Raw genomic sequence first — 102,520 nt, forward strand, 5'->3', positions numbered from 1 at the left:
CGCGACGTCGTCGCGACCATGTCGGAGGCGCGTTCGGCGGAGGTGGAGAAGCGCTCCGCCGTGCTCGTGAGGCGGCCGTCGATCGCGCCGAGCGTCTGGCTTGCCGCGTCCACGACGCTGGCGATCGCGCCGTTGCTTTCCGACAGGCGGGCGATCAGGCTTTCGACATTCGCCTGCAGGCCGCTTTCGATCTCGCGCATCGTGCCGGCCGCTTCCTCCGTGCGGGCGGAAATGGCCGCGAGCGTATCGGCCGTGCGGGCGGAGATGGCATTGATGAGCGCGGCGTTCTCGTTGCGCAGCCGTTCGGCGCTCTCGCGGGCGACGCCGCTGATCCGCTCGGCGGCTTCGCGGCCGACGGCGGCATAGTCGTCGATGACCGGGCGGGCTTCCTCGTTGATCAGGCGCGACAGCTCTTCCGTGCGGCTTGCCAGCATGGAATTGAGCTCGCGCGTGCGCTCGTCGAGCGTCGAGCGGATGGAGGCGCCGCGCGCTTCCAGGGCCTTCTCGACGTCGCCGAGGCTGGAGCGCAGCGACTGTGCCTGGTTCGCGAGGCGGTCTTCCGTCTCGGCGAAGCGGGCGACGGCGGAGGAGGTGGTCTCCTCGACGGCGCGGGTGAACGCTTCGTTGCGGGCCGAAAGGGTTTCCGCGAATTCCTCGCCGGTGCGGGCGATGGCCTCGGTGGCGCGCTGGGCTTCCGCGCCCATCTCCTGCGCCGCACGGGAGACCGCGCCGCGCAGCGAATGGCCGAGGTTGGCGAACTGCTCGCCCGTCTTGGCGAGCGACTGGACCGACCGGATCGCCTCGGCGTCCATGTCCTGGGTCGCCTGCGTGACGGCGTCGCGCAGCGTCTGGGCGAGGCCCGCGGCCTTGCCGTCGATGGTGCGGTTGACGCTGTCGAGGCCGATGGTCAGCGCGCGGTCCATGGTGCCGAGGCGTTCCTCGATGCGGCCGGTCTTCTCGTCGATGGTCGCGGCGATGCGGTCGGCCGCCTCGCCGGAGACGCGTTCGATATGGCCGGCCCGGCTGACGAGCGTTTCCTCGATGCGCTCGGCCGCCTCACCCGTGATGCGGGCGATCTGGCCGGCGCGCTCGGCAAGGGTACCGTCGATGCGCTGGGCGGCCTCGCTCGTGACGCGCTCGATCTGGCCGGCACGCTCGGCAAGCGTGCCGTCGATACGCTGGGCGGCCTCGCCGGTCACCCGCTCGATGTCGCTGAGGCTGCCGGAGAGCGCGCCCTCGATCCGGTCCGCCGCACTCGCGCTGACGCGCTCTATATCGCTGAGGCGGCCGGAAAGGGCGCCTTCGATCCGGTCCGCGGCGTCCGAGCTGACGCGCTCGATGTCGCCGACCCGGCCGGCAAGCGCGGCGGCGATGCGGGCCGTCGTCTCGTCGCCGATGCGGTCGACTTCGGCGATGGGGCGGGAGAGGGCGTCGGAGACGCGAAGCGAGACGTCGGTGCCGACGCGGTCGAGATCGGCGAGGCGTTCCGACAGCGTGTCGGAGATGCGGGCCGCTGCCGTGTCGACGATGCCCGAGACGTTCTCGACGCTGTGCTCGATGCGGGATTCCAGCTTGCCGAGGTTTTCCTCGAGCCGGCTGCCGGTCGCGTCGAAGCGGTTCGCGACGCCGTCGACCGTCTGCTCCATGCGCGCGCCGAAGGCATCGGCGGCTTCCGCGATCTTGGAGGTCGTTTCGCCGAGGCGCTCGGCAACGGCACCGGCGCTTTCGCGCACGCGCTGGTCGAGCAGGGCGGCGCTGCCGTCGATCGTCCGGCGCAGCGCCTCCTCGTGCTGCTCCAGCGTCATTTCCAGCATGCCGGCGCTGGTCGCGATCGAGGTGCCGATGGAGGTCGCCTGATCGTTGAGCGTTTCGGTAAGCTGGTTGCGGCCGTCCTCGATCGCGAGGTTGATCGCGTTGATGCGGTCGTCGAGCGTGGCGCGGATCTGCTCGTGGGTGGAGACGAGCGAGCCGGCAAGCTGCGAGGCGCGGCCCGAAAGGGCTTCGGCGATCTCCGCGGCGCGGCCGGAGAAGGCGTCGGCGAATTCGGCCGCCTGGCCGTGCAGGACGCCGCCGAGCTGCTGGCTGCCTTCCGTGAGCACGGTCTCCACGCGGTTCGCGGCCGCATCGATGGCCGACTGCATCGAGCCGGCGCTGTTGGACAGCACCGAGGCGAGGTTGGCCGTGCGTCCGGTGATGACCTCGTCGATCTGGCGGGCGGCGCCCGTCAGCGCGGTCTCGACGCGGCTTGCGGCCGAGCCGACCGACTGCTCGAGCTGGCTGCCGGTCTCGTTCAGCATGGCGGAAAGCGCCGCTGTGCGCTCGGTGAGCGCGCTGTCGAGGCGGTTGTGGCTTGCCGCGATGGTCGAGGTGATCTCGTCGGCGCGCGCGCCGAGGGCTTCTTCCATGCGCTCCTGGGCGGCCTGGATGCCGGTGGCGATTGCCATGCCGCGGCTGTCGAGCGCTTGCGTCAGGCGGCGTTCGCTGCCGGAAATGCTCTCCACCAGCGCGCTTGCGCGGGCGCCAAGGGCTTCCTCCATGCGCTCCTGGGCGGCCTGGATGTCGGTCGCGATCGACGTGCCGCGGCTGTCGAGCGCTTCGGTCAGGCGGCGCTCGCTGCCGGAGATGCTTTCCGCCAGCGCATCGGCGCGGGCGCCGAAACCGGTTTCGATGCGGTTCTGCACGTCGGCGAGGCCGCCGAGCAGGAGGGTGGACTTTTCCGAAAGAACCGCTCCCATGCGCTCATGCGCGCCGCTGACGGCATTGGCGATGGCCTCCGCATGGCCGGAAACGGCGCTTTCGAAGACTTCCTGGCTGGTGCCGAGCGTCGTCGCCAGGGCGAAGGACTGGTCGGTCAGCGTGTTGCCGAGGCGGTCGATGCTGGTGGTCAGGATGCCGTCGATCGCCTCGCGGCCGCTGGCGACCGTCTCGTTGATGCGGGCAAGGCTTTCCATCAGCTTGGAATCGAGCGAGCCGGCCCGCTGGTCGAAGGCCTGGGCGAATTCCTCCACGCGCTGGTCGAAGGCGCTGGCGATCTGGCCGACGGTCGCCTGCATGCGCTCGTCGAAGAAGCCCGTGCGCAGGTCGAGGTCCATGACGGTGTCGTCGGCGGCGTTCTTGAGGCTCTGGCGGAACTGCGCGCCCTTCTCGTCGAGCGAGGCGTTCATCGACTGAAGCACGTGGTCGAGGCCGCTGGTCACGGCCTGCTGGCCGATCGTCAGGCTTTCGCTGATCTCGCGGGTGCGGGCGATCAGCGTCTCGTTGAGCTGCTTGGCGCGCTCGTTGAGCGCCGCGTTCAGCTTTTCCGTGTTGGCGTCGAGCGAGCTCGCGCGGGTCTCGAACTGGTGCAGCAGGTCGCGGCCCCGGGAATCGAGGCTCTTCGTGAGCTGGTCGAGGCGGCTGTCGAACTCGTTGGCGAGCGCGAGGCCGGACGAGCTGAGCGTCGAAAGCAGGCTGTCCGTCCGGGCCGAAAGCATGGCGCCGATCGTCTGCGTCGCGCTGTCCGACTTCTCCATCAGCATCGCCGCGCGGGTATCGAGCATCGAGGCGAAGGCCTCGCCCGAGGTGGCGATGCGCGCGGTGATGCTTTCGCCCGCGCTTGCCAGCTCGTCCTTGAGCTGCTCGTGCGCGCCGGAAATCGAGGAGCGGATGCGTTCGGCGTGGCTGATGATCGCCTCGCGCTCGGCGCCGAGCTCCTGCACGAGCGTGCGCACGCGCATCTCATTGTCGGAATAGCTGCGTTCGAGCGCGTTGACTTCCGAATGCACGAGGGTTTCGAGCTCGGTCGCGCGGGCGATCGTGCGCTCGATGCCCTCGTTCATCGCCGAAACCTCGCGCCGCACGGCCTGGCCGACGGACATGATGCGGTCGGTCGCGACGGTTTCCGGCTCGGAAAGGCGCAGGGCGACCTCGGCCATGGAGCGGGCGGCGCTGCGAAGCTCGTGGGCACGCGCGATCATGATGGCGAAGGCGAAGAAGAGCATGATCGGCATGACGATCGCCACGATCATGCCGATGGCGCCGGGCAGGGCGACCAGGTCGGCGACGGAGCGGATCTGCCAGATCTGCGGGGCATAGAGCAGGTTGGCGACGCCGAGGCCGCCGATGACCCAGAAAACGGAGGCGAGGACCGCCATGCGGATCGGGCCGCGCGAGGAGCGCATGTCCAGCGATTTCAGGATCGCCGCCGGCGTCTTGCGCGAGGCGTCGTTCGCAGGCGTGAAGGTGGGGGTCTTCGGCCCCGGCTCCGGGCCCAGGCCGCGCGCGGTCTCGCCGGACGCGGGCTGGTTGGCCGCCTTGTCCTGCGCCTTGTTCGGAATGCGGCTTGCAGGGTCGGATACGCGGGCTTCCGACGCGTCCCTCTTCGCGGGCGTCTCCGGCTCCAGATCGTCGAAGTCGATCTTCAATGCTTCTTCGAGGGCCTGGAATGCCTTTTCGTCGATCGACTCGGTGGACTTGTTCGTCGCCATGCGGTTACGCCTCGTTACCATGTCCGGGATCGGGCTTCATGCGCGCTGCCGCTGCTCAGGCGCATTCGAACCGTCCGGTTGGCGGCCGGTCTTGCTGCATACCCTCATGGCAAGCAGCGTCCGGGCCGCCGTTCATTCCAATTCGCTCGATAAACCGAAACGGCGAAGCGGTGTATCTCCGCGCACGGCTTATCCACCGGGACTATCCGGCCGTATCGTAGTGACACATTAGCCTGTATCACACAATTGATTGCCATCTCCCTTCGCCTGAAACTTAACAGGAAGTTAATATCGCGGGATTCTGTATCGCGATGGAAAGCTTGAGAAAAAGGCAATTTTTCAGTCGTTAACCATAGTTTGCGATTCATGCCCATTTTGCGCCTCCTTTTAATCGGATAGGCGCTGTGGCCACGCAGGATGGCATCGCCGCGTCCGTGGCGAACGAGGGCGCAAAGCGCACCCGCCGCGCCGGCTTCTGCGTGCATCATAACGAAACAGCGTGCGTAGCGTATATAAGGATATTGGCAAATGGCAGCGCTTAACATCGCATTCGAGGCGCCCGATAATGCAGGCGGCATGTGTCCCTCAAACGGACGGCCGATCGATCTGGTACACCTTGCCCGCCAGACCATGGGCGACAAGACCCTCGAACTGGAGGTGCTGCAGATGTTCGCGCGGCAGGCCCGCGCGAGCATGAAGGAACTGGCGGCCAGCGAAGGCGCCGCCCGTGCCGCCGTTGCGCACCGGCTGAAGGGCTCCGCCCAGTCCGTCGGCGCCGGCGCCGTCAGCAAGGCGGCGGCGGCGCTGGAGGAAAACCCGGCCAATGCGATCGCCCTTGCGGCGGTGACGGCGGCCGTGGTCGAGGCGGAGAACTTCATCCTGAAGCTCTGCCGCTGACCGCCGTTTCCGCCGGGCTCAAGCCGGCGCTATGGGAAAAGCCGGCGACGCGCCCGGAGGCGCCTTAGACGACCGGGCGCGCGATGTTGACTGGGGAGGGGTTTTGTTGGAAACAACCGCCGGAAAACCGGCGGTCCAGGAACATTGCCCGCCGGCCCGCCATTCGCCTTTTCAGGGCAGCCTACAGGATCCGGTACCCATCATGAGCAAACTCACCATCGTCGCCTTCGACGGCACGCGCCACGAACTGGAGGTCGCCAACGGCTCCACGGTCATGGAGAACGCCGTGCGCAACTCCGTGCCCGGCATCGAGGCGGAGTGCGGCGGCGCCTGCGCTTGCGCGACCTGCCATGTCTATGTCGACGACGCCTGGAGCGCCGTCGTCGGCCCGCCGGAAGCGATGGAAGAGGACATGCTGGACTTCGCCTACGATGTGCGCCCCACCTCGCGGCTTTCCTGTCAGATCAAGATGTCGGACGCGCTCGACGGGCTCGTGGTCCACGTGCCGGAACGCCAGGCCTGACATCATCCATTCATCGGAACGCTTCGTCCGAACGGGCTTTCTCTTCTTCGAGGCGAAGAAGAGATCGGGAGGATTTTCGCCCCGCGAAGTATAGATGGACAAAAAAAGAGCCTCGCCGGTCTGTCAGGACGAGCGAGGCCAGGAGGGCGCATCGCAGGCAGGAGAGGGAGGAGACACCTGCTGCTTCGATAGAGACGCGCCAGGAGAACCTGTTACAAACCGCTTCATGCGACATCGGGAAGGAAAAACCGTCTTCCCGTTCACTGTTGAGACGAAACTACGGTGATTTGCGAAATTGCGCCATCGCTAGAATTCACCAGTTATTTTACGCATGCCGCGTCGTCCGGCGCTTGACCCGGTCCGAATCCATTAGGGCTTTCTCAGGAAATACATGGGCGGCCGTCCGGCCTTACTGATTCCCGTTCTTCAGCCGGTGCACCAGCAGGCGCGTCATGCGGTCGTTGAAGTTCTTGGATTCGATCCTGTCGAAGCGCGCCTGGTCGGCGTCGTGCTTCGTGACGGCATCCGCCGTCACCCGGTCGACACGCGCCTGCATGCGCTCGCAGTCCGCCTCAGGGCGCAGCCGCTTCAGCGTGCGTTCCAGCGCGCGGGCGTGGTTGCGCGCGATTTCCGCATGCCGTTCCTCGTGGCGCTTGATGTCGCTGGCGAGCGTATCCCAGATGAGGGCGAGCGAAGGCGTCGCGCGCTTGCGGTTCTTCCAGCGCGGCAGGATGATCTGGGTGGAGAGCGTGACCTTCGCCTCGCCGACCGCGCAGCGCTTGCCGTGGCGCACATAGGTGACGGAGCCGCCCCACTTGATCTTCGTTGCGCCCGGATGGCGCGAGCCGCTATGCTTCATCATGGGGCCGCGCTTCGACAGTTCCTCGTCGAGTTCTGCCGCGGTGCGCCCGCCCACGGAAAAATAGGCGAAGCTTTTCGACGTGATCGTCTCGGCGTGCGCCGGCGGAAGGGCAAGGGTTGCAAGGGCGGCAAGGGCCATCAGGCGTGCGATGGTCTTCATTCGGATCAGCATTCCTTTCGCCACCGGCTTGCCGATGGTGTGCCGGCCGGTGCAGCCGGTTGAACTTCCCTTAAGCTTGGGGCATAGGCTCGGCGAGCGCAACACCCTATCCGGGGCACTGGTTAACCGCGGGAGGAAACCGCCATGTTCTCGCCGTTCGATCCCTTCCGCTGGGCGCTCGCCCATGGCCGGCATCTGGAGCTCGGCCCGCGCGGCATCCTGATGGCGATCGTCAACGTCACGCCCGATTCCTTCTCCGACGGCGGCAGGTTCGACAGCGCCGACGCGGCGGTCGCGCAGGCGATCCTCTGCCTGGAGCAGGGCGCCGAAATCGTCGACATCGGCGGGGAATCGACACGGCCGGGCGCCGCCCCCGTGACGGCCGCCGAGGAGCAGGACCGCATCCTGCCCGTCATCGAGGCGCTCGCCGGGACCACGGACGCCATCATCTCCGTCGATACCTACCGCGCCGAGACGGCGCGGCTCGCCGTTGCCGCCGGCGCCCACATCGTCAACGACGTGCGCGGCCTGCAGCGCGAGCCCGATATCGCGCATGTGGCCGCCGAGACCGGCGCGGGGCTGTGCATCATGCATACGGGCCGCGACCGCGAAAAAATGCCGGATGTGGTGGAAGACCAGTATCTCTTCCTCGGCCGTTCGCTGGAGATCGCCCGTAAGGCGGGCGTGGCGCGCGAGGCGATGGTGCTCGACCCCGGCTTCGGCTTTGCCAAGGATGCGGACGAGAACCTGGAACTGATGGCGCGTTTCGGCGAGCTCTACGGCTTCGGGCTGCCCATCCTCGCCGGCACCTCGCGCAAGCGCTTCGTCGGCGCCGTCACCGGGCGCGAGGCGGCCGACCGGGATGTCGGCACGGCTGCGACGACGGCGCTGCTGCGCGTCGCCGGCGCGGCGGTCTTCAGGGTGCACGATGTCGCAATCAACAGGGATGCCCTCACCATCGCCGATGCTATGCTGGCCGCGGGGCGCAAGGTTAAGGCGCGCGAGGCGCGGGCCCGGCAGCCAGCCAGACAGGATAGACCATGACCACCACCTACACGATCACGCTCAAGAACTGCGCCTTCTTCGCCCGCCACGGCCTGCACGACGCGGAGGAATTCCTCGGCCAGCGATTCTTCGTCGACGCGGAGCTGGACGTGCGGCCGCTGCGCCCGCTCTCGGACGACGCGATCGAATCGACCGTCGACTACGGCGTCGCCTTCCAGGAGATCGAGAAGATCGTCACCGGCCAGCGCCGCTACCTCATCGAGGCGCTGGCGCAGGAGATCGCCACCGTGCTCTGTGCGCGCTTCCCGCAGATCTCCCGGGCGCGCATCACGGTCCGCAAACCGAACGCGCCGGTGCCGGGCGTGCTCGACCACGTGCAGGTGACCGTCGATCATGTCGTCTGAGCCATTCCGCCGGGCCGCGCTCGGCCTCGGCGGCAATATCGGCGATCCCGTGCGCGCCATGGCCGAGGCCCTGCGGGCGCTCGACGCGCGGGCGGACTGCCGCGTCGTCGCGGTGTCCCGGCTCTACCGCACGCCGCCCTGGGGCAAGACGGACCAGGACTGGTTCTTCAACGCCTGCGCGCTGGTGGAGACGCGGCTTGCGCCCGAAGCGCTGCTCGACGCCTGCCTCGGCATCGAGCAGAGCATGAAGCGCGAGCGCAAGGAGCGCTGGGGACCGCGCACCATCGACATCGACGTCCTGACCTATGAGGGGGTGGAGCAGTCCGGCGGCCGCCTGGAACTGCCGCATCCGCGCATGACGGCGCGCGGTTTCGTGCTGATGCCGCTCGCCGACGTCGCACCGGCACTGGAGGTTGAAGGACGCGCGGTCGAATCCTGGCTGAAGGAGGCCGATGTCGCGGGCATCGAGCCCGCGAGCGCCGGTGCGGAGTGGTGGAAGGGCTGAGACCTACTTGATCGAGCCGACGGCGATGTCGTCGAGGTTGCGGTCGAGCGACAGGCCGATGACCGGGACCATCTTGTCCTCGACCTTCACCGAGATGGTGATGTTCATCTTGTTGCTGTTTTCCAGCCGGGCGATCATCGCGCCGTTCAGCTTCTGGCGGTTGATGCCGACGACGACCTTGTTGCCGGCGACCTGGCCGGAGGTGATGTCGAGGCCCTTGCCGGCCGCGCCGTCGAGGAACCTGCCCTTGTAGGTGCCGCCCGCCTTGGTGATCAGCGCCGACATCGGCTGCTTGAAGACGCCGACGCGGCAGAAGCCGTCGAGCTTGATGCCGGCATCCTTGGCGGCGGCGGGGTCGCCCGTCAGGTCGCAATTGAACTTGGTGCCCTTGTACTTTCCGGCGACGATTTCGCCGCTGCCCTGCCAGTTGCCCGAGACCTGCTCGAAAAAGGCCTTGTCGCGCGGGCCGGCGGCAGCCGGATGGGCGAGGGCGGTGGCTGCGAGGATGGCCGCTGCGGAAGCGCGGGCGATCAAAGAGGTGCGCGAGTACATGAACGATCCTTGATGGGCGACGGCCATCTGGCCTGCTCTGACGGGATCAGATTTGCGCGAAAATGGTTAATGGACGGTTTCCCGGCGTCCTGCCTTTTATCGTTTGGCGGGTTCGTGTCCCCTGAGAACCGGGGTGTTGCAGTCCGGTCACGCCTCGTCGCGCCGGCCGGCCGCCGGACCGGGCGTCAGGTCGCTGATGAAATCGCCGATGCCGGGCCGCTTCAGCGCGCGGAAAGGCATAGGACGGCACAGGTCCATGGCGGCGATGCCGATCCGCGCCGTCATCAGGCCGTTGATGACGCCTTCCCCGAGGCGGGCGGAGAGCTTTGACGCGAGCCCGTGGCCGAGCACCTGCTGCACCAGGCTGTCGCCCATGGCGATGGAGCCGGTGACGGCGAGATGGGCGATGACGTCGCGCATCAGCCGCAGCATGCCGATCTTGCCCGGCCGGCCGCCGTAGAGTTCCGCCATGCCGCGCACAAGCCGGCTGCTCTCGTAGACGACATAGCCGAGATCGACCAGTGCGCGCGGGCTGACGGCGGTGACGATGGAGACGCGCTTGGCGGCGCCGAGGATGAGCGCGCGGGCCTCCCGGTCGAGCGGCGCCATCAGCTCGCGTTCGGCAAGGTCGATGAGATGGGCGGCGTCGATGATCTCGCCTTCGGTCTCTGCCAGCCGGGCTCTGCCGCGCGCCGTCTGCGGGCGGGCGGAGGTGAGATGCACGAGCCGGGCGACGATGGCGCGGCCGACTGACGGCGCGGGCGATGCGGCGGCCTCGGCGACATCGCGCTTCACGTCCTGCACGGCGGCCAGGCGGCGCAGGCCCACCAGTTCGCGCAGCACGAGGCCGAGGAGGGCGGTGAGGGCGACGGCGGCGGCCGCGGCCGCGAGATAGCCGAGCCAGTCGTTGCGGCTGAAGAGGTCGCGGATCAGCGCATCGACCCACAGGCCGATGGCGAGCGAGACGAGCAGGCCGAGCGCGCCGAAGGCGATGCGGCCGAGCGTGATGCGGCGCGGGCGGGGCGTCGCGACCGGCGGCGTCAGCTCCGGCAGGTCCACCGTGGTGGCGATGAAGGGGTCCTCGGCATCCGGCGTCAGCCGCACGGCCTCGTCGAAGGCGGCGGGCGCGCGGGGCCGGGCGCGCTCGGGCTGCCTTGCCGTGGCGTCGGGCGGAAGCGAAAAGGCGGCGGGCTTGCGCGGTCGGTCGGTCATGCGAGCCGGTCTCCGATCAGATATTGTAGCGCGCGGTCGAGCCGGATGTGCGGCACGGACAGCTTCAGGCCGCCGCCGGTCTCCTCGATATGGGGCGGGCGAAAGCGCACGAAGTTGAGCAGATGGGGCGGATCGCCTTCGGAATGCGATTCAAGCGCCTTGAAAAGGACATCGGGATCCGCCGGCAAGTCCCCGGGAAATACGGCGGTTTTCCTTTCGCCGTCGAAAACCTCGCCGTCGATCCTCTCGCCTGCCATCGGCACGCCGACGATCACCGGCAGGTCCTCGCCGTCGTGCTTGACGGTCGCCTCGCGCGTGGCGCGCACGGAAGCGAGCGCCATCACCTCGATGCCCGCGCCGCTCATGCCGATGCGCTCGATGGCGCGCTCGACCAGCCGGCGCGTGATGGCTTCGAGCCGCGGGTGGCTTTCGTGGTGCAGGTGGTCGGCCTTGGTGGCGGCGATGACGATGCGGTCGATGCGGCGCGTGACGAAGGAGGAGAGGAAGCTGTTGGCGCCGGCGCGGAAGCAGTCGAGCACGTCGCCGAGGGCGCGTTCGAGGTCGTGCACGGCCTCGGCGCCGCGGTTGATCGCCTGCAGCGCGTCGATGAGCACGATCTGCCGGTCGAGCCGGGCGAAGTGCTCGCGGAAGAACGGGCGCACCACATGCGTCTTGTAGGCCTCGTAGCGGCGCTCCATCATCGCGTGGAGCGAGCCCCTGGCGGGGCTGCCCTTCGGCAGGTTGGGCAGCGGGGCGAAGGTGAGCGCGGGCGAGCCTTCGAGGTCTCCCGGCATCAGGAAGCGGCCGGGCGGCAGGGTCGAGAGCGAGCGCTCGTCGGACTTGCAGGCCTTGAGATAGGCGGTGAAGGCCTCGGCGAGCGTTCGGGCGGTCGCCTCCTGCGCCTCGGCTTGCGGGTCGACCGTATGGGAGAGCGCCAGCCAGTCGCGGGCAAGCTCGGCGCGGACGCCGGACTTCGCGAGCGCCACGGTGTTTTCGCTGAAGGCGCGGAAATCCTGCGCGAGAAGCGGCAGGTCGAGCAGCCATTCGCCGGGATAGTCGACGATGTCGATCGACAGCTTTCCGGGCGAGAACAGGCGGCCCCAGCCGGAGGCGCTTTCGTAGTCGAGCGTGATGCGCAGCTGCGAGATGGCGCGCGTCGAATCCGGCCAGACGCGGTCGGCGACGAGCGCGCGGATATGGTCCTCGTACTGGAAGCGCGGCACGGCGTCGTCCGGCTGCGGCTCCAGCCTTATCTTCGAGACGCGGCCCGAGCGTCCCGCCTCGAACAGCGGCAGGCGGCCGCCGTTGAGGAGGTTGTGCACGAGGGAGGAGATGAAGACCGTCTTTCCGGCGCGCGACAGGCCCGTCACCCCGAGGCGGATCGACGGGCTGACGAGATTGGTGGCGCGGCCGGCCAGCGCGTCGAGCGCGAGCAGGGCTTCGTCGGTAAGGGTGGTCAGGCTAGGCGGCAAGGTCTCTTTCCAGCATCGAAGGCGATATAGGAAACGAAATCCGGCGGGAAAAGAGGCCGCGCCGTTTCGCTCAATGCGCCGGGCGCGGCGTCATGAAACCGGCGAGGCAGGCGCCGCCATAGTCCATTTCCGTCGGGCGCCTGTCGAAATCGAGAATGGCGAGCCCCGCCGTCGGATAGCCGAAGGGCGCGGCCGTCTCGGCGATCTCCTTGCCGACGAGGCGGAGAAAGAACTCCTCGATCATCGGATTGTGGCCGACGATCATCACGGATGTCTCCTGCCGGTCCGCGAAGGCGAGCTCGGCATAGGTGTCCACCGTTCCCGAATAGAGCGAATCGACATAGTCGATCGACAGCTCCTCGCTGATGGTGCGGTGGAACGGTTCTGCGGTCTGGCGGCAGCGCACGGCGGTGGACGAGATGATGAGATCCGGCTTGTAGCCCTGGTCCGCGGCTTCCTCGGCGATCACCTCGGCCTCGGCAAAGCCGTCGTCGTCGAGCGTGCGGTCGAAATCCGACTGGCCGGGACGGGCCCAGGCGGCGCGGGCGTGGCGAAGGATATAGAGCCGGAAGGCCGGCGTGCCGAGAGATGCCAAGTCTGTCCTCCATACGCCCGCGGCCGAGGATCCGCGCCGCTTTCCGACTTCATGTCTTTCCTCGCCGGAAAGATCAACCGGTTTTGCGAACCGGGGCGTTCACGATCGTGTCGGAGGCGGCCCGGTAGGCGAGGGTGTCCTCCAGCCTCTGGGGCCGCGCGAAGTAGTAGCCCTGCATCATGCGGCAGCCGAGGCTCCTGAGCGCGGCGACCTGCTCATGGGTCTCCATGCCCTCGACCACGCAGACGCAGCCGATGTTGCGGCAGAGGTCGACGATCGTCTTGACGATGCTGCGGCTGAGCTCGTTCGTCGCGATGTCGACGATGAAGCTGCGGTCGATCTTGATCTTGGTCAGCGGCAGCTTGTGCACGTAGCTGAGGCTCGAATGGCCCGTGCCGAAATCGTCGAGCGCAATGCCGACGCCGCGTTCGGCGAAACGGCTGAGGTTCTCCGCGGCAAGCGCGAAGTTGCGCATCACCGCCGTCTCCGTCACCTCGATATCGAGACGGGCCGGGCTGACGCCGCTTTCCGCGATGATCTCCAGCAGCGCGTCGACGGTCCTGTTGGAGATGACGTCGCGGGTCGAAAGGTTGATGGAGAGGCGGACATGCTCGGGCCAGGTCCGGGCGGCGTCGAGCGCCTTGCGCATCAGGACCTCGGTGAGGCGGCCGATGATGCCCGCGCGTTCGGCGGCGCGGATGAAGACGCCCGGCGGAACGGGGCCGAGCGTGGGGCTCTGCCACCGGGCGAGGGCCTCGTAGGCGGAAATGCCGTTGGTGTCCGCATCGACCGTCGGCTGGAAGACGAGGTGCATTTCGCTCTCGAAATCGGCCGCGCGCAGCGCCTGCTGAAGGCGGCCCTGCTCGTTGATCTCCGCCTCGTGCTCGGCGGAGAAGACGACCGTCGTGCCGCGGAAATTCTGCTTGGCGAGATAGAGGGCGAAATCGGCGCGGTCGAACAGCCGGTCGGCGGTCGTGCCGGCATCGCCAAGGATCGAGATGCCGAGGGAGCCGGAAACGCGGGCCGTCTGGCCGTTGAAGACGTAGGGTTCCTGCAACACGGCGCAGATGCCGTCCCCGAGCGCGCGGAGCCGGTCGGCGCACGGCTTTCCATGGAAGATGATGCCGAACTCGTCGCCGCCCAGGCGGGCCGGGAAAAGGCCCCGGCCGGCGAAGGCGGACAGCCGCTCGCCGACCTCGACGAGCAGCTTGTCGCCGATGCCGTGGCCGAACGTGTCGTTGACCGGCTTGAAGCCGTCGAGGTCGATGAGGCCGAGCGCGAGGCCGGCGCCGCTCGCTTCCGCCTCCGTGATCCGCTTTTCCAGTTCGGCGCGGAACTGGCGGCGGTTCGGCAGGTTCGTCAGGCTGTCGAGGTTGGCGAGGCGGTGGTTCTCGTCGCTGAGGCGCTGCGTTTCCGCCTGGCGCGCCGTCAGTTCCTTCTGCGACTGGATGAGGGCGCGGAAGTCGCGGTAGTAGGTGAGGAGGATGAACACCATGGCGACGGTGACGAGCGCCACGTTCAGCGCCAGCGCGGTGAAGACGGGGTTGCCGGAGATCGCGAAGAAGACCGTGAACGGACCGAGCACGATCGCCGTCAGGGCGAGCGCTGCGGCGCGCAGGTGCATGAGGCAGAAGATGCAGCCGATCACCGTGTTGGCGATGTAGAATGCGACGTGGGACTGCTGGTAGGCATCGCCGTAGGGGAAGAGGCTGAGCGACCAGGCGCAGAAGCCGGCGCCGAGAAGGGCGGTGAGGCGGTAGGTCGAGCGCAGGCGGCTGACCGCCTCCGCATGCGTATAGAGCCGGTTGCGGCTGAACCACCAGTGGATGAGGCGGAACAGGCTGATGGCATAGAGCGCCGAGGGGATGTGGAGCGTCAGGGAGGCGGGCGCGGCGTTGAAGTGGGTGACGGTCAGGGCGACCGTATTCGTCACCAGCATGAAGTAGAGCAGGGGCACTTGCTTGGTGAAGGCGGCAAGCTGAGCCTGCACGAGCTCCGGATTGCCGGATTCGATCGTGAGAATGGCCTGCATCTGCTTGAACATGAATGCGTGCTCCTGACCCTGCGGAAAGAAAAGCACGAGTTGCTAAAATAAGTCTGAATCCCGCGGGCGACAGTTTCGCGAAAGAAAAACGCGCCATCATCCGCCGTGGAGACGAGAGTCCTGTGCCTATATTCGGGGCAGGCGCGCCGGGGGCGGGGCGTTTTACGGCATCGTTCCGGAGGATTACGGCGGGGATATTGGGGCGCTCGCGCCGGGTGTTTTCGCCATCCCGTTGTAATCTTGATGAAATATTAGTCTGGCACGGTCTAAAATTAAGGCATGCGCGAAAACCGTGGGTAAGTCCCGTCAGGCTTGAATCGCGTTACCCGTGGGGATATACAGCGCGCCTTGAGATGTTCTTCAGGAGAATCGCGTTGAGTGAGAAGATCGATCTTAGCAATTTCGTCCTCGACGAGGACGAGGAGTTCATGAATGCAAACCAGCGGGCTTACTTTCGAGCGAAGCTGAACGCCTGGAAAAACGACATCCTGCGCGAAGCGCGCGAAACCCTCGATCATCTGGCGGAAGAAAGCGCCAACCACCCGGACCTCGCGGACCGGGCCTCCTCCGAAACCGACCGTGCCATCGAGCTTCGCGCTCGCGACCGTCAGCGCAAGCTGATCGCCAAGATCGATGCCGCCCTGCAGCGTCTCGACGAAGGCACCTACGGCTATTGCGAGGAAACCGGCGAACCGATCGGCCTCAAGCGTCTCGACGCCCGCCCGATCGCGACGCTGTCGATCGAGGCGCAGGAGCGCCACGAGCGCCGGGAAAAGGTGTATCGCGACGAGTAGGCCTTCCCGCGGGTCTGAGGAGGCCCGCTGGTTTCATGGCAAGGATCGAACACCGGACATGTCCGGTGCCGGCAGGTCTCGGGCTGCGGGGCATCGGAACGAAAAGCGAAAGCCGTTGGGAACCGGCGTTTCCAACGGCTTTTTTCTGCCCGGGAGGGGCAATTCACGCCTTGCGGTTTGCGGCGATCTCGCCGAGCAGGCGCGCCATCTCCGCTTCCGTTTCCTCGCGGCTCTTTGCCGCCGGCTGCCCCTGTCCGGTCATGGCGGCGGTCTGCGTGGGGTTTGCGGTCGGCTGGGCGCTCGTGCGCGCTGCGTCTGCCGCCGCGGCATTGCTGGCCATCTCGGCTTCGAGGATCTTCTCGAATTCGCTGACCAGCGCCGGATTGTCGGTGGCGCTCGCGGCCGGCCGGGCGATCGCCGTCGCGGTCGCCGCGGGGCGTTGCGCGATCTGGCCCGCGCCTGCCTGCGTCTTCGTCGTTGCGGCCGTCTGCGGCGACAGCACGCGCTGGCGGTTCTGCTCCAGCATCTCCTCGACCCGCCGTTCGGGCGTGCGCTGCTGAACGCCGGCCTGCGCCTGCTGCGCCGCCGTCACCGGCTGGGAGACCGTGCGGGCCGGCACGGCGCGGGACGCGGCGTCGTCGTCGCCCGCATAGAGCACCTTGCCCATGGCGGAGACACCCTCCGGCGCGGCGGCCGGGCGGCGCTCGGCCACCGCCGTCGCCGTTGCGGCGGAGCGCGCGGCGACGGGCGTTTCGGCGATCTTCGCCGGCGTTTCCTGCAGCACCGGCGCAGGCTCCGCGCGCTCGGCCTTGCGAAGGGGCTTGTCCGCTGCCTGGGCGGTTTCGGCCAGCCGGGCGTTTTCGGACGCGCCGGAGACGATGCGGGACTCGATGACGATGTCGGTCGGCCCGCCGATCATGACGAGATGCTCCACGTCGTCGCGGCGCACCAGCACGAGGCGGCGGCGCGTGTCGATCGCGGCGGCATCGAGCACGGCAAGGCGCGGGGTGCGGTTGCGCCCGCCGCGGATGAAGGGCGAGGAGGGGCGGCCCCGGATGATCCAGAGCACCAGCGCAAGGCAGAGAAGGCCCAGCAGCACCACCACGGCGGCGATGACGAATTTCGTGCCGTTCTCTGCGAGAATCTCCTGGAACATGGCGCGGTCACTCCTTGTCGGCAGATGGGCCTTTTCGTCAAGTCGGCAGCATTTGACGGCTTTTTACGGGTTGGTACAAGCGCCCGACGCCGCTTGTCCAGCGCCGATCGCCGTCCTCATCGTCGCCTAACTATGGCAGTGCGCGGAAATTGCGATGGTTCGGGCGGGAATATTCCCTGTGAATTCGCAGCCTTGCTTTCCACGGACGGCTTTTTGCGCTTCCCTCGGACGGATAAACATGATTCTGGCATCGGGTCCGGGCGAAGCGCAGCGCCCGGCTGGTGCAGGCGAGGGAATTGATGACGACGATGAAGCGGCCGGGCGAGGACAATCTGCCGATCGTGGACCGCGGCGTGCGGCCGGCGGTGGCGCTTCGCGTCGTGCTGCTCGCGCTCGTGCTGGCCGCCTCCGCCGGCGCCTTCATCGTCTTCAAGAACCAGCTCGACAACGAGCTCGTGCTGGGCGTCCTCGGCGTGCTCGCCATGGCCGGCATCTTTTTCGTCGTCTCGGCGCTGATCGGCTTCATCGAGATCATGCCGCAGGCGGCCGGCTCTGACGAGCTTGCGCGCTCCTTCCTCGATTCGCACCCGGACGGCATCGTCGTCACCGACCGCAAGGGCCGCATCGTCTACGCCAACGCCGCCTACGGCGCGCTGACCGGCGCGAGGGGCGACGCGGAGGTGCAGACGCTGGAGACGCTTCTGTCGCGCAACCGCGACGCCACCGAGGCCGTCTACCGGCTGACGAACGGCTTGCACGAGGGCAAGGAAGGCGCGGAGGAGTTCCGTGTCCAGAAGGCGCTCAACCCGTCCGCCGCGAGCGGCGCCGGCGCCCACTGGTACCGCCTGAAGGCGCGCGTCCTGCCGAGCCGCCAGAACGGCAAGCCGTCCCTCTACATCTGGCAGATTTCCGACATCACCTCCGAGCGGGACGACCAGGAGCGCTTCTTCAAGGAACTGCAGAACGCCATCGACTATCTCGACCATGCGCCGGCCGGCTTCTTCTCCGCCGGCCGCAGGGGCGAGATCGTCTATCTCAACGCCACCCTGGCCGAATGGCTCGGCATCGATCTTGCGAAATTCCACCCCGGCTCGCTCACCATCGCCGATGTCGTGGCCGGCGAGGGGCTTGCGCTCATCCAGTCCGTGCAGGCCGAGCCGGGCCTGAAGCGCACCGAGACGCTGGACCTCGACCTTCGCAAGACCGACGGCCGGAGCCTGCCGGTGCGCATCGTGCACCGGGTCTCCTCGATGCGCGACGGCGCGCCGGGCGAAAGCCGCACCATCGTGCTGGCGCGCGAGGAGGGAGGCGAGGGCGACCAGTCCGCCTCGATCGCTTCCATGCGCTTCACGCGCTTCTTCAACAATACGCCGATGGCGATCGCCTCCGTCGACGGCGCCGGCCGGATCCTGCGCACCAACGCGCCCTTCCTCAAGCTCTTCTCCGGCGTCGTCTCGCGCGACGACATCGACCGCGGCGCCAAGCTCGAAACCATCGTGCACGAGACGGACCGCCTGCGCCTGCAATCCGCGCTCGATGCCGCAAAGGACCGGCAGGGCGACATCGCGCCGATCGATTCCCTGCACCCTGCGGACGACGGCCGGCATTTCCGCTTCTACGTGAACGCCGTCATCGACCAGAGCGACGAGGCGCCGGAGGAGGCGGCCATCGTCTATGCCGTCGAGATCACCGAGCAGAAGGCGCTCGAGACGCAGATGGCGCAGACGCAGAAGATGAACGCGGTCGGCACGCTCGCCGGCGGCATCGCGCACGACTTCAACAACGTCCTGACCGCGATCCTCCTGTCCTCCGACCACCTGCTGCTTTCCGCGCGTCCTTCGGATGCGAGCTTCGCCGACCTCATGGAGATCAAGCGCAACGCCAACCGCGCCGCGGTGCTGGTGCGCCAGCTGCTCGCCTTCTCGCGCAAGCAGACGATGCGCCCGACCGTCCTGAACCTCACCGACGTCATCGGCGACCTGCGCATGCTCGTCGACCGCATGACGGGCACCAACGTCAAGATCGACGTCGATTACGGCCGTGACCTCTGGCCGGTCAAGACGGACCTCGGCCAGTTCGAGCAGGTGCTGATCAACCTCGCCGTCAACGCGCGCGACGCCATGCCGGAGGGCGGCACGATCACCTTCCGCACCCGCAATGTCCAGGCCGCGGAGATTGCGGCGCGGAACCTGCGCGACCTGCCGCCGGGCGACTATGTCGAGGTCGAGGTCGCCGACCAGGGCACCGGCATCCCGCCGGAAATCATAGACAAGATCTTCGAGCCGTTCTTCACCACCAAGGAGGTGGGCAAGGGAACCGGCCTCGGCCTCTCCATGGTCTACGGCATCGTCAAGCAGTCCGGCGGCTATATCTACCTCGATTCGGAGGTCGGCAAGGGCACGACCTTCCGCATCCTCATGCCGCGCCACACGGAAGAAGCCGTGGCGGAGCCCTCGACGGAAGCCGGGGCGATGCAGGGCGGCGAACAGCACCCCGCTGCCGCGCAGGCTCCGGAGAAGGAGCCGCGCGACCTCACCGGCGGCTCGGCCGTCGTGCTGCTCGTCGAGGACGAGGAGGCGGTGCGCCGCGGGGGCAAGCGCATGCTGGAAACCCGCGGCTACACGGTGCACGAGGCCGGCTCGGGCGTCGAGGCGCTGGACATCATGGAAGAGCTGAACGGCGCCGTCGACATCGTCGTCTCCGACGTCGTCATGCCCGAAATGGACGGTCCGTCGCTTTTGCGCGAACTGCGCAAATCCTATCCGGACCTGAAGTTCATCTTCGTCTCCGGCTATGCCGAGGACGCGTTTGCCCGCAACCTGCCCGCCGACGCCAAGTTCGGCTTCCTTCCCAAGCCGTTCTCGCTGAAGCAGCTTGCCGAGGCGGTGCGGGAAATGCTGGATGCCTGACGCGCCTGGAAAACGGCCGGCACAGCCGGCCGCCTCGCCAGTTCAGTCGGCCATCGCCACGGCGATCTCCGCCGCGAGCCGGGCATTGTTCTCCACCAGCGCGATGTTCGTCTTCAGGCTGCGGCCGTCCGTCAGGCGGAAGAGGCTGTCGAGCAGGTAGGGCGTGACCGCCTTGCCGGCGACCTCGTCGCGTTCGGCATTGTCGAGCGCGCGGGCGATGTAGATCTCCATCTCCTCGCGGGGGATCTCGTCGGCCTGCGGGACGGGATTGGCGATCAGCATGCCGCCGTCGACGCCGAGCTGGTCGCGCACCGCCTGGAAATTGGCGATCGCCGCCGGGCTGTTCAGCGTCAGCGGGCTTTTTAGGCCGGAATCGCGCGACCAGAAGGCGGGGAAGTTCGGGCTGTCGTAGGTCACCACCGGCACGCCGCGGGTCTCCAGCACCTCCAGCGTCTTGGGGATGTCGAGGATGGCCTTGGCGCCGGCGCAGACGACGATGACGCCGGTGCGCGACAGCTCGTCGAGGTCGGCGGAAATGTCGAAGGTCTCTTCCGCCCTGCGGTGCACGCCGCCGATGCCCCCGGTGGCGAAGACCCTGATGCCGGCGCGGGCGGCGGCGATCATCGTCGCGGCGACCGTGGTGGCGCCCGTGCGGCGTTCCGCGATGGCGAAGGCGAGGTCGGCGCGCGAAAGCTTCATGGCGCCCTCGGTCCTGGAAAGCGCCTCGAGCTGCGCTTCCTCGAGGCCGATGTGCAGCACGCCGTCGATGACGGCGATGGTCGCCGGCACGGCGCCTTCCTCCCGGATGATCCGCTCGACGCTGCGCGCCATGTCGAGGTTTCCGGGATAGGGCATGCCGTGCGTGATGATCGTCGATTCGAGCGCGACGATGGGCGCGCCGCGGGCCTTGGCGGCGGCGACTTCGTCCGAATACTGCATCGGCAGGAGGGAGGAGGCGGGTCTGGTCATGCTGTGTCCTTGCGGAGTTTCGGGCAAAAAAATCTCATGACAGGATTTCGGCCTGCGGCACAAGAGAAAGTGCGTCCGCAAGCGCGGCCTGCGACATTTCCTCGGCCACGGCGAGAGGCGAGCGCACGGTGATCGCCGCCGCCGCCACGCCATGGCGCAGGGCCTCGCCGATCCGCGCGCCGCCGAGGAAGGCGCTGAGGAAGCCGGAGGCGAGCGAATCTCCCGCGCCGGTGACGTCGCCGAGGGCCGGAACCGGCGGCGGCTTGACGACGACGGCGCCGTTCGCGTCGAAGGCGATCACGCCCCTGCCGCCGCGCGTCACCACGCCGGCCGGAAGGCCCGCCGCGCGCAGCGCCTCCGGCCAGCCGGCGGGGTTTTCCGGCGCCGCGCCCGTCAGCGTGCGCGCCTCGGCCTCGTTCATGAACAGGAAGGCGAGGCCGGGAAGGCTGTCGCGGAAGCGTGCGACCTTGGCCGGCGATATGGCGATGCCGGCGATCGGCACGCCTCCCGCCCTTGCCGCCCCGGTCATGGCGGCAAGCGTCTCGGCCGGCAGGTTCGCGTCGGTGAGGACGAGGCCGGCCGCCGCCATCGCCTCGCGCAGCGCGCGCTGCTGCAGGCGCCGCGGCGAGAAGAGGCGGTAGAGATCCATGTCGGCCAGCGCGATGACGAGGTTGCCGTCCCGCTCGATGATCGCCGTGTAGCTCGGCGTCGCCCGGTCGAGGAAGATGAACGGCGTGTCTTCGACGCCCGCCGCTTGCGCCGCCGCGGCGACGATGTCGCCGTCCGCATCGCCGCCCCGCGGCGAAACGAGGCGTACGCTGTGGCCGAGCCGCGAAAGATTGCGCGCCGCGTTGAAGGCGCCGCCGCCCGCCTCCACGAACCAGCTTCCGGGATTGCTGGCCCCCGGCACCGTCTCTCCGGTTATGCGCCCGCGCCTGTCCACATGGGCGCCGCCCATCACCAGTATCGTCCTGCCCGTCATCGCCTTCCTTCACGTCCCTTCGCCGATTCGGCCGCCGCCGCCCGCTCGGGCGGCCGGTCCCGCCCTGTTCCCGCGCGGCTTCCGCGCACCCGAAACGAAAATAGAACACCCCCTCGATTCGCAAAAATATTCAAATGGATGAATGCACCTTGCAAAACGAGAACAAAATGTGTACATAGCTTTCATCGGCGGCTTCGTTGCCTGTCTTGCTTCAATAACCTAAAGGTGGACCAAATGGCACAGAACACTTTGCGGCTCGTAGAGGATAAAACAGTGGATAAAAGCAAGGCACTCGAAGCGGCTCTCTCCCAGATCGAGCGCTCCTTCGGCAAGGGCTCCATCATGAAGCTCGGCTCGAAGGACAGCGTCGTGGAGATCGAGACGGTCCCGACGGGTTCGCTCAGCCTCGACATCGCGCTCGGCGTCGGCGGCCTGCCCAAGGGGCGCATCATCGAGATCTACGGCCCGGAAAGCTCGGGCAAGACGACGCTGGCGCTGCAGACCATTGCGGAAGCCCAGAAGAAGGGCGGCATCTGCGCCTTCGTCGACGCCGAACATGCGCTCGACCCGGTCTATGCCCGCAAGCTCGGCGTCGATCTCGAAAACCTCCTCATCTCCCAGCCCGATACCGGCGAGCAGGCGCTGGAGATCACCGATACGCTGGTCCGCTCCGGGGCGATCGACGTGCTCGTCGTCGACTCGGTGGCCGCGCTCACGCCGCGCGCCGAGATCGAGGGCGAGATGGGCGAAAGCCTGCCGGGGCTCCAGGCGCGCCTGATGAGCCAGGCGCTGCGCAAGCTGACCGCCTCCATCTCCAAGTCGAACTGCATGGTCATCTTCATCAACCAGATCCGCATGAAGATCGGTGTCGTCTACGGTTCGCCGGAAGTGACGACGGGCGGCAACGCGCTGAAGTTCTATGCCTCGGTCCGCCTCGACATCCGCCGCATCGGCGCGGTCAAGGAGCGCGACGAGGTGATCGGCAACCAGACCCGCGTCAAGGTCGTCAAGAACAAGATGGCGCCGCCCTTCAAGCAGGTCGAGTTCGACATCATGTACGGCGAGGGCGTCTCCAAGACCGGCGAGCTCATCGACCTCGGCGTCAAGGCCGGCATCGTGGAGAAATCGGGCGCCTGGTTCTCCTACAACAGCCAGCGCCTCGGCCAGGGCCGCGAGAACGCCAAGACCTTCCTTCGCGACAATCCGGACCTCGCCCGCGAGATCGAGACCGCGCTGCGCCAGAATGCCGGCCTCATCGCCGACCGGTTCCTCGAAAACGGCGGCCCGGATCCCAACGACAGCGGCGACGCGGCGGAAATGTAATCGCCGCGCAACGCTCTCAAAAAACTCGAAGGACCGGCCTCTTCTTCGCGAAAGGCCGGTTTTTTGATGTCTGGACAGGGCGCGAGGCGGGCGATAAAAGCCTTCAGTTCTCGCGCGCTCCGGGTTTTTCGGCCTTTCCGCAAGACAGGCGGCGGGTGCGTGACGTTTCGACGGAATTCGCGGATGGACGGCCCTGATCGGCCTTCCGGGCGGGCGCTCCGGCCGGCGAGGCGGCTTGGCCGTCGTTGCAGGGACAATTGGGTGGGTGATGCGCCGCTTTCCGGCGCGGACAGTGCAGAGATGAAGGACGCGATATGAGCGGCGTGAATGACATCCGGTCGACTTTCCTCGACTATTTCCGCAGAGAGGGCCACGAGGTCGTCCCGTCCAGCCCGCTCGTGCCGCGCAACGACCCGACCCTGATGTTCACCAATGCCGGCATGGTGCAGTTCAAGAACGTCTTCACGGGCCTTGAGACGCGCCCCTATTCCACGGCGGTCACCGCACAGAAATGCGTGCGCGCCGGCGGCAAGCACAACGACCTCGACAATGTCGGCTATACGGCGCGTCACCACACCTTCTTCGAGATGCTCGGCAATTTCTCCTTCGGCGACTATTTCAAGGAGCGCGCGATCGAGCTTGCCTGGAACCTGATCACGAAGGAGTTCGGCATCGACAGGAACCGGCTGCTCGTCACCGTCTACCATACGGACGACCAGGCCTTCGACCTGTGGAAGAAGATCGCCGGCCTTTCCGACGACCGCATCATCCGCATCGCGACGAGCGACAATTTCTGGGCGATGGGCGATACCGGCCCGTGCGGTCCCTGTTCGGAGATCTTCTACGATCACGGCGACCATATCTGGGGCGGCCCGCCGGGCTCGCCGGAGGAGGACGGCGACCGCTTCATCGAGATCTGGAACCTCGTCTTCATGCAGTTCGAGCAGCTCACCAGGGAAGAGCGCGTCGACCTGCCGCGCCCGTCGATCGACACCGGCATGGGCCTCGAGCGCATCGCCGCGCTGCTGCAGGGCAAGCACGACAACTACGACATCGACCTCTTCCAGGCCCTGATCAACGCGTCCGTCGAGGCGACCGGCGTTCCGGCCGAGGGCGAGGCGCGCGCCAGCCACCGCGTCATCGCAGATCACCTGCGCTCCTCCGCCTTCCTGATCGCCGACGGCGTGCTGCCGGCCAAGGATGGCCGCGGCTACGTGCTGCGCCGCATCATGCGCCGCGCCATGCGCCATGCCCAGCTCCTCGGCGCGAGGGAACCCTTGATGTGGCGGCTCCTGCCGACGCTCGTCGGCGAGATGGGCCGCGCCTATCCGGAGCTGCAACGCGCCGAAGCGCTGATCTCCGAGACGCTGAAGCTGGAGGAGACGCGCTTCCGCACCACGCTGGAGCGCGGCCTCAACCTGCTCTCCGACGCCACCGCGACGCTCCACAAGGGCGACACGCTCGACGGCGAGACCGCCTTCAAGCTCTACGACACCTACGGTTTCCCGCTCGACCTCACGCAGGACGCGCTGCGCGGCCGCGGCATCGGCGTCGACCTTTCCGGCTTCACCGACGCCATGGAGCGCCAGAAGGCGGAAGCCCGCGCCCATTGGGCCGGCTCCGGCGAGGCGGCGACGGAGACCGTCTGGTTCGAGCTGCGCGAAAAGCTCGGCGCGACGGAATTCCTCGGCTACGACACCGAGACCGCCGAAGGCGTCGTCGAGGCCCTCGTCAAGGACGGCAAAACTGTCGATGATGCCAAGGCCGGCGAGACGGTGCAGGTGGTCCTCAACCAGACGCCGTTCTACGGGGAATCCGGCGGCCAGGTCGGCGATACCGGCACGATAACCACCGACACGGCCCGCCTGACGGTGACCGACACGCAGAAGAAGGGCGACGGCGTCTTCGTGCACAGCGCGGTCGTCGAGGAAGGCGAGATCAGGGTCGGCGATCCGGTGGCGCTTGCGGTCGATCACGCCCGCCGCGCGCGCCTGCGCGCGAACCACTCGGCGACGCACCTGCTGCACGAGGCGCTGCGCGAGGTGCTCGGCACCCATGTCGCGCAGAAGGGCTCGCTGGTCGCGCCCGAGCGTCTGCGCTTCGACATTTCGCATCCGAAGCCCATCTCGACCGAGGAACTGCGCGTCATCGAGGACATGGCGAACGAGATCGTCGTGCAGAATTCGCCCGTCACCACCCGCCTGATGACCGTGGACGACGCGATCGCGGAGGGCGCGATGGCGCTCTTCGGCGAGAAGTACGGCGACGAGGTCCGCGTGGTCTCCATGGGCACCGGCGTGCGCGGCGCCAAGGCGAACCGGCCGTATTCGGTCGAGCTCTGTGGCGGCACGCATGTCTCGGCCACGGGCGAGATCGGCCTCGTGCGCATCGTCTCCCAGAGCGCGGTCGGCTCCGGCGTGCGCCGTCTCGAGGCGCTGACGGGCGAGGCGGCGCGCGCCTATCTCGCCGAGCAGGACGAGCGCGTGAAGGCGCTGGCGACGGCGCTCAAGGTGCAGCCGGACGAGGTGCTCGCCCGCGTGGAAGCGCTGGTCGACGAGCGCCGCAAGCTGGAGCGCGAGCTGACCGAGGCGAAGAAGAAGCTGGCGCTTTCCGGCGGCTCCTCCGGCGGCGAGGAGGGCGTGCGCGACGTCGCGGGCGTCAAGTATCTCGGCAAGGTCGTCACCGGCGTCGAGCCGAGGGACCTGAAGGGCCTGGCCGACGAGGGCAAGAAGAGCCTCGGTTCCGGCGTCGTCACCTTCGTCGGCGTCTCGCCGGACGGCAAGGCGAGCGCCGTGGTCGCCGTGACGGACGACCTGACGGGGCGCCTCAGCGCGGTCGATCTGGTGCGCCGCGCCTCCGAAGCGCTCGGCGGCAAGGGCGGCGGGGGCCGTCCCGATATGGCGCAGGCCGGCGGTCCGGACGGCGCCAGGGCGGCCGATGCCGTCGAGGCCGTCGCGACGGCGATCGCCGGCTGATCGCCCCATCTTTACACAGGTAACGATACGGCGGCGGGTGGGCAGCCCGCCGTTTGTTTGCGAAGTCTTCAAGGTTTTTGCCTAGCATCCCGTGCGTGCGGAGTGCGTGTTTTGATTGAAGACATCATCAGTATATCAACCTTGATGATTTGTACTTTCCTGGCGACCACGGTCGCCGGGATTTTCATGCTTCAGGTGTGGCTGACCGACCGGCGCCATGCGGCCGCCGGCTACTGGTGCCTTGCCATGTGGGTCGGCTCCTTCTGCACGCTGCTGTTCACGCTTCGCCCCTTCGGGTTTCCGCTCGTCACCGTCGGCCTCGGCAACGGGCTCGCCTCGCTCGCCTATGCCTTGATGTGGGCGGGTTTCCGGGTCTTCGACCGCCGCACCGTCTACCCGCTCGTCGTGCTGGGCGGGCCGCTCCTCTGGACCGTCGCCTATCTCGGCCTGCCCCCGGTGGCGCAGGACGTGAACGTGCGCATCGTCCTCACGTCGGCGATCGTCAGCACCTATTCCGCCTGGATCGGCGTCGATGTGTGGCGCGGGCGACGCGACGAGCATCTGCCGACGCGCACCATGTCGGCCATCTTCTTCCTGACGCACGGCCTCATCTATTCCCTGCGCATTCCGATGGCGATCGTCTCGCCCGCCGCCCTCGGCAACGGAACGGCCTATTCCGCCTGGTTCGCCCTCTTCTCGCTCGAACTCTTCGCCCATACGATCCTCGCCGCCGTCGCCATGCTGGTGCTGATCAAGGAGCGCGGCGAAGCGCTCTACCGGCAGGCCTCGCGCACGGACGTGCTGACCGGCATCGCGAACCGCGGATCGTTCCTCGACGACGTGCAGGCGCGCCTTGCCGGCAGGGCGCAGGGCACGCTGATGATCTTCGACCTCGACCGGTTCAAGGCGGTCAACGACACTTACGGCCATGTCGCGGGCGATACGGTGCTGACGGGCTTTTCGGCGCGCGTTTCCTCCCGGCTGGAGGAGGGCATGCTGTTCTGCCGCTTCGGCGGCGAGGAGTTCGCGCTCTTCGCGCCGCGGCACGACATCGAGCGGGCGCAAGCCTTCGCGGAGATGCTGCGCCGCGACGTCGCCGCCATGTCGGTTTCCTGCGAGGGGCGCGAGATCGGCGTATCGGTGAGCATCGGCCTTGCCGATGCGGCCACCTTCGGCGCGGATTTCGACCGCCTGCACTCGGCCGCCGACAGGGCGCTCTATGCCGCGAAGGAGGCCGGCCGCGACCGGGTCGTGCGGGCAACGCCCGCCGCGGAGCTCGCCGGCCTTGCCGGGCGCATGCGCGCACAGGTCGTGCCTGCCGCGGGCGCGGCCGTCGCCGGCTAGCGCGCGGCCCCGCCGGCTGCGATCTGCGCCATGGCAGCGTCCGCCGTCGGCGTGAAGGTCACGCGCGGCGCATGCAGCTCATGCGCCTCCAGGAGCCGCCGCATGTCGGGTTTCAGCCCCGCGATGAACACGCGCACCCCGGCGCGCTCGGCCTTGCGGACAATGCCTTCGATGACGCTGGCCGCGGTCGAATCCAGGAGCGGCACATCGGTGCAGTCGAGCACGAAATTGCGCCGCTGATCGGCGATGCGGTCGAGCACGGAGCCCACGCTCGCCGCCGCGCCGAAGAAGAAGACGCCGCTGATGCGATAGATCACCGTGTCCGGGTCGTCCGCCACCACCGGTCTTTCCGGCAGGCCGCTGTCCTCCCCGGCGTCCTCGATGGCGCGCACGAGGCGCGGCACGGTTTCCTCCCTGATGTCGACGGCCTTGCCCATGCGATCGATGAAGAGCACGGCGCCGAGCAGGAAGCCGACGACGATGCCTTCCGTCAAATCGCGGAAGACGACCAGCAGGAACGTGACGGCGAGCACGGCCGCATCGCCGCGCGAGGAGCGGAAGAGGGCGGCGATGGCGGGCCGCTCGACCATGTTGAACGAGACGACCGCGAGCACGCCGGCGAGCGCCGCGAGCGGGATATAGCTTGCGAGCGGCGCGGCGACGAGCATGAAGAGCAGCAGGAAGACCGCGTGCAGCATGCCGGAGACCGGGCTGGTGGCGCCGGAGCGCACATTGGTGGCGGTGCGCGCGATGGTGCCGGTCACGCAGATGCCGCCGAACAGCGCCGAGCCGATATTGGCGAAGCCCTGGGCGACCAGCTCCATGCTGGAGCGATGCCGGCGGCCGGTCATGCCGTCGGCGACGACCGCCGAAAGCAGCGATTCGATCGCGCCGAGCAGGGTGAAGGCGACCGCATCCGGCAGCACGGCGATGACGAGCTCCGGCGAGAAGGACGGAAGGGCCGGCACGGGCAGGCCGCGCGGTATGCCGCCGAAGCGGCTGCCGATCGTATCCGCCGGCAGCGAGAGGAGGGCCGTCGCGACGGAGGCGACGGCGACGGCGATGAGGAGGTTCGGCCAGGACGGCCGGAAGCGGCGGAGCAGCAGGATGACGGCGATGGTGAGCCCGGCGACGCCGAAGGCGGCGGGATTGAATGTCGGCCGGGCGGCCCAGAGCGCGGCGAGCTTTTCGAGGATGGGGCCCGGCTCGCGCCCGTCGAGTTTCAGGCCGAAGAGCTCGCCGATCTGGCTGGCGAAGATGATGACCGCGATGCCGGCGGTGAAGCCGACCGTCACCGGGTAGGGAATGAACTTTATGTACTTGCCGAGCCGGAGGTAGCCGGCAAGCGTCAGCATGACGCCGGACAGCAGCGTGGCGAGCAGCAGGCCTTCGACGCCGTGGCGCGCGACCGTGGCCGAGACGAGCACGATGAAGGCCCCCGCCGGGCCGCCGACCTGGAACCGGCTGCCGCCGAGCGCGGAAACGAGGAAACCGCCGATGATGGCGGTATAGAGCCCGCGGTCCGGCGTGACGCCGGAGGCGATGGCGATCGCCATGGAGAGCGGCAGGGCGACGATCGCCACCGTCAGCCCCGAAAGCGCATCGGCCCGCAAACGCGCCGGGCCGTAGCCCTCCGCGAAAACGCTGGCGAGCTTGGGCGTCAATGTATCGGTCATGGGAGCCTCGGGAGACCGGTGGGTGGGGGAAACGGGAGCCGGCGAGGGCATCTCACGCCGAGTCGCCCATTTTTGCAATAACGGAAGGCGAAGCCTTGCGAAAATTGCAGAACGGAAGAAAGCGCAGGATTTGTGAAATCGGCCCGTTTTCCGCCTATCCCTACGCGAACATGGGTGTGACCTATCGCTGGCTCTACGGCACCTGAGACGCCGGGCGGAGGCGGCGGCCGGGCTGTCTGACGGGCCTTGCCCAGCCGCGGCGGCGAGCGGATGTTCAGTCCTTCGCCGCCTGAAGCTGGCGATGCATTTCCTCGTCGTCGAGGGCGGTTGCGCGCTTGCTGGCCGGCCGGTCCTTCAGGCGGTCCCAATAGGCCTTGAATTCGGGCCGCGGCTCCAGCGTTCCGAATTGCAGGCCCCAGCTCACTTGGGCGCCGACATAGACGTCCGCTGCCGTGAAGGTATCGCCGGCGATGAAGGGATGGCGCGTCACCGCGAACGACAGGGTATCCATCACCGATTCAAAGCTGCCGCAGCCGATGCTGCGCAGGCGCTCCTTCGGCACCTCGATCCCGAAGCTCTTCAGCGAGGCCGCCGTTTCCAGCGGCCCGGCCGCGAAAAAGAGCCAGCGGTAATAGTCGCCGCGCTTGTCCGTCGACGGCGCAAGGCCCGCCTGCGGAAAGGCATCGGCGAGATAGGCGCAGATGGCCGCCGCCTCGCTGACGACCGTCCCGCCGTGGCGGATGGCGGGCACCTTGCCCATCGGATTGACCGCGAGATAGTCGGGCGACTTCATCGAGCCTTCGAATGTCAGCCATTCCGTGCGGTAAGGCACGCCGACCTCCTCCAGCATCCAGCGGGCGATGCGCCCGCGCGACATCGGGTTGCTATAGAAAACCAGGTCCTCGGCCATGCCTTCCTCCTCTGCAAGCGGCGGAACGGAGGATAGGGCGCGGTGCGACGGCCGCAAGGGCAGGAAACGAAAAAGCCCGGCGCTCGGCCGGGCTTTTCGTGGATGTTTCGGCTCAGGCCGCCATGGCCTTTTTAAGGTTCTCGTCGATCTTGTCGAGGAAGCCGGTGGTGGAGAGCCACGGCTGGTCGGGACCGATGAGGAGCGCGAGGTCCTTCGTCATGAAACCGGATTCGACGGTCTCGACGCACACGCGCTCCAGCGTGTCGGCGAATTTCGCCAGCTCGGCATTGCCGTCGAGCTTGGCGCGGTGGGCAAGGCCGCGCGTCCAGGCGAAGATCGAGGCGATGGAGTTGGTCGAGGTTTCCTCGCCCTTCTGGTGCTGGCGGTAGTGGCGCGTCACCGTGCCGTGCGCGGCTTCCGCCTCGACGGTCTTGCCATCCGGCGTCATCAGCACGGAGGTCATCAGGCCGAGCGAGCCGAAGCCCTGGGCGACGATGTCGGACTGCACGTCGCCGTCGTAGTTCTTGCAGGCCCAGACATAGCCGCCGGACCACTTCAGCGCCGAGGCGACCATGTCGTCGATCAGGCGGTGCTCGTACCAGAGCTTCTCGGCCTTGAACCTGTCGGCGAACTCCTCGTCGAACACCTTCTGAAAGATGTCCTTGAAGCGGCCGTCATAGGCTTTCAGGATGGTGTTCTTGGTCGAAAGGTATACCGGCACCTTGCGCTGCAGGCCGTAGTTGAACGAGGCCCTGGCGAACTCGGTGATCGACTCGTCGAGGTTGTACATGGCGAGCGCCACGCCGGCGCCGGGTGCGTCGTAGACGTCGTGCTCGATCGTCTGGCCGTCGTCGCCGACGAACTTGATCGACAGCTTGCCCTTGCCGGGGAACTTGAAGTCGGTGGCGCGGTACTGGTCGCCGAAGGCGTGGCGGCCGACGATGATCGGCTTGGTCCAGCCCGGAACGAGGCGCGGCACGTTCTTGCAGATGATCGGCTCGCGGAAGATGACGCCGCCGAGGATGTTGCGGATCGTGCCGTTCGGCGACTTCCACATCTTCTTCAGCTTGAATTCCTCGACGCGGGCCTCGTCCGGGGTGATGGTCGCGCACTTGACGCCGACGCCGTGCTTCTTGATGGCGTTGGCCGCGTCGATCGTCACCTGGTCGTTGGTGGCGTCGCGGTTCTCCATGCCGAGGTCGTAGTATTCGAGGTCGATGTCAAGGTACGGATGGATCAGCTTGTCCTTGATGAACTGCCAGATGATGCGCGTCATCTCGTCGCCGTCGAGCTCGACGACGGGGTTGGCGACCTTGATCTTTGCCATGAGAGCCTCGTGTTTTGTAGGGGCTGGGATGCCCCGGAGCGTGGACTTGAAAGAACCGCTTGGCCCTATAGCACTCACGGCCGGGAAGGCAAAGCCGACCAATGGCTGAGGCGGTTTATTTTCGCGCGGCGGCGGAATAAGTTCCGCCCGAATCCCGTTCGGGGAATTTGCCCGAGGAGGCCGCCGTACCCATGGAGAATGTGATGCCGCGTTTCGCTCTCGCTGCGCTTGCCCTTGTGCTTCCGGTTTGCGCCGAGGCCGCCGATTTCAAGGCGCCGGTTTCGGAAATCATGTCCGCGGCGGCGGCCAACTGGCAGGATACCGGCCCGAACGGCGAGGCTCCGCCCAATGTCGACTACTTCTCCGAGGATTTCCTGAAGCGGCTCTACAGCAGGGATTTCGTCGCCAGATACCGGGAGGCCGCGAAGTACCCGGCCTATGACGACGGCGGCTCTCCCTTCGACTACGATCCGGTCATCGGCGGCCAGGACGGCTGTGCGCTGAAGGACGTGACGATCACGGAAGGCCGGCCGGCGGATGGCGCGGAAGACGTGACCGTGACCTTTGACAACAGCCATTGCTTCGGCGAGCGTGCCGCCGGCTGGGAACCGGAAAGGCTTGTCTTCAAGCTCGTCGAGGAAGACGGTCGCGCGGTCATCGACGACATCGAGCGGCCGAGCTTCGAGGAGGGGGCTTCGCTGAAGAAGGAAATGGCCGAGCTGGCGGAATACGGCGCGCAGGAGGCGGCCGGCGGCGGCAGCGGGAGTGCCGAATAGGTGGCGCCGCACTTTTCATTTCCGCCCGATTGTGCCAGTGAGGCCCCATCTTTCTAGGGACATATGGGCATGGCAGGCACGAACAGCGAACGCAGGCTGATCGCCGAGGGACCGGCGATCATCCTCGTTCATCCGCAACTGGGCGAGAACATCGGCATGGTCGCGCGCGCCATGGCGAACTTCGGCCTCGCGGAACTGCGCCTCGTCAATCCGCGGGACGGCTGGCCGAGCGAGAAGGCGATCTCGGCCGCCAGCAAGGCCGACCATGTCATCGAGGCGGCGAAGGTCTATCCCTCGCTGGAGGAGGCCGTCGCCGATCTCGAATTCGTCTATGCGACGACGGCGCGCGACCGCTACGGCTACAAGCCGGTGCGCTCGCCGGTGGTCGCGGCGGACGACCTGCGTGTCCGTTTCCGGGCAGGGCAGAAGACCGGCATCCTCTTCGGCCGCGAGCGCACGGGCCTCACCAACGAGGAGATCGCGCTGGCCGACGAACTGGTGACCTTCCCGGTCAACCCGGCCTTCGCCTCGCTCAATCTCGCCCAGGCCGTGCTGCTTATGAGCTACGAGTGGATGAAGAGCGGCCTTGCCTCCGTCGCGGACACGCCCTTCGACGCGCTGCCGCAGCGCCCTGCCAGGAAGGAGGAGCTGCAAGGCCTCTTCGACCACGTGGAAGAGACGCTGGAGGCGCGCGGCTATTTCCGGCCTGCCGAAAAAAAGCCCAAACTGGTGGAGAACCTGCGCGCCATCCTGACGCGTCCTTCCTTCACCGGCACGGAGATACAGGTCTTGCGCGGCGTCATTTCCTGCCTCGATCGCTTTACCCGGGAATCGCCGCGCGGGGCGGCCAGTCCCAACCGCACCCGCAACCGCCGGCCCAGGGCGCCCCGCGATGTCGAGTAGCGCAAAGCCCGTCCTGATGTTCGACAGCGGCATCGGCGGCCTCACCGTGCTGCGCGAGGCCCGCGTGCTGATGCCGGAGCGGCATTTCACCTATGTGGCGGACGATGCCGGCTTCCCCTACGGCGGCTGGGAGGAACCGGCGCTGAAGGCGCACATCATCGACCTCTTCGCGAAGCTCTTCAACGAGCACGACCCGGAAGTCTGCGTGATCGCCTGCAACACCGCCTTCACGCTCGTCGGCGCGGACCTGCGCGCCGCCTTTCCCCACATGCCCTTCGTCGGCACCGTGCCGGCCATCAAGCCGGCCGCCGAGCGCACCCGCTCCGGCCTCGTCTCGGTGCTGGCGACGCCAGGAACGGTCAAGCGCGCCTATACGCGCGACCTCATCCAGTCCTTCGCCAGCCAGTGCGACGTGCGCCTCGTCGGCTCGGAAAACCTCGCCCGCATGGCCGAGGCCTATATCCGCGGCGAAACGCTTTCCGACGAGGCGGTGCGCGCCGAGATCATTCCCTGCTTCGTCGACGAGATGGGCCGCAAGACGGACATCGTCGTGCTCGCCTGCACGCATTATCCCTTCATGGCGAACCTCTTCCGCAAGCTCGCCCCCTGGCCCGTCGACTGGCTCGACCCCGCCGAGGCGATCGCCCGCCAGGCCCGCCGCCTCGTGCCGCCGCTCGACGCGCTCGCCCCCGGCGAGGACATCGCCGTCTTCACGTCCGGCAAGCCGGATTTTTCGACCTGCCGGCTGATGCAGGGGTTTGGGTTGCGCGTCGTTTGACGCGGCTTTCCCTGTGGGTTTTTCAAAAGCCGGGCGTGACGAACGTGGATTTCGTGTTAGGGCTTGCCGGTTGCCCGGTGGCGGCCGGGCGAATCGAAGATTTCAGGAACGAGGAACGGGATGAAGGTCGGCATCGACATGGGAACGGTGCAGGGCGGCGCACCGGCCAGGCTCGATATCGAGGAACTGCTGGCGACGCGCCTCCTGGTGCAGGGCAATTCCGGCTCCGGCAAGTCGCATCTGCTGCGGCGCCTGCTCGAACAGTCCGCGCAGTGGGTGCAGCAGGTCATCATCGATCCGGAAGGCGACTTCGTCACGCTCTCCGACCGGTTCGGCCATGTGGTGGTGGACGGCGAGCGCACGGAGGCCGAGCTCGTCGGCATCGCGACCCGTATCCGCCAGCACCGCGTCTCCTGCGTGCTCTCGCTCGAAGGCCTCGAGGCCGACGAGCAGATGCGCGCGGCCGGCATCTTCCTGAACGCGCTTTTCGATGCGGACCGCGACCACTGGTATCCGGTGCTCGTCGTCGTCGACGAGGCGCAGCTTTTCGCGCCGGCGGCCGGCGGCGAGGTCTCGGAAGAAGCGCGAAAGCTCTCGCTCGGCGCGATGACGAACCTCATGTGCCGCGGCCGCAAGCGCGGCCTTGCCGGCGTCATCGCCACGCAGCGCCTCGCCAAGCTCGCCAAGAACGTCGCGGCGGAGGCCTCCAACTTCCTGATGGGCCGCACCTTCCTCGACATCGACATGGCGCGCGCCGCGGACCTCCTCGGCCTCGACCGCCGGCAGGCGGAGATGTTCCGCGATCTCCAGCGCGGCTCCTTCGTGGCGCTCGGCCCGGCGCTGTCGCGCCGTCCGCTGCCGGTGACGATCGGGCCGGTCGAGACCTCCGCCCGCTCGACGAGCCCCAAGCTGATGCCGCTGCCGGATGCGCCGCAGGACGTGGAGGACCTGATCTTCACGCCGGATCCGGAAGAGTTTTCGCGTCCGCTCGCACGCCGCGCGCCGCCCCCGCCGCGCCCGACGACGGACATCCTCGCCGAGCTTTCCCGCGCGCGGCCGGAACCCGTGCAGGAGACGGCCAGGACGCCTGTGCCGGAAATCTCCGCCGAGGAGCGCGAAAGCATGCTCGACCAGGCGCTCGCCGAAATCCTCGCCAATCCCGACGCGGCCTTCAGGGCCGATGCCGAGCTGTTCCAGGATTTCCTCGTGCGCTGCCGCATCCGCCGCGTGCCCGGCGCGCCGCTTTCCCTTCCGGCCTTCCGCCGCAAGATGGCCGTCGCCCGCTCCGGTGTCGACGCCGAGACGGCGGCGAGCGAGATCTGGGGCAGGGCGCTCGATCTTTCCCGCAATGTCACCGAGGATCTGCAAGGCGTCTTCCTTCTTGTCGCGCAGGCCGCCGTGCGCGGCCTTGCCTGCCCTTCGGACGCGCGGATCGCGCGGGCCTACGGCACCCATTCGGCCCGCCGCGCCCGCCGCCTGCTCGGCTATTTCGAGGAGCAGGGGCTGGTCGTGGTGCACAGCGACCTTGCCGGCCACCGCATCGTCGCCTTCCCGGATCTCGGCTGCGAGACGCTGCCGGGCGACGCCAACGGGCCAGACCTTGCCGATTCCCACCGCGATGCGGCGGAATAAGCGGATTTTCCGGGCTTTGTTCGTTGACAATTCCATGAAACCCGCCTAATGAGCCCGCCAGCGCCGGGCAGAAATGTCCGGTGTTTCATTTGACATGTCCCGTGGATTCTCCGGTCGCGATCGTGAGGAACCTGTCGGAACCCCAAAAAGGTTCAGAGGAGGGCGTGTTTCCTTCAGCCGGTCCGGCGACGGAGCGGCATAACAAGAACCAGAGGAAATGCGATGAGCAAGCGCGCTGCATCCAAGTACAAAATCGACCGCCGCATGGGCGAAAACATCTGGGGCCGTCCGAAGTCCCCGGTCAACCGCCGTGAATACGGCCCGGGCCAGCACGGCCAGCGCCGCAAGTCCAAGCTTTCGGACTTCGGCGTCCAGCTCCGCGCCAAGCAGAAGCTGAAGGGCTACTACGGCGACATCCGCGAGAAGCAGTTCCGCGCGATCTTCGAAGAAGCCGCCCGCCGCAAGGGCGACACCCCGGAAAACCTGATCGGCCTGCTCGAATCGCGCCTCGACGCGATCGTCTACCGCGCCAAGTTCGTTCCGACGGTCTTCGCCGCCCGTCAGTTCGTCAACCACGGCCACGTCAAGGTCAACGGCGTGCGCGTCAACATCGGTTCCTACCGCTGCAAGCCGGGCGACGTCATCGAAGTGCGCGAAAAGTCCAAGCAGCTCGTCTCGGTCCTGGAATCCGTCCAGCTCGCCGAACGCGACGTTCCGGACTACATCGACGTCGACCACAACAAGATGGTCGCGACCTTCGTTCGCGTCCCGGTTCTTTCCGACGTTCCCTACGCGGTCGTCATGGAACCGCACCTGGTGGTCGAATTCTACTCGCGTTGATCGCGGGCGACACCTTGCGCAATTCGGAAAAGCCGCCAAGAGATTGGCGGCTTTTTCTTTTGGAGGTCGGGCCGTGACGGATTTGCAGGCCATCGTCGAGGACATCCACGCGACACTTTCGCCAAGGCGCGGTGAGGGCCGGGTGGCCGACTACATTCCGCAGCTTGCCCATGTCGATCCCGAGAAGTTCGGCATGGCGGTGGTGACGGTCGACGGCGCGGTGCATCTTGCGGGCGATGCGGAGGAGCCCTTCTCCATCCAGAGCATTTCCAAGGTCTTCACGCTGACGCTTGCGCTCGGCAAGCACGGCGAGGGTATCTGGAAGCGGGTCGGACGCGAGCCCTCCGGCTCGGCCTTCAACTCCATCGTCCAGCTCGAACGCGAGGGCGGCATCCCGCGCAATCCCTTCATCAATGCCGGCGCGATCGCCATCACCGACCTCGTGCTCGCCGGCCATACGCCGAAGGAGGCGATCGGCGAGATCGTGCGCTTCATGCGCTACCTGGCGGACGAGGACGACATCATCGTCGACCAGGCCGTGGCGCGCTCGGAGCAGGCGACGGGCTACCGCAATTTCGCGCTCGCCCATTTCATGCGCTCCTTCGGCAGGCTCGACCACCCGGTCGAACTGGTCCTCGGCGTCTACTTCCATCAATGCGCGCTGGCGATGAGCTGCCGGCAGCTTGCCAGGGCAGGGCTGTTCCTCGCCAACAACGGCACCAACCCGCTCACGGGGCACCGCGTCGTCTCGCATCTGCGCGCGCGGCGGATCAACGCGCTGATGCTGACCTGCGGCCATTATGACGGCTCGGGCGATTTCGCCTACCGCGTCGGCCTGCCGGGAAAGAGCGGCGTCGGCGGCGGGATTCTCGCCGTCGCGCCCGGCAAGGCCTCGGTCGCCGTCTGGTCGCCGGGCCTTAACGAGAACGGCAACTCGCTCATCGGCTCGCTGGCCCTGGAAATGCTGGCGGCACGGACCGGATGGTCGGTGTTCGGGGCTTGATTGTGCCGCCGGTTCGGGGCATTGCAAGCCCATGACCCTCGCCCTTGCCGAAACCGAAGACGACATGCCGGAGGACGGCCGCCATCCGCTCTTCGCGGATGCGCCGCGGAGCGTCTCCTTCAACAAGCTGCGCAAGCGCCTGCTCCGGCAGGTGCGGCAGGCGATGGACGACTTTGCCATGCTGAAGGGCCAGAAGCGCTGGCTCGTCGGCCTCTCCGGCGGCAAGGACAGCTACGGGCTGCTCGCGCTGCTGATGGACCTTCAGTGGCGCGGCCTGCTGCCGGTCGAGCTCATCGCCTGCAACCTCGACCAGGGCCAGCCGAATTTCCCGAAGCACGTCCTGCCGGACTACCTGAAATCCATCGGCGTCCGGCACCGGATCGAATACCGCGACACCTATTCCATCGTGAAGGAGAAGGTGCCGGCGGGGGCGACCTATTGCTCGCTCTGCTCGCGGCTCAGGCGCGGCAATCTCTATCGCATCGCCCGGGAGGAGGGCTGCGACGCGCTGGTGCTCGGCCACCACCGGGAGGACATTCTCGAAACCTTCTTCATGAACTTCTTCCATGGCGGGCGGCTTGCCGCCATGCCGCCGAAGCTGCTCAACGACGAGGGCGACCTGATGGTCCTGCGGCCGCTCGCCTATGCGGCCGAGGAGGACCTCGCGAAATTCGCCGTCGCGATGAACTTCCCGATCATCCCCTGCGACCTCTGCGGCTCGCAGGACGGGCTCCAGCGCAACGCGATGAAGGCGATGCTGGCGGATATCGAGGCGCGCATGCCCGGCCGCAAGGACGCCATGCTGCGCGCGCTCGGCCACGCCAATCCGTCCCACCTGCTGGACCCGAAGCTGTTCGACTTCTCCTCCCTCGAAACGGTAAGGCAACAATGACGACGATCGACATCAATGCGCTCGCCCTCGTGCTCGCACAGGCGGCCGAGGCGGAAATCCGCCCGCGCTTCCGCGCCCTCGCCAAGGGCGACATCCGCACCAAGGCGGACGCCAACGACCTCGTGACGGCGGCCGACGAGGCGGCCGAGCGCTTCATAAAGCGCGAGGTGGCGGCGCAGTTTCCGGGCGTGCTCTTCGTCGGCGAGGAATCGGTCGCGGCCGACCCGGCGCTCCTGCCGAAGCTCGCGGAGGCCGATCTCGCCATCGTCGTCGACCCGATCGACGGCACGTTCAACTTCGCCGCCGGCGTGCCGCTCTTCGGCGTGATGGCGGCGATCGTCTCCGGCGGCGAGACCGTCGGCGGCATCATCTACGACCCGATGGGCGACGACTTCGTCATGGCGGAAAAGGGCGGCGGGGCCTGGCAGACCGGCGACCACCGCCCGGCGCTCAAGCTGAAGGCGCGGGGCCCCGCGCCGCTCGAGGCGATGACGGGCATGGCCTCCACGAGCTTCCTCGACCGCGAGCGCCGCGCCCGCATCCTGTCGAACCTCGCCAAGGTCGCCTTCGTCGCCAATTACCGCTGCGCCGCGCACGAATACCGTACCTTCGCGGGCGGCAACCTGCACTACCTCATGTACAACAAGCTGATGCCCTGGGATCATCTTGCCGGCACGCTGATCGCCGAGGAGGCCGGCGCCTATGCCGCCCGCTTCGACGGCTCGGCCTACCGGCCGCACCACGTCGAGGGCGGCCTGCTGCTCGCGCCGGACAGGGAGAGCTGGGAACTGCTGCGGCGCGAGGTCTTCGTCGACTGAGCGGACCATCCCTCATTCAAAGGCCCGGCTGCATGTGCAGCCGGGCCTTTGCTTTTGCGAAACCTCTCCCCGGTCACCGTGGGCTTGACCCGAGGATCCGGGCGCCAAGTTGCGAACGATGCTTCGCTCGACGTCAAACCGCCTTGTTGTGCGGCTGGAACAGCTTGCCGCGCTCGGCGATCAGCACGAAGACCAGGCCGATGATCGACAGCACGAAGAAGCCGAACACCAGCGGCAGGGCCGTGCCGTTGAACGCCTGGCCGATGACGGCGCCGATCACCGTGCCGCCGGCCGTGCCCATGAAGCCGAGCACCGAGGAGGCCGTGCCGGCGACGTGGCCGAGCGGCTCCATGGCGAGCGAGTTGAAGTTCGAGCCGATCCAGCCGAACTGGAACATCGAGACCGCGAAGAGCACGATGAAGATCGCGAACGGCACGTGCGTCGGCCAGGCGAGCGTCAGGAGCAGCCACAACGCGTTCACCGCGAGGAAGCCCACCAATGCGCCGTGCGACAGGCGCCGCATGCCGAACCGGCCGACGAGCCGGGCATTGACGAAGGACGAGAGCGCCATGAAGGCCGCGACGCCCGCGAAGGCGACCGGGAACCAGACGCCGAGCCCGTAGATGCCGACATAGATCTGCTGCGCCGAGTTGATGAAGCCGAAAAGCGCGCCGAAGATGAACGTGCTCGCCAGCGTGTAGCAAAGAGCCACGCGATCGGTCAGCACGATGCGGAAACCGTCGAGGACGGAGCGCACCGTGAAGGGGCGCACGTCCTGCGGATGCAGCGTTTCCGGCAGGCGCAGATACATCCAGGCCCAGACGGCGGCAGCCATGACCGCCATGAACACGAAGATGAGGTGCCAGTCGCCGAACAGCATGACGACCTGGCCCGCGCCGGGCGCCAGCACCGGCACGACCATGAACACCATCATGATCAGCGACATGACCTCCGCCATCGCCCGCCCGCCGAAGATGTCGCGGACGATCGAGACGGTGATGACGCGCATGGCGGCCGAGCCGATGCCCTGGATGAAGCGCAGCGCCAGCAGCGCGGCGAAGCTCGGCACCAGGATCGCCGCCAGCGACGACACGACGTAGATGCCGAGCCCGACGAACATGGGAATGCGGCGGCCGAAGCGGTCGGAGACGGGGCCGTAGAGCAGCTGCGCGAACGCGAAGCCGATCAGATAGGCCGAGATGACATACTGCCGGTGGTTCTGGTTCTCGACGCCGAGGCTGGCGCCGATCTCCTGGAGGCCGGGCAGCATGATGTCGATGGCGAGCGCGTTGAGCGCCATCAGGAGCGCCATGAGCGCAATGAATTCTACCTTGCCCATGCCTTTGAGGCGCTGGGCCGATTCGAGGGAAAGTTCAGACATATCAATTTATTCCATGAAAGAGATAAGGCGCCGCTTGATGCGGCGCCTTTGAAAAAGCCGGCGGCCGGGAAGACCGTAAGCGTCAGGCGGCGCCTTTTATCGAAATACCCTGTCCCTGCAGGTGCGATTGCAATTCGCCCGACTGGAACATCTCGCGCACGATGTCGCAACCGCCGACGAACTCGCCCTTGATATAAAGCTGCGGGATCGTCGGCCAGTTGGAATAATCCTTGATGCCTTGGCGGATGTCGGCGTCGGCGAGCACGTTGATGCCCTTGTAGTCCACACCCACATAGTCGAGGATCTGCACGACCTGGCCGGAGAACCCACACTGCGGAAATTCCGGCGTGCCCTTCATGAACAGGACGACGTCGTTGGTCTTCACTTCGTTGTCGATGAAATCGTGGATGCCACTCATTGCAGTATTCCTTGGCAAATCGGCTTCAAGGGCCGATGCGATGAACCGTTTGCCCTAGATAACAACCTCGGATGACAATTGCCAGAAGCCCCCCGCAAAAAATGCGAGGGGCTGCCTTACCATTCGAGGGGTGTTGCGCCTCAGCCGCGCCTGTCGGGCCTACCGGCTGCGCTGGCGGCTGCGGCTTGCCGCCGTGCGGCGGCGGCTCACCTGCTTGCGCGGGCGCTTGGCGGTCTTCTTTTCCGGCTTCAAGGCGGCTTCCAGAATATCACCAAGGATCCCGCCGGACGCCTTCTTGCGGGTCGTCGTCCTGCGGCGCGCGCGCCGCGTGGCGGACCTGCGCACGCCGGTCTTCTTCAGCACCTCCTTGAGGGCCGCGTCGACCACGCCGCTGACGAGCTCCTTGATGAGGTCGGCCATGGGCGATCAGTCCGGCACGGAGGTCTGGAGGGCGAGGGCGTGCAGGATGCCGCCCATGTTGCCCTTCAGGGCATCGTAGACCATCTGGTGCTGCTGCACGCGGGTCTTGCCGCGGAAGGCCTCCGCGACGACTTCGGCCGCATAGTGATCCCCGTCGCCGGCAAGATCCCTGATCGTGACCTTCGCTCCGGGAATGCCGGACTTGATCATGTCTTCGATATCGCCGGGTGACATAGGCATGTGAACTGCTCCCTTATCGTTATTCCGCGGCGGCAGCGGCGGTGCCGTTGCCGTCCATGAAGTCAGGGAACCACGATTCATGGGTGCTGCGCAATTGCTCAATCGACAGCGACAGGAGGTCGCCCACCACAAGCGCATCCCCGCCCACGACGCCGAGGCGGCGGAACGGGACGCCCGCACCCTCGGCATTGGCGCAGACGAAATTCGCGAGGTCTGCCGGAATGGCGATCACGTAGCGGGCCTGGTCCTCGCCGAAGAGCAGCGCATGGGCCGGGCCGTTCGCTTCCGACAGGTCGATCCTGGCGCCCTTGCCGGAAGCCATGGCCATTTCGGCAAGCGCGAGCGCGAGGCCGCCCGAGGAGATGTCGTGGCAGGCGGTGACCTGGCCGTTGCGGATGGCCGAGCGCACGAAATCGCCGTTGCGGCGTTCGGCGTGCAGGTCCACTTCCGGCGCCGGGCCGTCGACGATGCCGAGCACGTCTCGCAGATAGACGGACTGGCCGAGATGGCTGCCGTCGACGCCGATGAGGACGAGGTGATCGCCGTCCTTCGCGCCGCCGATCCGGGCCATGGCGGACCAGTCGGGCAGGAGGCCGACGCCGGCGATGGTCGGGGTCGGCAGGATCGCGATGCCGTTCGTCTCGTTGTAGAGCGAGACGTTGCCGGAGACGATCGGGAAGCCGAGCGCGCGGCACGCTTCGCCGATGCCCTCTATGGCTTTCACGAACTGGCCCATGATCTCCGGCTTTTCCGGGTTGCCGAAGTTCAGGTTGTCCGTCGCGGCGAGCGGCTCGGCACCGGTCGCGGTGATGTTGCGCCAGCATTCGGCGACCGCCTGCTTGCCGCCCTCGAACGGATCGGCTTCCACGTAGCGCGGCGTGACGTCGGAGGAGAAGGCGAGCGCCTTGGTGGCATGGCCCTCGACGCGCACGACGCCGGCGTCGCCGCCCGGCAGCTGCAGCGAGTTGCCCTGGATGAGCGTGTCGTACTGCTCGTAGACCCAGCGGCGGCTCGACTGGTTCGGCGAGCCGACGAGCTTCAGCAGCGCCTGGCCGTAGTCGTTCGGCTCGGCGACGAGATTGGCCGGCAACGGGGCGGGCTTGCCCGGTTCGCGCCACGGGCGGTCGTATTCCGGCGCCTCGTCGCCCAGCTCCTTGATCGGCAGGTTGGCGACTTCCTCGCCCTGGTGCAGGATGCGGAAGCGCAGGTCGTCCGTCGTCCTGCCGACGATGGCGAAGTCGAGGCCCCACTTGACGAAGATCGCTTTGGCTTCCTCCTCCTTCTCCGGCTTCAGCACCATGAGCATGCGCTCCTGGCTTTCCGAGAGCATCATCTCGTAGGCGGTCATCGCCTCCTCGCGCACCGGCACGAGATCGAGGTTGAGCTCGATGCCGAGGTCGCCTTTGGCGCCCATCTCGACGGCCGAGCAGGTGAGGCCCGCCGCGCCCATGTCCTGGATGGCGATCACGGCGCCGGTCTGCATCAGTTCGAGGCAGGCTTCGAGCAGGCACTTTTCGGTGAAGGGGTCGCCGACCTGCACGGTCGGGCGCTTCTCCTCGATGGACTCGTCGAATTCGGCGGATGCCATGGTCGCGCCGCCGACGCCGTCACGGCCGGTCTTGGCGCCGAGATAGACGACGGGCAGGCCGACGCCCTCGGCCTTGGAGTAGAAGATCGCATCGGACTTGGCGAGGCCGGCGGCGAAGGCGTTGACGAGGATGTTGCCGTTGTAGCGCTGGTCGAACTCCACCTCGCCGCCGACGGTCGGCACGCCGAAGGAATTGCCGTAGCCGCCGACGCCGGCGACGACGCCCGAGACGAGGTGGCGGGTCTTCGGATGGTCCGGCTCGCCGAAGCGCAGCGCGTTCATCGCCGCGACCGGGCGAGCGCCCATGGTGAAGACGTCGCGCAGGATACCGCCGACGCCCGTCGCCGCGCCCTGGTAGGGCTCGATATAGGAGGGGTGGTTGTGGCTCTCCATCTTGAAGACCACGCAGTCGCCGTCGTCGATGTCCACCACGCCGGCATTCTCGCCCGGGCCCTGGATGACGCGCGGTCCCTTGGTCGGCAGCGTGCGCAGCCACCGCTTGGAGGACTTGTACGAGCAGTGCTCGTTCCACATCGCGGAGAAGATGCCGAGTTCGGTAAAGGTCGGCTCGCGGCCGATCAGCGAGAGGATGCGGTCGTATTCGTCCGGCTTCAGCCCGTGGGCGGCAATCAGCTCCGGGGTGATCGGGCGGGTGTTCGAAATGGTCATCGTCGCTCGTCTTGTCGGTGGAGGGCAGGATTGCGGTCTCTTTAGCCTATGCCGTCCTGCGGCGCGACAGGAAAATGACCGCCGGCCACAGGCGGGCGGGGCCTTCAGGCCGGACTGTCATAGCCCGTCGGGCCATGGGCGATGAGGGTGCGCAGCCGCGTGAGGCCGGCGATGACATCCGCGCGGCTTTCCGGCGAGGACAGGCCGATGCGCACGCGGTGGAAGGTCTTCTCCGAGCGGCCGGCCTTGAACTCGTCCTCGTCGTCGATGAGGATGTCCTCCGAAAAGGCGGCCTGGCGGAAGGTGCCGGAGAGCCACGGGTCCGGCAGCTTCAGCCAGAGGAACGGCACGCGCGGATGCGAGTTGAAATCGAGACCGGCGAAAATCTCGCGCGCCCGGGCCTCGCGGGCGCCCACTTCTTCCGAGACCTTTGCGCGGACGGCGTCCGCCGTGCCGGAGAGCACCAGCCGGGCGGCCAGTTCGGCGAGCAGGAACGGCAGGCCGCCGCTCACCATCTTGTGAGCGATGCGCACGCGCTGGGCGAGGTGCGGCGGGCAGGCGATCCAGCCGCCGCGCGCCCCGGCCGAGACGCTTTTGGACAGGCCGCCGACGAGGAAGGTGCGGTCGGGCGCGATCTCGGCAAGCAGCGGAATGCCGTTGTCGATCGTGGCGCCGTAGAGATTGTCCTCGATCAGGAAGACGTTGTGGCGCCTCGCGATGGCGGCGATCGCCCGGCGCCGGTCCTCCGGCATGGTGGCGAGCGTCGGGTTCTGGCCCGAGGTCATCATGAAGGCGAGCTTGGGGTGCTGCTGCACGCAGACCCGCTCGAAATCCTCGGGGATGACGCCGTCGGCATCCGACTCGACCAGGGCGGTCTGGCGGCCGATGAGGGCGGTGCCGCGGCTCACCTGCGAATAGGTGACATGCTCGAAGACGATGCGGTCGCCGGGGGAGGTGATGACCGAGACCGCCGCGATGACGGCTGCATGGGCGCCGAGCGTCGGCACGATGCTTTCGAGGGCAGGCTGCCAGTCGCCCTGCCGCAGCCAGCGGCGGCCGGCTTCCAGCCAGTGCTGCGGAAAATTCCGGGTATAGCTGGCGATCTCGTTCGGCTGCTCGCGGCAGATGGCCGACAGGACCTCGGTGATCGCCGCCGATTGCCCGACATCGGTCGCGGCCGTCGTGTCGAAGCGCAGCTTGCCGGGCGGCGCATGCGCGGCGCGCGTGCCGACCAGCCTGGCGCTGACGGGATCGATGGCGGCGGGATGCCCATCCCCCGACGAGCCGAGCACATACGTGCCGCGGCCGACCTCTCCGCTGACGAGGCCGCGTTCGCGCACCATGCTGTAGGCGCGGCTGACCGTGCCGATCGTCACGCCGATGTCATAGGCGAGGTTGCGCTGCGGGGGCAGCTTGCTGCCGGCGGCGAGCGCGCCCGTGTTGATCGCCTGCTCGATCTGGTCGGCGATGCGCACATAGAGCGGGCCATCGGAGGCCTGGAGGTCGGGAAGCCAATTTGTCATGGTAGCAATTCTTATATTGCACCACTTTCCGAGTCAATTATTCCTTTAATGCACCGATTGTTGCGGCATTTCAGGAGAGATATTATGGCAATTGATACAATCTTCACTGAAGCACGCACCGGAAACCGCAGTTCCACGTTCCTTGTGCTTTATCGAGGATGGCGTGCCTACCGCGCCTGGCGTATCAAGCGGCGCACGCGTCACGCGCTCCTGGAAATGACCGACAGCCAGCTTCGCGATATCGGCGTCAGCCGCGGCGAGGCGCGGCGGGAATTCGCAAAGTCGTTCTATTGGGATTGAGGGGCAGGCCGTCAGCAGCCCTTGCCGCCTGCCGCCCAGCGCTTGACGTCGGCCGTTATGCGCGAGCCTACGGCTTCGCCCATCATCGGGCCGAAGGCGTCGAGCCTGGCCGGATTGCCTTCCGCCTGCACGACGAGCAGCGGGCGCGATTCCGGCGAATTGCGATGGACGACGAGGATGCGCGGGCGGCCGGAGAACGAGTTCAGCTCCGGCGCGAGGCGGTAGGCCTTGAAGGCCGGGTCGCCCGACTTGAACCAGCAGCCGTTCGCTGCGAGTGCGACGCGCTCCATCGTCGGCAATGCGCCGCTATCGACTTTCGGCGCAGGTGTCTTCGACTGGCAAGCGGCCAGCGCCGCGGCGGCGGCGAGCGGCAGAACAAGCTTGGCGGAGAGAAGAGGGCGCATGGAAAGCCTTTCGGGGATGAACATGCACCCTTGATAGCAACAGGGCGTTAAGCAGCGATTACGTCGAGCACCGAAGCGAAGAGGCCACGGCCGTCGGAACCGCCGTGGGCGGCCTCGATGAGGTTTTCCGGGTGCGGCATCAGGCCGAGCACGTTGCCCCTGGCGTTGATCACGCCGGCAATGTCGTTGATCGAGCCGTTCGGGTTGGTGCCCTCGGCATAGCGGAAGACGACCTGCCCGTTGCCCTCGATGGCGGCGAGCGTTTCGGCGTCGGCGAAATAGTTGCCGTCGTGATGGGCGACCGGGCAGCGGATGACCTGGCCCTTCGCATAGGCGCGGGTGAAGGCCGTTTCGGCATTCGCCACTTCCAGCTTCACCTCGCGGCAGACGAATTTCAGCGAGGCGTTGCGCATCAGCGCGCCCGGCAGGAGGCCCGCCTCGAGCAGGATCTGGAAGCCGTTGCACACGCCCAGCACCTTCACGCCCGCCTCGGCCTTCGCCTTGATCGCCTGCATGACCGGCATGCGCGCGGCGATGGCGCCGCAGCGCAGGTAGTCGCCATAGGAGAAGCCGCCCGGGATGACGATCAGGTCGACGTCCGGCAGGTCCGTTTCCGTCTGCCAGACGGTGACCGGCGCCTGGCCGGAGATCTTGGTCAGCGCCGCGATCATGTCGCGGTCGCGGTTGAGGCCGGGAAGTTGGACGACGGCGGACTTCATGGGTGCGGTTCAAACCTTGCCTGGGCCTCGGCGAGCTCGCGCAGTTCGAGGCGGTTTTCGATACGGTCGAGGCGCTGGTCCATCTGGGCGAAGGACCCACGCAGACTATTGATGTCGCCCTGCATGGCATGAATCTGGCTGCGTATGGAGAGGTTGTCCTGACGAAGGTCGCGTTGGCCTTCCTTCAACAGGGCAATGTCCGTCTGGATACGCTTCAGTATTTCATAGACGAGATCCGCATCCACCGTGGTCATCATTCACCTCAACCTTTAAGAGAGGGCGATAGTATAGTTCTCGATTACCGTGTTGGCCAGCAGCTTCTCGCACATGGCTTTGAGGTCGGCCTCGGCCTTGGCGCGGTCGGCGGTCTGAAGCTCGAGGTCGAAGACCTTGCCCTGGCGGACCTGGCCGACGCCGTCGAAGCCGAGGCTGCCGAGCGCGCCTTCGATCGCCTTGCCCTGCGGGTCGAGGACGCCGTTCTTGAGCGTAACCGTTACGCGTGCCTTGATCATGTCTTTCCGTTCCATCCTTGGGAGCGTTTACTTCACCAGAACCGGGCCGGTACCGCGCACGGGCTCGTTCTCGTTGATGATGCCGAGGCGGCGGGCCACTTCCTGGTAGGCTTCGACGAGGCCGCCGAGATCGCGGCGGAAACGGTCCTTGTCCATCTTCTCCTGGGTGGCGATGTCCCAGAGGCGGCAGCTGTCGGGCGAGATCTCGTCGGCGATGATGATGCGCATCATGTCGCCCTCGTAGAGGCGGCCGCACTCGATCTTGAAGTCGACGAGCTGGATGCCGACGCCGAGGAAGAGGCCGGAGAGGAAGTCGTTGACGCGGATGGCGAGCGCCATGATGTCGTCGAGTTCCTGCGGGCTTGCCCAGCCGAAGGCGGTGATGTGCTCTTCGGAGACCATCGGGTCTTCCAGCGCGTCGGCCTTGAAGTAGAATTCGATGATCGAGCGCGGCAGGACGGTGCCTTCCTCGATGCCGAGGCGCTTGGAGAGCGAGCCGGCGGCGACGTTGCGCACGACCACTTCGAGCGGGATGATCTCGACTTCCTTGATCAGCTGCTCGCGCATGTTGAGGCGGCGGATGAAATGGGTCGGGATGCCCATCTTGTTGAGCTGCGTGAAGATGTACTCGGAAATCCGGTTGTTCAGCACACCCTTTCCGTCGATGACATCGTGCTTCTTCTTGTTGAAGGCGGTGGCGTCGTCCTTGAAGAACTGGATCAGCGTGCCCGGCTCAGGACCCTCGTAGAGAATCTTGGCCTTGCCCTCGTAGATACGGCGGCGACGGTTCATGGGATTTTTCTCTTTGTTGGCGCGCTTGGGTCGCGCAGGTGTCATTCGTTTCCGGCTCCATAAACGAATTGCCGCACTTTAACAATCGGCCTCTCGCCCGATCCCCCGATTTCCGGCCTTTCGGGAAGTTTCAGCCGGACGAAAGTTCGCATTGCACTTTTGCCCCCGTTTTGATTTATGAGCTGGGAAACCCAACGGGAAAAAGAATCTACGGGAGTCGGAGATGACCAACATGCAGGATCGGGAAAAGGCTTTCGAGGCCAAGTTCGCGCTGGACGAGGAGCTGCGCTTCAAGGCCGAGGCGCGCCGCAACAAGCTGGTCGGCCTCTGGGCTGCCGGCCTGCTCGGCAAGACGGGCGAGGAAGCGGAAGCCTATGCCAAGGAAGTCGTCGCCGCCGATTTCGAGGAGGTCGGCCATGAGGACGTCGTGCGCAAGGTCAAGGCGGATTTCGACGCCGGCGGCGTAGCCCGCACCGAAGACGAGATCCGCGTGCAGATGATCGAGCTTCTGGCCGTCGCCATCTCGCAGATCGAAGCCGGCTGATCGGATTCCGACTGGATGCATTCCGAGGAGCCGCCCGCCGACCGCGGGCGGCTTTGCCGTTTCTAGAGCGTCCTTTGTGCGTCCGTTCGGACGCACGGCCTAGCGGCTGACGGCGCGGCGGATTTCGTTCTGGAGGTCCCGTACGGTCCCGCCCTGCGCGCGCCATTCCTGGCGCTGCACGAAACCGGGTATCGCTTCGGCCGGCATGGGGCGGGCGAGCGCATAGCCCTGGAGGATGTCGCAGCCGAGCTCGCGCATGATGGCAACGTGGGCCGGCGTCTCGACGCCCTCGGCGATCACTTCGATGTTCAGCGAGCGGCCGATCTCGACGATGGTGCCGACCAGCTTGCGCTGGCCGGGCGAGCGGCTGACGGGCTTGACCAGCTGGCGGTCGATCTTCAGCCGGCGCGGGCTCAGCTTCATCAGGCTGACGATCGAGGCGTGGCCGGTGCCGAAATCGTCGATCTCGATATCGATGCCGAGCTTGCGCATCTCGGCCAGGTTCTCGAGCACCGTGCGGTCGCAATCGTCGAGGAAGATCGATTCCAGAAGCTCGAAGGAGAGCGATTTCGGCGCGATGTCCAGCGTGCGCAGCGAATGGGCAAGCTCCGGATCGTGCAGGCGTTTGGAGGAGACGTTTGCCGAGATCTTGCCGATGCCGATCCCGAGCCGCTGCCATGCGGCGAAGTCGGCGAGCGACTTCTCCAGGACGATCCGGTCGATCATCGCCACGCAATCGAGATCTTCCGCGATCTTCAGAAAGGCATCGGGCGCAAGGATGCCGCGCGTCGGATGGTCCCAGCGCGCCAGCGTCTCGACGCCGGTGATGTCGAGCGTGCGGGCGCAGAACTGCGGCTGATAGTAGGGCAGGAAGCGGCGCTGTTCTATGCCGGAGAGAATGTCGTCGGCGGTCTGCTTGTTGACGATGATCTGCGCCTGGAAGTCGCTCGTGAAGAATTCATGCCGGCTGCGGCCGCGGTTCTTGGCCCGGTAGAGCGCAAGGTCCGCGTTGACGAGCAATTGCTTGGCGTCGATGGCCGCGCCCGACTGGCTGGCGATGCCGACGCTCGCGCCGAAACGGCAGATGTGGCCGTTGAAGGTGACGGGCTTGCGCATGGCTTCGACGATCGCCTCGGCCAGCGTGGCAAGGTTGCGCCCGCCGGAACCGGCGGCGACGAAGACGAACTCGTCGCCGCCGATGCGCGCGACGAAATCGCCGGGGCCCTTCAATTCGTTCAGGACGCTGGCAGCATGCACGAGCATCTGGTCGCCGGCCAGGTGGCCGAGCGTATCGTTGATCTCCTTGAAGCGGTCGAGGTCGATGTGCAGCACGGCGAGCCGGCTGCCGGTCTGCTGCGCCTGCCTTGCCGCCTCCTCGATGGTGGCGTCGAGATAGCGGCGGTTCGGCAGGCCCGTCAGGTGGTCGTGCAGCGCCGTGTATTCGATGCGCGCCCTTGCCGCCTCCAGTTCGTCGTTGCGGGCTTCGGCGAGCTCCTTGGCGCGTTTGAGCTCCTCCTGCAGCCGCACGTCGTCCGTCACGTCCCAGTTCGCGCCGATGAGGCGGGGAACGCCCGCCATGTCGACATAGGGGGCGGCGCGCCCGCGGATGTGGCGGACTTCGCCGTCGCCGCGGATGATGCGGAATTCGTTGGCGAAGTCCTGGCTTCGGAAGATCCCGTCGCTGACCTTCGCCGCGGCCTTGCTTTTGTCCTCGGGGTGCAGCGCGCGTTCCCAGGTGCCGGCATCGGGTTCGCCGGTGAGGCCGTACATCTCGATCATGCGGTCGTCCCAGCGCACTTCATTGGTGCGCAGATTGACCTCGAAGACGCCGATGCGCGAGACGTCGAGCGCCAGCTCCAGCCGGCGCGACATCTGCGCAAGCCGTTCTTCCGCCTCCTTGCGGTCGGTGATGTCGGTATCGGTGCCGGCGATGCGGCTCGGCTTGCCGTCCGCACCGTATTCGACCACCGCGCCGCGGCTTTCGATCCAGACCCAGTGCCCGTCCTTGTGCCGTTCGCGGTAGCTGAAGACGTTGAACGGCGCTTCGCCGCTTTCCTGCTTGGCGATCTGCGCGAGGACGTGCTGCCGGTCGTCCGGGTGCACGCACTGGATCCAGGCTTCGAGCGAGGCATCGACGGGATCGTCCGGCTGCAGGCCGCGGATGGCCCGCCACTGGCGGGAGTAGAAGAGGTCGCCGCGGGCGAAATCGTGGTCCCATACGCCCTGGCCCGCGGATTCGAGCGCATGGTTCCAGCGGCTTTCCCGTTCCGCCAGCTCGAGCGCGTTGCGCTTGCGCTCGTCGACGTCGATCGTCTGCACGATCAGGGCAGGGGCGATGTCCCCGCCCGGAAGCTGCGGCGGCTCGATGAAGGTGGCAAGCACCCAGAACTCCTCGCCGTTCGGCCGCTGCAGGCGGATTTCCCAAGGGGCCTGGTCCGCCACATGCGGCCGCATGGCAAAGGCGAGGACGGACCTGTCCTTGGGCGAGACGCAGGCATCGAAGGGCGGAAGATGCGCGGGCGATGCGACGCGGAACGATTTTAGGAAGGCGGCATTGGCGTCGGCGATGCGCCCTTGCGCATCGAGCGCGGCGAAACCGAAGCCGGAGCGCGCGAAAAGCCGGCGATAGAACGGCTCGCACTCCGCCTCACGCACGGCAATGAAGGTCGAACCGGATGGTTTGGCCATGAAACGCGGCGCCTGCTTGGAACTCAACAGGCCTAGCGTGCAGGATTTCTATGAAATTCCTCTTAATGGCGAAATGCGCATGCTCACTGCGGCGCCTTCAACCGGCTGAGGAACCGGGCGAACACCATCGTGCCTTCCGGCCACGGGCCATGGCCTGATTCCGCGTTGATATGCCCCGCTTCGCCTGCGTCGAGCAGCAGCGAACCCCAGGCGGCGGCAATGTCGTCGGCGTGCTCGTACGCGCCGAACGGGTCGTTGCGGCTGGCGACGACGAGGGACGGAAAGGGCAGCGGGTCACGCGGATAGGGGCCGAAGGTCATCAGGTGCTTCGGGCGGATCTGCGGATTGGCCACGTCCGGCGGCGCGACGAGGAAGGCGCCGGCCACCTTGTTGCCGAGATGCGGCACGGCGTGGACCGCACTTGCCACGCCCAGCGAATGGGCGACGAGCACGACGGGCCTGGTCGCGGCTTCGACCTCTTCGACCACGCGCTGCACCCAGTCTTCGCGCACCGGCTTCGACCATTCCGCCTGTTCGACGCGGCGTGCCGAGCTGAGCCTGGATTGCCAGCGGCTCTGCCAGTGGTCCGGCCCGGAATTGGTGTAGCCGGGGATGATGAGGATGTCTGCTTCGGAGGCTTTCATGCGGCGGGATGTGCGTTCACGAAGTGCTGAAGTCAAGAGGGCGGGACAAAACGCCGTCCGGGGTGTATCATCCCGCGTCTTCAGTGCCAATCACGGTTCGGCGTGGTGGTGGACGATCGCCCTTCGTGCGTGCCGTGACGGTTCCAACCGGCAAGGAGGAAGCATCATGGCGACTTTTCATGTCATGGCCGGCTCCGACCAGGTGGCTGCGCGCCCGGCCGTCCGGCGGATCGGGATGTCCGAGGTCTGGGACGCCCTTGCGCGCGGCTTCGATGATTTCCGCGCCAAACCTTCCCACTACGTCTTTCTGAGCCTCATCTATCCGATCTGCGGCGTGGTGCTCGTCACGTGGAGCTCCGGCGCCAACATGCTGCCCCTCATCTTCCCGCTGGTGGCCGGCTTCGCGTTGCTCGGGCCGTTCTTCGCCATCGGCCTCTACGAGATCAGCCGCCGGCGCGAGCGGGGCATGGATACGTCCTGGCGCCATGCGCTGGAGGTGCGCCACTCGCCGGCGCTGCCGTCCATCCTTGCGGTCGGCGCGATGCTGACGGCGCTGTTCGTGGCGTGGCTCGTCTTCGCGCAGATGCTCTATACCAGCCTGTTCGGGCCGGAGCCGCCGCAATCGCTGGCGCTGTTCCTCGCCTCGGTTTTCGGCTCGGAGAACGGGCTGCTCCTGATGCTGGCGGGCAATGCCATCGGCTTCTGCTTCGCGCTCGTCGTGCTGGCGACGACCGTCGTCGCGTTTCCGCTGCTGCTCGACCGGGATGTCGGCGCCGTCTGCGCCATCGAGACGTCGCTGCGGGCGACGCTGGCAAACCCGGTGCCGGTCGCCTGCTGGGGCCTCATCGTTGCTGCGCTGCTCATCGCCGGCACCATCCCGCTCTTCGTCGGCCTGGCGGTGATCATGCCGATCCTCGGCCATGCGACATGGCATCTCTATCGCAAGATCGTCGTCGAAGAACGGCGATGAAATCGTTTCCGCGGGCGGCGCGCCGGGAGGAGGGCGCAGGGCCGCCCGTCAGAGGGGAGCGATGGCGCCATTGGCGCCATCGCCGTCTCTGGCCCTCGCGTCGTTTGCGGCAATGTCAGACGGTGCCGAAGACGCGGCGGAAGATCGTGTCGACGTGCTTGATGTGGTACCCGAGGTCGAATTTTTCGCGGATGGCTTCCTCGGAGAGAGCAGCGCGCACGTCCGCGTCGGCCAGCAGTTCCTCCAGGAAGTCCTTGCCCTGTTCCCAGACCTTCATCGCGTTGCGCTGCACGAGGCGATAGGCGTCCTCGCGCGAGACGCCGGCCTGGGTCAACGCGAGAAGCACACGCTGCGAATGGACAAGTCCGCGGAACTTGTTGAGATTCTTCAGCATGTTCTCCGGATAGATCACCAGCTTCTCGATGACGCCGGCAAGGCGGTTCAGCGCGAAGTCGAGCGTGATCGTCGCGTCCGGGCCGATGCCGCGCTCGACGCTGGAGTGCGAGATGTCGCGCTCGTGCCAGAGCGCCACGTTCTCCATGGCAGGGGTGACGGCCATGCGCACGAGGCGGGCAAGGCCGGTGAGGTTCTCCGTCAGCACCGGGTTGCGCTTGTGCGGCATGGCGGAGGAGCCCTTCTGCCCCGGCGAGAAGAACTCTTCCGCCTCGAGCACTTCGGTGCGCTGCATGTGGCGGATTTCGATCGCGATGTTCTCGATCGAGGAGGCGATGACGCCGAGCGTGGCGAAGAACATCGCGTGGCGGTCGCGCGGGATGACCTGCGTGGAAACCGGCTCGGGCACGAGGCCGAGCTTGGCGCAGACATGCTCCTCGACGCGCGGATCGATATTGGCGAAGGTGCCGACGGCGCCGGAGATGGCGCCGGTCGCCACTTCCGCGCGGGCCGCGACAAGGCGGGCGCGGCCCCGGTCCATCTCGGCGTAGAAGCGGGCGAGCGTCAGGCCCATCGTCGTCGGCTCGGCATGGATGCCGTGGCTGCGGCCGATGCGCACCGTGTCCTTGTGCTCGAAGGCGCGGGCCTTCAGCGCGGCAAGCACGCGGTCCATGCCGGCGATCAGGATGTCGGCGGCGCGCACGAGCTGTATGTTGAAGGTCGTGTCGAGCACGTCGGACGAGGTCATGCCCTGGTGCACGAAACGGCTGTCGGGGCCGACGAATTCGGCGAGGTGCGTCAGGAAGGCGATGACGTCATGCTTGGTGACGGCTTCGATCTCGTCGATGCGGGCGACGTCGAACTCCGCCTTTCCGCCCTTTTCCCAGATGGTTTCGGCCGCCGATTTCGGGATGACGCCAAGCTCGGCCAGCGCGTCGCAGGCATGGGCCTCGATCTCGAACCAGATGCGGAACTTCGTTTCAGGCGACCAGATCGCGACCATGTCCGGTCGGGAATAGCGAGGGATCATCGGTTCTAGACTTTCTCCGGGAGGTGGGAATTGCCGCCGCTTTAGCAAAGATGGCCGGCAAGCTCAACGCATCATGGACCGCGAGAGCCAAAGGCTTGCGGCCACGAGGACGGGCAACCCGACCGGCAGGTAGAGCCCGAGCCCCATGACGAGGAACTGGTAGGCCGCTCCGGCGGACGTGAAGAGGAATTGCAGGAACCAGATCCGCGTGCCGAACGGCTCGTGCCATTGCGCGTAGAACAGCCGGTAGTCCATGGCGAAGACGAAGGCCGTCATGGCGATCGTGCCGAGGCATAGCAGCACGAAGTGGGCGGCAAAGCGGGTCTCGGCGCGGCGGCGGCGCGTCAGAAGGCGTGCCAGCGGCAGCGCGACGGGCCAGGCCGCAAGGCCGCCGGCGAAATAGATGAGCAGGAGCTTTTCGAGATGGAAGGACTGCCAGCGATCCTGCATCACCAGCGAGAGGAGCGCACAGGCGGCCATCAACAGGCCCCAGCCGGCAGCGCCGCCGAGGAGGAGGAGCAAGGGCGGGAGGACCGGTGCCGGTGCATCGCCGAAGACACGCTGCGCGCCTCCTGCCGCCGTAGGCACCGCCGGGCCCATGCCTATGGCCGGAAAGGCACGGCGATCCAGCGGCCGTCGGCGCCCTCGAAGCCGAAGCTGCGCACGAGCACCAGCGCGACATGGACGGGATCGGCGCCGGGCGGATTGAAGGTCACGGCGCCGGAGACCTGGTAGGAGAGCGGGCAGTTGCGGCTTTCGGGCACGCGCGTGTCCTCGTGGATCACCGTGTCCGCCGCCTCGCCGCCGCGCGTGACGAGCTTGAGGCGAAAGCCCTTGCCGCCGTCCGGCGTGATGTCCCGGCACGCGTGCGAAAGCGCCAGCGGGATTTCCTCCAGGACGAGCCCGTAAATCCCGCCCGGCGTCGGCTCGATGGCATGCGGGAGGTATTCGATGCGCTTGCGGTCGGCGCCCACCTCGCCCATCGGATTGAAGGCGGCGAGCACACCGGGATTGGCGAGCACCTTGTGCGCGTCGATGAGCGCCTTCGCCTTGTCCCGGCTTTCCGCCCGCGCCTCGGCGACGTCGGCGGCTTCATCGTCTATGCGCACGCGGATCGGCGTGCCGGAAAGGTAGGCGTCCTTTTCCGTGTCGATGAAATAGACGTTGGAATAGGGAAAGCCGGAGCCGTCCTGGACGCCGAACTCCTCGAAGGCGTAGACCTTGCCGTCGGACGAGAAGCCGAGCGACTGGAAGGTGGAAAAATCGCCGGCCGGGGCCTGTGCCGCCGCCAGCAGGCAGGCAGCAAGGGCGATCGGCGCTCTCGGCAGGATGGTCACGCCCGCGCTCCCTCCGCGTTGCCGCGCAGAGTGTCGATGGTTTTGCGGTAGGCGTCAACATGGCCGCCGCCGAAGATGGCCGAGCCCGCCACGAAGACATTGGCTCCCGCTGCGGCCGGCAGGGCGATCGTGTCGACCGCGATGCCGCCGTCGACCTCGATGTCGATCGGCCGGTCGCCGACGAGTGAGCGCACACGACGGATCTTCTCCTGCATCGCCGGAATGAACTTCTGGCCGCCGAAGCCGGGATTCACGGTCATGACGAGGATGAGGTCGATCTTGTCGAGCAGATAGTCGAGCACGCTTTCCGGCGTCGCCGGGTTGATCGCGACGCCCGCGCGCTTGCCGAGCGCCCTGATCGCCTGGAGCGAGCGGTCGAGGTGCGGACCGGCCTCGGCATGCACGGTGATGCCGTCGCAGCCCGCCTTGGCGAAGGCTTCGAGATAGGGATCGGCCGGCGCGATCATCAGGTGGCAGTCGAAGAAGGCGTTGGTGTGCGGGCGCAGCGCCTTGATGACATCCGGCCCGAAGGAGATGTTCGGCACGAAATGGCCGTCCATGATGTCGAGATGGACCCAGTCCGCCCCCGCCGCGACGACGTCGCGCACTTCCTGGCCCAGCTTGGCATAGTCGGCGGCGAGAATGGAGGGCGCGATCCGGATGGGAAGGGTCATGTCAGGCTCCGTGGCGACGATTGCAGCGTGGCCATACCATCCCGCAACGGGGCGAACAACGGGCGAATTACCGCGCAGCCCAGCTTGCCATGGCATCGCCCGGCATCGGTTTGGCGTCGTGCACCCCGCGGGCGACGGCGCGCGCCATGGTGGAGGCCGCCGCAGCGCAGAGATCGACGAAATCCTCCTGCGCCGGCACGCGGCCGCTCCTTCCGGTCGCGAGCGCGAAGACGAGATCGCCGTCGAGCGGCGTGTGGGCCGGCCAGAGGGCGCGGGCAAAGCCGTCATGGGCGGCGATCGCCAGCCGCTTGGCCTCGGCCTTGCTCAGTGCCGCATCGGTGGCGATCACCGCGATCGTCGTGTTCTCCATGCCGGTCGGCCGACGCGACATTTTCGTGCGCGGGACGCGGGCCTCCTGCGGGAACGGGGCGGGCAGGCCGAGCCCGCCGAATTCCGCCGCCTCCTCGAAGGGCGCGGCCCAGAAATGCCGCGTATCGCCGACCGTCGCCGAGCCGAGCGCATTGACCGCCACCAGCGCGCCGACGGCAAAGCCGTTCGCAAGGACGCTGGAGGCCGAGCCGAGGCCGCCCTTGAAGGTGGCGGTGAGCGCTCCCGTGCCGGCGCCCGCGCTGCCGGTTTCGAAATCGTCGGCGGCAGCGGCGAGCGCCGCGTAGCCGAGCTCGCGATAGGGCGGATAGCGTCCCCAGTCCTTGTCGCCGCCGTTCATGAGATCGAAGAGGATGGCGGCGGGCACGATCGGCACGCGGTAGGGTCCGACGGCGAAGCCGCGGCCCGCCTCGCGCAAGCCCGCCTGCACGCCGGCCGCGGCGTCGAGCCCGAAGGCCGAGCCGCCGGAAAGCACGACGGCATCGACCGTCCGCACCGTGTTGTGCGGTTCCAGAAGGTCGGTCTCGCGCGTGCCCGGCGCGCCGCCCAGCACCTGCACGGCGGCGGTCGCCGGCTCCTCGCAAAGAACGACCGTGACGCCGGAGCGCAGGACGTGATCCGTCGCATTGCCCACCTTCAGGCCGGCGACATCCGTGATGAGATTCTTCGGCCCCGGCTTCACTATTCGCTCTCCGGCACCGTTTCCGCCGGCACGAAAGCGCCGGAACGCCACACAAGCAGATGATAGGGGTTTTCGGCAAGCTCGCGATCGGCGTCGAACGCGACGGTGCCGACCGCGGTCGCAAAGCTGCCGCCGGCGAGCCTTTCCGTCAGGTCGCCGCCCTGGGCGGCCGCCGTCGCAAGCGCGGTCACGGCGGCATGGGCGGGCAGCACGTAGCCTTCCGCAACGATGCCCCGTTGCTTCATTGCCGCCGCGACCGGCCGGCCGTCCGGCAGGGCCCCGTAGTCCGGCAGCGCGATGGCCTTCACGCCGTCCGTCATCGGCACGAGCGGGTCGGCACCGAGCAGCGCCTCGCCGCCGAGCAGGGCGAGGGGCAGCTTCTCGCCTTTCGCATCGCGCGCGATCACCGCGACGTCCGTGCGGTCGCCGCCGACGAAGACGTGCGTGACGCCGGTCTTGGCGAGACGGCGCACGAGCGTGAGCTGCTGCTCCTGCGCGGGGCGGAACGTGTCGACGAAGGTCGCTTTCATGCCGATCTCCTCCAGCCGCAGCCGCACCGTCTCGACCAGCTCGCGGGCATGGATCGTTCCGTCGTCTATGAGGGCGAAGGGTTCCGATTTCCAGTCGCGGGTGATGATCTCGACCGCCTTGTCCGCCTCCGCCCTGGGGCCGGGGGCGAGACGGAAGAGCGGCCATTTCTTCTTCAGCGCGTCCTCCATGAGGATGCCTGAGCGCACGGAAAGCGTGATTGCCGGCACGTCCGCTTCGGCAAGCGCCGGCAGCGAGGCGGAAAGTCCCTCGGTGCACAGGAAGCCGACGGCGGCGACGGCGTTTGCGGCCAGGATCTCCTTGGCGATGCCGTCGCCGTCGGTCTCGTCGCAGGCCTCCGCTATCTCCGCGACCGTGTCGCCGCTCGCCTCGGCGGCAAAGCGCGCGCCGTTGCGGACCTGCTCGCCGAGGATGGCGAGCGGACCGTCCTTCGGCGCGACGACGGCGAAGACGAGGCCGGCCGCCGCCGCGGGCGAGGCGGCGAGCACGGCGGCACCGAGCAGGCTGGCGAGGAGGGTGGTCTTCATTGTCAATCCATGGATCGCGATCACGCCCTTTGTAAGGATCGGGCCCGGAGCGTCAAAGGGAAATATCCCCGCAAAACCCTCTTTGTCTCTGGCAAGACAGGAAAATTCGACTTCGGGGCTTACATTTTTCTTCATTTTCGCCATGTATCTCCTTTGTCAAAGGAGAAGGCCGTGTTGGACAGATTGATGGTGGACTCGTCGCTCTACCGCGATGCCATGAGCCGCTATGCGGGCCACGTGCAGATCGTGACGACGGCCCATGGCGGCGAGAGGCGCGGCGTGACGATCACCGCCGCCTGCTCCGTGTCCGACAACCCGGCCACGCTGCTCGCCTGCGTCAACGCGTCCAACCCGAAGAACGCGATCTTCTCCAGGAGCGGATACTTCGCGCTGAACACGCTCGCCGCCGACCAGATCGACCTTGCCAACGCCTTTTCCGGCCGCGATCCTTCCCTGACGTCGGAGGAACGCTTCGCCATGGGCGACTGGCAGGAGCTTGTGACCGGCGCGCCGGTGCTGAAGGATGCGCTCGCCGCCTTCGATTGCCGTCTCGTCGAGATCAAGGTCATGGCTACCCACATGGTCCTGATCGGCGAGGTGATGGACGTTTCCTTCGGCGAGCCCAAGCCGGCCCTTCTTTATGTGGACCGGGGCTACCGCTCGCTATAAATTCATCCTCCGGAACGGAGGAGCGGCGTGCCCTATCAACGCGGACGAATCCCGCAATCGATCGACGAGACGGTCGCCATGCTGTCGGCGGGAAACTACCTTGCCGGGCGCTCGCTCGCGACCGTGCTCTTCCTTTCGCTGCGCATGAAGCGCCCGCTCTTCCTGGAAGGGGAGGCCGGCGTCGGCAAGACCGAGATCGCCAAGGTGCTCGCCGCCTCGCTCGACCGGCCGCTGATCCGCCTGCAATGCTACGAGGGCCTCGACGTCTCCTCGGCGGTCTACGAGTGGAACTATCCGGCGCAGATGCTGGAGATCCGCCTTGCCGAAGCCGCCGGCACCACGGATCGCGGCCGCATCGAGGCCGACATCTTTTCCGAGCGCTACCTGATCCGCCGTCCGGTGCTCCAGGCCCTGTCCTCGCCGGATGGCCGCGCGCCCGTCTTCCTCATCGACGAACTGGACCGCACCGACGAGGCCTTCGAGGCCTTCCTGCTGGAGGTGCTGTCCGATTTCCAGGTGACGGTCCCCGAACTCGGCACGATCCGCGCCGCCGAGCCGCCCATCGTCATCATCACGACGAACCGCACGCGCGAAGTGCACGACGCGCTGAAGCGGCGCTGCCTCTACCATTGGGTGGACTATCCGCAGGCCGCGCAGGAACTGGAGATCATCCGGCGCAAGGTGCCGGGCTGCAACGAGACGCTCTCGCGGCAGGTCGTCGCCTATGTGCAGAAGCTGCGCACGCTCGACCTCTTCAAGAACCCGGGCGTCGCCGAAACCATCGACTGGGCGAGCGCGCTCACCGAACTCGACCGGGTAGCGCTCGATCCGGAGACGGTTTCCGACACGCTCGGCACGCTCCTCAAGTACCAGGACGACATTGCCCGCATGGAAGGCGCGGAAGGCCGCAAGCTTCTCGAAGATGTGAAAGCCGGTCTGGCGGCGGCGGGCTGAGCGATGACGGCTGTGGCGGACAACGGGATTTCTGGCGCCGCCATCGACGGACGGCTCGCCGACAATATCGTGCATTTCGCCCGCGTGCTGCGCAAGGCGGGGCTGCGCATCGGTCCTGCGGCGGTCACCGACGCCATCGAGGCGGTCGGGGCGATCGGCATCGGCTCGCGGGAGGAGTTTTACGCCGCGCTGCATGCCACCCTGGTCAAGCGCCACGAGGACGACGCGGTCTTCGACGAGGCCTTCCACCTGTTCTGGCGCGCCCGCGATCTCGTCGGCAAGATGATCGCGCTGATGTCGCCGGTGGCGGCGCGGCACGAGGAGCGCGAGAGGCGCAAGGCGGGGGAGACCCGCGTCTCGGATGCGCTGTTCGGCGGACGGGAGGATCGGCGGCGCCTTCGCGACGAACCGGATGTGGAGGTGGACGCCCGCTTTACCGCTTCGGGCAGCGAACGCCTGCGCAAGGCCGACTTTGCGCAGATGACCGCGGCGGAGCTTGCCGAAGCCAGGCGGGCGATCCGCGGTCTCGTGCTGCCGATGGACGAGGTGCGCACGCGCCGCTTCCGCCGCAGCAACCGTCCCGTGGCGTTCGACGCGCGCGCCACGATGCGCCATGCCATGCGCACCGGCGGCGCGCTGATCCTGCCGCGGCACCGCGAGCCGAAGAGGGTGGCCCCGCCGCTCGTCGTGCTTGCCGACATTTCCGGCTCGATGAGCCAGTACACCCGCATCTTCCTGCACTTCCTGCATGCGCTCGGCGAGCATCGCCGCCGGGTGCACGTCTTCCTCTTCGGCACGCGGCTCAGCAACGTAACGCGGCAGATGCGCCATCGCGATCCGGACCTTGCGGTCGAGGCGTGCAGCCAGGCGGTGAGCGACTGGTCGGGCGGCACGCGTATCGGCGAGGCGCTGAAGACGTTCAACAGGCTCTGGTCGCGCCGCGTGCTGGGGCAGGGCGCCGTCGTGCTGCTGATCACGGACGGGTTGGAGCGTGAAGGCATCGACCTGCTCGAAAAGGAGATGGACCGGCTGCACCGCTCCTGCCGGCGTCTCGTCTGGCTCAATCCGCTCCTGCGCTTCGAGGGGTTCGAGGCACGGGCGCGCGGCGTCCGGGCCATGCTGTCGCATGTGGACGAACTCCGGCCGGTGCACAATCTGGAGGCGATGGCCGACCTGGTGGCGGCGCTTTCCGGCGAGGCGCGGCGCGGTGCCGGCGACCCGCGGCGCTTCCTGCCGGGCGCCGGGGCGGCTCCGGCACGCATGTGAAACGGTTCCGCCCCGCAATTGCCTGAAACAAGGAAATGGACCGAGGAGGAGAGAATGGACGGACAGGCAGACGACAGGCTCGACCCGCTGGCCATCGCGGAGCGCTGGATGGACGACGGGCGCACCGTGGCGCTCGCGACCGTGATCGAGACCTGGGGCTCGGCGCCGCGCCCGGCCGGCAGCCACCTGGTCGTCGACGGCGAGGGCAATTTCCACGGCTCCGTTTCCGGCGGCTGCGTCGAGGGGGCGGTGATCGGCGAGGCGATGGAGGTGATCGGCGACGGCGAGCCGCGCATGCTGGAATTCGGCGTCGCCGACGAGACGGCCTGGCGCGTCGGCCTTTCCTGCGGCGGACGCATCCGCGTCTATGTGGAGCGGGTGGGCTGATGGACCCCTATCTGCTGCGCAAGCTGAACGCGGAGCGCGCCGCGCGCCGCGCCGTCATCCACCTGACGGACCTCGGCGACGGGCGCGACCGGGTGATCCGCGAGGGTGATCCCGTCGCCGGGCCGCTCGGCGCGGCGATCGCCGATGCATTCCGCTCCGGCAGGTCCGGGGTGGTGGAGGCGGAGGGCCGGCAGTTCTTCCTCAACGTCCACCTGCCGCCGGCGCGCATCGTCGTCATCGGCGCGGTTCATATCAGCCAGGCGCTCGCCCGGATGGCCACGGTCGCCGGCTTCGACATCACGATCATAGACCCGCGCACGGCCTTCGCCACGCAGGAGCGCTTCGCCGGCATCGACCTCGTCGCGGACTGGCCGGAGGACGCGCTGAGGACGCGGCCGCTCGATGCCTATACGGCGCTTGCCGCCGTCACGCACGATCCGAAGATCGACGATTTCCCCCTGTCGCAGGCGCTTTCCACGGGCTGTTTCTACGTCGGCGCGCTCGGCAGCCGGAAGACCCATGCCAAGCGCGTCGAACGCCTGAAGGCGCTCGGGCACGGCGAGGCGGAGATCGGCCGGATTTCGGCGCCGATCGGCCTCGACATCGGGGCGGCGAGCCCTGCCGAGATCGCCGTTTCCATCCTGGCGGACATCGTGGAGCACCTGCGCCGCCGGCCCCTGCGCGGAGGCGAGCCGTGATCCCGGATGAGATACCGGCTCCCGGAGCGGGCACCCGACCGGCGGACCGGCCGCCGTCCGTCGCGGCGCTGGTGCTTGCCGCGGGACGCGCCAGCCGCATGAAGGGCAGCCACAAGCTGCTCGCCGCCTTCGACGGCAAGGCGCTCGTGCGCCGCTCGGCGGAGGCGGCCCTGGCGGCGAAACCCTTGCGGGTTCTCGTGGTGACGGGGCACCGGGCGGAGGAGATCGAGGCGGAGCTTGCCGGGCTCGCCGTCGATATCGTGCGCAATCCGGATCATGCGCTGGGCATGTCGACGTCCTTGCGGGCGGGTGTTTCGGCGCTCGGTGCGGAGTGCGACGGCGTCGTGGTGATGCTGGCGGACATGCCCTATGTCACCGGCGCCGACGTGCGCCGGCTGCTCGACGCCTTCGCGGCGGGCGGCGGCCGTGCGGTCGTGCGGGCGGTCTCGGGCGGCAGGCGGGGCAATCCCGTCGTGCTGCCGCGTGCGACCTTCGCCGCCATTCTCAGGCTTGAAGGCGATGTCGGCGCGCGGCATATCGTGGACGGCGCGGGGATCGACGTCGTGGACGTGGAGATCGGCGAGGCGGCGCATGTCGATGTCGACACGCCGGAGGCGGTGCTCGCCGCGGGCGGCGTTCTGAAAGGGTAGGGCATGGATCGGGATGCGATCGAGGAGATGTTCGAGGCGCTGGGACCGGTGACGATCAAGCGCATGTTCGGCGGCAAGGGCATCTATCACCAGGGCCGCATCCTGGCGCTGGAGGTGGACGGCGAAATCCTGTTGAAAGCCGACGGGGAAAGCGCGCCGGATTTCGCGGCCGCCGGCAGCCGGCAATGGGTCTATCAGGGAAAGCGGGACAAGCCGGTGAAGATGCCCTACTGGTCGATCCCCGGCGAAGCCTTCGACGACCCGGACGAGATGGCCGTCTGGGTGCGGCGGGCCTACGAGGCGGCGCTGCGCGCCGGGTGACGCCCGCCGAGCGCCTTCACGGCATCCGCGGCGAAGCGCGAGAGCGGCGCGGGCAGCGCGTCGAGCGCGAACCAGCCGAATTCGGGCAGCTTTTCCGGCTCCGTGACGCGCGGCTCGCCGGCAAAATCCTCCGTCACATAGATGAGCGAGAGCCAGTGCTGGCGCTCGTCCTCGATGATCTGTTCGGAAACGCACAGGAGATCGACGGCGCCGATGGCAAGCCCCGTTTCCTCCTCCGCCTCGCGGCGGGCGGAGTGGACGGCGCGTTCCATGTGGTCGATCTTGCCGCCGACGATGTTCCAGGAGCCCGCCTCCGGCGCGCGCAGGCGGCGGTAGAGCAGGAGCTTGCCCTCACGCAAAATAGCCAGGCCGCAACCGAGGCCTGGCACGTCGATGCCGGGAACGGGCATGAAGGAGGATCAGGCCTTGCCGGCGATCAGCATGAAGGCCGGCACGTCGTCGCCGAAGCCGAGCGGCGTCGGGCCGTCGTCCTCGTCGCGGCGGTAGCGGCTGCGGCGGTCACGGCTGTCGTCGTTGGCCGGGCGCGGCGCGGCGTGGTTCGCCGCCCGCGGATTGCGGGCGGGATTCTGCGGCCGCCCTTCCGCCTTGCGTTCAGCTTTCACGGCTTCCACCTTCTCTTCGGTCTCGCTGGTCTCGATGCGGGGCTCGGCTGCACGGCTCTCGCCCTTGCGTGCGCGGGAACGATCACGGTCGCGGTCACGACCGCCGCGTTCGCGGCCGCCGCGGGGACGCTCGCGCTCCTCGCTCTCGGCCTGCGGCGGAAGCGCGTCGAGGCCGCCGTTCAGCCACTCGATCTTCTGATCGATCAGCTTCTCGATGGCATCGACATATTTTCCGTCGCGCTTGGATACCAGTGTGAAGGCGGCGCCCGAACGCCCGGCACGGCCGGTGCGGCCGATGCGGTGGACATAGTCCTCGGCATGGATCGGGACGTCGAAATTGAAGACGTGGCTCACGTCCGGAATGTCGAGGCCGCGGGCCGCAACGTCGGATGCCACGAGAAGCGTGAGCTTGTTTTCCTTGAAGTTGGCGAGCATCGTCGTGCGCGCCCGCTGGTCCATGTCGCCGTGCAGCGCACCGACGGAGAAGCCGTGGCGGTCGAGCGAGCGGAAGAGGTCGGCGACGTCGACCTTGCGGTTGCAGAAGATGATGGCGTTCTTCAGGTCGGTCTGCGCGCGGATGAGGTCGCGCAGCACGGCGCGCTTCTCGTAGTCCTTGCTGTGGGTGGCGACGAGCCGCTGCGTCACGGTCTTGGCGGTGGAGGAGGGCGGCGCCACCTCGATCCGCTCCGGGTTCTGCAGGAAGCGGTCGGCCAGCTTCTGGATTTCCGGCGGCATGGTCGCCGAGAAGAACAGCGTCTGGCGGGTGAAGGGAATGAGCTTGGCGATGCGCTCGATGTCCGGGATGAAGCCCATGTCGAGCATGCGGTCGGCTTCGTCGATGACGAGGATTTCCACGCCGGTCATCAGCAGCTTGCCGCGCTCGGTGTGGTCGAGCAGCCGGCCGGGGGTGCAGATGAGGACGTCCGCGCCGCGCTCCAGCTTGCGGTCCTGCTCGTCGAAGGAGACGCCGCCGATGAGGAGGGCGACGTTCAGCTTGTGGTTCTTGCCGTATTTCTCGAAGTTTTCCGCGACCTGCGCGGCAAGTTCGCGCGTCGGCTCGAGGATGAGCGTGCGCGGCATGCGGGCGCGGGCGCGGCCCTTTTCGAGCAGCGTCAGCATCGGCAGCACGAAGGAGGCGGTCTTGCCGGTGCCCGTCTGGGCGATGCCGAGGATGTCGCGCCGCGCGAGCGCCGGCGGGATGGCGCCGGCCTGGATGGGAGTCGGGATGGTGTAACCCGCATCGGTGACGGCGGACAGGACTTTCGGGCTCAGGCCAAGATCAGCAAAAGTGGTCAAAGGGAAAACAGTTTCCGTTTCGGTTCTATGAACGCAAGGGGCTTCAGCGGCCGAAGCGCCGCTAGGATGGAGCGCACATATGCCGAAAGGGCCGGAAAGTCAAGGAAATCAGTGAATTTGGTGAATCCGCCAGCGATTTGAAGCCTGTGGCGGACAATTTCGCCATGCGAAAGCGTTCCGTCTTGCGTTGCGTCAATCCATGTAGGTCGTCAGCTTCATGCCGGCGGTGAGGAAGCGCATGGGGTCGATCGCCTTGCCGTCGCGGCGCACTTCGTAGTGCAGGTGCGGGCCGGTGGAGCGGCCCGTCGTGCCGGAAAGGCCGACCGGGTCGGCGGCCTCCACATGGTCGCCGACCTTGACGAGCACGCGGGAAAGATGGGCGTAGCGGGTCGTTATCCCGTTGCCGTGGTCGATCTCGACCATGTTGCCATAGCCGCCGTTGCGGCCGGCGACGGTGACCGTGCCGGCGCCGCTGGAGCGGATCTGCGTGCCCGTGCTGGCGCGGAAGTCTATGCCGGCATGAAGCGCGAGGCGGCCGAGGAACGGGTCGGTGCGGTTGCCGAAGCGGCTCGTGATGCTGCTGCCGGGCGACGGATTGCCGAAGGGCAGCTTGCGCGCCGTACGGCGGGCGGCGTCGAGGCGCTCCAGCGCGATGTCGAGGTCGTTGATCGAATCCTCGAACAGGTCGGTGGCTTTCATCGGCTCGACGAAGGGACCGCCGACCGCGCTGTCCGAATCACCCCCGGCGGAGGCCGTCTCGGTCACGTCGAAGCCGGTGCGGCGCAGGATGGACTGGATGGCGTCCGCCGTCTCGGATGCGCCCGCCGTCAGCGATTGAATGCGGTTCAGCTGCTCGTGCTCCAGGTCCTTCAGCGACAGGGTGACCCTGGAGAACAGCCGGTCCGCGCGGTCGGCGACCGATTCGGCGGCCGAGGCGTAGGCGAGCTGGGCCGTCTTGCGCGGCGAAGGATCCATGACGGCGCCGGCCGCATCGGCGCGGCGCCCGCCGGTCACCGGCTTTTCGCCCGGCAGCGGAACGGTCTCCGCCTCTTCCGCCCCGCCGCTTTCGGCACGGTTGAGGAGGGCGTCGAGCTTGCCGTGGCGCTCGGAAAGGGCGAACTGCTGCTGCATCAGCTTTTCCACCTTCTCTTCCACGACCTGCTGGTCGAGGAGCTGGCGGCTGGTGACACGGTCGACCTGGGCGCGGAGCGCCGAGATGCGGTCCTCGTAGTCGTGCTGCATGCGCGCCTGCCGCGCCATCGTGGCGCCGATCAGGTCGTCGCGCAGCACGAGGTAGGAGGTCGCGGCGAGGTAGCCGACGGTGAACATGCCGGCAAAGCAGAACGTGACGGCGGCCATCCACGGGCGGATGGTCATGTGACGGATCTTGTCGCCGCTTGCCAGGATCACGACATGCTGCTGCGCGCGTTTTCCGAAGACGCGGTTTTCAGGACGCTCCGCCACCGATAACTCCCCGAGCGATTCTGCTGGTCTTGTGCGGGGGAATTACACATTGTTATGGTTAACAAAGCCTTTCGCGGAGAGGTTGCGGACAGCAAATATCAGCTTTGGCTCACGGAAACGAGCGAGCGGTAGAAGGAGGGCGTCAGGCCCGCCTCGGCACGCGCGACGTCGTTGAACGGCGGCTTGAGCGGCCCGCGGAAATTCGCGCGGACCAGTTCCTTGAAGGTCGCGGACGGGTCCTTCTTCTCGCGGGCGCAGAGGAAGCGGAACCATTTGGCGCCGACCGCCACGTGCCCCTTCTCGTCGTTGTAGATGATGTCGAGGATGTCGGCGCTGGCGTGGTCGCCGGTCTCGCGCATCCTGGCCTGAAGGGTCGGCGTCACGTCGAGGCCGCGCGCTTCGAGGATGAGTGGCACGACGGCGAGGCGGGCGGTCAGGTCGTTGCGCGTGTCGTGCGCGGCCTGCCACAGCCCGTCATGGGCCGGCAGGTCGCCGTATTGCGCGCCGAGGTCGCGCAGGCGGTCGCGGATGAGGCGGAAGTGCTTGGCCTCCTCGAAAGCCACCTGCATCCAGCCGTCGAAGAAGGAATGCGGCACGCGCTCCGTCGTGAAGCGGGCGACGATGTCGAGGGCGAGGTCCACGGCGTTGAGCTCGATATGGGCGAGCGCATGGAGAAGGGCGATGCGGCCCTTCACCGTGTGCAGGGAGCGCTTTTCCATGTGCTTCGGCGGAATGAGCTCCGGCTTCTCCGGCCGGCCCGGCCGCGCGGGCAGGGCCGGGTCGCGGGGCGAGCGCATCGAGAGCGTGCGGGCGAACCAGCGCCGCGCCGTCTCCTGCGCCAGCGCGGTCTTCAGGTCGAGGTCGGCGGCCGCGATCGCCGCCGTGGTGCCGCCGCGCAGGCTTTCGATATGCGGAAGCTCTCTCATTCCAATACCTTGTCAAAAATATTTAAAGTTTCTTGGCGGCTTCGAGCACGGCTTCCACATGCCCCTTGACCTTCACCTTCGGCCAGATTTCGGCGATCCCGCCGGCGGCGTCGACGAGGACCGTCGTGCGCTCGACGCCCATATAGGTGCGGCCGTACATGCTCTTTTCCTTCCACACGCCGTAGGCTTCCAGGGTCTCCAGGCCTTCGTCGGAGGCGAGCGGCACGCCGAGGCCGTGCTTCTTGACGAACCTGTCGTGCTTCTTCACCGGATCCGGCGACAGGCCGATGAGCGCAATGCCGGCCGCATCGAAATCGGCCTTGGCGGCGGTGAAGTCCTTCGCTTCGATCGTGCAGGCCTCCGTGTCGTCCTTCGGATAGAAGAACAGGACGACGGGCCGGCCGCGGAACTGGGAAAGCGAAATGGTGCCTCCGCCGTCGCGCGGGAGGGTGAAATCGGGCGCTTTTTCGCCCGGTGCCAGTTCTGCCATGGGATTTCCTTTCTTTGGCCGGCTTTTTGAGTCAAGCACACGGCCTCCCGCATATATAGTGGCAGGCAGAATCGTCCAGCGGCGAGCGGACGACGCGCGGCGATTCCGTTGGATAAAGCGGCGCGCAGGGGCAGAGGAAACAATCGCGAGATGGGAGAGATCCGCGGCGAGAAAGTCGTGTTCCGCAGAAAGGACATCGTTCCGCTGCACGAGTTGCCCTCCGCCAAGGCGCATGAGCCCATCGTCCTGCATGCGGTCGAGGCGGGCCGCATGGGCATCTTCTGCCGCTTCGCCGCCGCCACCGCCGCGCTTTTCCTGTTCCTCCTCGCGCTGATCATCGGGCTCGTCGAAACCGGGCTTTTCGACAGCACGCTGAACGCCCGCGCCGTTGCCGCGCTCAACCAGGCGCTCGGGCCGCGCTATCGTGCCTCGGTCGACCATACGGTGCTGCGCCTTGCCGGCCTCAGCGGCTTTGCCCTCAAGGCGGAGGATGCCCGGATCATCGAGGTCGAATCGGGCAAGGAGCTGGCGACGACGGAATCCGTCGGCATCGTGCTCGATCCCCTGGCGCTTGCCTCCGGCCACATCGCGGTCTCCCGCCTCGACGTGGGCGGCGTCACGTTCAACGCGGCGCTCTTGCCGAGGAGCAAGCCGCTCGATCTTGCGGCGCTGCGCATTTCGGACGTGCCGGATTATCTGGAGACCACCTTCGAGCGGCTGGACGGCGTCAACCGCCTGATCGACGCCAACGGCATGCAGACCTTCAGCATTGCCGATCTCGGCGCGACCTTCGAGGGCTCGGACGGCCGGCCCGTCGTGCTTTCGATCGCCAGCCTCCGGTTTTCCCGCGACGGCGAGGGCACGATGTCGATCGGCGGCACCTTCTCGCTCGACGGCAGGGAGGGCGAGATCGACCTCACGGCGAAGACCGGCGGCGGAGCCGTCCGCACGATCGACGGAGCGATCCGCAACATCGCGCTCGGCGATTTCCTCCTCAACCATACGCCGGAAGGCGTCGTTCATTCCGGGCTGGACACGACGGCGGACCTCTCCATCGGCGCGAAGCGGGAGATCGACGGGGCAGGGCCGGACCTGGTTCTCGACGTGAAGCTGGCGGCGGGCGCGGTCTATGGCGACGGGATCGCCGCGCAGCTTCGTCCGTCCACGGTGAGGGCGAGCTACAATTTCGACAAGGGCTCCATCGAGCTGGCTTCAACGGATGCGAGCGTCGGCCAGTCGCATTTTCCCTTCACGGGCGGCCTCATCGACCTCGACCGGGTTTCCGACAGGCCGGACAAGGGGTTTGCCATCGACCTCGTCTTCAGCAACGCCATCAGCCGGCCTGTCGATTCCACCGAGGCGCCGATCCGCTTCGACGCCAAGGTCAACGGCTATTACCTGCCGAAGACGAAGAACCTGCTGTTCGAGGAGATGGCGGTGTCGAGCGAGAAAGGCAACGTCGCCGGTTCGCTCGCCATGCGCTTCGGCGACCGGGAGCCGGAGGTGAGCTTCGTCATGATCGCCAGCGAACTGCAATCGGCGGCGGTCAAGCAGTTCTGGCCCTTCTGGATGGCCAAGACGGCGCGCAGCTGGGTGATCAAGAACATCTTCGGCGGCACCGTCACGAACGGCCGCATCGAGTTCTACCTTGCCGAAGGGCGCGAGCGCGAACCGGGCGTGCCGATGCATCTGGGAGCGGACGAGCTGAAGATCGACTTCGACATCGAAGGCGCGCGCATGAACGTGGCGGGCGAGATCCCGCCGCTGCGCGACACCTCCGGGACCTTCCGCCTGCGCGGCCCGCGTACGGAGATCGGCATTACCGGCGGCACGGCCTATTTCCCCTCGGGCCGGGCCGTCGCGCTCACCGGCGGTACCTTCGTGCTGCCCGACAACTACACCAAGCCGCTGATGGCGGACATGGATATCGATGTCGCGGGCAATGCCGACGCCATCGCCGAGCTGGTCACCTACCGGCCGATCCGGGCGCTCCCTTCGACCGGCTTCACGCCGGAGGATTTCAGCGGCCTCGTGAAGGCGAAGGTCAAGGCGCGGTTCGGCCTCATCGCCGCGCACAATCCCCCGCCGCCGGAATGGACCGCCGCGCTGACGCTCGACAATGTGGACGTGCGCAAGCCCATAGCCGGCCGCGAGGTGAAGGCGCTGCGCGGCCTGCTTGCGATCGACCCGCAGATGGCCGACCTCGACGCCAAGGCCGACATCGACGGCGTGACGCTCGACCTCGAACTGATCGAGCCGGTCAACAAGAACGCCGGCGTTCCGCGCAAGACGATCCTTTCCGGCACGCTGGACAACAGGGACCGCCGGAAGCTGCTTCCGGGCCTGGAGGACGTCCTGGAGGGGGATATCGCGGTACGGCTCGAGCAGGAGGGCGACGGGCCGCGGACCGTCGAGGCGGACGTGAGCGGCGCGGCCGTGTCAATTCCCTGGATCGGCTGGACGAAGGGCGCGGGGATCGGCGGCAAGGTGACGCTGACGGCGGACACCAAGGACGGCACGACCAGGGTTTCCGATTTCCGCTTTGCCGGCGATGGCTTCAACGTTGCCGGCGACCTCGTCTTCCGAGGCTCCACGCTGGATTCGGCGAGTTTCTCCTCGGTCCGGCTTTCGGCGGACGACCGGTTCCGCCTGAAGGTCGAGCGCGGCAAGTCCGGTTATTCCGTGGTCGCCGACGGCGAAGCGGCCGATGTCCGCCAGGTGCTGGCACGCCTCAAGAACCCGGCGGGCGGCGGCAGCGGCGGCGATGGCGATGGCGGAAAACAGGGCGCGAGTGTTCAGGCGAACCTGGCGCGAGCGGTGGGCTTCAACGGCGAAAGCCTTTCCAACGTGAATTTCCGCTACACGACGACCGGCGGCCGCATTTCGGCGCTCGAGCTTTCCGCGGTGACGTCGAGCGGCGCGCCGGTGGTCGGGCAGCTTGCCGGCAACGACGGCGCGGACATCATCCAGTTGACCAGCGGCGATGCCGGCGCGATCGCGCGCTTTGCCGACATCTACCGCCACATGCGCGGCGGCCTCCTGAACGTGCGGCTGCGCGAGACCGCCAACAGCGGCTGGCTCGGCTCGGTCGATATCCGGAATTTCTCCCTCGTGGGGGAGGAGCGCCTGCGCTCGCTCGTCTCGACGCCGGCCGGGGAGAGCGGCAGGAGCCTCAATGACGCCGTGCGGCGCGAGATCGACGTCAGCGCCGTCAAGTTCTCGCGCGGGTTTGCGCAGGTGCGCGCCGGCGGCGGTTCCCTCAGCCTTGCGAACGGCGTGGTGCGCGGCGAGACGGTCGGGGCGACCTTCCAGGGCACGGTGCGCGATGCCAACGGCCAGACGGACATGACCGGCACCTTCATGCCGGCCTACGGCCTCAACCGGCTCTTCGCCGAACTGCCGCTGATCGGCATCCTCCTCGGCAACGGCAACGACCGCGGCCTGATCGGCATCACCTTCAAGCTCTCCGGCGCGTTCGACAAGCCGAGGCTCACCATAAACCCGCTCTCGATCATCGCGCCGGGCGTCTTCCGCAACATCTTCGAGTTCCAGTGAGAGGGGCGCCCGGAGGCGGCCTGGTTTGACGCAACATTCCCCCGGAGCACGCCGTCATCCTCGGGCTTGACCCGAGGATCCATTCTTTTCAAAGGCTTATGGATGGTCGGGTCAAGCCCGACCATGACGGTGGAGAGGTTGGGCGTCCTTTGTCCGCAGTCGGAAGGCCGCCCCAGGGCGGCCCTCGATCGGTCGTCCTGCCAGCCTCAGGCCGGCCGGACGAGGATGTGCTTCTTCTTGCCGAGCGAGAGCTTGATCACGCCGTCGGCGGAAACGTCCGCGGTGCCGACCACGCGGCGTTCGTCCGAGACGGCCGAATCGTTGATGCGCACGGCCCCGCCCTGCACATGGCGGCGGGCCTCGCCGTTGGAGGCGGCAAGGCCGGCCTTGACGACGAGCGTCAGGAGGCCGATGCCGGCATCGAGCTCGCCGGCCGCCACCTCGATCGACGGCAGGTTTTCCGCGATCGCGCCTTCCTCGAAGGTCTTGCGCGCGGTCTCGGCGGCCTGCTCGGCGGCCTGGCGGCCGTGCAGGATCGCGGTTACTTCCGTGGCGAGGATCTTCTTGGCCTCGTTGATCTCCGAGCCGCCGAGCTTCGCCAGCCGGTCGATCTCGTCCATCGGCAGCGTGGTGAAGAGCTTGGCGAAGCGCACGACGTCGGCGTCCTCGGTGTTGCGCCAGTACTGCCAGAAATCGTAGACCGGCAGCAGGTCCTTGTTGAGCCAGACGGCGCCGGACGCCGACTTGCCCATCTTCGCGCCCGACGCGGTCGTCAGGAGCGGCGAGGTCAGCGCGTAGAGCTGCGGCGTGCCCATGCGGTGGCCGAGGTCGATGCCGTTGACGATGTTGCCCCACTGGTCGGAGCCGCCCATCTGCAGGCGGCAGTCGTAGCGCTTGTTCAGCTCGACGAAGTCGTAGGCCTGGAGGATCATGTAGTTGAATTCGAGGAAGGACAGCGAATGCTCGCGGTCGAGGCGCGTCTTCACGCTGTCGAAGGAGAGCATGCGGTTGACCGAGAAATGCCGGCCGACGTCGCGCAGGAACTCCAGGTAGTTGAGAGGGCGAAGCCACTCGGCGTTGTTGATCATCAGCGCCGGGTTTTGGGCTCGGTCGTAGTCGAGGTAGTTGGCGAAGACGTGCTTCAGCGAGACGATGTTTTCCTCGATCGTCTCGACCGTCATCAGCTTGCGCGCCTCGTCCTTGAAGGACGGGTCGCCGACCATGCCGGTGCCGCCGCCCATCAGCGAGATCGGCCGGTGTCCGGTCGCCTGGAACCAGTGCAGCATCATGATCTGGGTCAGGTGGCCGACATGCAGGCTCGAGGCCGTCGGGTCATAGCCGATATAGGCCGTCACAGTTTCCTTGGCGAGGAGGTCGTCGAGGCCGGTCTCATCGGAAATCTGGTGGATGAAGCCGCGCTCTTTCAGCGTGCGAAGGAAATCGGATTTGAATTCGGACATGGCCTGTCTCTCTGGTGGGATCGTTTCGGCCGGGCAAGAATTTCCGGCGGACCGCCGGGCGTTTAGCACCGTTTACGCGCATAATCACTCCAAAAGTGATTCTGGAGAGAGCGGCATGACGGCTATACGCACGGCGATCGGCCTGATGAGCGGAACCAGCCTCGACGGCATCGACGTCGCGCTGGTGCGGACCGACGGCGAGGCCGTCGTCGAGCGCGGTCCATCCATGGGACGCCCCTACGACGTCGCCTTCCGCAGACGCCTCCAGGGCGCGCTGGACACGGCGAGGACGATCGGGGAGCGTGCCGAGAGGCCGGGCGATCTCGCGGAGATCGAGCGGGAGCTGACCCTTCGCCACGCCGGGGCCGTGCGGGAATTCCTCGCGCAGAACGGTCTGGAGGCCTCGGGCATCGACGTCATCGGCTTCCACGGCCAGACGGTGCTGCACCGGCCGGATGCGGGCCTGACGGTGCAGCTCGGCGACGGCGGGCTTCTGGCGCGCGAGACCGGCATCGACGTGGTCTGCGACATGCGGGCGAACGACATGGCGCATGGCGGGCAGGGCGCGCCGCTCATCCCCGCCTATCACGCCGCGCTCGCCGCCGGCCTTTCCGGCGCCGGCGCGAAGGCCGTGGTGTTCGTCAACATCGGCGGCATCTCCAACATCACCTTTATCGGAAGCGGCGGCGGGATCGTCGCCTACGACAGCGGTCCGGGCAACACGCTGATCGACCAGTGGGTGGAGGCCCATGCCGGCATTCCCTACGACCAGGGCGGCATGATCGCCTCGGAGGGCCGTGTCGATCCCGCGCTTGCCGAGCGCTATCTCAGCCATGCCTTCTTCTCCGACCCGGTGCGCCGTTCGCTCGACCGCAACGATTTCCGCCCGCCGGAAGGGGCGGAGGCGAGCCTGGAGGACGGTGCGCGCACGCTGGCGCACGTCACGGCCGCGGCGATCCTGCGTTCCGCCCGGCACCTGCCGGAGCGGCCGAAGCTCTATGTCGTGTGCGGCGGCGGGCGGCTCAACCGGGTGATCATGGGCGACCTTGCGGCGCTCGCCGAGGTCGAGGGCGCGGAGGTCGTTGCGGCCGAGGCGATCGGCCTCGACGGCGACAGCATGGAGGCGGAGGCCTGGGCCTATCTCGCCGTGCGCTCCCTGCGGGGCCTGCCGCTCACGTTTCCCGGAACGACCGGCGTGAAGGCGCCCGTCACCGGCGGCATAGTGCGGAAAGCAGCCTCCGCCGGTTAACGCTTTTTTCGCCGCCGCTCTCTAGCATCGCTTCGGATCGTTCCGGGGCGTTTCTGCACGGTACGGCCTTTGATCTTGCATAGGGTGGCCGATGAGTGGCGCAGGCTTCCTGCTGACGGTGAACTTCCTCATCGCGCAGTGTTTCTGCATGTTCTTCCTGGCGGTTTCCGCCAGGAGCCGCAACCGCGTTGCCGCCCGCTGGTTCGCCGGATGCTTCGCGGTCGCCTCGCTGTCCACGATCTTCGAGCTTCTCGTCGCCTATGTTCCCCCGCCGAAGCCGTGGGCGATCCTCGCCTTCGCCTCGGTGCTGGGCGGCATGTTCATGCTGCGCGTCGGCATCGGCCACCTTTACGGCGTCAAGACCAACCGCGCGCTCCTCGCTGCCGTTTTCGCGGCCTTCGTGGCGCTCGACTACGTGATCTACGACCTGCCGCGCGGCACGCTGCAGCATGCGCTGCCCTATCAGGCGCCCTTTGCGGTCGCGCTCGGCATGAGCGCCTGGGCCGCCTGGCGGGCGAAGGTGAAAACCTTCGTCGACCGGGCGCTCGTCGTGCTGCTGGCGTTGACGAGCGCGCATTTCATCGTGAAGGCCTTCGCCGCCGTTCTCGCCGGCTCGGGCACCACGGCAAAGGATTACATCTCCAGCCAGTTCGCCTTGCTGTCGCAGAGCATGAGCGCGGTGCTGATCGTCGCCGTCGGCCTGATGCTGCTCTGCGTGCTGGTGCTGGAGATCGTGGCCGACGAGAAGGTCAATGCCGAGGTCGATCCGCTCTCCGGGCTGCTCAACCGCCGGGGCTTCGACAATCGCGTCGGCGCGCTGATGGCCGGGCAGGGGCCGCACAGCATCGTGCTCTGCGACCTCGACCATTTCAAGTCGGTGAACGACACCTACGGCCACCAGGGCGGCGACGCCGCCATCCGGGCCTTTGGGGAGATGCTGCAGGCAGCCGCGCCGAAGGGCGCTCTCGCCGCCCGCATCGGCGGGGAGGAGTTCCTGCTGTTCCTGCCGCGCACCGGCAAGGAGGCGGCCTTGCTCTTCGCCCATGCGCTGCGCGCGACCCGCTCCGTCTCGCCCGTTCCCGGCCTGCCGCCGGCCGTGCGGGTCACGTCGAGTTTCGGCGTGGCGGAGATCGGGGCGAACGAGCCCCTGCGCTTCGCCATGCGCCGGGCCGACGATGCGCTCTATGCCGCCAAGAATGCCGGACGCGACTGCGTGCGCGCGGCCGAGCCTCCGGCCGTCGTGCTCGAAGTCGTCAAGCGGGCGAACTGACGGCAAGGAAAAGGCCCGATGGCGGAACCATCGGGCCTTGTGCATTCAGGTGCTTTCCGGAACTGCGGCCGGTCAGCGGATGCGCTTGGCGGCCGGCTCAGGCGTCAGCTCTCCGGCAAGGCGGCGGTCGAGATAGTCCTCGCATTCGGCCATCAGCGTTTCTGTGTGGCCGGTGAAGAAGTGGTTGGCGCCGGGCACGGTGCGGTGCGTGATCAGGATTCCCTTCTGCGTCTTCAGCTTTTCCACGAGGCCGTTGACGTCCTTCTCCGGCGCCACCTTGTCGGCGTCGCCGTTGATGATGAGGCCGGAGGACGGGCAGGGCGCCAGGAACGAGAAATCGTAGATGTTCGGCTGCGGGGCGATCGACATGAAGCCCTCGATCTCCGGGCGGCGCATCAGGAGCTGCATGCCGATCCAGGCGCCGAAGGAATAGCCGGCGACCCAGCAGCTCTTGGAATCGGGATGCAGGCTCTGCACCCAGTCGAGCGCGGAGGCGGCGTCGGACAGCTCGCCCGCGCCGTGGTCGAACTCGCCCTGGCTGCGGCCGATGCCGCGGAAGTTGAAGCGCAGCGTCGTGAAGCCGCGCTTCTGGAACATGTAGAAGAGCTGGTAGACGATCTGGTTGTTCATGGTGCCGCCGAACTGCGGATGCGGATGCAGCACGATGGCGATGGGGGCGTTCTTCTGCTTGGACGGCTGGTAGCGGCCTTCAAGGCGACCGGCAGGTCCGTTGAAGATGATTTCGGGCATTCTTACTCCGGCACGTTCGCGTTCTGGAACGGATTCTTGTCAACTGAAGTCTTGACGAAAGCACTCAGCTTTTCTAGAACCTAGTTTAGAACTGTTCGAAACTGGTTGGGCGCATATCGGGCGCCGTGAGCTTGGTGTCATAAGGCAAGCCCGACGGAAATTTCAAGAAAAATGCACGCCGCCCTGAACTTGCCGGACGCGCACGGACAAATAATGACGAAGATGCAGCGCACATATCTGGACTGGAACGCCACGGCGCCCTTGCTGCCGGCGGCGCGCGAGGCCGTTGTCGCCGCGCTCGACATGGTCGGCAATCCGTCTTCCGTCCATGGCGAGGGGCGGGCGCTGCGCATGCTGGTCGAAGCCGCGCGCCGCGACGTCGCGGCGCTGGTGGGGGCCGCTCCGGCGCATGTGATCTTCACGAGCGGCGCCACCGAGGCGGCCAACCTGGTTCTGACGGCCGATTACCGGATGGGCCGCACGCCGCTTGCCGTCGGCCATCTGTATGTTTCGCAGATCGAGCATCCGGCGGTCCGCGAGGGCGGCCGTTTTGCCCGGGAAAACGTCACGGCCGTTCCGGTCACCCGCGCCGGCCTGGTCGATGCCGGCATTCTGGAAACGCTCCTTCAAGGCCACGACAAGGCAAGCGGCTTGCCGATGGTCGCGGTCATGCTCGCCAACAACGAGACGGGCATCGTGCAGCCGGTCAAGGCGGTCGCGGAGATCGTGCGCCGCCATGGCGGGCTGCTCGTCGTCGATGCGGTGCAGGCCGTCGGCCGGATGCCGGTGGACATCGGGGCGCTCGATGCGGATTTCCTCATCCTCTCCTCCCACAAGCTGGGCGGCCCGAAGGGCGCCGGCGCGCTCGTCTCGCGCGGCGAGGTGCTGATGCCCGCGCCGCTAGTCCGCGGCGGCGGCCAGGAGAAGGGGCACCGCTCCGGCACGGAGAACCCGGCGGCGCTCGCCGGCTTTGCCGCGGCCGCGCGCGCCGCTTCCGCCGGCATGGCCGAGCGCAACGCGCGGATCGCAGGCTTGCGCGACGCGCTCGAAGCCGGCATGCGTGCGGCGGCCGGCGACGTCCTCATCCATGGCGCGGACGTCGAGCGCATCGCCAACACCTCCTTCTTCAGCCTGCCGGGCCTCAAGTCCGAAACCGGACAGATCGCCTTCGACCTCGAAGGCATCGCGCTTTCGGCAGGCTCGGCCTGCTCCTCCGGCAAGGTCGGGCAGAGCCATGTGCTGGCGGCCATGGGCTTCGATACCGCGCTCGGCGGGCTGCGCGTCTCGCTCGGGCCGGGCTCGGGCGAGGGGGATGTGGAACGGTTCCTGGCCACGTTCGCGCGCGTGGTCTCGCGGCGGCGGATGGCGGAAACCGCGGCCTGAGGCGAATTTTGAGGAAAGGCGAGTTTTCGCTTGCCAAAAGGTGGGAAAAGCCTCCTTTGGCGCTTACATAACCGGCGGGAGGATCCGCCAGACGTTGACAAACTGCCGGACCTTGGATCCGGCAAGATTGGAGAACGACATGCCTGCGGTGCAGGAAACGATCGATCAGGTCCGTCAGATAGACGTCGACCAGTACAAATACGGCTTCGAGACGACGATCGAGATGGACAAGGCGCCGAAGGGCCTTTCCGAAGAGATCATCCGCTTCATCTCGGCCAAGAAGAACGAACCCGAATGGATGCTCGAATGGCGCCTGGAGGCCTATCGCCGCTGGCTGACCATGGAAGAGCCCACCTGGGCGCGCGTCGACTATCCGAAGATCGACTTCAACGACCTCCACTACTATGCCGCCCCGAAGAACCAGAGCGGGCCGAAATCGCTCGACGAGGTGGATCCGGAGCTGCTGAGGACCTACGAGAAGCTCGGCATTCCGCTGCGCGAGCAGGAAATCCTTGCGGGCGTCGAAAAGTCCAAGATCGCCGTCGACGCCGTCTTCGACTCGGTCTCGGTCGTCACGACCTTCAAGGAAGAGCTGAAGAAGGCCGGCGTGATCTTTATGTCGATCTCGGAGGCGATCCGCGAGCATCCCGACCTCGTGAAGAAGTACCTCGGCTCCGTCGTCCCGACGACCGACAACTTCTATGCCACGCTGAACTCGGCGGTCTTCACCGACGGCTCCTTCGTCTTCGTGCCGAAGGGCGTTCGCTGCCCGATGGAGCTTTCCACCTATTTCCGCATCAACGAGAAGAACACCGGCCAGTTCGAGCGCACGCTGATCATCGCGGAGGAGGGCGCCTACGTCTCCTACCTCGAAGGCTGCACCGCGCCGCAGCGCGACGAGAACCAGCTGCACGCCGCCGTGGTCGAGCTGATCGCGCTCGACGATGCCGAGATCAAGTATTCCACCGTCCAGAACTGGTATCCGGGCGACAAGGAAGGCAAGGGCGGCATCTACAACTTCGTGACGAAGCGCGGCGATTGCCGGGGCAGGAACTCCAAGATCTCCTGGACGCAGGTCGAGACGGGCTCCGCCATCACCTGGAAGTACCCGTCCTGCATCCTGCGCGGCGACGGCTCGCGCGGCGAGTTCTACTCGATCGCCGTCTCGAACGGCCACCAGCAGATCGACTCGGGCACGAAGATGATCCATCTCGGCAAGAACACGTCGAGCCGCATCATCTCCAAGGGCATTTCCGCGGGCTTCTCCAACAACACCTATCGCGGCCAGGTTTCGGCCCACCGCCGGGCGGAGAACGCGCGCAACTTCACCCAGTGCGACTCGCTCCTGATCGGCGACAAGTGCGGCGCGCACACGGTGCCCTATATCGAGGCGAAGAACGCCACCGCCCAGTTCGAGCACGAGGCGACCACCTCGAAGATTTCCGAAGACCAGCTCTTCTACTGCCTCCAGCGCGGCATTCCGGAAGAGGCGGCGATCGCGCTGATCGTCAACGGCTTCGTCAAGGAGGTCATCCAGGAACTGCCGATGGAATTCGCCGTCGAGGCGCAGAAGCTCATCGGCATCTCGCTGGAAGGCTCGGTCGGCTGACCGGATGAGAGGTATTTCCGATGATTGTCACTAAGGTACAACTCACCAATTGGCGCAATTTTAAACGCGCTGAGGCTAGGTTGAGAGAAGTCAGCTACATTCTTGGCATCAATGCATCGGGAAAATCTAATTTTCTGGATGTTTTTAGATTTCTTCGCGATATTGCCAAACCAACTGGTGGCGGCCTTCAAAAAGCGATCGCCGATCGCGGAGGTTTAAAAAAACTCCGCTGCCTTCATGCTCGCTCTCATCCTGAAATAAAGTTGCAAATTGAAGTTTCCAATTCCTCTGACGCGGAAGCTCCTACTTGGAAGTATGAGCTTTCGGTTGTGTCTGAAGGAAAGGGAGCGCAACGTCCAGTTATTAAATCGGAGCGCGTTACCCATTTCGACGACAATGGTGTCGAGTCGGAAATAATCAATCGCCCGGATCAGAATGATCGGCAAGATCCAGCACGTTTAACACAAACATCCATGGAGCAAATTCAGGCTAACCGTGAGTTTAGAGGCCTCGCGGATTTTTTCTCAAATATCAGTTACCTTCATGTTGTTCCTCAACTTCTTAAATTTGGTGATTTGATTGGCGGACGTACCTTGGAGAATGACCCTTTCGGTCAGGCTTTTATGGATCGTTTGGCAAAAACCCCTGAGAAAACAAGAAATTCGAGGCTTAGAAGAATTGAGACAGCACTTAAGCGAGTGGTACCACATTTAAACGATCTTAGCTTCTCGCCTGATGAGACAGGAAGACCGCATCTTGAGATTCGGTACGAACATCACCGGCCAAAAGGAGCACGGCAGCTGGAAGATCAGTTTTCGGATGGCACGCTTAGGCTTATTGCTTTATTTTGGCTTCTCTTGGACGGTGATTCATTACTTCTTTTGGAAGAGCCCGAACTCTCCTTAAACGAAGAGATCGTTCAGCAAATTCCATATCTTATTACATCCGTACAAAGAACACAGAAGCGTAGGCGCCAAGTTTTGGTAACAACCCATAGCAAATCGATGTTGGATAACGCGGGGATCGATGGACGAAGTTTAGTCATGCTGGAGCCATCTACCGAGGGAACCAGCATTCGTGGAGCAAGTAATCAGGAGCAGATTGCACTCAAGGCGGGGCTTACGGTTGCCGAGGTTATTTTGCCTGCAGCACAACGAAATCGAGGTCAAAAAATGCAACTGGAGTTGCTTTGATGGGCTTCATGTATCTCGCTGTTGAGGACGAGCTTAGCGAAGAGGTTGGTATTAGAATAATTAAGGGCGTTCTTGGTTCCGGCTTCGCATTTAAGACGTTACGTAAAAATGGATTTGGATACTTGAAATCAAAAATTGAGAGTTTCATTGAGATGTCTCAGTATTACCCCGTCTTGATGATAACGGATTTAGATAAAGAAGCTTGTGCGCCTAAATTGAAGGAAAAATGGTTCAAGTCATTGGAAAAGCCTGAAAGGTTTATTTTTAGGATAGCAGTGAGAGAAATTGAATCTTGGGTTCTTGCCGATACGGATGATTTTGCTGCGTATCTTGGGGTTAGGCCATCCTTATTACCAAAGAATCCTGATGCCTTGCTGGATCCTAAAGCGACATTGATAAATATCGCCAAAAAAGCAAAAAAGCCACTTCGCTTGGATATTGTACCTGAACAAGGAGCGATCGCCGTACAAGGACTAGGATACAATAGGGCTCTTTGCCAGTTTATCCGTGAGCAGTGGGACTGCCAGAGGGCAGCTAGTAGAAGCGAAAGCCTAAGTAGAGCTTGTACAAGGGTGGCAGAGCTCCGATCGAATTGAGGAATGGAATCATCATGCTTGAAATCAAGAATCTGCACGCTCGCATCGCCGAAGACGGCACCGAGATCATCCGCGGCCTGAACCTCACCGTGAAGGCCGGCGAAGTCGCCGCCATCATGGGCCCGAACGGCTCCGGCAAGTCGACGCTGTCCTACATCCTGTCCGGCCGCGAGGACTACGAGGTCACCGAGGGCGACATCCTCTACAACGGCGAGAGCATCCTCGAGCTCGACCCGTCCGAGCGTGCCGCCAAGGGCATCTTCCTTGCCTTCCAGTACCCGGTCGAAATCCCCGGCGTCGCCACCATGCAGTTCCTCAAGGTGGCGATGAACGAGCAGCGCAAGGCGCGCGGCGAGGACGAACTGACGACGCCGGACTTCATGCGCCGCGTCAAGGAAGCCGCCGCCGAGCTCAAGATCGCCCCGGAAATGCTGCGCCGGCCGCTCAACGTCGGCTTTTCCGGCGGCGAGAAGAAGCGCGCGGAGATCCTGCAGATGTCGCTGCTGGAACCGAAGCTGTGCGTGCTCGACGAGACCGACTCCGGCCTCGACATCGACGCCTTGAAGATCGTCGCCGACGGCGTCAACGCGCTGCGTTCGCCGGACCGGGCCATCATCGTCATCACCCATTACCAGCGCCTGCTCGACTATATCGTGCCGGATACGGTCCACGTTCTCTACAAGGGCCAGGTCGTCAAGTCGGGCGACAAGACGCTGGCGCACGAGCTGGAAGCGAACGGCTATGCCGACATCATCGGTGCTGCTGCCTGAGGCGCGGTGAAGGAGTGATCCCATGAACATGCAGACAGGCATGAAGCTTTCGGTCGCCGAGACCGCGCTCTGCGAGGCCTACGACCACGCCATCGGCGAATTGCCGGGCGATGGCGCCGTGCTCGCCGCCCGCGATACGCTGATCAGCGACTTCAAGGAAGCCGGCCTTCCGACGCGCCGCGTCGAAGCCTGGCACTATACGGACCTCAAGGCGCTGCTGCGCGCCGTGCCGGCCTTCGATCCGGCGGCCTCCGCCGCCAAGGCCGGTCCGCTGGTCGAAGGCTCCACCGTGCTTTCGGTCGCCAACGGCCTTGCCGACACGCGCGCCGCCGCCGCCGGCGTGACGGTCCGCACCTTCGCCGATGCGCTCGCCGACGGCACCGCCGCCGAAGGCCTTGCCGCCCGCGACGGGGACGATGCCATCGGCCGCATCAACGGCGCGTTCGTGCGCGACGGCTTCGTGCTCGACGTGCCGGCCGGAACGGAGCTGGAGACCCCGCTTGAAATCCAGACCGTCCAGAATGCCGGCCAGACGCATACGCGCTTCCCGGTGACGTTCGGCGCCGGTGCGAGGGCGACGGTCATCGAGCGCCACCTGGCGGCGGGCGACAATGCCGCTTTCGTCACGACGGTCAGCGACCTGACGCTTGCCGACGGTGCGGACATCACCTGGGTCGTCCTGCAGGCCCAGGGGACCGCCGATACGCATCTCGGCCAGATCCGCGTCACGCTCGGCGCGGATGCGAAGCTGCGCCTCTATGTGGTCAATGCCGGCGGCAAGCTCGTGCGGCAGGAAATCCACGTGGTGGTGGCAGGAGAGGGCTCGGACCTCAAGCTGCGCGGCATCAACCTGCTGGGCGGCGAGACGCACAACGACGTGACCTTCACGGTCGGCCATGACGTGCCGAACACGACGTCGACGGAAGTCATCCGCAACGTGGTCTTCGACCGCGCGCGCGGCGTCTTCCAGGGCCAGATCCGCGTGGCGCCGGACGCGCAGAAGACCGACGCGAAGATGTCGTGCAACACGCTGCTTCTGTCCGACGAGGCCGACTTCTCCGCCAAGCCGGAACTGGAGATCTTCGCCGACGACGTGCAGTGCGGCCACGGCGCGACCGTGATCGACATCGACCACACGCAGCTCTTCTACCTGATGGCCCGCGGCATTCCGGAGAACAAGGCGCGCGCCATGCTGGTCAACGCCTTCGTCGCCGAGATCGTCGAGGAACTGGAAGACGAGCCGCTGGTCGAGGCGCTGGAAGGCGTCATCGCCGGCTGGCTCGACAAGCACGCCTGACAAGCGCCCGACAAAGGACGAACGAGATGGAACACGCGCTGCCGACACCCGCAACGGCCTACGACGTCGAGGCGATCCGCAAGGATTTTCCGATCCTGTCGAAGACCGTCTACGGCAAGCCGCTGGTCTATCTCGACAACGGCGCCTCGGCGCAGAAGCCGCAGATGGTGATCGACGCGATCGCGCACGCCTATTCCAATGAATATGCAAACGTGCATCGCGGCCTTCACTTCCTGTCCAACGCCGCGACGGACGCCTACGAGGCGGCGCGCGAGAAGGTGCGCCGTTTCCTGAACGCCGCCTCGGTCGACGAGATCGTCTTCACGAAATCCTCGACCGAGGCGATCAACACGGTCGCCTACGGCTACGGCATGCCGAGGATCGGCGAGGGCGACGAGATCGTGCTCTCGATCATGGAGCACCATTCCAACATCGTGCCGTGGCATTTCATCCGCGAGCGGCAGGGCGCAAAACTCGTCTGGGCGCCGGTGGACGACACGGGCGCGTTCCATATCGAGGACTTCGTGAAGTGCCTGACCGAGCGCACGAAGCTCATCGCCATCACGCATATGTCGAACGCGCTCGGCACGATCGTGCCGGTCAAGGAGATCTGCCGCATCGCCCGCGAGCGCGGCATCCCGGTGCTCATCGACGGTTCGCAGGGCGCCGTGCACATGCCGGTCGACGTGCGCGACATCGACTGCGACTGGTACGTGATGACCGGCCACAAGCTCTACGGCCCGTCCGGCATCGGCGTGCTCTACGGCAAGACGGACCGGCTGAAGGAGATGCGCCCCTTCCAGGGCGGCGGCGAGATGATCGTCGACGTGACGGAGGACATCGTCACCTACAACGATCCGCCGCACCGCTTCGAGGCCGGCACGCCGCCGATCGTGCAGGCGATCGGCCTCGGCTACGCTCTCGACTACATGGAGAAGATCGGCCGTGCGGCGATCTCCGCGCACGAGGCGGACCTGCGCGACTACGCCTATGAACGGCTTTCGTCGATCAATGCGCTGCGCATCTTCGGTACGGCACCCGGCAAGGGCTCCATCTTCTCCTTCGAGCTGGAAGGCATCCATTCGCATGACGTGTCGATGGTGATCGACCGGGCGGGGGTTGCGGTGCGCGCCGGCACCCATTGCGCCCAGCCGCTCTTGAAACGCTTCGGCGTCACCTCCACATGCCGGGCATCGTTCGGCATGTACAACACGCGCGCCGAGGTGGATGCACTCGCCGACGCGCTCGACCATGCCCGCAAGTTCTTCGCCTGAGGAGTAGGCCCATGTCCCTCGACGCAACCGAAGACAAGATCGACGTCCGCGACGGTATCGTTCAATCGGCGATCCCGGCCGACGAGCTGGCGCGCCTTTCCGACGACATCATTTCCGCGCTGAAGACCGTCTACGACCCGGAAATCCCGGCCGACATCTTCGAGCTCGGCCTGATCTACAAGATCGACATCGAGGACGACCGGATGGTCAAGATCGAGATGACGCTGACGGCGCCCGGCTGCCCGGTCGCCGGCGAGATGCCGGGCTGGGTCGAGAACGCGGTGGGTGCGGTGGAAGGCGTGTCCGGCGTCGAGGTCAAGATGACCTTCGATCCGCCGTGGACGCCGGACCGCATGTCCGAAGAGGCGCAGGTCGCCGTCGGCTGGTATTGATAGCCCGATCGCCGGCCACTAGATTGGATTCGGAAACCGCCGGGCCTTGAACCCGGCCGGGCGAAGGAGAAACGGCCCATGGCCTTTGCAGTCATGACACTCACGGATGCGGCGGCGGACCGCGTCAAGGCGATCGTCGACAATGCCGGCGGCGATGCCAAGGGCATCCGCGTCGGCATCAGGAAGGGCGGTTGCGCGGGAATGGAGTATTCCATCGACCTTGTGACCGAGCCCAATGCCAAGGACGACCTGATCGAACACGGCGGCGCCCGCGTCTGGGTCGCGCCGGAGGCCGTGCTCTACCTGCTCGGCACGGAGATGGATTTCGAGGTCACGACCCTGCGTTCCGGCTTCACCTTCCGCAACCCCAACCAGACGTCGGCTTGCGGCTGCGGCGAATCGGTCGAACTGAAGCCCGCCGACCTTGCGGCGCTCGCGGCCGCCGGCCAGCCGACGGTCCGCGCCGGCTGAGGCTGAAAACCGGGAAGCTGCGACACCGCCGGTCCTGCGGCTTTTCTTCGTCCGTGCTTTTGCCTAGTCTTCCTTCGGTCCACGGGCACCTGTGCCGGCGCGATCGTGACGGGAGAAAGGCTTTGCAGGCATGACGGCGATTGCGGACGGCTTTGCCGCAGCACTTTACCGGGATCTTCCCTTTCCCGTTCTCATCGTCGACGGGGATGCGCGCGTCGTCTCCTACAACGAGGCGGCCGGCCGCACCTTCGGCTGGGCCCGGGAAGGCCGCGAGCCGGCCGATCTGCCGGTCGTCGACGGGGAGGAAGTCTCGGCGCTCCTGGCGCGGCACGCCCAGGAAGGGCGGGAGAATGCCTACCCCTTCGGCTTTCGCCATGCGGATGGCTCCCTGTTCGATGCCACGGCCCATGTCATCGCCTTGCCCGGCGAGGGAACGGATGCCCGTTACGCGCTCCTGCTGCGCAGCCTGCTGAGCGGCGGCAGCCATGGCGAGCAGATACTATTGGGACAGCGCGTCAGCGCGGCCCTGGATACGATGCCCGAGGGCTTCGCCGTGTTCGATCGCGAGGAGCGCCTCGTCATATTCAACCGGATGTACAAGGAGCGCTGCGGCTCCGCGCGGGAAAACGTGCGCGTCGGGGCGACGCTGGAAAGCATCCTGCGCGCCAGCGTCAGGGCGGGCATCTATACCGGCATCCGGGAGGGCACGCCCGAGGCGGAGGCGTTCGTCCAGGCCCGCCTGGAGGAGCACCGAACGCCCGGCGCGGGCGGCACGGTTCTGGCCTATGACGGCGACCGGTGGCTGCGGCTGGAGAGCCACGTCGCTGAGACGGGGGACATCGTCGCGCTTCGCGTCGATGTGACGGACCTCAAGCGTGCGGAGGCCGCGCTGGAGGCCAAGCGGCGCGAATATCTGTCCCTGCTGCAGATCCTGCCCGACATGATCCTCCGCTTCGACAAGGATCTGACCATCCGCTTCACCAACGACAAATATGCCGGACGCTTCGGCCTGAAGGCCGAGCAGCTGATCGGCAGGAACCTTGCCGACCTGGCGAATTCGCCGGAGCAGAGGGCCAAGCTTACGGACATCACCGCCTTCAGCCGGGACGAGCCGGTGCGCACGCAGGAGGTCTGCTCGGAGGGACCCGACGGCGAGGAGGCGTGGACGCTCTGGACGGCCGTCGCGATCTTCGACGGCGAGGCGGTCAGCGAGGTCGTCAGCGTGGGGCGCGACATCACGGAGGCCAAGCGGCAGCAGCGGCGGGTGGAGGCGCAGACCAACGAACTGCGTCTCAAGAACGAGGCGCTCGACCAGTTCACCGCCACGGTCTCGCATGACCTGAAGGCGCCGCTCAGGCACCTGTCCATGTTCGCCGAGATGATCTCGGAAGACCTGCACCGGGGGGAGTTCTCCGAACTGCCGCAGTACGCCGACCACGTGCGCAAGAGCGCCGCGCGCATGCGCCGGATCATCGACAGCCTGCTCGAATTCTCCCAGATCGCCTATCGCATCACATCGCCGAAGCCGGTCGCGCTCTCCGATGTGGTGCGCGATGCGCTGGCGCTTCTCGAAAGCCACGTGCAGGAAAGCGGCGGAAGGGTCGATGTCCAGCCGCTGCCGGAAATCATGGGCGACCCGGAGCTTCTGAAGCGGCTGGCGCAGAACCTGATCGGCAATGCGCTGAAATACCGCCGCCCCGGCGTGGCCCCGACCGTCCGCGTCTATTCCCGGCAGGCGGGGAAGGGAATCGATTTCGTGGTGGAGGATGACGGCATCGGCATCGATCCGCAGCATGTCGAGCGTATTTTCGAGGTCTTTCAGCGGCTTCACCGTGACGAAACGGTCTATCAGGGCACAGGGGTCGGCCTCGCGCTGGCCCGCCGGATCGTGGAGAGCCATAACGGCGTGATAGCGCTTGACACGAGCTATGGTCCGGGCGCACGCTTCGTCGTGACGTTTCCGCAACCCATAAAATCGAGGTGGAACGATCGTGGGAGTTCCGGCCAGGAAGCTGATCGTCGTCGATGACGATCCCGTCGATGTACGCTTCGTCATGCGCGCTTTCAGCGAGGCCGGCAGCCCGATCGAAATCACCCACGTGGCCGACGCGGAACTGGCTTACGACCGGCTCGACGCCGAAGTCTTCGATTACATCCTTCTCGACATCAACATGCCCGGCACCAGCGGCATGGAACTGCTCAAACGCCTGCGCGGCCGGTCGCGCACCGCCGTGACGCCGGTGATCATGCTCTCCTCGTCGTCGAACATGACCGACGTGAGCCGTGCCTATGAAAACGGCGCCAATGCCTACGCCGTCAAGCCCTCGACACTGAGCGGCTACCGCGACTTCGCCGAGGGCTTCACCCGCTTCTGGGTGGACGTCGCCGTCGCCCCCTGAACCTTCCCTGCCCGCAATGGAAACCCCGGCCGATGGGATCGGCCGGGGTTCAGTTTGACGGCAAACATTGCTCCAAGCACGCCGTCATCCTCGGGCCTGACCCGAGGATCCATTCTTTTCAAAGGCTTGTGGATGGTCGGGTCAAGCCCGACCATGACGGAGGAGAGGTTCGGCGGACTTTGCCGGCCTTCCGAGCCCCAGCCGACGGACCGGCCGGGGTTCGGCTTGTTTGCGCCGTCCTACTCGGCCGCGTCCGCGTAGTCCTCCAGCGGCGGGCAGGAGCAGACGAGGTTGCGGTCGCCGTAGACGTTGTCGACGCGGTTGACCGGCGACCAGTACTTGTCGACGCGGAAGGCGCCCGGCGGGTAGCAGGCTTCTTCGCGCGAATAGGGGCGGTCCCACTCGCCGACGAGGTCCTCCACCGTGTGCGGCGCGTTCTTGAGCGGGTTGTTCTCCCGGTCCATGCGGCCCTCCTCGATGGCGCGGGCCTCCTCGCGGATCGCCAGCATGGCGTCGCAGAAGCGGTCGAGCTCGGCCTTGGTCTCCGATTCGGTCGGCTCGATCATCAGCGTTCCGGCGACCGGCCAGCTCATCGTCGGGGCGTGGAAGCCGCAGTCGATCAGGCGCTTGGCGACGTCGTCGACCGTCACGCCCGCGCTTGCCGCGAGCGGGCGGGTGTCGATGATGCATTCGTGCGCCACGCGCCCCCTGGCCGACTTGTAGAGCACGTCATAGGCGTCCTTCAGCCGTGCGGCGACGTAGTTGGCGTTGAGGATCGCCACCTTGGTCGCCTGCGTCAGGCCTTCGCCGCCCATCATCAGGCAGTAGCTCCAGGAGATCGGCAGGATGGAGGCCGAGCCGAAGGGGGCGGCCGAGACCGCGCCCGCTTCGCCGGCGGCGGGGTTCTTCGGCAGGAAGGGCGCGAGGTGCGCCTTGACGCCGATCGGGCCCATGCCGGGGCCGCCGCCGCCGTGCGGGATGCAGAAGGTCTTGTGCAGGTTGAGGTGGGAAACGTCCGAACCGATGTCGCCGGGGCGGGCGAGACCCACCATGGCGTTCATGTTCGCGCCGTCCATGTAGACCTGGCCGCCGTGCCTGTGCACGATCTCGCAGACCTCGCGCACGTTCTCCTCGAAGACGCCGTGCGTGGAGGGGTAGGTGATCATGCAGCAGGAGAGGTTTTCCGCGTATTGCTCTGCTTTTGCACGGAAATCCTCCATGTCGATGTCGCCGTTCTGCGACACCTTGACGACGACCACCTTCATGCCGGCCATCTGCGCGGAGGCGGGGTTTGTGCCGTGCGCGGAGGTCGGGATGAGGCAGACGTCGCGGTGCGCGTCGCCGTTGGCGAGATGATAGGCGCGGATCGTCAGCAGGCCAGCATATTCGCCCTGCGCGCCGGAGTTCGGCTGCATGGAGATGGCGTCGTAGCCGGTGATGTCGCAGAGCTTCTGCGACAGGTCCTCGATGAGGTGCCGGTAACCCTGCGCCTGGTCGGCCGGGACGAACGGGTGGATCTCGGAGAATTCCGGCCAGGTGATCGGCAGCATCTCCGCCGTGGCGTTGAGCTTCATCGTGCACGAGCCGAGGGGGATCATCGCCCGGTCGAGCGCGAGGTCCCGGTCGGAGAGGCGGCGGATATAGCGCACCATCTCGCTTTCCGCCCGGTTCATGTGGAAGATCGGGTGCGTCAGGTATTCGCTTACGCGCAGCAGGTCTTCCGGCAGGCGGTAGTCCGGTTCGAACGCCGACACCTCGAAATCGCCGCCGAAGGCGCGCCAGACGGCTTCCAGCGTGACGGGGCGCGAGCGCTCGTCGAGGCTGATGCCGATGCGGTCGTCGCCGATCTTGCGCAGGTTCACGCCCTCGGCGACGGCCGTCTTCAGGATGATGCCCTGCAGCCTGCCGACATCGACGGTGATCGTGTCGAAGAAGACGTCCGGATCGACGGTGTAGCCGAGCTTTTCGAGGCCCTTGGCGAGGCGCACGGTCTTCTGGTGCACGCTCTGGGCGATGGCCTTGAGGCCCTGTGGACCGTGGAAGACGGCATACATCGAGGCCATGACGGCGAGCAGCACCTGCGCGGTGCAGATGTTCGACGTCGCCTTCTCGCGGCGGATGTGCTGCTCGCGGGTCTGGAGCGACAGGCGGTAGGCGCGGTTGCCGCGCGCATCGATGGAGACGCCGACGAGGCGGCCGGGCATGGAGCGCTTGTAGGCGTCCTTGACCGCCATATAGGCCGCGTGCGGTCCGCCATAGCCGACCGGCACGCCGAAGCGCTGGGTCGAGCCGACGGCGATGTCGGCGTCCATGTCGCCGGGCGACTTGAGGAGGGCGAGCGCCAGCGGATCGGCCGCCATGACGGCGATGGCGCCGGTCTGGTGCAGCCGGGCGATGAGCCCCGTGAAATCGCGGACATGGCCGTAGGTGCCCGGATACTGGAAGATCGCGCCGAAGACGTCGACCGGGTCGAGGTCGGTGAAGGGATCGCCGACGACGATCTGCCAGCCGAGCGGCTCGGAACGGGTCTTCAGGAGCGCGATCGTCTGCGGGTGGCAGTTCTCGTCGACGAAGAAGGCGTTCGCCTTGGACTTCGCCACGCGCTGGGCCATGGCCATGGCTTCCGCGGCGGCCGTCGCCTCGTCGAGCAGCGAGGCGTTGGCGACGTCGAGGCCGGTGAGGTCGCACACCATGGTCTGGTAGTTGAGGAGCGCTTCCAGGCGTCCCTGGCTGATTTCCGGCTGGTAGGGCGTATAGGCCGTGTACCAGGCGGGGTTTTCCAGGATGTTGCGCTGGATGACCGGCGGCGTGATCGTGCCGTAATAGCCCTGGCCGATCAGCGAGACGAGCTTGTGGTTGCGGTTGGCGGTCTCGCGCAGCTTGTCGAGCGCCTCGCGCTCGGTCATCGGCGCATCCCATTCCAGCGGCTTCGTCTGGCGGATCGATTTCGGCACGGTGTCGTCGATCAGCGCGTCGAGGCTGTCGTAGCCGATCACCTTCAGCATCGCCTCCATCTCCTTCGGCGAGGGGCCGATATGGCGGCGGTTGGCGAAGTCGTAGGGCTGGTAATCGGTGAAGGCGAAATCCTTGGGCAGGTTCATCAGCCGACAAGCTCCTTGTAGGCGGCTTCGTCCAGCAGGGTGTCCGCGTCGGACGGGTTGGCGAGCTTCAGCTTGAAGAACCAGCCGGCGCCCTGCGGGTCGCTGTTGACGAGGGAGGGATCGGCGGTGATCGCCTCGTTGATTTCGACGATCTCGCCGTCGAGCGGGCAGTAGACGTCGGAGGCCGCCTTGACGGATTCCACCGTTGCCGCGTCGCCCCCCTTGGAGAACGTCGCGCCGACCTCGGGCAGTTCGACGAAGACGAGGTCGCCGAGCTGTTCGGCCGCATGCGCCGTGATGCCGACGGTCGCGACGTCGCCCTCGATCTTCAGCCACTCGTGTTCTTCGGTGAATTTCAGCATGTCTGTTCCTCTCTTGGAAAACAGTTCGTTGTTCTATGGCCCCTCATCCGCCTGCCGGCACCTTCTCCCCGCAGGCGGGGCGACGGAGGCTTGCCGCGCCGCTTCCGCTCCCTCGCCCCGCTTGCGGGGGAGGGTTGGGGTGAGGGGCATTGGTTCGGCCGGGACGGTCATGGGTCAGCGCTTGAAGGCGTTCTTTATGAAGGGCATGGCCGACACGGTGACGGGCAGGAACTTTCCGCGCACGCCGGCATAGAGCCGCGTGCCGGGTTCGGCGGCGGATCTGGCGACATAGCCCATGGCCACGGGACCGTCGGCGTTCGGGCCGAAGCCGCCGGAGGTCACCGTGCCGACGACGTCCTCGCCCTCGGCATCGGTGGCGAGCACCGCGCCGGCGCGCACCGGCGCGCGGCCCTCGGCCCTGAGGCCGACGCGGCGCCGTTCGGCGCCGTTTTCGAGCTGGCTGAGGATGATGGACGCGCCGGGAAAGCCGCCTTCGCGCGCGCCGCCCTTGCGGCGAACCTTCTGGATCGCCCATTCGAGCCCGGCCTCCACCGGCGTCGTGCCGGTGTCGATGTCGTTGCCGTAGAGGCAGAGGCCGGCTTCGAGACGCAGCGAATCGCGTGCGCCGAGGCCGACCGGCAGCACGTCCGGATGGTCGAGCAGGCGGCGACAGACGGTTTCGGCGAGCGCCGCCGGAACGGAGATCTCGAAGCCGTCCTCGCCCGTATAGCCGGAGCGCGAGACGATGCATGCGGCGTCGTGCAGGTCGCAGGCGCGCACGTCCATGAAGCGCATGGAGGAGACGTCGGCCCAGAGTTCCGCGAGCACCGCCTCGGCGCGCGGCCCCTGGAGGGCGATCAGCGCACGGTCGTCGTGCAGCGTCAGTTCGCAGGCGTCGCCGATCTTCGCCTGCATGTGGGCGAAATCCGCCTCCTTGCAGGCGGCGTTGACGACGACGTAGAAGTGGTCGCCGCGGTTGGCGATCATCAGGTCGTCGAGGATGCCGCCTTCCTCGTTCGTGAAGAGGGCGTAGCGCTGGCGGCCTTCGCCGAGGCCCGCCACGTCGACCGGCACCAGCGTCTCCAGCGCCCGGGCGGCGTCGGCATTGTCGCCGGAACGGGCGCGCACCGTGACTTGGCCCATGTGGGAGACGTCGAACAGGCCGGCGGCCGCGCGGGTATGCAGGTGTTCCTTCATCACGCCGGCTGCATATTGCACCGGCATCTCGTAGCCGGCGAACGGCACCATGCGGGCGCCGAGCGACAGGTTCAGCGCGTGAAGCGGGGTTTTCTTGAGATCAGACGTTCCGTCCAAAAGGCGCCCTCCAGTCCTTGGGCGCCCATCGTTCCTCCGGGCGCCGGCTCACAATCCAGGCGCGACCGCGCCGTTCTCCTGAGCCCCCTCTGTCCCTTCGCCTGAGATTGTTATCCCTTCGGCGAGCGCTCTCGCGCTTCTCTCCAGAGTTCCGACGGCACCTTGCTGGTCCTTTTGCCTGAGAGTTTCCGGGGCGGTTGCTCCTTCGGCACCGGTCCCACCTTTTCCAAGGCGACCGGTTTCTCCCAGCGAGGTCGGCTCCAGATAACGGCCTTGCCTGTGCTTTGGCAAGAGGCGGCGTCGCTGCCGAGCAAATTTTTGTCGTTCGAGGAAAGGGGAAAAAGGAAGCCCCGGAGCGGGGCGAGGGGTGTCGGAGGACGGCTGTTCGTTGGGGGGAGGTCAGACGGCTTCTGTGGACGGGCGGCGGGCGGCGTTCTCGTCATAGAGGCGCTGCGCCTCCGCGAGGGTCACCTGCGGCGTGCTGTTCGGCGCGGTGATGAGCGCGAGCGCGAGCGCCGGCGGCGTGATGACGTTGAGCACGGCGATCGTGCGCGCGTCGCCCCGCACCCTGGCATCCTCGCTCCAGTGATGGATGCGCTCCTCGAAGAGCGTATTGGCACGCGTGTGCGTTTTCATCCCCTGCGATGCATAGGCGGCCGTGGCCGGCGAGACTGTCACGATCTGGGTCATGGCGTTTCAACGGGTTGGCTGGTTTACGGAATTTAACAGTTGCGTCTTTCGCGGGCGTAAAACGCGGCGGTTGCATTTTCATCGAATTTTAACGAACTGTGCGAATTCCGGCCGGCCTTGCCTTCGGCGGTGAAATTCCGCCATAAGAGAAGGAGATTGCCGCCGGAATCGGGCGGCGGACGGGCAATCCCGGCGAGAGCGCGTGCGCGGCCCTGCGTTCGGGATTGCATGAAATCATGAGCATGCCGCCGATGGCGCGGGAGGACCGATGAAGCCGATTTTCGTGCAATTGCAATGCGCTCCGGGAAAGACCTACGAGGTCGCGGATGCGCTTTACGCTACGGAACTCATCTCGGAGCTCTATTCCACCAGCGGCGACTACGACCTCCTGCTGAAGATCTATGTCGACAGCGAGGAGGATATCGGCAAGTTCATCAACGACCACATCGCCTCCATTCCCGGCATCGTGCGTTCGCTGACGACGCTGACCTTCCGCGCCTTCTGAAGCCCTGTTCCCCTTCGCCCCGTCTTGCGCTAAGAGCGGCGCAACGAAAGAAGGCGAAGATGGCAGGCATCGAACACAGGCAGGTGGAAGGCGACGAGGCGGGCATGCGCCTCGACCGGTGGTTCAAGGTCCACTATCCGGGCCTTGGCTTCGGCCAGCTGCAGAAACTGCTGCGCTCGGGCCAGGTGCGCGTCGACGGCGGGCGCGCCAAGAGCGACACCCGCGTGCAGCTCGGCCAGACGATCCGCGTCCCGCCGATGGACGTCGATGCGAAGGGGCCGAAGTCCGGTCCGATCGCCGGCCGCGACCTCAAGCATTCCCCCGACGGCGAGCTGCTTACCCGCATGCTGCTGCACGAGGACGACAAGGTCTTCGTGCTCAACAAGCCGGCCGGCATCGCCGTGCAGGGCGGCTCGGGCGTCACCCGGCACATCGACAAGATGCTGGAGGCCTGGACCAGCCAGAAAGGCGAGAAGCCGCGCCTCGTGCACCGCCTCGACCGCGACACCTCCGGCGTGCTGGTCGTCGCCCGCACGCGCGGCGCGGCGCAGAAGCTGACCGCCGCCTTCCGCGAGCGCGACACGAAGAAGACCTACTGGTCCATCGTCAAGGGCGTGCCGAAGAAGCGCGAGGACAAGATCTCCACCTGGCTCGTCAAGGAGCAGACCGCCGACGGCGACCGCATGCGCATCGCCCGGCACGGCGAGGACGGCGCGGATCACGCCGTCTCCTTCTACCGCGTCGTCGAGCAGGCCGGGCAGAACTTCGCCTGGCTGGAGATGGAGCCCTATACCGGCCGCACCCACCAGCTGCGCGTCCATGCCGCCCATATCGGCCATCCGATCCTCGGCGACCCGAAATATTTCGAGGCGGATACCAACTGGGCCTTTCCGGGCGGCGTCCAGAACCGCCTGCACCTTCATGCCCGCCACATCGACATTCCGCATCCTTCCGGCGGGCGGCTGCGCGTGACCGCGCCGCTGCCGCCGCACATGGTGCAGACCTGGAACCTCTTCGGTTTCGACCAGAACGCGGCGGACGGGGACGACTGATGCGGCTCGTCCTCTTCGACTGCGACGGCACGCTGGTCGACAGCGTGAAGCTGATCCACGAGGTGATGGCGCGCACCTTCACCGACTTCGGCCATGCCCGGCCGGATATCGCCGAGACCAAGGCGATCATCGGCCTGACGCTCGACATCGCGATTTCCCGCATGCAGGGCAAGCCGCATGTCGACGACGAGGCGCTGGCGATGACCGCGCACTACAAGGCGACCTATATTGGCGTGCGCGCAGAGCCGGGCTTCCAGGAGCCGCTTTTCCCCGGCATCGCGGAGATGATGGCGCGGCTGGAGCGGCAGGACGACCTGATCCTCGGCGCCGTGACGGGGAAATCCCGGCGCGGCCTCGACCTCATCCGCGCGACGCACGGCTTCGACAAGACCTTCTTCGTCTCGCGCACGGCGGACGACTGCCCGTCCAAGCCGCATCCGGCCATGGTGATGGAATGCTGCAGCGAGGCGGGCATCGATTCAGCCCGGACGGTTGTCATCGGCGATGCGGTTTACGATATGCAGATGGCGAAGGCGGCGGGCGCCCAAGCGATCGGCGTCGCCTGGGGCTATGCCAGCGTGCCCGAACTGGTCGAGGCCGGCGCGGACCACATCCTGCGTACGCCTGCCGACCTTCTCGAATGGCTGGAGATTTCCGATGCGTGACATCCTGAGCGACCTTTCCGATGCGATGAGCGATCCCGATCCGGTGCGCCGCGCGCAGATCCAGATGAAGCGGCCGCTGCCGAAGCGGTTCTACAAGGACGTTTCGACGGACGAGACGCCGGAGGGCTTTCGCATCCTGCTCGACGGCCGTCCCGTGCGCACGCCGGCCAAGAAGCTGCTCGCCGTGCCGGCGCAGCCGATCGCCGATCGCCTCAAGGCCGAGTGGGACGGGCAGGGTGAAGAGGTCGACCCGGCGAAAATGCCGGTGACGCGGCTCGTCAACACCGCCGTCGACGGCGTCGCCGACAATCTCGACGCCGTCTTCGACGAGATCGTGCGTTTCGCCGGCACCGACATGCTCTGCTACCGGGCGGATTCGCCGGCCGGCCTCGTCGCCCGCCAAGAGGAGGGCTGGGACCCGGTCATCCGCTGGGCGGCGGAGGCCAAGGGCGCGCGCTTCATCCTCGTCGAGGGCGTGATGCACCGGGAGCAGCCGGCGCCGGCGATCGAGGCCTTCCGCGCCGCGCTCTCGGCCTGGCGCGATCCGCTGGCGCTCGCGTGCCTCCACACGGTGACGACCCTGACGGGCTCGGCGCTGCTGGCGCTCGCGCTCGCCGAAGGCGTGATCGATGCCGAAAAGGCCTGGTCTCTCGCCCATATCGACGAGGACTGGCAGATCGAGCAGTGGGGCACGGACGAGGAGGCCTTCCGCCGCCGCGAGCTGCGGCGCGCGGAAATGGAGGTGGCCGCCGCCGTGCTCGCGGACATTCCGCGCTGATCTTCTAAGACCATCTATGTAGGAGGGCCCTCTTCAAGCCCCTGGTTTCGCATGCTAAGCCGTTGTCAGAACGGGAGGAACCAGGGATCATGAAGGAAATTCTCCACGAACTCGAAGTCCGGCGCGAGCGCGCCCGCATGGGCGGCGGAAAGGCGCGCATCGATGCGCAGCACGAGCGCGGCAAGCTGACGGCGCGCGAACGCATCGAGGTGTTTCTGGACGAGGGCTCGTTCGAGGAATTCGACATGTTCGTCGAGCACCGCTCGACGGATTTCGGCATGGAGAAGACGAAGATCGCCGGCGACGGGGTCGTCACGGGCTGGGGCACCGTCAACGGCCGCACGGTCTTCGTCTTCGCCAAGGATTTCACGGTCTTCGGCGGCTCGCTTTCCGAAACCCACGCCCAGAAGATCATGAAGGTTCAGGACATGGCGCTCAAGAACCGGGCGCCGATCATCGGCCTCTACGATGCCGGCGGCGCCCGCATCCAGGAGGGGGTCGCCGCGCTCGGGGGCTATGCCGAGGTCTTCCAGCGCAACGTGCTCGCCTCCGGCGTCATCCCGCAGATTTCCGTCATCATGGGGCCGTGCGCCGGCGGCGACGTCTATTCGCCGGCCATGACGGATTTCATCTTCATGGTGCGCGATACGTCCTACATGTTCGTGACGGGGCCCGACGTCGTGAAGACAGTGACGAACGAGACGGTGACGGCCGAAGAGCTCGGCGGCGCCTCGGTGCACACCACGAAATCCTCGATCGCAGACGGCGCCTACGACAACGACGTGGACGCGCTGCTGCAGGTCCGCCGCCTCGTCGACCTGCTACCGCAGTCGAACACGTCGCCCGTGCCGGAGATCGCGTGCTTCCAGCCGGTGGAGGAGATCGACGAGTCGCTCGATACGCTCGTCCCGGCCAATGCCAACAAGCCCTACGACATCAAGGAACTGATCCTGAAGACCGTCGACGAGGGCGATTTCTTCGAGATCCAGGAGAGCTTCGCCAAGAACATCGTCTGCGGCTTCGGCCGTATCGAGGGCTCGACGGTCGGCTTCGTCGCGAACCAGCCGATGGTGCTGGCGGGCGTCCTCGATTCCGATGCCAGCCGCAAGGCGGCGCGCTTCGTGCGCTTCTGCGACTGCTTCAACATCCCGGTGGTCACCTTCGTCGACGTGCCCGGCTTCCTGCCGGGCACCGCGCAGGAATATGGCGGCCTCATCAAGCACGGCGCCAAGCTGCTCTTCGCCTTCGCGGAGGCGACGGTGCCGAAGGTGACGCTGATCACCCGCAAGGCCTATGGCGGCGCCTATGACGTGATGGCGTCGAAGCACCTGCGCGGCGACATCAACTATGCCTGGCCGACGGCGCAGATCGCGGTGATGGGCGCCAAGGGCGCGGTCGAGATCATCTTCCGCAAGGACATCGCCGATCCGGAAAAGATCGCCGCGCACACGAAGATGTACGAGGACCGGTTCCTCTCGCCCTTCGTCGCAGCCGAGCGCGGCTATATCGACGAGGTGATCATGCCGCACTCGACGCGCAAGCGAATCGCGCGGGCGCTGCGCATGCTGCGCAACAAAGACCTGGAAAATCCCTGGAAGAAGCACGATAACATTCCGCTCTGAGCGAAACGGAAGGGAGTGCATGGCATGTTCGACCGGTTGTCCACCTATCGATCCGAGGCGCTGGCCGCGCTGCGCATCATGACGGCGCTGCTCTTCATCGAGCACGGCACGCAGAAATTCTTCAACTTCCCGCCGGCCGCGCAGCCCTTCGGCGACCTCACGGGCCTGATCGGCGTCGCGGGAGCGCTGGAGATCGTCGGCGGCCTGCTCATCCTGGTCGGCCTGTTCACGCGGCCGGTGGCCTTCGTGCTCTGCGGCTTCATGGCGGTCGCCTATTTCATGGCGCATGCGCCGCAGAGCTTCTTCCCGATTAACAACGGCGGCGACGCCGCGACCCTATTCTGCTTCGTCTTCCTCTACCTGACAGCAGCGGGGCCGGGCGCTTTCGCTCTCGACAACCGCCGGGGCTGAACAACTGGCGGCATTCGGGCGGGGCTTTGCATGGCGAACATGAAAAACCCCGCCGAAGCGGGGTTTTGAAAGGCGCCTAGCCAAGATGTGGGCTGATCAGAACTTGAAGTTAATGCCGATCTTGCCGGTATTGAACTTATGGTCGGCCCTGATAACCAGGCCATTGTCGACCTCGAAGTTCCGCGCGCCGAAGTCGTAGTGAAGAAACTCCGCCTTAACCGAAAGGCGCTCGCTGATGGCATACTCGACACCGGCGCCGGCGACCCAGCCCGTCTCCGTCTTTCTCTCGCCGAACTGAGTGCCGTTGTCGGTGAACACCTTGATGCCGCCGAAGCCGACACCCGCCGTTCCGTAGAGCAGGAGCTTATCGAACGAGATGCCTGCCCGACCACGAACGGAGCCAAGCCAGTTCGTATCGCTTTCGCAGGAGAACGCGGGATTGGGGCAGTCGATCGCCGCACCGATGCCGGTCGCGGAAATGTCGCCTTCGACGCCGACGACAAACTGATCTAGCTGCCAGTTGTAGCCTGCCTGGACACCGCCGAGGGCGCCTCCGCCGCTCAAACTCGCCGCCGGTCCGTTCGGAACGTATGCCGCGTCCACGGACGTCCTGCCGCCTCCGCCGTGCACGCCGACATAAAAGCCTGACCAGTTGATCGCGGGCGCGGCCTCCTCGTATGCGTCGAGGTCTGCGGCATTCGCCAGGGAAAGTGGCGCTGCAGCGATGAACAATGCTGATAATGCAGTCTTCATAGATTCGCCTCCAAATTAGCCCATGCGAATTAGCTACTATTATTGCCGGTTTTACAATTCTACTGTTGGCAGCCTTGCAAAACTTCCCCTGTGCTGTTGCATAAGTGCATCTGCTGTCCGTGGTGCCTTCCGATGGAACTCTCCGCGGCCAAAACCGCGGAGGATGCCATGCCGCACATCTAGGCGACGAACTTCAGGCCGAGGATTCCGGTGACGATCAGCGCGATGCAGCCGAGGCGCATCGCCGTCACGGGTTCCGCGAAGAGGACGATGCCGAGGATGACCGTGCCGACCGTGCCGATGCCGGTCCAGATGGCGTAGGCCGTGCCCATCGGCAGCGTCTTCACGGCAAGGCCGAGAAGCACGATGCTGACGACCATGGAACCGGCGGTGAGGACGGTCGGAAGCAGCCGGGTGAAGCCGTCGGTATATTTGAGGCCAATGGCCCAGCCGATTTCGAAAAGACCTGCGAGGGTGAGAAGTATCCACGGCATTGCCTTACTCCGTTTGAAAGGAGCGAGGCCGTCCCCGCATTCGTGACCGGATTTGCCCGGCGGTAGCCGTCTACCGCGGTGAATATCGCCGATCCCGGCCGCCGGGGCAAGGGCAGGGGCGGCATGCCAGCCATGCGCCCCCGCCATGGCGCGTCAGCCGAGGCGTTCGGCGTGCCACTTCAGGTGATCGTCCATGAAGGTCGAGATGAAGTAGTAGGAATGGTCGTAGCGCTCGTGCATGCGCAGCGTGAGCTTGATGTCCGTATCCTTGACCGCCTCCTCGAAGAGCCAGGGCCGCAGGCCGTTTTCCAGGAAGCCGTCGGCCTTGCCCTGGTCGATCAGGAATTCCGGGAAGCGGGCGCCGTCCGCCACGAGCGCGCAGGCGTCGTACTGCCGCCACGCCGCCTTGTCGGCGCCGAGGTACTTTTCAAAGGCCGGCGCCGACCAGTCGGCGGTGGAGGGCTCGACGATCGGCGCAAAGGCCGAGCAGCTCCTGAAGCGCTCCGGGTTCCTGAGCGCGATCGTCATGGCGCCGTGGCCGCCCATCGAGTGGCCGAAAATGCCCTGCCGGCTCATGTCCATGCGGAAGTGCTGGCTGGCGAAGTTCGACAGCTCTTCCGTGACGTAACTGTACATCCGGTAGTTCTCGGCCCAGGGCTTTTGCGTGGCGTCGAGGTAGAAGCCGGCGCCCTTGCCCATCTGCCAGTTGGTAAGCTCGTCCGGCACGTCGTTGCCGCGCGGGCTGGTGTCGGGGCAGACGACGATGAGGCCGAGCTCGGCGGCCATGCGGCGGTATTCGCCTTTCTCCATCACATTGGCATGGGTGCAGGTGAGGCCGGACAGGTACCACAGCACCGGGCGCGGCTCGTGGATCGCCTGCGGGGGCACGAAGACGGCGAAGGTCATCTCGCACTTGCAGGCTTCGGATTCGTGGGCGAAGACGCCCTGCATGCCGCCGAAGGCGGTGTTCTGGGAAAGCACTTTCATCAGGAACTCCGATTGGTTTCAGGAGGCGAGCGACACCACCGCATTGACCGCGGCGGCGACCAGCACCGTGTTGAAGAAGAAGGAGACGACGGCGTGCAGCAGGTTGACCTTGCGCATGGCCGTGGAGGTGATCGCGACGTCCGAGGTCTGCGCCGTCATGCCGATCACGAAGGCGAAATAGAGGAAGTCGTAGACATCGGGCGGGGCCTTGCCCGGAAAATCGAGGCCCCTGTCGCGGTGCCGGCTGCCGGGCCGCCAGTAGAGATGGGCATAGTGGAGGGCCGCCATCGTGTGGATGGTGAGCCAGCCGAGCGCGACCGACGCGAAGGCTGGCACGAACGCAAGGCCCGTGGCGGCGGATCGGTTCAGCACGACGAAGAGCGATCCCGTGGAGACGGCGACGGCCGCGAACGTGACGGCGAAGATGATGGCGGCCGGCTCGTCGGTATCCGTCGCATGGCGTTCGAGATAGGCGGCTGTCAGGTGCGGCACGCGCCAGGCCGTCAGCAGCAGGTAGCAGAGGAAGAAGGCGAGGGCCGCGACGTCGACGGCGACGTCCGGCTTCAGCCAGAGCGCAACGGCTAGGCCGAGGGCCGCCGCGCCGAGGCCGACATAGAAGGGCACGTGGCGGCCGTAGATCCGGGGGGCCGGTCCCCCGGTCATGGCGTCGTTCCCGCGCGGGCACCTTTCGCCCTGCGGCAGAGGCGGTCGAGCGTTTCGAGGAAGGCCGAACGGTCGCGCGGCGAGAAGGCGGCATTGTAGCCCTTGCTCTCGCCGGTCTCGCGCAGGTGCGCGCCGAGATCGCGCATGGCGCTCGCCATGCCGATGTTCGTCCGGTCGAAGAGCCGGCCGGTCGGGCCGGTCACATGCGCGCCGCCGGCGACGGTGCGGCCGGCGAGCGGCACGTCGGCCGTCACCACGATGTCGCCCTCGCGCACATTCTCGGCGATCCAGTCGTCGGCGGCGTCGAAGGCGCCGGAAACGATGACGTTCCGCACCATGGGATCGCGGGAGGGGCGCAGGCCGGAATTGGCGACGAAGACCACCGGCAGCCCGTGGCGCTCGGCGACCTTGAGGATCTCCGGCTTCACCGGGCAGGCGTCCGCGTCGACGAAGATGGTCGGCAGGTTCTCGGTCATCCGGTCGTTTGTCCGTCCGCTCTCTTCCCGGCCTCAGCGGCGTACCGCGCCGCCCTTGCCGTCGGGGGTCGAGGCGCTCGCCGGCGTCGAGCCGGTATTGCCGCCGCGCGTGGTGGTGCCGCCATGCTGCGGGCGCCAGGTCTCCGTCCCGAGCGACTTGCCGCCCGCGCTCGACCAGGTGCCGTACCACGACCCGTCGCCCTGCCGCTCGTAGAGCGCGATGCCGTGGCCGTTGCCGGCATCGTAGCTGACGGCGAAGATCCTGTCGGAGGCCGGGGTGAGAACCCCGATGCCCTGCGTCTCGTCCGCGCCGAAGCGCCAGGTCACCGCGTAGGTCTCGCCGGTCTTGCGGACGACGACCACGCCTTCATACGGGCTCTTGTCGCCCGGATTGGTGCCGGTCATGGCGTAGGTGCCCTCCGGCCCTGCGAGCGCCAGCGAGGGCACCAGCGCGAATGCCGTGAGGATCGTCGCGGCTATGATGCGTTTTGCCTGCATGTCCGGCCTGGTCGCGATGGTCATGGCTGCCTCCCGGTAGACGAAGGTGAGGATGACGTACCCCTGCCGATCGGTCAAACCCCTTGCTGCTGCCGTCCGGCGGGCCGGAGCATGTCGACATGCGGAATTCCGTCCTCGGCATATTCCCCGGAAGTCGGCGAAAAGCCAAGCGACCGGTAGAAGCGCTCCAGGTGGCTTTGCGCGGAAAGTGCGATCGGCGCGCCGGGAAAGTGCGCCTCGCAAGCCCGGATCGCCTCCCGCATGACGGCCTCGCCGAGCCGCTTGCCGCGGTGGGCGGGGCAGACGAGCACACGGCCTATGCGCGGCGGCCCGTTCTCCGGCCGCAGCAGCCGCGCATAGGCGGCGGTGCCGCCGTCGATGAGCAGGCGCAGGTGCAGCGCCTCCGCGTCCCTGCCGTCCAATTCGGGATAGGCGCAGGCCTGCTCGACCACGAAGACATCCACACGCAGCTTCAGCAGCGCGTAAAGCTCGGCGGCGGAAAAGGCCTCCATCCCGCGCACATCGACGCTGTAGGCGGCCGCCGCCATCAATAGACGACGACGCTTCGGATGGACTTGCCCTCGTGCATGAGGTCGAAGCCCTTGTTGATGTCCTCGAGCGGCATGGTGTGGGTGATCATCGG

At 66.6% G+C, this 102,520-nt stretch carries 98 protein-coding genes and 1 riboswitch (1 of these 99 cut by a window edge); of the genes, 48 read left to right on the top strand and 50 right to left on the bottom strand.

Annotated elements, in window-relative coordinates:
• A protein-coding gene (locus ACIIOY_RS16560; RefSeq protein ID WP_411035779.1) for an apolipoprotein A-IV repeat region-like domain-containing protein crosses the window boundary here: on the bottom strand, positions 1 to 4,466 show its 5' portion. It extends 1,477 nt beyond the left edge of the window; the window shows 4,466 of its 5,943 coding nt (coding positions 1-4,466); the start codon lies at positions 4,464 to 4,466; its stop codon lies off the left edge, out of view.
• 528 nt (positions 4,467 to 4,994) lie between these two features.
• Between ACIIOY_RS16560 and ACIIOY_RS16565 the strand changes: the two genes are divergently transcribed.
• Both ACIIOY_RS16565 and ACIIOY_RS16570 read left to right on the top strand, forming a co-directional pair.
• On the top strand, positions 4,995 to 5,363 hold the full coding sequence (locus ACIIOY_RS16565; RefSeq protein ID WP_411035780.1) for an Hpt domain-containing protein: 369 nt from the start codon (positions 4,995 to 4,997) through the stop codon (positions 5,361 to 5,363).
• Between the two features lie 202 nt (positions 5,364 to 5,565).
• Positions 5,566 to 5,886, top strand: coding sequence for a 2Fe-2S iron-sulfur cluster-binding protein (locus tag ACIIOY_RS16570; RefSeq protein WP_411035781.1), 321 nt, complete (start codon positions 5,566 to 5,568; stop codon positions 5,884 to 5,886).
• A gap of 409 nt (positions 5,887 to 6,295) precedes the next feature.
• Here ACIIOY_RS16570 and ACIIOY_RS16575 read toward each other — a convergent pair whose 3' ends face one another.
• On the bottom strand, positions 6,296 to 6,916 hold the full coding sequence (locus tag ACIIOY_RS16575) for a DUF922 domain-containing Zn-dependent protease (RefSeq protein ID WP_411035874.1): 621 nt from the start codon (positions 6,914 to 6,916) through the stop codon (positions 6,296 to 6,298).
• A 135-nt stretch (positions 6,917 to 7,051) separates the two neighbouring features.
• Here ACIIOY_RS16575 and folP point away from each other — a divergent pair, with 135 nt between their 5' ends.
• From folP to folK, 3 genes are read left to right on the top strand one after another with little or no spacing between them, the layout of a single operon-like run.
• Positions 7,052 to 7,951, top strand: coding sequence for a dihydropteroate synthase (gene folP / locus ACIIOY_RS16580; protein WP_411035782.1), 900 nt, complete (start codon positions 7,052 to 7,054; stop codon positions 7,949 to 7,951).
• On the top strand, positions 7,948 to 8,316 hold the full coding sequence (folB, locus tag ACIIOY_RS16585) for a dihydroneopterin aldolase (protein WP_411035783.1): 369 nt from the start codon (positions 7,948 to 7,950) through the stop codon (positions 8,314 to 8,316). The genes folP and folB overlap by 4 nt, the downstream gene beginning before the upstream one ends.
• Positions 8,306 to 8,821: a 2-amino-4-hydroxy-6-hydroxymethyldihydropteridine diphosphokinase gene (folK, locus tag ACIIOY_RS16590; protein WP_411035784.1), complete on the top strand. Its 516-nt coding sequence runs from the start codon at positions 8,306 to 8,308 to the stop codon at positions 8,819 to 8,821. Before folB ends, folK begins: the two co-directional genes overlap by 11 nt.
• A 3-nt stretch (positions 8,822 to 8,824) precedes the next feature.
• On the opposite strand, the gene ACIIOY_RS16595 is transcribed toward folK, so the two are convergent.
• The 5 genes from ACIIOY_RS16595 to ACIIOY_RS16615 all read right to left on the bottom strand — a co-directional run bounded on the left by ACIIOY_RS16595 (position 8,825) and on the right by ACIIOY_RS16615 (position 14,696).
• Complete coding sequence (locus ACIIOY_RS16595; protein WP_411035785.1) at positions 8,825 to 9,373, bottom strand: hypothetical protein; 549 nt, start codon at positions 9,371 to 9,373, stop codon at positions 8,825 to 8,827.
• A gap of 147 nt (positions 9,374 to 9,520) precedes the next feature.
• Positions 9,521 to 10,585 carry a YcjF family protein gene (locus ACIIOY_RS16600; protein WP_411035786.1) on the bottom strand — a complete coding sequence of 355 codons (1,065 nt, stop codon included), beginning with the start codon at positions 10,583 to 10,585 and terminating at the stop codon, positions 9,521 to 9,523.
• Positions 10,582 to 12,057 (bottom strand): YcjX family GTP-binding protein, encoded by a 1,476-nt coding sequence (locus tag ACIIOY_RS16605; RefSeq protein ID WP_411035787.1) that lies wholly within the window; start codon positions 12,055 to 12,057, stop codon positions 10,582 to 10,584. The genes ACIIOY_RS16600 and ACIIOY_RS16605 overlap by 4 nt, the downstream gene beginning before the upstream one ends.
• A gap of 70 nt (positions 12,058 to 12,127) precedes the next feature.
• Positions 12,128 to 12,652: a SixA phosphatase family protein gene (locus ACIIOY_RS16610; RefSeq protein ID WP_411035788.1), complete on the bottom strand. Its 525-nt coding sequence runs from the start codon at positions 12,650 to 12,652 to the stop codon at positions 12,128 to 12,130.
• A gap of 73 nt (positions 12,653 to 12,725) precedes the next feature.
• Positions 12,726 to 14,696: a putative bifunctional diguanylate cyclase/phosphodiesterase gene (locus tag ACIIOY_RS16615; protein WP_411035789.1), complete on the bottom strand. Its 1,971-nt coding sequence runs from the start codon at positions 14,694 to 14,696 to the stop codon at positions 12,726 to 12,728.
• A 374-nt stretch (positions 14,697 to 15,070) separates the two neighbouring features.
• Between ACIIOY_RS16615 and dksA the strand changes: the two genes are divergently transcribed.
• Positions 15,071 to 15,490, top strand: coding sequence for an RNA polymerase-binding protein DksA (gene dksA / locus ACIIOY_RS16620; RefSeq protein WP_411035790.1), 420 nt, complete (start codon positions 15,071 to 15,073; stop codon positions 15,488 to 15,490).
• Between the two features lie 163 nt (positions 15,491 to 15,653).
• On the opposite strand, the gene ACIIOY_RS16625 is transcribed toward dksA, so the two are convergent.
• Positions 15,654 to 16,646 (bottom strand): flagellar biosynthetic protein FliO, encoded by a 993-nt coding sequence (locus ACIIOY_RS16625; protein ID WP_411035791.1) that lies wholly within the window; start codon positions 16,644 to 16,646, stop codon positions 15,654 to 15,656.
• A gap of 299 nt (positions 16,647 to 16,945) precedes the next feature.
• On the opposite strand from ACIIOY_RS16625, the gene cckA reads away from it, so the two are divergent.
• Positions 16,946 to 19,555: a cell cycle histidine kinase CckA gene (gene cckA, locus ACIIOY_RS16630; RefSeq protein WP_411035792.1), complete on the top strand. Its 2,610-nt coding sequence runs from the start codon at positions 16,946 to 16,948 to the stop codon at positions 19,553 to 19,555.
• Positions 19,556 to 19,597: 42 nt separating this feature from the next.
• Here cckA and ACIIOY_RS16635 read toward each other — a convergent pair whose 3' ends face one another.
• Positions 19,598 to 20,524, bottom strand: a complete 927-nt coding sequence (locus tag ACIIOY_RS16635) for a pseudouridine-5'-phosphate glycosidase (RefSeq protein ID WP_411035793.1) — start codon at positions 20,522 to 20,524, stop codon at positions 19,598 to 19,600.
• Positions 20,525 to 20,558: 34 nt separating this feature from the next.
• Positions 20,559 to 21,506, bottom strand: coding sequence for a carbohydrate kinase family protein (locus ACIIOY_RS16640; protein WP_411035794.1), 948 nt, complete (start codon positions 21,504 to 21,506; stop codon positions 20,559 to 20,561).
• A 234-nt stretch (positions 21,507 to 21,740) separates the two neighbouring features.
• On the opposite strand from ACIIOY_RS16640, the gene recA reads away from it, so the two are divergent.
• The 3 genes from recA to ACIIOY_RS16655 all read left to right on the top strand — a co-directional run bounded on the left by recA (position 21,741) and on the right by ACIIOY_RS16655 (position 27,148).
• On the top strand, positions 21,741 to 22,829 hold the full coding sequence (gene recA / locus ACIIOY_RS16645; protein WP_411035795.1) for a recombinase RecA: 1,089 nt from the start codon (positions 21,741 to 21,743) through the stop codon (positions 22,827 to 22,829).
• Between the two features lie 314 nt (positions 22,830 to 23,143).
• Positions 23,144 to 25,804 (top strand): alanine--tRNA ligase, encoded by a 2,661-nt coding sequence (alaS, locus tag ACIIOY_RS16650; protein WP_411035796.1) that lies wholly within the window; start codon positions 23,144 to 23,146, stop codon positions 25,802 to 25,804.
• Positions 25,805 to 25,990: 186 nt separating this feature from the next.
• Positions 25,991 to 27,148: a GGDEF domain-containing protein gene (locus ACIIOY_RS16655; protein ID WP_411035797.1), complete on the top strand. Its 1,158-nt coding sequence runs from the start codon at positions 25,991 to 25,993 to the stop codon at positions 27,146 to 27,148.
• On the opposite strand, the gene ACIIOY_RS16660 is transcribed toward ACIIOY_RS16655, so the two are convergent.
• The 3 genes from ACIIOY_RS16660 to ACIIOY_RS16670 all read right to left on the bottom strand — a co-directional run bounded on the left by ACIIOY_RS16660 (position 27,145) and on the right by ACIIOY_RS16670 (position 31,061).
• Positions 27,145 to 28,824, bottom strand: a complete 1,680-nt coding sequence (locus ACIIOY_RS16660) for a SulP family inorganic anion transporter (RefSeq protein WP_411035798.1) — start codon at positions 28,822 to 28,824, stop codon at positions 27,145 to 27,147. The genes ACIIOY_RS16655 and ACIIOY_RS16660 overlap by 4 nt on opposite strands.
• Positions 28,825 to 29,098: 274 nt before the next feature.
• The gene (locus ACIIOY_RS16665) at positions 29,099 to 29,734 is read right to left on the bottom strand and encodes a glutathione S-transferase family protein (RefSeq protein WP_411035799.1); all 636 of its coding nucleotides are present in this window, start codon (positions 29,732 to 29,734) and stop codon (positions 29,099 to 29,101) included.
• Between the two features lie 112 nt (positions 29,735 to 29,846).
• A complete protein-coding gene (locus ACIIOY_RS16670; protein WP_411035800.1) occupies positions 29,847 to 31,061 on the bottom strand; it encodes an NADP-dependent isocitrate dehydrogenase in 1,215 nt (404 codons plus the stop codon).
• Positions 31,062 to 31,264: 203 nt separating this feature from the next.
• On the opposite strand from ACIIOY_RS16670, the gene ACIIOY_RS16675 reads away from it, so the two are divergent.
• From ACIIOY_RS16675 to ACIIOY_RS16710, 8 genes are all read left to right on the top strand, one after another.
• Entirely contained in the window at positions 31,265 to 31,837 is a 573-nt protein-coding gene (locus ACIIOY_RS16675; RefSeq protein WP_411035801.1) for a hypothetical protein, read from the top strand.
• Positions 31,838 to 31,906: 69 nt separating this feature from the next.
• A complete protein-coding gene (locus tag ACIIOY_RS16680; RefSeq protein ID WP_411035802.1) occupies positions 31,907 to 32,740 on the top strand; it encodes an RNA methyltransferase in 834 nt (277 codons plus the stop codon).
• Positions 32,730 to 33,518 (top strand): glutamate racemase, encoded by a 789-nt coding sequence (gene murI, locus ACIIOY_RS16685; RefSeq protein WP_411035803.1) that lies wholly within the window; start codon positions 32,730 to 32,732, stop codon positions 33,516 to 33,518. Before ACIIOY_RS16680 ends, murI begins: the two co-directional genes overlap by 11 nt.
• A gap of 120 nt (positions 33,519 to 33,638) precedes the next feature.
• Positions 33,639 to 35,150, top strand: coding sequence for a helicase HerA domain-containing protein (locus ACIIOY_RS16690; protein ID WP_411035804.1), 1,512 nt, complete (start codon positions 33,639 to 33,641; stop codon positions 35,148 to 35,150).
• A gap of 222 nt (positions 35,151 to 35,372) precedes the next feature.
• Positions 35,373 to 35,990: a 30S ribosomal protein S4 gene (gene rpsD / locus ACIIOY_RS16695; RefSeq protein WP_411035805.1), complete on the top strand. Its 618-nt coding sequence runs from the start codon at positions 35,373 to 35,375 to the stop codon at positions 35,988 to 35,990.
• Between the two features lie 73 nt (positions 35,991 to 36,063).
• Positions 36,064 to 36,993: a glutaminase gene (locus ACIIOY_RS16700; protein WP_411035806.1), complete on the top strand. Its 930-nt coding sequence runs from the start codon at positions 36,064 to 36,066 to the stop codon at positions 36,991 to 36,993.
• A 31-nt stretch (positions 36,994 to 37,024) separates the two neighbouring features.
• Entirely contained in the window at positions 37,025 to 37,885 is an 861-nt protein-coding gene (ttcA, locus tag ACIIOY_RS16705; RefSeq protein ID WP_411035807.1) for a tRNA 2-thiocytidine(32) synthetase TtcA, read from the top strand.
• Positions 37,882 to 38,703 (top strand): inositol monophosphatase family protein, encoded by an 822-nt coding sequence (locus ACIIOY_RS16710; RefSeq protein ID WP_411035808.1) that lies wholly within the window; start codon positions 37,882 to 37,884, stop codon positions 38,701 to 38,703. The genes ttcA and ACIIOY_RS16710 overlap by 4 nt, the downstream gene beginning before the upstream one ends.
• 133 nt (positions 38,704 to 38,836) lie before the next feature.
• Here ACIIOY_RS16710 and ACIIOY_RS16715 read toward each other — a convergent pair whose 3' ends face one another.
• From ACIIOY_RS16715 to ACIIOY_RS16740, 6 genes are all read right to left on the bottom strand, one after another.
• Positions 38,837 to 40,042 carry a multidrug effflux MFS transporter gene (locus ACIIOY_RS16715; protein ID WP_411035875.1) on the bottom strand — a complete coding sequence of 402 codons (1,206 nt, stop codon included), beginning with the start codon at positions 40,040 to 40,042 and terminating at the stop codon, positions 38,837 to 38,839.
• A gap of 124 nt (positions 40,043 to 40,166) precedes the next feature.
• Positions 40,167 to 40,502, bottom strand: coding sequence for a Grx4 family monothiol glutaredoxin (gene grxD / locus ACIIOY_RS16720; protein WP_411035809.1), 336 nt, complete (start codon positions 40,500 to 40,502; stop codon positions 40,167 to 40,169).
• 159 nt (positions 40,503 to 40,661) lie between these two features.
• Complete coding sequence (locus ACIIOY_RS16725; protein WP_411035810.1) at positions 40,662 to 40,922, bottom strand: hypothetical protein; 261 nt, start codon at positions 40,920 to 40,922, stop codon at positions 40,662 to 40,664.
• A 6-nt stretch (positions 40,923 to 40,928) separates the two neighbouring features.
• Complete coding sequence (locus ACIIOY_RS16730) at positions 40,929 to 41,162, bottom strand: BolA/IbaG family iron-sulfur metabolism protein (RefSeq protein WP_411035811.1); 234 nt, start codon at positions 41,160 to 41,162, stop codon at positions 40,929 to 40,931.
• A 19-nt stretch (positions 41,163 to 41,181) separates the two neighbouring features.
• Positions 41,182 to 43,419, bottom strand: coding sequence for a phosphoribosylformylglycinamidine synthase subunit PurL (gene purL / locus ACIIOY_RS16735; RefSeq protein ID WP_411035812.1), 2,238 nt, complete (start codon positions 43,417 to 43,419; stop codon positions 41,182 to 41,184).
• A 104-nt stretch (positions 43,420 to 43,523) separates the two neighbouring features.
• The gene (locus tag ACIIOY_RS16740) at positions 43,524 to 44,942 is read right to left on the bottom strand and encodes an aminotransferase-like domain-containing protein (protein WP_411035813.1); all 1,419 of its coding nucleotides are present in this window, start codon (positions 44,940 to 44,942) and stop codon (positions 43,524 to 43,526) included.
• 84 nt (positions 44,943 to 45,026) lie between these two features.
• Here ACIIOY_RS16740 and ACIIOY_RS16745 point away from each other — a divergent pair, with 84 nt between their 5' ends.
• A complete protein-coding gene (locus tag ACIIOY_RS16745) occupies positions 45,027 to 45,242 on the top strand; it encodes a DUF1127 domain-containing protein (protein ID WP_411035814.1) in 216 nt (71 codons plus the stop codon).
• 11 nt (positions 45,243 to 45,253) lie between these two features.
• Here the strand turns inward: ACIIOY_RS16745 and ACIIOY_RS16750 are convergent, their stop codons facing one another.
• From ACIIOY_RS16750 to purC, 5 genes are read right to left on the bottom strand one after another with little or no spacing between them, the layout of a single operon-like run.
• Positions 45,254 to 45,646: a hypothetical protein gene (locus ACIIOY_RS16750; RefSeq protein WP_411035815.1), complete on the bottom strand. Its 393-nt coding sequence runs from the start codon at positions 45,644 to 45,646 to the stop codon at positions 45,254 to 45,256.
• Positions 45,647 to 45,693: 47 nt separating this feature from the next.
• The gene (gene purQ, locus ACIIOY_RS16755) at positions 45,694 to 46,365 is read right to left on the bottom strand and encodes a phosphoribosylformylglycinamidine synthase subunit PurQ (protein ID WP_411035816.1); all 672 of its coding nucleotides are present in this window, start codon (positions 46,363 to 46,365) and stop codon (positions 45,694 to 45,696) included.
• Positions 46,362 to 46,622: a hypothetical protein gene (locus ACIIOY_RS16760; RefSeq protein WP_411035817.1), complete on the bottom strand. Its 261-nt coding sequence runs from the start codon at positions 46,620 to 46,622 to the stop codon at positions 46,362 to 46,364. Before ACIIOY_RS16760 ends, purQ begins: the two co-directional genes overlap by 4 nt.
• Positions 46,623 to 46,634: 12 nt before the next feature.
• Positions 46,635 to 46,877, bottom strand: coding sequence for a phosphoribosylformylglycinamidine synthase subunit PurS (gene purS / locus ACIIOY_RS16765; RefSeq protein ID WP_411035818.1), 243 nt, complete (start codon positions 46,875 to 46,877; stop codon positions 46,635 to 46,637).
• Between the two features lie 27 nt (positions 46,878 to 46,904).
• A complete protein-coding gene (purC, locus tag ACIIOY_RS16770; RefSeq protein WP_411035819.1) occupies positions 46,905 to 47,669 on the bottom strand; it encodes a phosphoribosylaminoimidazolesuccinocarboxamide synthase in 765 nt (254 codons plus the stop codon).
• 223 nt (positions 47,670 to 47,892) lie between these two features.
• On the opposite strand from purC, the gene ACIIOY_RS16775 reads away from it, so the two are divergent.
• Complete coding sequence (locus tag ACIIOY_RS16775) at positions 47,893 to 48,213, top strand: DUF1476 domain-containing protein (RefSeq protein ID WP_411035820.1); 321 nt, start codon at positions 47,893 to 47,895, stop codon at positions 48,211 to 48,213.
• Positions 48,214 to 48,312: 99 nt separating this feature from the next.
• Here the strand turns inward: ACIIOY_RS16775 and ACIIOY_RS16780 are convergent, their stop codons facing one another.
• Together ACIIOY_RS16780 and ACIIOY_RS16785 are read right to left on the bottom strand one after the other, a co-directional pair.
• Positions 48,313 to 50,901 (bottom strand): sensor domain-containing protein, encoded by a 2,589-nt coding sequence (locus ACIIOY_RS16780; RefSeq protein ID WP_411035821.1) that lies wholly within the window; start codon positions 50,899 to 50,901, stop codon positions 48,313 to 48,315.
• 83 nt (positions 50,902 to 50,984) lie between these two features.
• Positions 50,985 to 51,545, bottom strand: a complete 561-nt coding sequence (locus tag ACIIOY_RS16785) for an RBBP9/YdeN family alpha/beta hydrolase (RefSeq protein WP_411035822.1) — start codon at positions 51,543 to 51,545, stop codon at positions 50,985 to 50,987.
• A 166-nt stretch (positions 51,546 to 51,711) separates the two neighbouring features.
• Here ACIIOY_RS16785 and ACIIOY_RS16790 point away from each other — a divergent pair, with 166 nt between their 5' ends.
• On the top strand, positions 51,712 to 52,515 hold the full coding sequence (locus ACIIOY_RS16790) for a DUF2189 domain-containing protein (RefSeq protein WP_411035823.1): 804 nt from the start codon (positions 51,712 to 51,714) through the stop codon (positions 52,513 to 52,515).
• Positions 52,516 to 52,630: 115 nt separating this feature from the next.
• On the opposite strand, the gene purB is transcribed toward ACIIOY_RS16790, so the two are convergent.
• The 6 genes from purB to ACIIOY_RS16820 all read right to left on the bottom strand — a co-directional run bounded on the left by purB (position 52,631) and on the right by ACIIOY_RS16820 (position 58,094).
• A complete protein-coding gene (gene purB, locus ACIIOY_RS16795) occupies positions 52,631 to 53,938 on the bottom strand; it encodes an adenylosuccinate lyase (RefSeq protein WP_411035824.1) in 1,308 nt (435 codons plus the stop codon).
• A gap of 63 nt (positions 53,939 to 54,001) precedes the next feature.
• Positions 54,002 to 54,460: a hypothetical protein gene (locus tag ACIIOY_RS16800; RefSeq protein ID WP_411035825.1), complete on the bottom strand. Its 459-nt coding sequence runs from the start codon at positions 54,458 to 54,460 to the stop codon at positions 54,002 to 54,004.
• A gap of 80 nt (positions 54,461 to 54,540) precedes the next feature.
• On the bottom strand, positions 54,541 to 55,275 hold the full coding sequence (locus tag ACIIOY_RS16805) for a DUF2259 domain-containing protein (RefSeq protein WP_411035826.1): 735 nt from the start codon (positions 55,273 to 55,275) through the stop codon (positions 54,541 to 54,543).
• Entirely contained in the window at positions 55,272 to 55,949 is a 678-nt protein-coding gene (rpe, locus tag ACIIOY_RS16810) for a ribulose-phosphate 3-epimerase (RefSeq protein ID WP_411035827.1), read from the bottom strand. The genes ACIIOY_RS16805 and rpe overlap by 4 nt, the downstream gene beginning before the upstream one ends.
• A gap of 67 nt (positions 55,950 to 56,016) precedes the next feature.
• Positions 56,017 to 57,021: a P1 family peptidase gene (locus ACIIOY_RS16815; protein WP_411035876.1), complete on the bottom strand. Its 1,005-nt coding sequence runs from the start codon at positions 57,019 to 57,021 to the stop codon at positions 56,017 to 56,019.
• Positions 57,018 to 58,094 carry an ABC transporter substrate-binding protein gene (locus tag ACIIOY_RS16820; RefSeq protein WP_411035828.1) on the bottom strand — a complete coding sequence of 359 codons (1,077 nt, stop codon included), beginning with the start codon at positions 58,092 to 58,094 and terminating at the stop codon, positions 57,018 to 57,020. Before ACIIOY_RS16820 ends, ACIIOY_RS16815 begins: the two co-directional genes overlap by 4 nt.
• A gap of 186 nt (positions 58,095 to 58,280) precedes the next feature.
• On the opposite strand from ACIIOY_RS16820, the gene ACIIOY_RS16825 reads away from it, so the two are divergent.
• The 7 genes from ACIIOY_RS16825 to ACIIOY_RS16855 all read left to right on the top strand — a co-directional run bounded on the left by ACIIOY_RS16825 (position 58,281) and on the right by ACIIOY_RS16855 (position 63,039).
• Positions 58,281 to 58,763, top strand: coding sequence for a flavin reductase family protein (locus ACIIOY_RS16825; protein WP_411035877.1), 483 nt, complete (start codon positions 58,281 to 58,283; stop codon positions 58,761 to 58,763).
• A 78-nt stretch (positions 58,764 to 58,841) separates the two neighbouring features.
• Entirely contained in the window at positions 58,842 to 59,717 is an 876-nt protein-coding gene (locus ACIIOY_RS16830) for an AAA family ATPase (protein ID WP_411035878.1), read from the top strand.
• A gap of 3 nt (positions 59,718 to 59,720) precedes the next feature.
• The gene (locus tag ACIIOY_RS16835; RefSeq protein ID WP_411035829.1) at positions 59,721 to 60,983 is read left to right on the top strand and encodes a vWA domain-containing protein; all 1,263 of its coding nucleotides are present in this window, start codon (positions 59,721 to 59,723) and stop codon (positions 60,981 to 60,983) included.
• Positions 60,984 to 61,037: 54 nt separating this feature from the next.
• Positions 61,038 to 61,370, top strand: coding sequence for an XdhC family protein (locus ACIIOY_RS16840; RefSeq protein WP_411035830.1), 333 nt, complete (start codon positions 61,038 to 61,040; stop codon positions 61,368 to 61,370).
• Positions 61,370 to 62,068 (top strand): XdhC family protein, encoded by a 699-nt coding sequence (locus ACIIOY_RS16845; protein ID WP_411035831.1) that lies wholly within the window; start codon positions 61,370 to 61,372, stop codon positions 62,066 to 62,068. Before ACIIOY_RS16840 ends, ACIIOY_RS16845 begins: the two co-directional genes overlap by 1 nt.
• Positions 62,065 to 62,718, top strand: coding sequence for a nucleotidyltransferase family protein (locus tag ACIIOY_RS16850; RefSeq protein WP_411035832.1), 654 nt, complete (start codon positions 62,065 to 62,067; stop codon positions 62,716 to 62,718). Before ACIIOY_RS16845 ends, ACIIOY_RS16850 begins: the two co-directional genes overlap by 4 nt.
• 3 nt (positions 62,719 to 62,721) lie before the next feature.
• Positions 62,722 to 63,039: a TfoX/Sxy family protein gene (locus ACIIOY_RS16855; RefSeq protein ID WP_411035833.1), complete on the top strand. Its 318-nt coding sequence runs from the start codon at positions 62,722 to 62,724 to the stop codon at positions 63,037 to 63,039.
• Here ACIIOY_RS16855 and ACIIOY_RS16860 read toward each other — a convergent pair.
• The 5 genes from ACIIOY_RS16860 to ACIIOY_RS16880 form a co-directional block, all read right to left on the bottom strand.
• Positions 63,012 to 63,449, bottom strand: a complete 438-nt coding sequence (locus tag ACIIOY_RS16860; protein WP_411035834.1) for an NUDIX domain-containing protein — start codon at positions 63,447 to 63,449, stop codon at positions 63,012 to 63,014. The genes ACIIOY_RS16855 and ACIIOY_RS16860 overlap by 28 nt on opposite strands.
• Before the next feature lie 9 nt (positions 63,450 to 63,458).
• On the bottom strand, positions 63,459 to 64,958 hold the full coding sequence (locus tag ACIIOY_RS16865) for a DEAD/DEAH box helicase (RefSeq protein ID WP_411035835.1): 1,500 nt from the start codon (positions 64,956 to 64,958) through the stop codon (positions 63,459 to 63,461).
• Between the two features lie 192 nt (positions 64,959 to 65,150).
• A complete protein-coding gene (locus ACIIOY_RS16870) occupies positions 65,151 to 66,422 on the bottom strand; it encodes a peptidoglycan DD-metalloendopeptidase family protein (RefSeq protein WP_411035836.1) in 1,272 nt (423 codons plus the stop codon).
• Positions 66,423 to 66,520: 98 nt separating this feature from the next.
• Positions 66,521 to 67,348, bottom strand: a complete 828-nt coding sequence (locus tag ACIIOY_RS16875; protein ID WP_411035837.1) for a ferritin-like domain-containing protein — start codon at positions 67,346 to 67,348, stop codon at positions 66,521 to 66,523.
• A 22-nt stretch (positions 67,349 to 67,370) separates the two neighbouring features.
• Complete coding sequence (locus ACIIOY_RS16880; RefSeq protein ID WP_411035838.1) at positions 67,371 to 67,838, bottom strand: peroxiredoxin; 468 nt, start codon at positions 67,836 to 67,838, stop codon at positions 67,371 to 67,373.
• Between the two features lie 150 nt (positions 67,839 to 67,988).
• Here ACIIOY_RS16880 and ACIIOY_RS16885 point away from each other — a divergent pair, with 150 nt between their 5' ends.
• A complete protein-coding gene (locus tag ACIIOY_RS16885; protein ID WP_411035839.1) occupies positions 67,989 to 71,393 on the top strand; it encodes a YhdP family protein in 3,405 nt (1,134 codons plus the stop codon).
• Between the two features lie 206 nt (positions 71,394 to 71,599).
• On the opposite strand, the gene tyrS is transcribed toward ACIIOY_RS16885, so the two are convergent.
• Positions 71,600 to 72,853, bottom strand: a complete 1,254-nt coding sequence (gene tyrS, locus ACIIOY_RS16890) for a tyrosine--tRNA ligase (protein ID WP_411035840.1) — start codon at positions 72,851 to 72,853, stop codon at positions 71,600 to 71,602.
• A gap of 115 nt (positions 72,854 to 72,968) precedes the next feature.
• Between tyrS and ACIIOY_RS16895 the strand changes: the two genes are divergently transcribed.
• Positions 72,969 to 74,102, top strand: coding sequence for an anhydro-N-acetylmuramic acid kinase (locus ACIIOY_RS16895; RefSeq protein ID WP_411035841.1), 1,134 nt, complete (start codon positions 72,969 to 72,971; stop codon positions 74,100 to 74,102).
• A gap of 91 nt (positions 74,103 to 74,193) precedes the next feature.
• Positions 74,194 to 75,372: a GGDEF domain-containing protein gene (locus ACIIOY_RS16900; protein ID WP_411035842.1), complete on the top strand. Its 1,179-nt coding sequence runs from the start codon at positions 74,194 to 74,196 to the stop codon at positions 75,370 to 75,372.
• A 72-nt stretch (positions 75,373 to 75,444) separates the two neighbouring features.
• Here ACIIOY_RS16900 and ACIIOY_RS16905 read toward each other — a convergent pair whose 3' ends face one another.
• Positions 75,445 to 76,122, bottom strand: coding sequence for an alpha/beta hydrolase (locus ACIIOY_RS16905; protein ID WP_411035843.1), 678 nt, complete (start codon positions 76,120 to 76,122; stop codon positions 75,445 to 75,447).
• 222 nt (positions 76,123 to 76,344) lie between these two features.
• Between ACIIOY_RS16905 and ACIIOY_RS16910 the strand changes: the two genes are divergently transcribed.
• The 11 genes from ACIIOY_RS16910 to ACIIOY_RS16960 all read left to right on the top strand — a co-directional run bounded on the left by ACIIOY_RS16910 (position 76,345) and on the right by ACIIOY_RS16960 (position 87,506).
• Positions 76,345 to 77,505, top strand: coding sequence for a cysteine desulfurase family protein (locus ACIIOY_RS16910; protein ID WP_411035879.1), 1,161 nt, complete (start codon positions 76,345 to 76,347; stop codon positions 77,503 to 77,505).
• A 139-nt stretch (positions 77,506 to 77,644) separates the two neighbouring features.
• The gene (gene sufB, locus ACIIOY_RS16915; protein ID WP_411035844.1) at positions 77,645 to 79,114 is read left to right on the top strand and encodes a Fe-S cluster assembly protein SufB; all 1,470 of its coding nucleotides are present in this window, start codon (positions 77,645 to 77,647) and stop codon (positions 79,112 to 79,114) included.
• 20 nt (positions 79,115 to 79,134) lie between these two features.
• Positions 79,135 to 80,307, top strand: a complete 1,173-nt coding sequence (locus ACIIOY_RS16920; RefSeq protein WP_411035845.1) for an AAA family ATPase — start codon at positions 79,135 to 79,137, stop codon at positions 80,305 to 80,307.
• Positions 80,307 to 80,903, top strand: coding sequence for a hypothetical protein (locus ACIIOY_RS16925; protein WP_411035846.1), 597 nt, complete (start codon positions 80,307 to 80,309; stop codon positions 80,901 to 80,903). The genes ACIIOY_RS16920 and ACIIOY_RS16925 overlap by 1 nt, the downstream gene beginning before the upstream one ends.
• A gap of 14 nt (positions 80,904 to 80,917) precedes the next feature.
• The gene (gene sufC, locus ACIIOY_RS16930; protein WP_411035847.1) at positions 80,918 to 81,673 is read left to right on the top strand and encodes a Fe-S cluster assembly ATPase SufC; all 756 of its coding nucleotides are present in this window, start codon (positions 80,918 to 80,920) and stop codon (positions 81,671 to 81,673) included.
• Between the two features lie 22 nt (positions 81,674 to 81,695).
• Complete coding sequence (sufD, locus tag ACIIOY_RS16935; protein ID WP_411035848.1) at positions 81,696 to 82,970, top strand: Fe-S cluster assembly protein SufD; 1,275 nt, start codon at positions 81,696 to 81,698, stop codon at positions 82,968 to 82,970.
• A 26-nt stretch (positions 82,971 to 82,996) separates the two neighbouring features.
• Positions 82,997 to 84,244 (top strand): cysteine desulfurase, encoded by a 1,248-nt coding sequence (locus ACIIOY_RS16940; protein WP_411035849.1) that lies wholly within the window; start codon positions 82,997 to 82,999, stop codon positions 84,242 to 84,244.
• Between the two features lie 11 nt (positions 84,245 to 84,255).
• Positions 84,256 to 84,636, top strand: coding sequence for an SUF system Fe-S cluster assembly protein (locus ACIIOY_RS16945; protein WP_411035850.1), 381 nt, complete (start codon positions 84,256 to 84,258; stop codon positions 84,634 to 84,636).
• 78 nt (positions 84,637 to 84,714) lie between these two features.
• Positions 84,715 to 85,107, top strand: a complete 393-nt coding sequence (gene sufA / locus ACIIOY_RS16950) for a Fe-S cluster assembly scaffold SufA (RefSeq protein ID WP_411035851.1) — start codon at positions 84,715 to 84,717, stop codon at positions 85,105 to 85,107.
• A gap of 130 nt (positions 85,108 to 85,237) precedes the next feature.
• Positions 85,238 to 87,136, top strand: coding sequence for a PAS domain-containing sensor histidine kinase (locus ACIIOY_RS16955; RefSeq protein WP_411035852.1), 1,899 nt, complete (start codon positions 85,238 to 85,240; stop codon positions 87,134 to 87,136).
• Positions 87,099 to 87,506: a response regulator gene (locus ACIIOY_RS16960; RefSeq protein WP_411035853.1), complete on the top strand. Its 408-nt coding sequence runs from the start codon at positions 87,099 to 87,101 to the stop codon at positions 87,504 to 87,506. The genes ACIIOY_RS16955 and ACIIOY_RS16960 overlap by 38 nt, the downstream gene beginning before the upstream one ends.
• A gap of 239 nt (positions 87,507 to 87,745) precedes the next feature.
• Here ACIIOY_RS16960 and gcvP read toward each other — a convergent pair whose 3' ends face one another.
• The 4 genes from gcvP to ACIIOY_RS16980 all read right to left on the bottom strand — a co-directional run bounded on the left by gcvP (position 87,746) and on the right by ACIIOY_RS16980 (position 92,973).
• Positions 87,746 to 90,607, bottom strand: a complete 2,862-nt coding sequence (gene gcvP, locus ACIIOY_RS16965) for an aminomethyl-transferring glycine dehydrogenase (RefSeq protein ID WP_411035854.1) — start codon at positions 90,605 to 90,607, stop codon at positions 87,746 to 87,748.
• Entirely contained in the window at positions 90,607 to 90,969 is a 363-nt protein-coding gene (gcvH, locus tag ACIIOY_RS16970; RefSeq protein WP_411035855.1) for a glycine cleavage system protein GcvH, read from the bottom strand. The genes gcvP and gcvH overlap by 1 nt, the downstream gene beginning before the upstream one ends.
• A 174-nt stretch (positions 90,970 to 91,143) precedes the next feature.
• Positions 91,144 to 92,283 carry a glycine cleavage system aminomethyltransferase GcvT gene (gene gcvT / locus ACIIOY_RS16975; protein ID WP_411035856.1) on the bottom strand — a complete coding sequence of 380 codons (1,140 nt, stop codon included), beginning with the start codon at positions 92,281 to 92,283 and terminating at the stop codon, positions 91,144 to 91,146.
• Positions 92,284 to 92,439: 156 nt separating this feature from the next.
• Positions 92,440 to 92,541: riboswitch (glycine riboswitch) on the bottom strand.
• Between the two features lie 141 nt (positions 92,542 to 92,682).
• Complete coding sequence (locus ACIIOY_RS16980; protein ID WP_411035857.1) at positions 92,683 to 92,973, bottom strand: hypothetical protein; 291 nt, start codon at positions 92,971 to 92,973, stop codon at positions 92,683 to 92,685.
• 268 nt (positions 92,974 to 93,241) lie between these two features.
• Here ACIIOY_RS16980 and ACIIOY_RS16985 point away from each other — a divergent pair, with 268 nt between their 5' ends.
• From ACIIOY_RS16985 to ACIIOY_RS17010, 6 genes are all read left to right on the top strand, one after another.
• Positions 93,242 to 93,478: an Lrp/AsnC ligand binding domain-containing protein gene (locus tag ACIIOY_RS16985; RefSeq protein ID WP_411035858.1), complete on the top strand. Its 237-nt coding sequence runs from the start codon at positions 93,242 to 93,244 to the stop codon at positions 93,476 to 93,478.
• Between the two features lie 59 nt (positions 93,479 to 93,537).
• Positions 93,538 to 94,530, top strand: a complete 993-nt coding sequence (locus ACIIOY_RS16990; RefSeq protein WP_411035859.1) for an RluA family pseudouridine synthase — start codon at positions 93,538 to 93,540, stop codon at positions 94,528 to 94,530.
• Positions 94,530 to 95,195, top strand: coding sequence for an HAD-IA family hydrolase (locus ACIIOY_RS16995; RefSeq protein ID WP_411035860.1), 666 nt, complete (start codon positions 94,530 to 94,532; stop codon positions 95,193 to 95,195). Before ACIIOY_RS16990 ends, ACIIOY_RS16995 begins: the two co-directional genes overlap by 1 nt.
• The gene (locus ACIIOY_RS17000) at positions 95,188 to 95,973 is read left to right on the top strand and encodes an ATP12 family chaperone protein (protein WP_411035861.1); all 786 of its coding nucleotides are present in this window, start codon (positions 95,188 to 95,190) and stop codon (positions 95,971 to 95,973) included. The genes ACIIOY_RS16995 and ACIIOY_RS17000 overlap by 8 nt, the downstream gene beginning before the upstream one ends.
• An 89-nt stretch (positions 95,974 to 96,062) precedes the next feature.
• Positions 96,063 to 97,595: an acyl-CoA carboxylase subunit beta gene (locus tag ACIIOY_RS17005; RefSeq protein ID WP_411035862.1), complete on the top strand. Its 1,533-nt coding sequence runs from the start codon at positions 96,063 to 96,065 to the stop codon at positions 97,593 to 97,595.
• A gap of 24 nt (positions 97,596 to 97,619) precedes the next feature.
• Positions 97,620 to 98,006, top strand: coding sequence for a DoxX family protein (locus ACIIOY_RS17010; protein ID WP_411035863.1), 387 nt, complete (start codon positions 97,620 to 97,622; stop codon positions 98,004 to 98,006).
• A gap of 96 nt (positions 98,007 to 98,102) precedes the next feature.
• On the opposite strand, the gene ACIIOY_RS17015 is transcribed toward ACIIOY_RS17010, so the two are convergent.
• From ACIIOY_RS17015 to ACIIOY_RS17045, 7 genes are all read right to left on the bottom strand, one after another.
• Entirely contained in the window at positions 98,103 to 98,759 is a 657-nt protein-coding gene (locus ACIIOY_RS17015; RefSeq protein WP_411035864.1) for an outer membrane protein, read from the bottom strand.
• Between the two features lie 179 nt (positions 98,760 to 98,938).
• Positions 98,939 to 99,253, bottom strand: coding sequence for a quaternary ammonium compound efflux SMR transporter SugE (gene sugE, locus ACIIOY_RS17020; RefSeq protein WP_411035865.1), 315 nt, complete (start codon positions 99,251 to 99,253; stop codon positions 98,939 to 98,941).
• Between the two features lie 153 nt (positions 99,254 to 99,406).
• The gene (gene fghA, locus ACIIOY_RS17025; RefSeq protein WP_411035866.1) at positions 99,407 to 100,240 is read right to left on the bottom strand and encodes an S-formylglutathione hydrolase; all 834 of its coding nucleotides are present in this window, start codon (positions 100,238 to 100,240) and stop codon (positions 99,407 to 99,409) included.
• Between the two features lie 18 nt (positions 100,241 to 100,258).
• Positions 100,259 to 100,903 (bottom strand): DUF1345 domain-containing protein, encoded by a 645-nt coding sequence (locus tag ACIIOY_RS17030; protein ID WP_411035867.1) that lies wholly within the window; start codon positions 100,901 to 100,903, stop codon positions 100,259 to 100,261.
• A complete protein-coding gene (locus tag ACIIOY_RS17035; protein ID WP_411035868.1) occupies positions 100,900 to 101,379 on the bottom strand; it encodes a YaiI/YqxD family protein in 480 nt (159 codons plus the stop codon). Before ACIIOY_RS17035 ends, ACIIOY_RS17030 begins: the two co-directional genes overlap by 4 nt.
• Before the next feature lie 33 nt (positions 101,380 to 101,412).
• Positions 101,413 to 101,901: a hypothetical protein gene (locus ACIIOY_RS17040; RefSeq protein ID WP_411035869.1), complete on the bottom strand. Its 489-nt coding sequence runs from the start codon at positions 101,899 to 101,901 to the stop codon at positions 101,413 to 101,415.
• Positions 101,902 to 101,951: 50 nt separating this feature from the next.
• On the bottom strand, positions 101,952 to 102,425 hold the full coding sequence (locus tag ACIIOY_RS17045; protein ID WP_411035870.1) for a GNAT family N-acetyltransferase: 474 nt from the start codon (positions 102,423 to 102,425) through the stop codon (positions 101,952 to 101,954).
• Positions 102,426 to 102,520 lie beyond the last annotated feature (95 nt).

The organism is Shinella agrisoli (genome assembly GCF_046557955.1).
Lineage (GTDB): Bacteria > Pseudomonadota > Alphaproteobacteria > Rhizobiales > Rhizobiaceae > Shinella.

Excerpts from the sequence above, each read along its gene's own strand:
- ACIIOY_RS16565 (WP_411035780.1), top strand. The coding sequence starts at position 4,995 with ATGGCAGCGCTTAACATCGCATTCGAGGCGCCCGATAATGCAGGCGGC.
- ACIIOY_RS16570 (WP_411035781.1), top strand. The coding sequence starts at position 5,566 with ATGAGCAAACTCACCATCGTCGCCTTCGACGGCACGCGCCACGAACTG.
- folP (WP_411035782.1), top strand. The coding sequence starts at position 7,052 with ATGTTCTCGCCGTTCGATCCCTTCCGCTGGGCGCTCGCCCATGGCCGG.
- folB (WP_411035783.1), top strand. The coding sequence starts at position 7,948 with ATGACCACCACCTACACGATCACGCTCAAGAACTGCGCCTTCTTCGCC.
- folK (WP_411035784.1), top strand. The coding sequence starts at position 8,306 with ATGTCGTCTGAGCCATTCCGCCGGGCCGCGCTCGGCCTCGGCGGCAAT.
- ACIIOY_RS16595 (WP_411035785.1), bottom strand. The coding sequence starts at position 9,373 with ATGTACTCGCGCACCTCTTTGATCGCCCGCGCTTCCGCAGCGGCCATC.
- ACIIOY_RS16600 (WP_411035786.1), bottom strand. The coding sequence starts at position 10,585 with ATGACCGACCGACCGCGCAAGCCCGCCGCCTTTTCGCTTCCGCCCGAC.
- ACIIOY_RS16615 (WP_411035789.1), bottom strand. The coding sequence starts at position 14,696 with ATGTTCAAGCAGATGCAGGCCATTCTCACGATCGAATCCGGCAATCCG.
- ACIIOY_RS16625 (WP_411035791.1), bottom strand. The coding sequence starts at position 16,646 with ATGTTCCAGGAGATTCTCGCAGAGAACGGCACGAAATTCGTCATCGCC.
- cckA (WP_411035792.1), top strand. The coding sequence starts at position 16,946 with ATGACGACGATGAAGCGGCCGGGCGAGGACAATCTGCCGATCGTGGAC.
- ACIIOY_RS16635 (WP_411035793.1), bottom strand. The coding sequence starts at position 20,524 with ATGACCAGACCCGCCTCCTCCCTCCTGCCGATGCAGTATTCGGACGAA.
- ACIIOY_RS16640 (WP_411035794.1), bottom strand. The coding sequence starts at position 21,506 with ATGACGGGCAGGACGATACTGGTGATGGGCGGCGCCCATGTGGACAGG.
- recA (WP_411035795.1), top strand. The coding sequence starts at position 21,741 with ATGGCACAGAACACTTTGCGGCTCGTAGAGGATAAAACAGTGGATAAA.
- alaS (WP_411035796.1), top strand. The coding sequence starts at position 23,144 with ATGAGCGGCGTGAATGACATCCGGTCGACTTTCCTCGACTATTTCCGC.
- ACIIOY_RS16655 (WP_411035797.1), top strand. The coding sequence starts at position 25,991 with ATGCTTCAGGTGTGGCTGACCGACCGGCGCCATGCGGCCGCCGGCTAC.
- ACIIOY_RS16660 (WP_411035798.1), bottom strand. The coding sequence starts at position 28,824 with ATGACCGATACATTGACGCCCAAGCTCGCCAGCGTTTTCGCGGAGGGC.
- ACIIOY_RS16665 (WP_411035799.1), bottom strand. The coding sequence starts at position 29,734 with ATGGCCGAGGACCTGGTTTTCTATAGCAACCCGATGTCGCGCGGGCGC.
- ACIIOY_RS16670 (WP_411035800.1), bottom strand. The coding sequence starts at position 31,061 with ATGGCAAAGATCAAGGTCGCCAACCCCGTCGTCGAGCTCGACGGCGAC.
- ACIIOY_RS16675 (WP_411035801.1), top strand. The coding sequence starts at position 31,265 with ATGCCGCGTTTCGCTCTCGCTGCGCTTGCCCTTGTGCTTCCGGTTTGC.
- ACIIOY_RS16680 (WP_411035802.1), top strand. The coding sequence starts at position 31,907 with ATGGCAGGCACGAACAGCGAACGCAGGCTGATCGCCGAGGGACCGGCG.
- murI (WP_411035803.1), top strand. The coding sequence starts at position 32,730 with ATGTCGAGTAGCGCAAAGCCCGTCCTGATGTTCGACAGCGGCATCGGC.
- ACIIOY_RS16690 (WP_411035804.1), top strand. The coding sequence starts at position 33,639 with ATGAAGGTCGGCATCGACATGGGAACGGTGCAGGGCGGCGCACCGGCC.
- rpsD (WP_411035805.1), top strand. The coding sequence starts at position 35,373 with ATGAGCAAGCGCGCTGCATCCAAGTACAAAATCGACCGCCGCATGGGC.
- ttcA (WP_411035807.1), top strand. The coding sequence starts at position 37,025 with ATGACCCTCGCCCTTGCCGAAACCGAAGACGACATGCCGGAGGACGGC.
- ACIIOY_RS16710 (WP_411035808.1), top strand. The coding sequence starts at position 37,882 with ATGACGACGATCGACATCAATGCGCTCGCCCTCGTGCTCGCACAGGCG.
- ACIIOY_RS16715 (WP_411035875.1), bottom strand. The coding sequence starts at position 40,042 with ATGGGCAAGGTAGAATTCATTGCGCTCATGGCGCTCCTGATGGCGCTC.
- grxD (WP_411035809.1), bottom strand. The coding sequence starts at position 40,502 with ATGAGTGGCATCCACGATTTCATCGACAACGAAGTGAAGACCAACGAC.
- ACIIOY_RS16725 (WP_411035810.1), bottom strand. The coding sequence starts at position 40,922 with ATGGCCGACCTCATCAAGGAGCTCGTCAGCGGCGTGGTCGACGCGGCC.
- ACIIOY_RS16730 (WP_411035811.1), bottom strand. The coding sequence starts at position 41,162 with ATGCCTATGTCACCCGGCGATATCGAAGACATGATCAAGTCCGGCATT.
- purL (WP_411035812.1), bottom strand. The coding sequence starts at position 43,419 with ATGACCATTTCGAACACCCGCCCGATCACCCCGGAGCTGATTGCCGCC.
- ACIIOY_RS16740 (WP_411035813.1), bottom strand. The coding sequence starts at position 44,942 with ATGACAAATTGGCTTCCCGACCTCCAGGCCTCCGATGGCCCGCTCTAT.
- ACIIOY_RS16745 (WP_411035814.1), top strand. The coding sequence starts at position 45,027 with ATGGCAATTGATACAATCTTCACTGAAGCACGCACCGGAAACCGCAGT.
- ACIIOY_RS16750 (WP_411035815.1), bottom strand. The coding sequence starts at position 45,646 with ATGCGCCCTCTTCTCTCCGCCAAGCTTGTTCTGCCGCTCGCCGCCGCC.
- purQ (WP_411035816.1), bottom strand. The coding sequence starts at position 46,365 with ATGAAGTCCGCCGTCGTCCAACTTCCCGGCCTCAACCGCGACCGCGAC.
- ACIIOY_RS16760 (WP_411035817.1), bottom strand. The coding sequence starts at position 46,622 with ATGATGACCACGGTGGATGCGGATCTCGTCTATGAAATACTGAAGCGT.
- purS (WP_411035818.1), bottom strand. The coding sequence starts at position 46,877 with ATGATCAAGGCACGCGTAACGGTTACGCTCAAGAACGGCGTCCTCGAC.
- purC (WP_411035819.1), bottom strand. The coding sequence starts at position 47,669 with ATGAACCGTCGCCGCCGTATCTACGAGGGCAAGGCCAAGATTCTCTAC.
- ACIIOY_RS16775 (WP_411035820.1), top strand. The coding sequence starts at position 47,893 with ATGACCAACATGCAGGATCGGGAAAAGGCTTTCGAGGCCAAGTTCGCG.
- ACIIOY_RS16780 (WP_411035821.1), bottom strand. The coding sequence starts at position 50,901 with ATGGCCAAACCATCCGGTTCGACCTTCATTGCCGTGCGTGAGGCGGAG.
- ACIIOY_RS16785 (WP_411035822.1), bottom strand. The coding sequence starts at position 51,545 with ATGAAAGCCTCCGAAGCAGACATCCTCATCATCCCCGGCTACACCAAT.
- ACIIOY_RS16790 (WP_411035823.1), top strand. The coding sequence starts at position 51,712 with ATGGCGACTTTTCATGTCATGGCCGGCTCCGACCAGGTGGCTGCGCGC.
- purB (WP_411035824.1), bottom strand. The coding sequence starts at position 53,938 with ATGATCCCTCGCTATTCCCGACCGGACATGGTCGCGATCTGGTCGCCT.
- rpe (WP_411035827.1), bottom strand. The coding sequence starts at position 55,949 with ATGACCCTTCCCATCCGGATCGCGCCCTCCATTCTCGCCGCCGACTAT.
- ACIIOY_RS16820 (WP_411035828.1), bottom strand. The coding sequence starts at position 58,094 with ATGAAGACCACCCTCCTCGCCAGCCTGCTCGGTGCCGCCGTGCTCGCC.
- ACIIOY_RS16825 (WP_411035877.1), top strand. The coding sequence starts at position 58,281 with ATGGTGGACTCGTCGCTCTACCGCGATGCCATGAGCCGCTATGCGGGC.
- ACIIOY_RS16830 (WP_411035878.1), top strand. The coding sequence starts at position 58,842 with ATGCTGTCGGCGGGAAACTACCTTGCCGGGCGCTCGCTCGCGACCGTG.
- ACIIOY_RS16835 (WP_411035829.1), top strand. The coding sequence starts at position 59,721 with ATGACGGCTGTGGCGGACAACGGGATTTCTGGCGCCGCCATCGACGGA.
- ACIIOY_RS16840 (WP_411035830.1), top strand. The coding sequence starts at position 61,038 with ATGGACGGACAGGCAGACGACAGGCTCGACCCGCTGGCCATCGCGGAG.
- ACIIOY_RS16845 (WP_411035831.1), top strand. The coding sequence starts at position 61,370 with ATGGACCCCTATCTGCTGCGCAAGCTGAACGCGGAGCGCGCCGCGCGC.
- ACIIOY_RS16855 (WP_411035833.1), top strand. The coding sequence starts at position 62,722 with ATGGATCGGGATGCGATCGAGGAGATGTTCGAGGCGCTGGGACCGGTG.
- ACIIOY_RS16860 (WP_411035834.1), bottom strand. The coding sequence starts at position 63,449 with ATGCCCGTTCCCGGCATCGACGTGCCAGGCCTCGGTTGCGGCCTGGCT.
- ACIIOY_RS16875 (WP_411035837.1), bottom strand. The coding sequence starts at position 67,348 with ATGAGAGAGCTTCCGCATATCGAAAGCCTGCGCGGCGGCACCACGGCG.
- ACIIOY_RS16880 (WP_411035838.1), bottom strand. The coding sequence starts at position 67,838 with ATGGCAGAACTGGCACCGGGCGAAAAAGCGCCCGATTTCACCCTCCCG.
- ACIIOY_RS16885 (WP_411035839.1), top strand. The coding sequence starts at position 67,989 with ATGGGAGAGATCCGCGGCGAGAAAGTCGTGTTCCGCAGAAAGGACATC.
- tyrS (WP_411035840.1), bottom strand. The coding sequence starts at position 72,853 with ATGTCCGAATTCAAATCCGATTTCCTTCGCACGCTGAAAGAGCGCGGC.
- ACIIOY_RS16895 (WP_411035841.1), top strand. The coding sequence starts at position 72,969 with ATGACGGCTATACGCACGGCGATCGGCCTGATGAGCGGAACCAGCCTC.
- ACIIOY_RS16900 (WP_411035842.1), top strand. The coding sequence starts at position 74,194 with ATGAGTGGCGCAGGCTTCCTGCTGACGGTGAACTTCCTCATCGCGCAG.
- ACIIOY_RS16905 (WP_411035843.1), bottom strand. The coding sequence starts at position 76,122 with ATGCCCGAAATCATCTTCAACGGACCTGCCGGTCGCCTTGAAGGCCGC.
- ACIIOY_RS16910 (WP_411035879.1), top strand. The coding sequence starts at position 76,345 with ATGCAGCGCACATATCTGGACTGGAACGCCACGGCGCCCTTGCTGCCG.
- sufB (WP_411035844.1), top strand. The coding sequence starts at position 77,645 with ATGCCTGCGGTGCAGGAAACGATCGATCAGGTCCGTCAGATAGACGTC.
- ACIIOY_RS16920 (WP_411035845.1), top strand. The coding sequence starts at position 79,135 with ATGATTGTCACTAAGGTACAACTCACCAATTGGCGCAATTTTAAACGC.
- ACIIOY_RS16925 (WP_411035846.1), top strand. The coding sequence starts at position 80,307 with ATGGGCTTCATGTATCTCGCTGTTGAGGACGAGCTTAGCGAAGAGGTT.
- sufC (WP_411035847.1), top strand. The coding sequence starts at position 80,918 with ATGCTTGAAATCAAGAATCTGCACGCTCGCATCGCCGAAGACGGCACC.
- sufD (WP_411035848.1), top strand. The coding sequence starts at position 81,696 with ATGAACATGCAGACAGGCATGAAGCTTTCGGTCGCCGAGACCGCGCTC.
- ACIIOY_RS16940 (WP_411035849.1), top strand. The coding sequence starts at position 82,997 with ATGGAACACGCGCTGCCGACACCCGCAACGGCCTACGACGTCGAGGCG.
- ACIIOY_RS16945 (WP_411035850.1), top strand. The coding sequence starts at position 84,256 with ATGTCCCTCGACGCAACCGAAGACAAGATCGACGTCCGCGACGGTATC.
- sufA (WP_411035851.1), top strand. The coding sequence starts at position 84,715 with ATGGCCTTTGCAGTCATGACACTCACGGATGCGGCGGCGGACCGCGTC.
- ACIIOY_RS16955 (WP_411035852.1), top strand. The coding sequence starts at position 85,238 with ATGACGGCGATTGCGGACGGCTTTGCCGCAGCACTTTACCGGGATCTT.
- gcvP (WP_411035854.1), bottom strand. The coding sequence starts at position 90,607 with ATGAACCTGCCCAAGGATTTCGCCTTCACCGATTACCAGCCCTACGAC.
- gcvH (WP_411035855.1), bottom strand. The coding sequence starts at position 90,969 with ATGCTGAAATTCACCGAAGAACACGAGTGGCTGAAGATCGAGGGCGAC.
- ACIIOY_RS16980 (WP_411035857.1), bottom strand. The coding sequence starts at position 92,973 with ATGACCCAGATCGTGACAGTCTCGCCGGCCACGGCCGCCTATGCATCG.
- ACIIOY_RS16985 (WP_411035858.1), top strand. The coding sequence starts at position 93,242 with ATGAAGCCGATTTTCGTGCAATTGCAATGCGCTCCGGGAAAGACCTAC.
- ACIIOY_RS16990 (WP_411035859.1), top strand. The coding sequence starts at position 93,538 with ATGGCAGGCATCGAACACAGGCAGGTGGAAGGCGACGAGGCGGGCATG.
- ACIIOY_RS16995 (WP_411035860.1), top strand. The coding sequence starts at position 94,530 with ATGCGGCTCGTCCTCTTCGACTGCGACGGCACGCTGGTCGACAGCGTG.
- ACIIOY_RS17000 (WP_411035861.1), top strand. The coding sequence starts at position 95,188 with ATGCGTGACATCCTGAGCGACCTTTCCGATGCGATGAGCGATCCCGAT.
- ACIIOY_RS17005 (WP_411035862.1), top strand. The coding sequence starts at position 96,063 with ATGAAGGAAATTCTCCACGAACTCGAAGTCCGGCGCGAGCGCGCCCGC.
- ACIIOY_RS17010 (WP_411035863.1), top strand. The coding sequence starts at position 97,620 with ATGTTCGACCGGTTGTCCACCTATCGATCCGAGGCGCTGGCCGCGCTG.
- ACIIOY_RS17015 (WP_411035864.1), bottom strand. The coding sequence starts at position 98,759 with ATGAAGACTGCATTATCAGCATTGTTCATCGCTGCAGCGCCACTTTCC.
- sugE (WP_411035865.1), bottom strand. The coding sequence starts at position 99,253 with ATGCCGTGGATACTTCTCACCCTCGCAGGTCTTTTCGAAATCGGCTGG.
- fghA (WP_411035866.1), bottom strand. The coding sequence starts at position 100,240 with ATGAAAGTGCTTTCCCAGAACACCGCCTTCGGCGGCATGCAGGGCGTC.
- ACIIOY_RS17030 (WP_411035867.1), bottom strand. The coding sequence starts at position 100,903 with ATGACCGGGGGACCGGCCCCCCGGATCTACGGCCGCCACGTGCCCTTC.
- ACIIOY_RS17035 (WP_411035868.1), bottom strand. The coding sequence starts at position 101,379 with ATGACCGAGAACCTGCCGACCATCTTCGTCGACGCGGACGCCTGCCCG.
- ACIIOY_RS17040 (WP_411035869.1), bottom strand. The coding sequence starts at position 101,901 with ATGACCATCGCGACCAGGCCGGACATGCAGGCAAAACGCATCATAGCC.
- ACIIOY_RS17045 (WP_411035870.1), bottom strand. The coding sequence starts at position 102,425 with ATGGCGGCGGCCGCCTACAGCGTCGATGTGCGCGGGATGGAGGCCTTT.